The 110,265-nt window shown below is 61.8% G+C and carries 112 protein-coding genes, 4 tRNA genes and 2 pseudogenes (2 of these 118 cut by a window edge); 61 read left to right on the top strand and 57 right to left on the bottom strand.

What is annotated here, in order from left to right; translation table 11 throughout:
- A protein-coding gene (locus tag AWT76_RS14870) for a class I SAM-dependent methyltransferase (protein WP_072247030.1) crosses the window boundary here: on the top strand, positions 1 to 215 show its end. 403 nt of this gene lie to the left of the window's left edge; the window shows 215 of its 618 coding nt (coding positions 404-618); its start codon lies beyond the left edge, outside the window; it ends in the stop codon at positions 213 to 215.
- Between the two features lie 20 nt (positions 216 to 235).
- The gene (locus AWT76_RS14865) at positions 236 to 688 is read left to right on the top strand and encodes a DUF2267 domain-containing protein (protein WP_342667180.1); all 453 of its coding nucleotides are present in this window, start codon (positions 236 to 238) and stop codon (positions 686 to 688) included.
- Positions 689 to 706: 18 nt separating this feature from the next.
- Here AWT76_RS14865 and AWT76_RS14860 read toward each other — a convergent pair whose 3' ends face one another.
- Positions 707 to 1,576 (bottom strand): branched-chain amino acid aminotransferase, encoded by an 870-nt coding sequence (locus AWT76_RS14860; protein WP_072247753.1) that lies wholly within the window; start codon positions 1,574 to 1,576, stop codon positions 707 to 709.
- Positions 1,577 to 1,744: 168 nt separating this feature from the next.
- Between AWT76_RS14860 and AWT76_RS14855 the strand changes: the two genes are divergently transcribed.
- The 3 genes from AWT76_RS14855 (at position 1,745) to AWT76_RS14845 (ending at position 3,556) form a co-directional block, all read left to right on the top strand.
- The gene (locus AWT76_RS14855; protein ID WP_072247028.1) at positions 1,745 to 2,251 is read left to right on the top strand and encodes a MarR family winged helix-turn-helix transcriptional regulator; all 507 of its coding nucleotides are present in this window, start codon (positions 1,745 to 1,747) and stop codon (positions 2,249 to 2,251) included.
- Complete coding sequence (locus AWT76_RS14850) at positions 2,251 to 2,970, top strand: response regulator (RefSeq protein WP_072247027.1); 720 nt, start codon at positions 2,251 to 2,253, stop codon at positions 2,968 to 2,970. The genes AWT76_RS14855 and AWT76_RS14850 overlap by 1 nt, the downstream gene beginning before the upstream one ends.
- 205 nt (positions 2,971 to 3,175) lie before the next feature.
- Positions 3,176 to 3,556 carry a hypothetical protein gene (locus tag AWT76_RS14845; RefSeq protein ID WP_141655977.1) on the top strand — a complete coding sequence of 127 codons (381 nt, stop codon included), beginning with the start codon at positions 3,176 to 3,178 and terminating at the stop codon, positions 3,554 to 3,556.
- A 182-nt stretch (positions 3,557 to 3,738) separates the two neighbouring features.
- On the opposite strand, the gene purD is transcribed toward AWT76_RS14845, so the two are convergent.
- Positions 3,739 to 5,001, bottom strand: a complete 1,263-nt coding sequence (gene purD / locus AWT76_RS14840; protein ID WP_072247025.1) for a phosphoribosylamine--glycine ligase — start codon at positions 4,999 to 5,001, stop codon at positions 3,739 to 3,741.
- 76 nt (positions 5,002 to 5,077) lie between these two features.
- Here purD and xseA point away from each other — a divergent pair, with 76 nt between their 5' ends.
- Positions 5,078 to 6,631, top strand: coding sequence for an exodeoxyribonuclease VII large subunit (gene xseA / locus AWT76_RS14835; RefSeq protein WP_072247024.1), 1,554 nt, complete (start codon positions 5,078 to 5,080; stop codon positions 6,629 to 6,631).
- 3 nt (positions 6,632 to 6,634) lie between these two features.
- Here the strand turns inward: xseA and plsY are convergent, their stop codons facing one another.
- The 5 genes from plsY to AWT76_RS14810 are packed head-to-tail and all read right to left on the bottom strand — an operon-like array spanning position 6,635 to position 10,399.
- On the bottom strand, positions 6,635 to 7,243 hold the full coding sequence (gene plsY, locus AWT76_RS14830; protein ID WP_072247752.1) for a glycerol-3-phosphate 1-O-acyltransferase PlsY: 609 nt from the start codon (positions 7,241 to 7,243) through the stop codon (positions 6,635 to 6,637).
- The gene (pyrC, locus tag AWT76_RS14825) at positions 7,243 to 8,526 is read right to left on the bottom strand and encodes a dihydroorotase (RefSeq protein ID WP_407071419.1); all 1,284 of its coding nucleotides are present in this window, start codon (positions 8,524 to 8,526) and stop codon (positions 7,243 to 7,245) included. Before pyrC ends, plsY begins: the two co-directional genes overlap by 1 nt.
- 9 nt (positions 8,527 to 8,535) lie before the next feature.
- Entirely contained in the window at positions 8,536 to 8,967 is a 432-nt protein-coding gene (locus AWT76_RS14820) for a hypothetical protein (protein WP_072247022.1), read from the bottom strand.
- Between the two features lie 3 nt (positions 8,968 to 8,970).
- Positions 8,971 to 9,438 carry a hypothetical protein gene (locus tag AWT76_RS14815; protein WP_082700232.1) on the bottom strand — a complete coding sequence of 156 codons (468 nt, stop codon included), beginning with the start codon at positions 9,436 to 9,438 and terminating at the stop codon, positions 8,971 to 8,973.
- Positions 9,431 to 10,399, bottom strand: a complete 969-nt coding sequence (locus AWT76_RS14810) for an aspartate carbamoyltransferase catalytic subunit (protein WP_072247021.1) — start codon at positions 10,397 to 10,399, stop codon at positions 9,431 to 9,433. The genes AWT76_RS14815 and AWT76_RS14810 overlap by 8 nt, the downstream gene beginning before the upstream one ends.
- Positions 10,400 to 10,508: 109 nt before the next feature.
- On the opposite strand from AWT76_RS14810, the gene AWT76_RS14805 reads away from it, so the two are divergent.
- The 4 genes from AWT76_RS14805 to AWT76_RS14790 all read left to right on the top strand — a co-directional run bounded on the left by AWT76_RS14805 (position 10,509) and on the right by AWT76_RS14790 (position 16,822).
- Positions 10,509 to 11,300: a uracil-DNA glycosylase gene (locus AWT76_RS14805; RefSeq protein WP_072247750.1), complete on the top strand. Its 792-nt coding sequence runs from the start codon at positions 10,509 to 10,511 to the stop codon at positions 11,298 to 11,300.
- Entirely contained in the window at positions 11,297 to 11,839 is a 543-nt protein-coding gene (gene moaB, locus AWT76_RS14800) for a molybdenum cofactor biosynthesis protein B (protein ID WP_072247020.1), read from the top strand. Before AWT76_RS14805 ends, moaB begins: the two co-directional genes overlap by 4 nt.
- 75 nt (positions 11,840 to 11,914) lie before the next feature.
- Positions 11,915 to 13,390 (top strand): efflux RND transporter periplasmic adaptor subunit, encoded by a 1,476-nt coding sequence (locus tag AWT76_RS14795; protein WP_072247019.1) that lies wholly within the window; start codon positions 11,915 to 11,917, stop codon positions 13,388 to 13,390.
- A gap of 3 nt (positions 13,391 to 13,393) precedes the next feature.
- Entirely contained in the window at positions 13,394 to 16,822 is a 3,429-nt protein-coding gene (locus tag AWT76_RS14790) for an efflux RND transporter permease subunit (RefSeq protein ID WP_072247018.1), read from the top strand.
- Here AWT76_RS14790 and AWT76_RS14785 read toward each other — a convergent pair.
- Entirely contained in the window at positions 16,798 to 17,619 is an 822-nt protein-coding gene (locus AWT76_RS14785; RefSeq protein ID WP_072247017.1) for a protein-disulfide reductase DsbD domain-containing protein, read from the bottom strand. The genes AWT76_RS14790 and AWT76_RS14785 overlap by 25 nt on opposite strands.
- 123 nt (positions 17,620 to 17,742) lie before the next feature.
- Here AWT76_RS14785 and AWT76_RS14780 point away from each other — a divergent pair, with 123 nt between their 5' ends.
- Entirely contained in the window at positions 17,743 to 18,336 is a 594-nt protein-coding gene (locus AWT76_RS14780; protein WP_072247016.1) for a YqgE/AlgH family protein, read from the top strand.
- Positions 18,337 to 18,395: 59 nt separating this feature from the next.
- A complete protein-coding gene (locus tag AWT76_RS14775; protein ID WP_082700281.1) occupies positions 18,396 to 18,938 on the top strand; it encodes an NYN domain-containing protein in 543 nt (180 codons plus the stop codon).
- Here the strand turns inward: AWT76_RS14775 and paaZ are convergent.
- The 8 genes from paaZ to AWT76_RS14735 all read right to left on the bottom strand — a co-directional run bounded on the left by paaZ (position 18,935) and on the right by AWT76_RS14735 (position 26,844).
- Positions 18,935 to 20,986: a phenylacetic acid degradation bifunctional protein PaaZ gene (gene paaZ, locus AWT76_RS14770; protein ID WP_072247015.1), complete on the bottom strand. Its 2,052-nt coding sequence runs from the start codon at positions 20,984 to 20,986 to the stop codon at positions 18,935 to 18,937. The two genes, AWT76_RS14775 and paaZ, sit on opposite strands and share 4 nt — an antisense overlap.
- A gap of 11 nt (positions 20,987 to 20,997) precedes the next feature.
- Positions 20,998 to 22,065, bottom strand: coding sequence for a 1,2-phenylacetyl-CoA epoxidase subunit PaaE (paaE, locus tag AWT76_RS14765; RefSeq protein ID WP_072247014.1), 1,068 nt, complete (start codon positions 22,063 to 22,065; stop codon positions 20,998 to 21,000).
- A 10-nt stretch (positions 22,066 to 22,075) separates the two neighbouring features.
- Positions 22,076 to 22,582 (bottom strand): 1,2-phenylacetyl-CoA epoxidase subunit PaaD, encoded by a 507-nt coding sequence (gene paaD / locus AWT76_RS14760; protein WP_072247013.1) that lies wholly within the window; start codon positions 22,580 to 22,582, stop codon positions 22,076 to 22,078.
- Complete coding sequence (gene paaC / locus AWT76_RS14755) at positions 22,576 to 23,346, bottom strand: 1,2-phenylacetyl-CoA epoxidase subunit PaaC (protein WP_072247012.1); 771 nt, start codon at positions 23,344 to 23,346, stop codon at positions 22,576 to 22,578. The genes paaD and paaC overlap by 7 nt, the downstream gene beginning before the upstream one ends.
- The gene (paaB, locus tag AWT76_RS14750; RefSeq protein ID WP_072247011.1) at positions 23,346 to 23,630 is read right to left on the bottom strand and encodes a 1,2-phenylacetyl-CoA epoxidase subunit PaaB; all 285 of its coding nucleotides are present in this window, start codon (positions 23,628 to 23,630) and stop codon (positions 23,346 to 23,348) included. Before paaB ends, paaC begins: the two co-directional genes overlap by 1 nt.
- Before the next feature lie 72 nt (positions 23,631 to 23,702).
- Positions 23,703 to 24,680: a 1,2-phenylacetyl-CoA epoxidase subunit PaaA gene (paaA, locus tag AWT76_RS14745; protein ID WP_072247010.1), complete on the bottom strand. Its 978-nt coding sequence runs from the start codon at positions 24,678 to 24,680 to the stop codon at positions 23,703 to 23,705.
- A 15-nt stretch (positions 24,681 to 24,695) separates the two neighbouring features.
- Positions 24,696 to 25,901, bottom strand: a complete 1,206-nt coding sequence (pcaF, locus tag AWT76_RS14740) for a 3-oxoadipyl-CoA thiolase (protein WP_072247009.1) — start codon at positions 25,899 to 25,901, stop codon at positions 24,696 to 24,698.
- A 97-nt stretch (positions 25,902 to 25,998) separates the two neighbouring features.
- The gene (locus AWT76_RS14735; protein WP_072247008.1) at positions 25,999 to 26,844 is read right to left on the bottom strand and encodes a PaaX family transcriptional regulator C-terminal domain-containing protein; all 846 of its coding nucleotides are present in this window, start codon (positions 26,842 to 26,844) and stop codon (positions 25,999 to 26,001) included.
- A 176-nt stretch (positions 26,845 to 27,020) separates the two neighbouring features.
- Between AWT76_RS14735 and AWT76_RS14730 the strand changes: the two genes are divergently transcribed.
- The 4 genes from AWT76_RS14730 to AWT76_RS14715 all read left to right on the top strand — a co-directional run bounded on the left by AWT76_RS14730 (position 27,021) and on the right by AWT76_RS14715 (position 30,868).
- The gene (locus AWT76_RS14730) at positions 27,021 to 28,064 is read left to right on the top strand and encodes a TRAP transporter substrate-binding protein (protein WP_072247007.1); all 1,044 of its coding nucleotides are present in this window, start codon (positions 27,021 to 27,023) and stop codon (positions 28,062 to 28,064) included.
- Positions 28,065 to 28,140: 76 nt separating this feature from the next.
- Positions 28,141 to 28,725, top strand: a complete 585-nt coding sequence (locus AWT76_RS14725; RefSeq protein ID WP_072247006.1) for a TRAP transporter small permease — start codon at positions 28,141 to 28,143, stop codon at positions 28,723 to 28,725.
- A complete protein-coding gene (locus AWT76_RS14720; protein ID WP_072247005.1) occupies positions 28,722 to 30,218 on the top strand; it encodes a TRAP transporter large permease in 1,497 nt (498 codons plus the stop codon). Before AWT76_RS14725 ends, AWT76_RS14720 begins: the two co-directional genes overlap by 4 nt.
- 413 nt (positions 30,219 to 30,631) lie before the next feature.
- Positions 30,632 to 30,868, top strand: coding sequence for a hypothetical protein (locus AWT76_RS14715; RefSeq protein WP_176699412.1), 237 nt, complete (start codon positions 30,632 to 30,634; stop codon positions 30,866 to 30,868).
- A gap of 36 nt (positions 30,869 to 30,904) precedes the next feature.
- On the opposite strand, the gene AWT76_RS14710 is transcribed toward AWT76_RS14715, so the two are convergent.
- Positions 30,905 to 31,531, bottom strand: coding sequence for a GntR family transcriptional regulator (locus AWT76_RS14710; RefSeq protein WP_072247003.1), 627 nt, complete (start codon positions 31,529 to 31,531; stop codon positions 30,905 to 30,907).
- 94 nt (positions 31,532 to 31,625) lie between these two features.
- On the opposite strand from AWT76_RS14710, the gene AWT76_RS14705 reads away from it, so the two are divergent.
- The 6 genes and pseudogenes from AWT76_RS14705 to AWT76_RS14680 all read left to right on the top strand — a co-directional run bounded on the left by AWT76_RS14705 (position 31,626) and on the right by AWT76_RS14680 (position 38,588).
- Positions 31,626 to 32,789 (top strand): amino acid ABC transporter permease, encoded by a 1,164-nt coding sequence (locus AWT76_RS14705; RefSeq protein ID WP_072247748.1) that lies wholly within the window; start codon positions 31,626 to 31,628, stop codon positions 32,787 to 32,789.
- Positions 32,786 to 33,871 (top strand): amino acid ABC transporter permease, encoded by a 1,086-nt coding sequence (locus AWT76_RS14700; RefSeq protein WP_072247002.1) that lies wholly within the window; start codon positions 32,786 to 32,788, stop codon positions 33,869 to 33,871. Before AWT76_RS14705 ends, AWT76_RS14700 begins: the two co-directional genes overlap by 4 nt.
- A gap of 96 nt (positions 33,872 to 33,967) precedes the next feature.
- A complete protein-coding gene (locus AWT76_RS14695; protein WP_072247001.1) occupies positions 33,968 to 35,011 on the top strand; it encodes a type 2 periplasmic-binding domain-containing protein in 1,044 nt (347 codons plus the stop codon).
- 60 nt (positions 35,012 to 35,071) lie between these two features.
- Positions 35,072 to 35,644, top strand: coding sequence for a protein-tyrosine phosphatase family protein (locus tag AWT76_RS14690; protein WP_141655974.1), 573 nt, complete (start codon positions 35,072 to 35,074; stop codon positions 35,642 to 35,644).
- 480 nt (positions 35,645 to 36,124) lie between these two features.
- A pseudogene (locus tag AWT76_RS17160) lies at positions 36,125 to 36,238 on the top strand (IS5/IS1182 family transposase); the annotation flags it as partial.
- Positions 36,239 to 36,515: 277 nt separating this feature from the next.
- Positions 36,516 to 38,588, top strand: a complete 2,073-nt coding sequence (locus tag AWT76_RS14680) for a DEAD/DEAH box helicase (protein ID WP_072246998.1) — start codon at positions 36,516 to 36,518, stop codon at positions 38,586 to 38,588.
- On the opposite strand, the gene AWT76_RS14675 is transcribed toward AWT76_RS14680, so the two are convergent.
- On the bottom strand, positions 38,589 to 39,164 hold the full coding sequence (locus tag AWT76_RS14675) for a hypothetical protein (protein ID WP_072246997.1): 576 nt from the start codon (positions 39,162 to 39,164) through the stop codon (positions 38,589 to 38,591).
- Between the two features lie 71 nt (positions 39,165 to 39,235).
- Between AWT76_RS14675 and AWT76_RS14670 the strand changes: the two genes are divergently transcribed.
- A complete protein-coding gene (locus AWT76_RS14670; RefSeq protein ID WP_176699411.1) occupies positions 39,236 to 39,766 on the top strand; it encodes a Crp/Fnr family transcriptional regulator in 531 nt (176 codons plus the stop codon).
- 35 nt (positions 39,767 to 39,801) lie between these two features.
- On the opposite strand, the gene AWT76_RS14665 is transcribed toward AWT76_RS14670, so the two are convergent.
- Positions 39,802 to 39,876: transfer RNA gene (locus AWT76_RS14665), tRNA-Gly, on the bottom strand.
- 316 nt (positions 39,877 to 40,192) lie between these two features.
- A complete protein-coding gene (locus AWT76_RS14660) occupies positions 40,193 to 40,828 on the bottom strand; it encodes a J domain-containing protein (RefSeq protein WP_072246995.1) in 636 nt (211 codons plus the stop codon).
- Between the two features lie 118 nt (positions 40,829 to 40,946).
- Between AWT76_RS14660 and AWT76_RS14655 the strand changes: the two genes are divergently transcribed.
- The 12 genes from AWT76_RS14655 to AWT76_RS14600 all read left to right on the top strand — a co-directional run bounded on the left by AWT76_RS14655 (position 40,947) and on the right by AWT76_RS14600 (position 50,239).
- Positions 40,947 to 41,204, top strand: a complete 258-nt coding sequence (locus tag AWT76_RS14655; RefSeq protein WP_072246994.1) for a BolA family protein — start codon at positions 40,947 to 40,949, stop codon at positions 41,202 to 41,204.
- Positions 41,205 to 41,250: 46 nt separating this feature from the next.
- Entirely contained in the window at positions 41,251 to 42,186 is a 936-nt protein-coding gene (locus AWT76_RS14650; RefSeq protein ID WP_072246993.1) for a hydrogen peroxide-inducible genes activator, read from the top strand.
- Between the two features lie 88 nt (positions 42,187 to 42,274).
- Positions 42,275 to 43,222: a lipoyl synthase gene (lipA, locus tag AWT76_RS14645; protein ID WP_072246992.1), complete on the top strand. Its 948-nt coding sequence runs from the start codon at positions 42,275 to 42,277 to the stop codon at positions 43,220 to 43,222.
- A 147-nt stretch (positions 43,223 to 43,369) separates the two neighbouring features.
- Positions 43,370 to 44,068: a ribulose-phosphate 3-epimerase gene (rpe, locus tag AWT76_RS14640; RefSeq protein WP_072246991.1), complete on the top strand. Its 699-nt coding sequence runs from the start codon at positions 43,370 to 43,372 to the stop codon at positions 44,066 to 44,068.
- A complete protein-coding gene (gene gph, locus AWT76_RS14635; RefSeq protein ID WP_072246990.1) occupies positions 44,065 to 44,724 on the top strand; it encodes a phosphoglycolate phosphatase in 660 nt (219 codons plus the stop codon). The genes rpe and gph overlap by 4 nt, the downstream gene beginning before the upstream one ends.
- On the top strand, positions 44,721 to 45,710 hold the full coding sequence (locus tag AWT76_RS14630; RefSeq protein WP_072246989.1) for a TDT family transporter: 990 nt from the start codon (positions 44,721 to 44,723) through the stop codon (positions 45,708 to 45,710). The genes gph and AWT76_RS14630 overlap by 4 nt, the downstream gene beginning before the upstream one ends.
- A 71-nt stretch (positions 45,711 to 45,781) precedes the next feature.
- Complete coding sequence (gene guaB, locus AWT76_RS14625) at positions 45,782 to 47,230, top strand: IMP dehydrogenase (protein WP_072246988.1); 1,449 nt, start codon at positions 45,782 to 45,784, stop codon at positions 47,228 to 47,230.
- On the top strand, positions 47,230 to 48,015 hold the full coding sequence (locus tag AWT76_RS14620; protein WP_072246987.1) for a sulfite exporter TauE/SafE family protein: 786 nt from the start codon (positions 47,230 to 47,232) through the stop codon (positions 48,013 to 48,015). Before guaB ends, AWT76_RS14620 begins: the two co-directional genes overlap by 1 nt.
- Positions 48,016 to 48,026: 11 nt before the next feature.
- Positions 48,027 to 48,458 carry a cupin domain-containing protein gene (locus AWT76_RS14615; RefSeq protein ID WP_072246986.1) on the top strand — a complete coding sequence of 144 codons (432 nt, stop codon included), beginning with the start codon at positions 48,027 to 48,029 and terminating at the stop codon, positions 48,456 to 48,458.
- Positions 48,459 to 48,688: 230 nt separating this feature from the next.
- The gene (gene rplS / locus AWT76_RS14610) at positions 48,689 to 49,069 is read left to right on the top strand and encodes a 50S ribosomal protein L19 (protein ID WP_072247747.1); all 381 of its coding nucleotides are present in this window, start codon (positions 48,689 to 48,691) and stop codon (positions 49,067 to 49,069) included.
- An 11-nt stretch (positions 49,070 to 49,080) separates the two neighbouring features.
- Positions 49,081 to 49,302 (top strand): 50S ribosomal protein L31, encoded by a 222-nt coding sequence (rpmE, locus tag AWT76_RS14605; protein ID WP_072246985.1) that lies wholly within the window; start codon positions 49,081 to 49,083, stop codon positions 49,300 to 49,302.
- Between the two features lie 127 nt (positions 49,303 to 49,429).
- Positions 49,430 to 50,239 carry a division plane positioning ATPase MipZ gene (locus AWT76_RS14600; protein ID WP_072246984.1) on the top strand — a complete coding sequence of 270 codons (810 nt, stop codon included), beginning with the start codon at positions 49,430 to 49,432 and terminating at the stop codon, positions 50,237 to 50,239.
- Here the strand turns inward: AWT76_RS14600 and AWT76_RS17030 are convergent.
- The 3 genes and pseudogenes from AWT76_RS17030 to istA form a co-directional block, all read right to left on the bottom strand.
- Positions 50,229 to 50,381, bottom strand: a complete 153-nt coding sequence (locus AWT76_RS17030) for a hypothetical protein (RefSeq protein WP_176699410.1) — start codon at positions 50,379 to 50,381, stop codon at positions 50,229 to 50,231. The genes AWT76_RS14600 and AWT76_RS17030 overlap by 11 nt on opposite strands.
- A gap of 379 nt (positions 50,382 to 50,760) precedes the next feature.
- On the bottom strand, positions 50,761 to 51,552 hold the full coding sequence (gene istB / locus AWT76_RS14595; protein ID WP_072246983.1) for an IS21-like element helper ATPase IstB: 792 nt from the start codon (positions 51,550 to 51,552) through the stop codon (positions 50,761 to 50,763).
- A pseudogene (istA, locus tag AWT76_RS14590) lies at positions 51,542 to 53,168 on the bottom strand (IS21 family transposase). The gene istB and the pseudogene istA overlap by 11 nt, the downstream one beginning before the upstream one ends.
- A 14-nt stretch (positions 53,169 to 53,182) precedes the next feature.
- Here istA and AWT76_RS14585 point away from each other — a divergent pair.
- Positions 53,183 to 54,352 (top strand): SNIPE associated domain-containing protein, encoded by a 1,170-nt coding sequence (locus AWT76_RS14585; protein ID WP_245638824.1) that lies wholly within the window; start codon positions 53,183 to 53,185, stop codon positions 54,350 to 54,352.
- A gap of 230 nt (positions 54,353 to 54,582) precedes the next feature.
- On the opposite strand, the gene AWT76_RS14580 is transcribed toward AWT76_RS14585, so the two are convergent.
- The 4 genes from AWT76_RS14580 to AWT76_RS14565 form a co-directional block, all read right to left on the bottom strand.
- Positions 54,583 to 54,659 (bottom strand) — tRNA-Arg (locus AWT76_RS14580).
- Between the two features lie 114 nt (positions 54,660 to 54,773).
- Positions 54,774 to 55,061: a 50S ribosomal protein L28 gene (rpmB, locus tag AWT76_RS14575; protein ID WP_072246982.1), complete on the bottom strand. Its 288-nt coding sequence runs from the start codon at positions 55,059 to 55,061 to the stop codon at positions 54,774 to 54,776.
- A 94-nt stretch (positions 55,062 to 55,155) separates the two neighbouring features.
- A complete protein-coding gene (gene meaB / locus AWT76_RS14570; protein ID WP_072246981.1) occupies positions 55,156 to 56,178 on the bottom strand; it encodes a methylmalonyl Co-A mutase-associated GTPase MeaB in 1,023 nt (340 codons plus the stop codon).
- A 67-nt stretch (positions 56,179 to 56,245) separates the two neighbouring features.
- Entirely contained in the window at positions 56,246 to 56,701 is a 456-nt protein-coding gene (locus tag AWT76_RS14565) for an Lrp/AsnC family transcriptional regulator (RefSeq protein ID WP_072246980.1), read from the bottom strand.
- Positions 56,702 to 56,839: 138 nt separating this feature from the next.
- Between AWT76_RS14565 and hppD the strand changes: the two genes are divergently transcribed.
- From hppD to AWT76_RS14540, 5 genes are all read left to right on the top strand, one after another.
- Complete coding sequence (gene hppD / locus AWT76_RS14560) at positions 56,840 to 57,931, top strand: 4-hydroxyphenylpyruvate dioxygenase (RefSeq protein WP_072246979.1); 1,092 nt, start codon at positions 56,840 to 56,842, stop codon at positions 57,929 to 57,931.
- A 69-nt stretch (positions 57,932 to 58,000) separates the two neighbouring features.
- Positions 58,001 to 58,792, top strand: a complete 792-nt coding sequence (gene paaG, locus AWT76_RS14555; protein WP_072246978.1) for a 2-(1,2-epoxy-1,2-dihydrophenyl)acetyl-CoA isomerase PaaG — start codon at positions 58,001 to 58,003, stop codon at positions 58,790 to 58,792.
- A gap of 2 nt (positions 58,793 to 58,794) precedes the next feature.
- On the top strand, positions 58,795 to 59,226 hold the full coding sequence (gene paaI / locus AWT76_RS14550) for a hydroxyphenylacetyl-CoA thioesterase PaaI (RefSeq protein ID WP_072247746.1): 432 nt from the start codon (positions 58,795 to 58,797) through the stop codon (positions 59,224 to 59,226).
- 2 nt (positions 59,227 to 59,228) lie between these two features.
- Positions 59,229 to 60,542, top strand: a complete 1,314-nt coding sequence (gene paaK, locus AWT76_RS14545) for a phenylacetate--CoA ligase PaaK (protein ID WP_072246977.1) — start codon at positions 59,229 to 59,231, stop codon at positions 60,540 to 60,542.
- Between the two features lies 1 nt (position 60,543).
- A complete protein-coding gene (locus AWT76_RS14540; RefSeq protein ID WP_072246976.1) occupies positions 60,544 to 61,140 on the top strand; it encodes a TetR-type transcription factor C-terminal domain-containing protein in 597 nt (198 codons plus the stop codon).
- 51 nt (positions 61,141 to 61,191) lie between these two features.
- On the opposite strand, the gene rpsO is transcribed toward AWT76_RS14540, so the two are convergent.
- Entirely contained in the window at positions 61,192 to 61,461 is a 270-nt protein-coding gene (gene rpsO, locus AWT76_RS14535) for a 30S ribosomal protein S15 (RefSeq protein ID WP_072247745.1), read from the bottom strand.
- Between the two features lie 242 nt (positions 61,462 to 61,703).
- Here rpsO and AWT76_RS14530 point away from each other — a divergent pair, with 242 nt between their 5' ends.
- Positions 61,704 to 62,645, top strand: a complete 942-nt coding sequence (locus AWT76_RS14530; RefSeq protein ID WP_072246975.1) for a calcium-binding protein — start codon at positions 61,704 to 61,706, stop codon at positions 62,643 to 62,645.
- Positions 62,646 to 62,999: 354 nt separating this feature from the next.
- Here the strand turns inward: AWT76_RS14530 and tig are convergent, their stop codons facing one another.
- On the bottom strand, positions 63,000 to 64,340 hold the full coding sequence (gene tig, locus AWT76_RS14525) for a trigger factor (RefSeq protein WP_072246974.1): 1,341 nt from the start codon (positions 64,338 to 64,340) through the stop codon (positions 63,000 to 63,002).
- A gap of 193 nt (positions 64,341 to 64,533) precedes the next feature.
- Between tig and AWT76_RS14520 the strand changes: the two genes are divergently transcribed.
- A complete protein-coding gene (locus AWT76_RS14520) occupies positions 64,534 to 66,024 on the top strand; it encodes an alpha/beta fold hydrolase (protein ID WP_072246973.1) in 1,491 nt (496 codons plus the stop codon).
- Positions 66,025 to 66,035: 11 nt separating this feature from the next.
- Here the strand turns inward: AWT76_RS14520 and AWT76_RS14515 are convergent.
- Positions 66,036 to 66,120 (bottom strand) — tRNA-Leu (locus tag AWT76_RS14515).
- 195 nt (positions 66,121 to 66,315) lie between these two features.
- Between AWT76_RS14515 and AWT76_RS14510 the strand changes: the two genes are divergently transcribed.
- Positions 66,316 to 66,771 carry a Hint domain-containing protein gene (locus AWT76_RS14510; protein WP_141655973.1) on the top strand — a complete coding sequence of 152 codons (456 nt, stop codon included), beginning with the start codon at positions 66,316 to 66,318 and terminating at the stop codon, positions 66,769 to 66,771.
- On the opposite strand, the gene AWT76_RS17240 is transcribed toward AWT76_RS14510, so the two are convergent.
- Positions 66,755 to 67,627, bottom strand: coding sequence for an NAD(P)H-hydrate dehydratase (locus AWT76_RS17240; RefSeq protein ID WP_342667179.1), 873 nt, complete (start codon positions 67,625 to 67,627; stop codon positions 66,755 to 66,757). The genes AWT76_RS14510 and AWT76_RS17240 overlap by 17 nt on opposite strands.
- Entirely contained in the window at positions 67,624 to 68,268 is a 645-nt protein-coding gene (locus AWT76_RS17235) for an NAD(P)H-hydrate epimerase (protein ID WP_342667178.1), read from the bottom strand. The genes AWT76_RS17240 and AWT76_RS17235 overlap by 4 nt, the downstream gene beginning before the upstream one ends.
- Positions 68,269 to 68,457: 189 nt before the next feature.
- On the opposite strand from AWT76_RS17235, the gene AWT76_RS14500 reads away from it, so the two are divergent.
- Both AWT76_RS14500 and glnA read left to right on the top strand, forming a co-directional pair.
- Entirely contained in the window at positions 68,458 to 68,796 is a 339-nt protein-coding gene (locus AWT76_RS14500) for a P-II family nitrogen regulator (RefSeq protein WP_072246971.1), read from the top strand.
- A 57-nt stretch (positions 68,797 to 68,853) separates the two neighbouring features.
- Positions 68,854 to 70,260 carry a type I glutamate--ammonia ligase gene (glnA, locus tag AWT76_RS14495; RefSeq protein WP_072246970.1) on the top strand — a complete coding sequence of 469 codons (1,407 nt, stop codon included), beginning with the start codon at positions 68,854 to 68,856 and terminating at the stop codon, positions 70,258 to 70,260.
- Positions 70,261 to 70,311: 51 nt separating this feature from the next.
- Here glnA and AWT76_RS14490 read toward each other — a convergent pair whose 3' ends face one another.
- Positions 70,312 to 71,790, bottom strand: coding sequence for an NAD-dependent succinate-semialdehyde dehydrogenase (locus AWT76_RS14490; protein ID WP_072247744.1), 1,479 nt, complete (start codon positions 71,788 to 71,790; stop codon positions 70,312 to 70,314).
- Between the two features lie 165 nt (positions 71,791 to 71,955).
- Here AWT76_RS14490 and AWT76_RS14485 point away from each other — a divergent pair, with 165 nt between their 5' ends.
- Positions 71,956 to 73,416: a bifunctional diguanylate cyclase/phosphodiesterase gene (locus AWT76_RS14485; RefSeq protein WP_072246969.1), complete on the top strand. Its 1,461-nt coding sequence runs from the start codon at positions 71,956 to 71,958 to the stop codon at positions 73,414 to 73,416.
- A gap of 150 nt (positions 73,417 to 73,566) precedes the next feature.
- Entirely contained in the window at positions 73,567 to 74,649 is a 1,083-nt protein-coding gene (gene pheS / locus AWT76_RS14480) for a phenylalanine--tRNA ligase subunit alpha (protein ID WP_072246968.1), read from the top strand.
- 89 nt (positions 74,650 to 74,738) lie between these two features.
- Here the strand turns inward: pheS and AWT76_RS14475 are convergent, their stop codons facing one another.
- From AWT76_RS14475 to gatB, 3 genes are read right to left on the bottom strand one after another with little or no spacing between them, the layout of a single operon-like run.
- Positions 74,739 to 75,158, bottom strand: a complete 420-nt coding sequence (locus AWT76_RS14475) for a DUF4177 domain-containing protein (RefSeq protein ID WP_072246967.1) — start codon at positions 75,156 to 75,158, stop codon at positions 74,739 to 74,741.
- Positions 75,159 to 75,212: 54 nt separating this feature from the next.
- On the bottom strand, positions 75,213 to 75,686 hold the full coding sequence (locus tag AWT76_RS14470) for an acyloxyacyl hydrolase (RefSeq protein ID WP_072246966.1): 474 nt from the start codon (positions 75,684 to 75,686) through the stop codon (positions 75,213 to 75,215).
- 53 nt (positions 75,687 to 75,739) lie between these two features.
- Entirely contained in the window at positions 75,740 to 77,254 is a 1,515-nt protein-coding gene (gatB, locus tag AWT76_RS14465; protein WP_072246965.1) for an Asp-tRNA(Asn)/Glu-tRNA(Gln) amidotransferase subunit GatB, read from the bottom strand.
- A gap of 162 nt (positions 77,255 to 77,416) precedes the next feature.
- On the opposite strand from gatB, the gene AWT76_RS14460 reads away from it, so the two are divergent.
- Together AWT76_RS14460 and AWT76_RS14455 are read left to right on the top strand one after the other, a co-directional pair.
- On the top strand, positions 77,417 to 78,031 hold the full coding sequence (locus AWT76_RS14460) for a hypothetical protein (RefSeq protein WP_082700225.1): 615 nt from the start codon (positions 77,417 to 77,419) through the stop codon (positions 78,029 to 78,031).
- Between the two features lie 64 nt (positions 78,032 to 78,095).
- Positions 78,096 to 79,133 (top strand): FliM/FliN family flagellar motor switch protein, encoded by a 1,038-nt coding sequence (locus tag AWT76_RS14455; protein ID WP_072246964.1) that lies wholly within the window; start codon positions 78,096 to 78,098, stop codon positions 79,131 to 79,133.
- Positions 79,134 to 79,198: 65 nt separating this feature from the next.
- Here the strand turns inward: AWT76_RS14455 and AWT76_RS14450 are convergent, their stop codons facing one another.
- The 6 genes from AWT76_RS14450 to AWT76_RS14425 form a co-directional block, all read right to left on the bottom strand.
- Positions 79,199 to 79,624, bottom strand: a complete 426-nt coding sequence (locus AWT76_RS14450; RefSeq protein WP_072246963.1) for a protein tyrosine phosphatase family protein — start codon at positions 79,622 to 79,624, stop codon at positions 79,199 to 79,201.
- Between the two features lie 16 nt (positions 79,625 to 79,640).
- Positions 79,641 to 80,072, bottom strand: a complete 432-nt coding sequence (locus AWT76_RS14445; protein ID WP_072247742.1) for a DUF6691 family protein — start codon at positions 80,070 to 80,072, stop codon at positions 79,641 to 79,643.
- Between the two features lie 2 nt (positions 80,073 to 80,074).
- Positions 80,075 to 80,503 carry a YeeE/YedE family protein gene (locus AWT76_RS14440; RefSeq protein WP_141656024.1) on the bottom strand — a complete coding sequence of 143 codons (429 nt, stop codon included), beginning with the start codon at positions 80,501 to 80,503 and terminating at the stop codon, positions 80,075 to 80,077.
- A 70-nt stretch (positions 80,504 to 80,573) separates the two neighbouring features.
- Positions 80,574 to 81,437, bottom strand: coding sequence for an MBL fold metallo-hydrolase (locus tag AWT76_RS14435; protein WP_072246962.1), 864 nt, complete (start codon positions 81,435 to 81,437; stop codon positions 80,574 to 80,576).
- Between the two features lie 99 nt (positions 81,438 to 81,536).
- The gene (locus AWT76_RS14430) at positions 81,537 to 82,463 is read right to left on the bottom strand and encodes an alpha/beta fold hydrolase (RefSeq protein ID WP_072246961.1); all 927 of its coding nucleotides are present in this window, start codon (positions 82,461 to 82,463) and stop codon (positions 81,537 to 81,539) included.
- The gene (locus AWT76_RS14425; RefSeq protein ID WP_072246960.1) at positions 82,460 to 82,747 is read right to left on the bottom strand and encodes an SCP2 sterol-binding domain-containing protein; all 288 of its coding nucleotides are present in this window, start codon (positions 82,745 to 82,747) and stop codon (positions 82,460 to 82,462) included. Before AWT76_RS14425 ends, AWT76_RS14430 begins: the two co-directional genes overlap by 4 nt.
- A 66-nt stretch (positions 82,748 to 82,813) precedes the next feature.
- On the opposite strand from AWT76_RS14425, the gene AWT76_RS14420 reads away from it, so the two are divergent.
- The 6 genes from AWT76_RS14420 to AWT76_RS14395 all read left to right on the top strand — a co-directional run bounded on the left by AWT76_RS14420 (position 82,814) and on the right by AWT76_RS14395 (position 88,566).
- Complete coding sequence (locus AWT76_RS14420; protein WP_072246959.1) at positions 82,814 to 83,374, top strand: tetratricopeptide repeat protein; 561 nt, start codon at positions 82,814 to 82,816, stop codon at positions 83,372 to 83,374.
- A gap of 27 nt (positions 83,375 to 83,401) precedes the next feature.
- Complete coding sequence (locus AWT76_RS14415) at positions 83,402 to 86,179, top strand: helicase-related protein (RefSeq protein WP_072247740.1); 2,778 nt, start codon at positions 83,402 to 83,404, stop codon at positions 86,177 to 86,179.
- Between the two features lie 30 nt (positions 86,180 to 86,209).
- Positions 86,210 to 86,560 carry an RNA-binding S4 domain-containing protein gene (locus AWT76_RS14410; RefSeq protein WP_072246958.1) on the top strand — a complete coding sequence of 117 codons (351 nt, stop codon included), beginning with the start codon at positions 86,210 to 86,212 and terminating at the stop codon, positions 86,558 to 86,560.
- Between the two features lie 72 nt (positions 86,561 to 86,632).
- Positions 86,633 to 86,971, top strand: a complete 339-nt coding sequence (fdxA, locus tag AWT76_RS14405; protein ID WP_072246957.1) for a ferredoxin FdxA — start codon at positions 86,633 to 86,635, stop codon at positions 86,969 to 86,971.
- 217 nt (positions 86,972 to 87,188) lie between these two features.
- Entirely contained in the window at positions 87,189 to 87,698 is a 510-nt protein-coding gene (locus tag AWT76_RS14400) for a CarD family transcriptional regulator (RefSeq protein ID WP_072246956.1), read from the top strand.
- A 127-nt stretch (positions 87,699 to 87,825) separates the two neighbouring features.
- Positions 87,826 to 88,566, top strand: coding sequence for a YebC/PmpR family DNA-binding transcriptional regulator (locus tag AWT76_RS14395; RefSeq protein ID WP_072246955.1), 741 nt, complete (start codon positions 87,826 to 87,828; stop codon positions 88,564 to 88,566).
- Between the two features lie 5 nt (positions 88,567 to 88,571).
- Here the strand turns inward: AWT76_RS14395 and AWT76_RS14390 are convergent, their stop codons facing one another.
- The 12 genes from AWT76_RS14390 to AWT76_RS14335 form a co-directional block, all read right to left on the bottom strand.
- Positions 88,572 to 89,471 carry a DMT family transporter gene (locus AWT76_RS14390; RefSeq protein ID WP_072246954.1) on the bottom strand — a complete coding sequence of 300 codons (900 nt, stop codon included), beginning with the start codon at positions 89,469 to 89,471 and terminating at the stop codon, positions 88,572 to 88,574.
- A gap of 37 nt (positions 89,472 to 89,508) precedes the next feature.
- The gene (gene cobU, locus AWT76_RS14385) at positions 89,509 to 90,021 is read right to left on the bottom strand and encodes a bifunctional adenosylcobinamide kinase/adenosylcobinamide-phosphate guanylyltransferase (RefSeq protein ID WP_072246953.1); all 513 of its coding nucleotides are present in this window, start codon (positions 90,019 to 90,021) and stop codon (positions 89,509 to 89,511) included.
- Positions 90,011 to 90,535: a histidine phosphatase family protein gene (locus tag AWT76_RS14380; RefSeq protein ID WP_141655972.1), complete on the bottom strand. Its 525-nt coding sequence runs from the start codon at positions 90,533 to 90,535 to the stop codon at positions 90,011 to 90,013. The genes cobU and AWT76_RS14380 overlap by 11 nt, the downstream gene beginning before the upstream one ends.
- Positions 90,532 to 91,287: an adenosylcobinamide-GDP ribazoletransferase gene (locus AWT76_RS14375; RefSeq protein WP_072246951.1), complete on the bottom strand. Its 756-nt coding sequence runs from the start codon at positions 91,285 to 91,287 to the stop codon at positions 90,532 to 90,534. Before AWT76_RS14375 ends, AWT76_RS14380 begins: the two co-directional genes overlap by 4 nt.
- A 3-nt stretch (positions 91,288 to 91,290) precedes the next feature.
- On the bottom strand, positions 91,291 to 92,304 hold the full coding sequence (gene cobT, locus AWT76_RS14370; protein WP_072247739.1) for a nicotinate-nucleotide--dimethylbenzimidazole phosphoribosyltransferase: 1,014 nt from the start codon (positions 92,302 to 92,304) through the stop codon (positions 91,291 to 91,293).
- An 82-nt stretch (positions 92,305 to 92,386) separates the two neighbouring features.
- The gene (locus tag AWT76_RS14365; protein ID WP_082700222.1) at positions 92,387 to 94,651 is read right to left on the bottom strand and encodes a hybrid sensor histidine kinase/response regulator; all 2,265 of its coding nucleotides are present in this window, start codon (positions 94,649 to 94,651) and stop codon (positions 92,387 to 92,389) included.
- 138 nt (positions 94,652 to 94,789) lie between these two features.
- Positions 94,790 to 95,941 (bottom strand): RsmB/NOP family class I SAM-dependent RNA methyltransferase, encoded by a 1,152-nt coding sequence (locus AWT76_RS14360; RefSeq protein ID WP_072246950.1) that lies wholly within the window; start codon positions 95,939 to 95,941, stop codon positions 94,790 to 94,792.
- A 7-nt stretch (positions 95,942 to 95,948) separates the two neighbouring features.
- Entirely contained in the window at positions 95,949 to 96,500 is a 552-nt protein-coding gene (locus AWT76_RS14355; protein ID WP_072246949.1) for a CvpA family protein, read from the bottom strand.
- Positions 96,501 to 96,522: 22 nt separating this feature from the next.
- Positions 96,523 to 97,881 (bottom strand): DNA repair protein RadA, encoded by a 1,359-nt coding sequence (radA, locus tag AWT76_RS14350; protein WP_072246948.1) that lies wholly within the window; start codon positions 97,879 to 97,881, stop codon positions 96,523 to 96,525.
- A 23-nt stretch (positions 97,882 to 97,904) separates the two neighbouring features.
- Entirely contained in the window at positions 97,905 to 99,038 is a 1,134-nt protein-coding gene (locus tag AWT76_RS14345) for a cation diffusion facilitator family transporter (protein ID WP_082700221.1), read from the bottom strand.
- 49 nt (positions 99,039 to 99,087) lie between these two features.
- On the bottom strand, positions 99,088 to 99,336 hold the full coding sequence (locus tag AWT76_RS14340) for a LysR substrate-binding domain-containing protein (protein WP_072246946.1): 249 nt from the start codon (positions 99,334 to 99,336) through the stop codon (positions 99,088 to 99,090).
- A gap of 29 nt (positions 99,337 to 99,365) precedes the next feature.
- Positions 99,366 to 100,010 carry a hypothetical protein gene (locus AWT76_RS14335; protein ID WP_072246945.1) on the bottom strand — a complete coding sequence of 215 codons (645 nt, stop codon included), beginning with the start codon at positions 100,008 to 100,010 and terminating at the stop codon, positions 99,366 to 99,368.
- 200 nt (positions 100,011 to 100,210) lie between these two features.
- Here AWT76_RS14335 and AWT76_RS14330 point away from each other — a divergent pair, with 200 nt between their 5' ends.
- Positions 100,211 to 101,434 carry an acyl-CoA dehydrogenase gene (locus AWT76_RS14330; RefSeq protein WP_072246944.1) on the top strand — a complete coding sequence of 408 codons (1,224 nt, stop codon included), beginning with the start codon at positions 100,211 to 100,213 and terminating at the stop codon, positions 101,432 to 101,434.
- Between the two features lie 145 nt (positions 101,435 to 101,579).
- Complete coding sequence (locus AWT76_RS14325; RefSeq protein WP_072246943.1) at positions 101,580 to 102,971, top strand: aspartate aminotransferase family protein; 1,392 nt, start codon at positions 101,580 to 101,582, stop codon at positions 102,969 to 102,971.
- Positions 102,972 to 103,015: 44 nt separating this feature from the next.
- Here the strand turns inward: AWT76_RS14325 and AWT76_RS14320 are convergent, their stop codons facing one another.
- The gene (locus AWT76_RS14320) at positions 103,016 to 104,425 is read right to left on the bottom strand and encodes an aminotransferase-like domain-containing protein (RefSeq protein ID WP_072246942.1); all 1,410 of its coding nucleotides are present in this window, start codon (positions 104,423 to 104,425) and stop codon (positions 103,016 to 103,018) included.
- 94 nt (positions 104,426 to 104,519) lie between these two features.
- Here AWT76_RS14320 and AWT76_RS14315 point away from each other — a divergent pair, with 94 nt between their 5' ends.
- From AWT76_RS14315 to AWT76_RS14305, 3 genes are all read left to right on the top strand, one after another.
- Positions 104,520 to 104,747, top strand: coding sequence for a DUF1127 domain-containing protein (locus tag AWT76_RS14315; protein ID WP_072246941.1), 228 nt, complete (start codon positions 104,520 to 104,522; stop codon positions 104,745 to 104,747).
- A gap of 92 nt (positions 104,748 to 104,839) precedes the next feature.
- Positions 104,840 to 105,898, top strand: coding sequence for a tRNA 2-selenouridine(34) synthase MnmH (gene mnmH / locus AWT76_RS14310; protein WP_072246940.1), 1,059 nt, complete (start codon positions 104,840 to 104,842; stop codon positions 105,896 to 105,898).
- 61 nt (positions 105,899 to 105,959) lie between these two features.
- Positions 105,960 to 106,036 (top strand) — tRNA-Met (locus AWT76_RS14305).
- On the opposite strand, the gene AWT76_RS14300 is transcribed toward AWT76_RS14305, so the two are convergent.
- Together AWT76_RS14300 and AWT76_RS14295 are read right to left on the bottom strand one after the other, a co-directional pair.
- Complete coding sequence (locus AWT76_RS14300) at positions 105,993 to 107,597, bottom strand: recombinase family protein (RefSeq protein ID WP_245638849.1); 1,605 nt, start codon at positions 107,595 to 107,597, stop codon at positions 105,993 to 105,995. The two genes, AWT76_RS14305 and AWT76_RS14300, sit on opposite strands and share 44 nt — an antisense overlap.
- Positions 107,598 to 108,248: 651 nt before the next feature.
- Positions 108,249 to 110,265, bottom strand: the 3' portion of a protein-coding gene (locus AWT76_RS14295) for an AAA family ATPase (protein ID WP_082700220.1). Its footprint extends 254 nt past the window's final position; only the last 2,017 of its 2,271 coding nucleotides appear in the window; its start codon lies off the right edge, out of view; its stop codon occupies positions 108,249 to 108,251.

Here is a 110,265-nt window from a genome sequence, read left to right as displayed (position 1 = left end):
TCTCGAAAACGCCGATGCTGGGGCAAGCGCCGTTTTACATCCGCTGGCTGGTCCCGATGCTGCAAGCGGTGGGTAAAGCGCCTTACCTGACAATGCTTACGGCGGCAGATTTGGAGTTGGCTTTGACTCAGGCGGGATTCGCCTGCGATCCGACCGAATGGCACGCCAGCCAAGGCCGCGACCTGCGCGCCTTCATCGTGGCGTGCAAGATGTGATTGGGAGGGATGCGATGCCCATGCCCTGGACCTATCGCCATGCCAGCCGAGAATGGCGGGCATTCTTGGAAGATGTGAAGGATGGGATGAACCTGATTTCGGACAACATGGCCTATACGGCGGTGGATGGGGTGTTCCAATGCTACCGAAAACGGGTCACAGCAGCCGAAGGCTTGGGTTTTGCCAGCGTTTTGCCTTCTGTGCCGCGCGCCATTTTCGTGGCGGGATGGCAGCCCATGGACCCGCCCTTGCCGTTCGGGCCGCGCGCCGATCTGGTGGCAGAGGTCAAGGCGCTGCGGCTGCATCACAACCTTACGCCGGATAACGCGATAGAAGCGACAGCCGCCGCACTTCGCCGCCAAATTCTGCCTGCCGACTGGGCACGCGCCATGGCGGACCTGCCGCCACAGGCACGCGCGTTTTGGGATGTGCCGGGCGTGCCGGACGAGAACTTGCGCCCGCGCATTATCTGATGCGCGGGCTGTATTAGGTTAGGCGCGAACCAGTTCCTCGTAGCTTTTCGCCACGTCGCGGGTGATCTGGCCCACTTGGAAATGGTAGTTCCCGATCTGGCCCACCGGTGTGACTTCGGCGGCAGTGCCGGTCAGCCAGCATTCGCTGAATGACTCCAGCTCCTCGGGCAAGATATGGCGTTCATGCACGACCATCCCCTTGTCGCGTAGCATGGCGATGACCGTCTGGCGGGTAATGCCGTTCAAGATCGCATCGGGGATGGGCGTGTGCACCTCACCGTCCTTTACGAAGAACACATTCGCCCCGGTCGCTTCGGCCACATAGCCGCGATAGTCGTAAAACAGCGCGTCCGAGCAGCCTTTTTCCTCTGCCGCGTGTTTCGACATGGTGCAGATCATATACAGGCCCGCGGCCTTGGCGGCTGTCGGGATCGTGTCGGGCGAGGGGCGGCGCCATTTGGCGATGTCCAGCTTCGCGCCCTGCATCTTGGCGTCGCCGTAATAGGCACCCCATTCCCACGCGGCCACGGCCAGACGGACCGGGTTGCGGCGGGCGGCGACGCCCATATCTTCGCCCGCGCCGCGCCAAGCGACCGCGCGCACATACGCGTTGGTCAGGTTGTTGGCGGCCAGCACTTCGGCCTTGGCGGCGTCAATCTGCTCGGCGGTGTAGGGGATCGGCATGTCCAGCAGGCGGCCCGATTCCAGCAGGCGCAGCGAATGCTCGTGCCCCTTGAAGATCTTGCCATCATAGCAGCGCTCGCCCTCGAACACCGACGAGGCGTAATGCATGGCATGGCTCAGGATATGCACATTGGCCTCGCGCCACGGCACCAATTTGCCATCCATCCAGATAAACCCTTCCCTGTCGTCATATGCGCCGGCCATCGGTGCCTCCATGCCCAAAGTTTTCAAATATTGCGCATATTAGGTCCGATACGGACATAAAGTTACGCAATTTCCAAGGATTGCTACCGATTCGGTCTTGGAATGTCAACAAGGCTGACATAACATTGCCCAAAGAGTGATCGAAGCTGTCACAGCGAGAGGCAAAGCATGGTGCAAACCGGACCAAACCCAAGCAGTGGCGAGAATCTGCTTTTCCTGACGGATGAACAGTTGCGCAAGGGCATAGAGGCGATGTTCTTCGCCTATCGCGGGTTTACCGCCGACCCCGACCGCATTTTGGCGGAATACGGCTATGGGCGCGCGCATCATCGGGCGCTTCATTTCATCAACCGCAGCTATGGCACAACGGTCAATAACCTGCTGGCCACCTTGGGCGTGACCAAGCAATCGCTGAACCGGGTGCTGCGCGGGCTGATCGCAGACGGGCTGGTAGAGGCCCGCGTGGGCCGCACCGACCGGCGCGAGCGTAACCTGTTTCTGACCGATGCCGGACAAGAGCTGGAGCGAAAGCTGGCCGAAGTGCAGCGCGTGCGAATGCGTGCGGCCTATCGCGCGGCAGGGCCGCAAGCCGTGGCCGGGTTCCGCCAAGTGCTGGAAGCGATGATGGATGACGACATCCGCCACACCTACCAGTCGCTGAAGGACGGTCGCTGATGCCAGAGGATACCGCGCCGCACCTTTTGGTCGTAGATGACGATGCACGCATTCGGTCGCTGTTGCAGAAATATCTTATGCGCAACGGGTTCTGGGTAACGACGGCGCGCGACGCGGCCCATGCGCGGCGGGTTTTGTCCGGATTGGCGTTCGATCTGCTTGTGCTGGATGTGATGATGCCGGGCGAAGACGGCATGGCGCTGACCCGTGCGATCCGGCAGGGCAGCAGTGTGCCAATCTTGCTGCTGACCGCGCGCGGCGCGCCGGATGACCGCATCGATGGTCTGGAAGCGGGCGCGGATGACTACCTGCCAAAACCGTTCGAGCCGCGCGAATTGGTGCTGCGGATCAACGCGATATTGCGGCGTTCGCCCGGCGAGGTCACGGAACCTGCGCGCCCGCAGGTGCTGTTCATCGGCCCGTTGCGTTATGATCTGGACAAGGGCGTCTTGAAGCGCGGGGATGACCCGATCCGCCTGACCCAGACCGAAGCTGCGCTCATGCGCCTATTCGCGCAGAACCCCGGAGAAGTGCTGAGCCGCGAAGCGCTGGTCGATTATCTGGGGCGCGACCGCGCCGGGCATGGCGGCGAGGTCGGGCAGGAACGCGCGGTCGATGTGCAGATCACCCGTTTGCGCCGCAAGATAGAAAGCGACCCGAAATCACCGCGCCACCTGCAAACCGTGCGCGGCGCGGGATATATGTTGGTGGTGGAATAGGGGTCGGTCCTTGCCAGCGTGATTTGGTTCGGTCGGCAGCAGTTCGCATCCGGCGCGGCGCTTTCTTGGCTGGCGCACAAGGTTCGCTGTCGCGTTCTGAACTGGACAGGCTGGCAAAAACTGCGAAACTCGGATCAGAAATTTCTTGCTCTGAACGCTGCTTTGGGTCTCCTAACAAGGTTAGTATTTTAAGAAGGAGAACCATATGGAACGTAGAAGTTTATTGACCATCGCTGCGATTGCCTTGCCGGCAATGTTGATGATGGGGTGCGTGCAGACGACAGCCACAACCGAAACGACACAGGCGTCTGCACCACCCGCCTTTTCAGCCCTCGCGGGGTCCTATACCGGTCAATATATCCCTGATCGCGGCGCGCCCGAAGCGCTGGCCTTGGTTATGCGTCCAGATGGCACGTATACTTTTTCCGGCGCCTTTGACTCGGACGGCAAGCTGACACAGCGGGGCGACCAGATCCGTTATGCCAATGCACTGGGATCACGCGGCGTGGTGACTGTTGCCGGTGACACGCTTTCATGGCGCAATACATTCACCGGAGACTCGTACACAATAAGCGTAACACGCTAGAAAACCCCACGGTTTCCAGCAGGAAGGGATGTTCTGACGGGCTGAAATCGCCCGCAGAACATTCCGAATTCTTCACGCCGTGGGATAGTGTTATTTATCGGTCAGCCTATTGAAAACTAACCGCTCGTTTAAGGCGGGTGCATGCCTTTGAGCGTTTGAGTTTTCCGACACGAGTATTTATGTCAGAGCGCCCGCCAACCGATATCGCGACGATAGAACCCCTCGGGCCAGTCGATGCTGTTGACCATCGCATAGGCGCGCGCCTGCGCTTCGGCCAGCGTTTCCCCCCGCGCGGTCACATTCAGCACGCGCCCGCCATTGGCCAGCACGCGGCCCCCATCCGCACAGGTGCCTGCGTGGAAAACCATATGCGAGCTGTCCTCGGGGCAGTTTTCCAGCCCGCCGATAGCACTGCCCTTTGTATAGCTGCCCGGATAGCCTTGTGCGGCCATGACAACCGTCAAAGCGTGGTCATCGGCCCAATTGACGCGGGCTTGGTCCAGTCGCCCTTCGGCGCAGGCCAGCATCAGGTCCAGCGCCTGCGCGCCCAGCCGTATCATCAGAACCTGACATTCCGGGTCGCCAAAACGGGCATTGTATTCGACCAACCGCGCGCGCCCGTTTTCGATCATTAACCCGGCATACAGAACCCCCTGATAGGGCGTGCCGCGCCGCGCCATTTCGGCCATGGTGGGGCGGATGATGTCATCCAGCGCGGCTTGGGCAATCGCATCGGTCAGCACAGGGGCGGGGCTGTAGGCGCCCATCCCGCCGGTATTCGGGCCGGTATCGCCATCGCCCACGCGCTTGTGGTCTTGCGCGGTGCCAATGGGCAGACAGGTTTCGCCATCGACCAACACGAAGAAGCTGGCTTCCTCGCCCTGCATGAATTCCTCTATCACCACTTCGGCCCCGGCGCTGCCGAACTCGCCGCTGAACATTGTGTCGATCGCGGCCAAAGCTTCGTCCAGCGTCATGGCCACGATCACGCCTTTGCCTGCGGCCAGCCCATCGGCCTTGACCACGATGGGCGCGCCTTGCGCCTGCACATAGGCGCGGGCGGCATCCGCATCGGTGAAATGGGCATAGGCGGCGGTGGGCGCATTGACCGCAGCGCAGATTTCCTTGGTGAATGCCTTCGACGCTTCCAGCCGCGCCGCTGCGGCTGAAGGGCCGAAGGTGGTGATCCCGGCTTCGCGCAAACGGTCGGCCACGCCAGCGGCCAAAGGGGCTTCGGGGCCGATGACGACGAAATCAATCGCTTCTTCTTCGCAAAAGGCTAGAACGGCGGACCCGTCGCAAATGTCGATATCGGCGCAATCGGCAATCTGGTCCATGCCCGCATTGCCCGGCGCGCAGATCAGCCGGTCGCATTTGGGGTTTTGCAAGATCGCCCATGCCAGCGCATGTTCACGCCCGCCGCTGCCCAGAACCAGAATATTCATCGCGCGCCCTCTCTTGGCCTTTGCCTGCGCGCGTTCTAGGCTGTGCGCCAAGCGGTGACAAGCGAAGGCGCGCAGGATGGACCTGATAGACGAGCCACAGGGCGAGATGCCGGGCAACACGCCCGAATTTACCGTGTCTGACCTGTCTGGCGCGGTAAAACGCACGCTGGAAGGCGAATTCGGCCGTGTGCGCGTGCGGGGCGAAGTGGGGCGTGTGGTCATCGCGCGCACCGGCCATATGTATTTCGACCTGAAAGATGATCGCGCCGTGATCGCGGGCGTAAGCTGGAAGGGGCAGGTCGCGCGCATGACCGTCCGCCCGGAAGAGGGGATGGAGGTGATCGCCACAGGCCGCCTGACCACCTTTGCGCCGCAGTCAAAATACCAGTTGCAAGTAGAAAGCATTGAACCCGCAGGCGCAGGCGCGCTGATGGCGATGCTGGACGCGCGGCGCAAGGCATTGGCCGCCGAGGGGTTGTTCGACGCAGCCCGCAAGCGGCGGCTGCCCTATTTGCCGCGGGTGGTGGGGGTTGTGACCTCGCCCCAAGGGGCGGTGATCCGCGACATCCTGCACCGGCTGCGCGACCGCTTCGGCGTGCATGTGCTGGTCTGGCCTGTGGCGGTGCAGGGGCAGGCCTGCGCGCCGCAGGTGGCGCGCGCGATCGAAGGGTTCAACGCGCTGCCCAAGGGCGGCCCCATCCCGCGCCCCGATGTGCTGATCGTGGCGCGCGGCGGTGGGTCTATCGAAGATCTGTGGGGCTTCAACGAGGAAATCGTCGTGCGCGCGGCGGCGGCGAGTGAGATTCCGTTGATCTCTGCCGTGGGGCATGAAACCGACACCACGCTAATTGACCATGCGTCGGACCAGCGCGCGCCCACGCCCACGGCGGCGGCGGAAATCGCGGTGCCGGTTCATGCCGATCTGGTCGCCCACCTGTCGAACCTGAACGCGCGGCTTGTCCGGGGCGGTGCGCAAAGCGTGGCGCTGCGGCGCCAGCGCTTGCGCGACCTTGGGCGCGCGCTTCCCCGACCCGAAGCCTTGCTTGCGCCTGCCTTGCAGCGTTTTGACCAATGGGCCGAACGGGTGCCGGGTAGCCTGCGCGCGGCCTTGCAAAGCAAACGGCAAGACCTGCGCGGGACGGCGGCAGGGCTTCGGCCCACGGCACTTGTGGCGCAGATCGACCGCGGGCGCGACCGGCTGGTGGCACAGGCCACGCGGGCCGACCGCGCGCTGTTGGCCCGGCAGGACGGGTGCGCGGCACAGCTTGGCCGTGCGGCCCGGCTGCGCCCAGAGGTGCTGCTGACCCAGATCGCGGGTGGACGCGAGCGCTTGCACACCCAAGCCACCCGTGCCGACCGCGCGGCCACGGCCCGGCTGGAGGCTTTGGGCACGCGGCTGTCCTCGCTGGAACGTCTGCGCCAGTCGCTGGGCTATCCAGCGACCTTGCAGCGCGGCTACGCGGTGGTGCGGGAGGAGGGTGGCGGCGTTGTCACCTCTGCAACACGCGCCGGGCAAGCTGGAACGCTAAAGGTGGAATTCCGGGATGGCACGCTGGACGTAATGGCGGGCAAGCGGCCCAAACCGGTCAAAGCGTCCACGCTGAAGCCCGATCAAGGGTCCTTGTTCTGAGCGTTACCGCGCCTTTTTGAAGCGCGGTTCCGTCCGGTTCCAAAGCCGTTTGATATTGTCGCGGTGCTTGTAGAACACCAGCAGTTTGGCCACCACCAGCACGGCCACGATCGGCAGATAGCCCAAGAACCCGGCATAGATTGACGACATGCCGCAAGCCGTCAGCCCTGCGAGCGATGAGTAGCGACTGGCCTTGAAGGTTACAAGCCATGTGGCGCAAGTGGCCAACCCCACGGGCCAGGCCAGCGCCAGCGTGATGCCGATGAAAGTGGCAACACCCTTGCCGCCCTTGAACCCAAGATAAACCGGGTAAAGATGGCCGATAAAGGCCGCAAGGGCTGCAACCTGTGCGGCATCCGGCCCGATCAGCCAGCCGGCCAGCAACGCGGCGACGGCCCCTTTCGCGGCGTCCAGCACGAAGGTGGCAACGCCAGCGGCTTTGTTGCCGGTGCGCATAACATTGGTCGCGCCGATATTGCCCGAGCCGATGGCGCGCAAATCGCCAAGGCCCATGACCCGCGCGATGACCACGCCAAACGGGATGGACCCCAGCGCGTAAGCGGCCAGCCCGACAAGCCCCAGCAGCCAAAGTGGTGTCACCAGTTCGGGGATCATGCCGGCACCTCTGCGGCATCAAACACACAAGCGCCGCCCACATAGGTCGCCAGCACGCGCCCTTCCATCCGGGCACCGTCATAGGGCGTGTTCTTGGATTTCGACGCCAGAGTGAAGCGGTCCAGCACAAAGGGCGCATCCGGGTCGAACAGGACAAGGTCAGCGGGCGCACCAGCGGATAGCCTGCCACCGGCCAGACCCAGCCGCCGCGCCGGGTTCAGCGACAGCGCGCGCCAGATGGTGGGCAGGTCAAGCCCTTCGGAATGATACAGCCGCATCGCGGCGGGCAGCAGGGTTTCCAGACCCACCGCGCCGGACGCCGCCTCTTCAAATGGCAGGCGTTTGGATTCCTCGTCTTGCGGGGTGTGCATGGAGCAGATCACGTCAATCAACCCCTCGGCCACCGCTTGCACCATGGCGCGGCGGTCGTCCTCTGACCGCAGCGGCGGGGTGAATTTGAAAAAGCTGCGGTAGCTGCCGACATCCAGTTCGTTCAACGTCAGGTGGTGAATGGAAATGCCCGCCGTCACATCCAGCCCGTTCGCTTTCGCGCGGGTCAATGCAGGCAAGGTGCGTGCGGATGTGATCTGGTCGGCATGGTAGCGCACGCCGGTCATTTCCACCAAACCCATGTCGCGGTCGAACCCCATGCGTTCTGCCATGGGCGACACGGCTGGCAACCCGCGCAGCGACGCGAATTTGCCAGAGGTGGCGCAAGCGCCTTTCGACAGGCCGGGGTCTTGCGGGTGGCCGATGACCAGCGCGCCAAGCCCGCGCGCATAGGCCATGCAGCGCGACAGAACCTTGGTGTCGGTGCTGACGCGGTCGCCATCGGTGAAGGCCACGGCACCGGCATCCAGCAGAAAGCTGATTTCGGCCATTTCGCGCCCCGCGCGGTCGCGGGTCAGCGCGGCCATGGCGCGGATGTTTACCGGCGTGCGCGCGGTCGCGCGGCGGGTGATGTATTCCAGCACTTCGGGCGTGTCGATCGCGGGGTCAGTGTCGGGGCGCATGACGATGGTTGTCACGCCCCCGCGCGCGGCCGCCAGCCCGGCAGTGCGCAACGATTCCTTGTGCTGCGCGCCCGGTTCGCCCACCTGCACACCCATATCCACAATGCCGGGGGCAAGGCATTTGCCGCCGCAATCGACCGCTTGCGCGCCCTTGGGGCAGGGGCCGTCGCGTTCCATGATCGCACCGCCCTGCACCAGCAGCGCGCCAAGCGTGTCGGTCCCGGCCTCTGGGTCGATCAGCCTTGCATTGTGAAACCACAGCATCAGCAGTTTTCCTTATCTAGCAATCGTGTCGCGCAACAGGGCGGCCACGGCAGTGGGGTTGGCCAACATGTTGATCGCATAGCTTTGGCGGTCGGTGCGCAGGTTTAGCCCTGTCAGCCAGACGCGGATACGGCGAATGTCCGACAGCGCGACCTCTGTGTTCTGGTCCAGCACAAGGCGGCGGTCGGTCAGCCAGTAAACCGGCATGGGCCGCATCAGCCGTTGCGCGGCAATCGGGCCGAACAGAAAGCCCAGCGTCACCAGCGTGCCGATGGAAGAGCCTTCTTTCACATTGCCCTGCACGGTATCGAATACAAGAAAACCGGCGGTCAGCGCCATCAGCCCTAGGCTGGCCATTAGCGCTTCGAACAGGATCGCGATTTCACGGTCCTGCGGCACCCGTGCGACAAGCTGCTCTCCGGGGTGCAGGGTGATCTGCGTCACGGCTTACACTCCCTTGCGCTTGGAGCGTTTCAGGCGCGCGGCTTCTATATCCGCCACAACCTGATCGGCGCGGTCGATATGCTTTATCAGGTATTTGTCACCCGCCTTGGTGATAACCTGAATATCGCCCATCAGGCGGCGCACCTTGTCCAGTTCCAGCAGATAAACACTGCGCCCGCCCGGCCCGATCAGCCGCATATTGGTCAGCCGCCAGCGGAATTTCATCTGCTCGGTATACAGCCACGCGCCCCGCACAGCCAGCGCCAGCACCGCCCCCAGCGCGCCAATCGCGGCATAGGGCGACCCGATGGCCCAAAGCACCACGCCCGCGCCGACCATGCCCAGCACGCCCAGCACACCATGATCGCGCCAGTAGCGGCCTTTGTCCGACCGAATTTCGCGCAGCAGTTTCTCGCCCGGTTCCAGCGGAATGTCGTCGGTGTCGGGACGGGTTTCGATCTGCTCATTCATGGCCGATCCTCCGCAATCGGTCGCGTTCGCGGCGGCGGCGCAAGTTCTGCGCCAGCAGGTCCATCGCCGCCATGCGCACCGCGACGCCCATTTCCACCTGTTCCTGAATGACAGAACGGTTGATGTCATCGGCAATCGCGCCGTCAATTTCCACGCCCCGGTTCATCGGGCCGGGATGCATGACAATCGCGTCGGGCTTGGCATAGGCCAGCTTTTCCGCGTCCAACCCGTAGCGGTGGAAATACTCGCGCTCTGACGGCACGAAGCCCCCATCCATCCGCTCGCGTTGCAGGCGCAGCATCATCACCACATCGGCGCCTTCAAGCCCGGCTTTCATGTCGTCGAACACCTCGACGCCAAATTCCTCGACCCCTTTTGGCATCAGGGTGCCGGGGCCGACAAGGCGCACGCGGTTTTCCATCTTGCCCAGCAAGATCAGATTCGAACGCGCGACCCGGCTATGGGCAATGTCGCCGCAGATTGCCACGGTCAGCCGGTGCAGCCGCCCCTTGGCGCGGCGAATGGTCAGCGCATCCAGCAGCGCCTGCGTGGGGTGTTCATGCTTGCCGTCGCCCGCGTTCAGCACCGCGCAATTCACCTTTTGCGCCAGCAGGTCCACCGCGCCGGAATTGCCATGGCGCACCACCAGAAGGTCCGGGTGCATGGCGTTCAGCGTCAGCGCGGTGTCGATCAGCGTTTCGCCCTTTTTCAGGCTGGATTGCGCCATGGACATATTCATCACATCCGCACCCAGACGCTTGCCCGCCAATTCAAAGCTGGCTTGTGTGCGGGTCGAATTCTCGAAGAACATGTTGATCTGGGTCATGCCTTCTAGCGCGCGGCCATGCTTTTCGGCGCTGCGGTTCAGCGCGACATAGTCCTGCGCCAGATCAAGAATAGTCGTAATCTCGACCGGGTGCAGATGTTCAATGCCCAGAAGGTGATCTTGGGTAAATGTCATGGGCCACTCGCGCAATGGGACAGCGCCACGGGTATAGAAACCCAGCCCCCATGCGGCAAGGGTAAACCGCGTGCTTTCCCTTGGCGCGCGGGCGCGCTACCTGTTGCGCATGGAATCGGCATGGCAAGACGACTGGCATCTGGCGCGCGCCTATCTGGCGTGGCAGGCAGAGCTTGGCGCAACCGATGCGATTTGCGATGCGCCGGTTAACCGGTATGACCTGCCCGCCAAGCTGGAAAAGCCCAAACCTGCCCCGGTCGCGGCAGCCCCGCTGGCAGAGGCCCCGCAGCCAGACCCGGTGGCGGATGCGCAAACCATGGCGCAGGCAGCGCATGATCTGGATGCGCTGCAAGCCGCGATGGCCGCGTTCGAACATTGCGAGTTGAAGCGCGGGGCGCGCAACCTTGTGTTCAGCGATGGGATGCGCGGGGCGCGCGTGATGATCGTGGGCGAAGCGCCGGGCCGCGAAGAGGACCGTGTCGGAAAGCCCTTTGTGGGCGATGCGGGGCAGATGCTGGACCGCATGTTCGCCGCAATTGGCCAGCGCCGCGACCAGCCGGACCCGAAAAAGGCGCTTTATATCACCAATATCCTGCCATGGCGTCCGCCGCAGAACCGCGACCCCTCGACCGAAGAACGCGCGATGATGCGGCCTTTCGTGCTGCGCCATATCGAATTGGCGGACCCCGACATCCTGATCTTGATGGGCCGCATTTCCGCCAGCACTTTGCTGGAACGTGACGTGCGCATCACCAAAGAGCGGGGGGAGTGGACAAGCGTTCTGGGGCGTCCGACCATCCCGATGCTGCACCCTGCCTACCTGCTGCGCAACCCGGCGGCCAAACGCGACGCTTGGGCCGACCTTTTATCCCTGCAAGCCAAGCTGAGAGAACTGCCATGAGCCGCATCGACCCCGAAAAACCCTTCATGCCTGTGCGTTTCGCCGTGCTGACCGTGTCCGACACGCGGGCGCTGGCCGATGACAAATCGGGCGACGTGCTGGCCGGGCGCATTGACGCGGCGGGCCATCTGCTGGCCGCGCGCGACATTGTCCGCGATGAACGCGACCAGATTGCGGCCAAACTGCGCGACTGGTGCGCGGATGACGGGATTGATGCCATCCTGACCACCGGCGGCACCGGGCTGACGGGGCGGGACGTGACGGTCGAAGCCCACCGCGATGTCTATGAGAAGGAAATCGAGGCGTTTGGCACGGTGTTTACCATCGTTTCCATGCAGAAGATCGGCACATCGGCCATCCAGTCGCGCGCTTGTGCGGGCGTTGCGCAGGGAACTTACCTGTTCGCGCTGCCCGGATCGCCGGGGGCCTGCAAGGATGCTTGGGACGAAATTCTGTCCAAACAATTCGATTATCGCCACCGCCCCTGTAACTTTGTCGAGATATTTCCCCGTCTGGACGAACATTTGCGACGGAAATGACCGGCTGCGGCGTTATAGCAGGTTGAACCATCTGCGCGCGCGGCGCGTAAAGGGTGTAGCCAACTTGGAGTAGCCATGCGTTTTCTGACCCGTAGCCTTTTGGGCTTGTTCTTGGCCGCTGTGTCGGTTTCGGCCTTGGCCTATGCCGGGGCAACCTTGGTCGGCGCCATTCAAAGCCGGGCAGAGGACTCTGGCGGGCGCGGGGGCGAAGCGCGCGAACGGGTGTTCACCGTGCGCGCCGTGACGGTGTCACCGGGGCAGGTGCAGCCTGTCTTGTCCGCTTTCGGCGAAGTGCGCAGTCAACGCACGCTGGAATTGCGCGCGCCCGTTGGCGGGCGAATCATAGAACTGGGTGATGGCGTCGAGGACGGGGCAGAAGTGCAGGCCGGACAGATGCTGTTCCGCGTGGACCCGGCAGATGCCGAAGCCGAACTGGCCTTGGCCCAAAGCGATCTGGCCCGCGCTGATGCCGAGCTGCGAGAGGCCGAACGCGCCCTGACCCTTGCGGCAGAGGATGTCGCAGCCACCCAAGCACAGTTTGATCTGCGCGCGCGCGCGCTGGCGCGGCGCTTGGACCTGACCGAACGCGGCGTGACCACCGAAGCTGCGCTGGAAGAAGCAGAATTGGCTGTCGCCTCTGCCCGCCAATCTTTGGTGGGCCGCAAACAGGCGCAGGCCAGCGCCGAAGCGCGCGTCGATCAGGCGCGCACGGCCTTGGACCGCCAGAAGATTACTGTGTCAGAGGCCGAACGCCGTTTGGCCGACACGACCGTTCGCGCGGGTATTTCCGGCACCTTGGCCGATGTTTCACTGGTTGAAGGGCGGCTTGTGAACACCAGCGAACAACTTGCCCGAATTATCGACCCAGAGGCCTTGGAAGTGTCCGTGCGCGTGTCGACCGCGCAATACCTGCGCCTGATCGACGATGACGGGCGTTTGCGCGATGCTGACGCGCGGATCGCACTGGAAGTGGCAGGGTATGAAATAACATCGCCCGGTCGCTTGGTGCGCGCCTCTGCCACGGTGACCACCGGCCAAAGCGGGCGCGAGGTTTTCGTGGAACTGGCCAATCCGCGCGGCTTTCGCCCCGGCGATTTCGTGACGGTGCGCCTGTCCGAACCTGCGCTGGACGATGTCGCGCTGCTTCCGGCCAGCGCCATCACGGTCGGCGGAGAGGTGTTGGTGATTGACGACGACAACCGCCTGAGCGCCCGGCCCGCCACGGTTTTGCGCCGTCAAGGCGACGACGTGATCGTCGAGGCCAGCGCGCTTGCCGGGCTAGAGGTTGTCCGCGAGGTCGGCCCGATGCTGGGCGCGGGCATTCTGGTGCGCCCCTTGCGGCAAGACGCTGACGGGCAGTTGCAGCCAGACGAGCCGAACATGGTCACTCTGGACCCCGAACGCCGGGCGCGCCTGATTGCGCAGGTCGAAGGCAACACGCGGATGCCCGAACAGGTGCGCGCGCGGCTGATTACCCAGTTGTCGCAAGACAGCGTGCCCGCGCAAACACTGGAACGGCTGGAAAGCGGCGCTGCCCGCCGTGGGGGATAAACCATGAGCGCAGAGAAAACTTCCCATCGTCAGCGCCTGTCGGTTCGGGCGATCGGCATTTTCCGCTATTTTACCCGGCACAAGACCGCCGCCAACCTGCTGCTGGTTATCATGATCGTGCTGGGGCTGGCCGCGATTCCGCAGATGCGCGCGCAGTTCTTCCCCGATGTGGTGGTCGACAACATCCGTGTCGATATCCCGTGGCCCGGTGCCGGGGCCGAAGATATCGACCGCGCCGTGGTGGAACTTGTCAGCCCGGCTTTGCAAGCGGTCGAGGGCGTGACAGAGGTCAGCGCCGAATCGCGCGAAGGCCGTGCCAGTTTCACGCTGGAGTTTGAAACCGGCTGGGACATGTCGCGCGCGAATAATGACGTGCAGGATGCGATTGATGCAATCTCGAACCTGCCCGAAGATGTGGAAGACCCGCAAACACGCCGGTCCAACTGGTCGGATCGCGTAACGAATGTGGTGGTCAGCGGCCCTGTGGCCACCGAGCAGCTTGCCCGCTTTGCCGACGAATTCGCGGCCCGGCTGTATGACGCCGGGATTACCCGCACCACAGTGCGCGGCGTGGCCAGTGCCGAAGTGATGGTCGAGGTGCCCAGCCGCAACCTGATCGAACATGACGTGACGATGGCCGAAATCTCGCAGGCGATTGCCGAAACCGTCAGCACCGATCCGACCGGCGACGTGGCCTCTGGGGCCGCGCGGGTGCGCACCGGGGTTGAGCGCCGCTCTGCGACAGAAATCGCAGAGGTCGCCTTGCGCACGCGGCCCGACGGGTCCGTGCTGACCGTGGGCGATATTGCCCGCGTGGAAAAAAGCGATATCAGCCGCGACCGCGCCTTTTTCGTTGGCCCCGACCCCGCAATCACGCTGCGGGTGGACCGCTCGCAACAAGGTGACGCGATTGCCATTCAGGCGCAGGTCGCGGAAATCGCCGAGCAGATGAACCGCACCTTGCCCGAAGGCACCAGCATAGAACTGGTCTCTACCCGGGCAGAGTTCATCTCTGGCCGGATCAACCTGTTGGTCAGCAACGCGGTGATGGGTCTTGGTCTTGTCGTGGTGCTGTTGTTCCTGTTTTTGAACGCGCGCACCGCGTTCTGGGTGGCGGCAGGCATTCCCGCGGCCATGATGGCGGCGATTGCGGTCATGTATATGCTGGGCCTCAGCTTCAACATGATCTCGCTTTTCGCGCTTATCATCACGCTGGGGATTGTGGTGGATGACGCCATCGTGGTGGGCGAACACGCCGATTACCGCGCGCGCGAGCTGGGTGAAACCCCGGCGCAGGCAGCGGAAAACGCAGCAACCCGCATGGCGCAGCCGGTTTTTGCAGCCACCGTCACCACGGTTCTGGCCTTTGGCGCGCTTATTCTTGTGGGGGGGCGTTTCGGCACGCTGATTGCCGATATTCCGCTAACCGTGATCGCGGTGCTGCTGGCGTCCTTGGTCGAGTGTTTTCTGATCCTGCCCAACCATATGGCGCACTCCATCGCCGCAGGGTTGAAGGAAAGCTGGTATGACTGGCCGTCGCGGCAGGTCAACAAAGGCTTTCGGTGGATGCGCGAAAACGCCTTCCGCCCGCTGATGCAACTGGTCGTGCTGGCGCGCTACCCGGTGCTGGCCGGGTTGGTCGCGCTTTTGGCGGTGCAAGCGGCCCATCTGGTGCGGGGGGACTTGCCGTTTCGGTTCTTCAACCCGCCGGAACAGGGGTCGATTACCGGCAATATCGTCATGAATGACGGCGCGACCCGCGACGACACGATAGAGATGTTGCGCGAATTGCAGCGTGCGTCGGATGAACTGGCCGCGCAGATAGAGGACGAAAGCGGCATTAACCCGATCACCTTCGCCATGGTCGAAGTGGGTGGCAATGCAGGCCGTCCGCTGGCCAGTGCCGAAAACAAGGATGGTGACCTGCTGGGCGGTATCTCTATCGACCTTGTCGATGCCGATCTGCGCCCGATTACCAGCTTTGCCTTTGCATCACAGCTGCAAGACATGGTCACGCGCCATCCGCAGCTAGAGGAATTCAGCTTCCGCTCATGGGGCTCTGGCCCCGGTGGCGACGGGGTGTCGGTGGACCTGACGGGGGGCGACGCGGAAACGTTGAAAGCGGCGTCCGAAGCGCTGCGCGCCGCACTTGCGCCATACCCCGAGATTACCGGGCTTGATGACAATCTACCCTATGACAAGCCCGAATTGGTGCTGGAACTGACACCGCAGGGCCAGGCGCTGGGCTTTACGATAGACAGCCTTGCGCGCGAGTTGCGCAATCGGCTGACGGGAATAGAAGCCGCGACCTTCCCGGACGGTCTGCGCACGGGCCGTGTGCGCGTGGAACTGCCAGAGACCGAACGCGCCGCCGATTTTCTGGACAGTATGCAAATGCGCTCGCCCAGTGGCAATTATGTGCTGCTGGGGGACATTGTGTCGGTCACGGAACGGCAGGGTTTCAGCCGCGTTCTGCGTGAAAACGGGGCGCGTGTTGTGACCGTCTCGGGCGATCTGTCCGAAGATGACCCGGCCCGCGCGCGCGAAGTGACCTTGGCGCTGCAAAACCAGATCCTGCCCGCTCTGGAAGCCGATTTCGGGATTGCCACGCGGCTGTCGGGACAGGCCGAACAGGAACGCGAATTCCTGACCGATGCCGCTATCGGCTTGGGGCTGTGCCTGATCCTGATCTACCTGACACTGGCATGGGTCTTTTCCAGCTGGATGCGGCCTTTTGTGGTGATGGCGGTCATCCCCTTTGGCCTGATCGGGGTGATCTATGGGCATATGTCATGGGACATGGCCATGTCGATGTTCTCTATCGTGGGGATCATGGGCATGGCGGGGATCATCATCAACGATTCCATCGTGTTGGTGACGACGGTGGACCAATACGCCCGCGACCGTGGGCTGATTCCGTCCATCATCGACGCCGCTTGCGACCGCTTGCGCCCGGTTATCCTGACCACGCTGACGACAGTTCTGGGGTTGATGCCGCTCTTGTTCGAGGCATCGACCCAAGCGGCATTCCTGAAGCCGACCGTTATCACGCTGGTCTACGGGCTTGGCTTTGGCATGGTGATTGTGCTGCTGCTGGTGCCCGCGCTACTGGCCATCGGGCATGATGTGCGGCGGCTGTTCACCTCGCTGTCGCGCGCACTGACACAGCCGCAAGGCGGCATCGGCCAGTTTCCAAGGGTGGCGGCGCTGGGGGTCATGGGCTGGCTGGCGGTTACACTGGGCTGGACCATCTGGAGCGGTGCGCTGCCGAGTCTGCTGTCCGGGCTGTCCGGATGGGGCGACCCGCTGCGCACGGCCCTTGTTCTGGCCATTGGTGGGGCGGCTGGGCTGTTGGCGGTGGTCTGGGTGGCAGGCGCAGTTGCGGTCCTGCTGGCAGAGCGCCGCGCTCAGCGGGTCAGCGAACAGCCCTGATGTTCGAACGTGCCGTCTTGGGTGATAAGCGTCATCCGAATGGCGCTGCGGTCAATGGCGGCGACCTGTCCTTTGCGGGCGTGCAGCATGGCCTGCCCTGACAATTGCCCGCCCGCGCGGGTTGTGGGCATGGTTTGCACCCGCCATGCACTGTCCGGCATTTCCAGCAGGATGAATTCGTCACCGGGCTGCTGCGGGATGGTCCAACGCGCGGTCAGATGCATGCCCTTGCGCGCGGGTTGGAACTCGCAACTCAGGTCGGACAGACCGGCCGCGCGCGCGCTTGCAGGCTGACGCGCCAACGCTTGCCGAATGGCGCGATCCGGCCCGCCGCGCCCATCCAGCGCGACCGCGAAATCCATGTCTACCGGAATGCAGACATCATCACACACCCCGATGCTAAGCGCCATGCGCAGGCCAATGGGCTGGCCCCTGCGCGCCGGTGTCAGTTCCAGCGGCAAGACAAGCTCATCTGCGTATCCAATGCTCAGGTAGCCAGCTTTGGTAAACAGGCGCGGCGCGGGCCAATGCAGCCGTGCACCGGCCAAGTTGTCCGACCCTGACAAATCCAGACGCGGCGGAATGCCGCTTTCGCCGGGATGCCGCCAATAGGTGATCCAGTTCCGCGCCAGCCGCAGATGCAACGCGGCCATGATCGTGCCATCCTCGGTGCGCCAGCCCTGCCGAATTTCGCCCGCGACAATATCGGACGGGCGGAGCGTTTGCGCCGTGGCGGGGGCGGTCGCCCAAAGCGCGGCGCACAGGGCAAGGCCGGTTATGTTTCGCAAAGTAAGCATGAGATTGTCATCCCCGGTCTGGCGGCGGATTGAAAGTCACAAAATGGCGAGAGCGGCGTTTGCCGGCAACCGCGCGGCAACAGAGGCTTTGCAACTGCCGTTTTGCTGGGGCATCCTGTCCGCATGAGCCAAGCTGAAACCCTGAGGGGACATTTGCTGATTGCCATGCCGGGTATGCCCGACCCGCGTTTCGCGCATTCGGTTGTTTTCCTATGCGCGCATTCCGACGAAGGTGCGATGGGGTTGATCGTGAACAAGCCCTTGCCCGATCTGACTTTCGGGACGCTGCTGCAAACCTTGGATATTCCGGTGCAGGGCGCGTATAGCGGCTTGGGCGATCCGCCCGCGCAGGCCGATGACCCGGTCTATTTCGGCGGCCCTGTCGAAAGCTCTCGGGGGTTCGTGCTGCACACGCCCGATGTGTATGCCGCCGATCCCAGCCTTGGGGTGACAGATTTCGCCGCACTCAGCACATCTTTGGATATTCTGGCCCAGATCGCGCGCGGGCAGGGACCTGCCGAAGTGCGGCTGGCCTTGGGCTATGCCGGTTGGGGGCCGGGCCAGTTGGAAAGCGAATTGCGCGCTGGCGGCTGGCTGACATGCCGCGCCGATGCGGGGTTGCTTTATGGCATCGCCGCTGATCGGCTGTGGAATGCCGCGCTGGACCGTATCGGGGTGGATCCGCGATTGCTGTCTACGACGCCGGGCCGGGCATAAATTCGCCACGATTGTGCCCTAGCTTTGTGCAATCTCAGATTGAACAACTTCATGCCATTATGTCTTTGCCAGAAATTGTCAGCCTGATCTTGGCCTATTGGCCAGAGATCTTCTTTCTTGTTCTTTTGGTCCTGCTTGGCGCGGCGCTTCTGGCGCGCCGGGGGCGACACAAACCCACGCGCGCGGCCCGATTCATTCTTGTCGACGGGTCCAATGTTATGCATTGGCGCGACAATACCCCCAATATCGAACCCGTGCGCGAGGTGATCGCCAGTCTGAAGGCACAAGGCTATACCCCCGGTGTCGTGTTCGATGCCAATGTGGGCTACAAGCTGGAAGGGCGCTATCGCAACCACTACAAGCTGGCGAAACGTCTTGGCTTGCCGCACGAACAGGTCATGGTTGTGCCCAAGGGCGAACCCGCCTGCCCGATGATCCTGCGCGCGGCGCGCGATTATGGCGGGCGCGTGGTGTCGCAAGACCGCTTCCGCGATTGGGAAGGCGAGTTTCCCGAATTGCGCCGCCCCGATTTTCGGGTGCGCGGCGGCTATGATGGGGGCAGGCTGTGGCTGGACCTGCCAGCGGTGCAGCGCGCCGCTTAACCGGCCCAGTCCATCGCCACCATGGTCAGCACGTCATATTGCGCGACAAGACTTCCATCTTGCTTGGATACCTCGCAATCCCAGCGGACCTCTCCATAAGCGCCATCGGCGCGCGGGTTGATGGCCTTGCAGGTCAGCACCACGCCAAGCGTGTCGCCGGGGTAAACTGGCGTCAGGAACCGCAGGTTGTCGATGCCGTAATTGGCCAGAACCGGGCCGGGATCGGGCTGCACGAATAGCCCAGCCGCGAAAGACACGATCAGGTATCCATGCGCCACGCGGCCGTCAAAGAACGGGTTTGCGCGGGCGGCGTCCTCATCCATATGGGCGTAGAAGGTGTCGCCGGTGAAGGCGGCGAAATGTTCAATGTCGGCCAGCGTGATCTCGCGCCGCGCGGTCACAATCTGGTCGCCAAGCCGTAGCTCTGCCAAGGATTTGCGGAACGGGTGCGTGTCCGCGCGGGTCTCTGCCCCTTGCATCCATTCGCCCGTCACGGCGGTCAGCAGGCGCGGCGTGCCCTGCACGGCGCTGCGCTGCATGTAATGATGCAGGCCGCGCATGCCCCCCAATTCCTCGCCGCCGCCCGCACGCCCTGGCCCGCCATGCACCAGCATCGGCAAGGGCGAGCCGTGGCCGGTGGAGGATTTCGCGCTGTCGCGGTTGCCGATCATCACCCGACCGTGGAAAGGGGCAAGGCCCAGCACGATCTCTTCGGCGACCTCTGGCGCATTGGTGAACAGCGACGACACCAGCGAGCCTTTGCCAAGTGCGGCGATCTCCACCGCCTGCGCCGGGTCGTCATAGGGCAGCAGTGTGGCGACCGGACCGAAGGCTTCGACCTCGTGCACGGCCTTCGCGCCCAAGAGATCATCCGCATAAAGTAGAACCGGGTTCAGAAACGCCCCGCGCTCGGCATCGCCCGACGTGACGCGCACTGTGTCGGGGGTGCCCGCGATAATCTCTGCCCCCGCTTGCAGCCGCGCGATTGCCGCGCGTACATCATCGCGCTGCGCCAGACTTGCCAGCGCGCCCATCTGCGTGGAGGTGTCGCCGGGCAGGCCGACCACGACCTTCGCCATGCGCGCGGCCAGCGCGTCGCGCACCGCGCCCGCAGCCGCGCGCGGCACCAGCACCCGGCGAATGGCGGTGCATTTCTGCCCGGCTTTGGCGGTCGTCTCGCGCATCACCTCGCGGATGAACAGGTCAAATTCGGGGCTACCCGGCGCGGCATCCGGTCCCAGAATGCAGGCATTCAGACTGTCGGCCTCCATCGTGAAGCGGGTGGAATTGCCGATGATCGCAGGATGCGCTTTCAGCATCTGCCCCGTGGCCGCCGACCCGGTAAAGGTAACAACATCCTGCCCCGTCACATGGTCCAGCAGGTCGCCAATGCTGCCGCACACCAGTTGCAGCGTGCCCTCTGGGAGCAGCCCTGTGGCCAGAATGCGCCGCACCACCAATTCGGTCAGATACGCGGTTTGGCTGGCGGGCTTCACGATGGCAGGCATCCCGGCCAGCAGGTTCGGTGCCAGCTTTTCCAGCATTCCCCAGACCGGGAAATTGAACGCGTTGATATGCACCGCCACCCCGCGCAGGGGTGTCAGGATATGGCGGGCGGAAAAGCTGTGGTCCTGCGACAAACTTTCGACAGCCCCATCGGTCAGCACACGGGTATTGGGCAAGTCCCGCCGCGCTTTCGAGGCATAGTTCAGCAGCGTCCCGATGCCGCCGTCAATGTCGATCCAGCCATCCTTCGGCGTGGCCCCTGTGGCCAGCGACAGGGCGTGGAAATCGTCCTTCTGCTCCAGCAGTGCCAAACCGACCGCTTTCAGCATCAGCGCGCGCTCATGCACGGTCATCGCGCGCAAGCGGGCACCGGCGCGGCGGCCATGGTCCAGCGCCTCTGCCATGTCCAAGCCGGTCGCATCAATTTCCGCGACCACCGCGCCCGTCGCGGCATCCAAAAGCGGCTTATATGCCCCGCGCCCGTCGCGCCATGCGCCGCAGAGGTAGCTTTGCAGCCGCTTCGGTTGGCGTGCATCCAGCATGGCGGTTCCTTTCAGGTATCGTAGCTTATGACCAGCCGGTCACTGATCGGCGTGCATTGGCAGGTCAGCACATAGCCTGCGCGCACTTCGTAATCTTCCAGCGCGTGGTTCACGGCCATCTCTGCCGCGCCTTCCATCACCTTGGCGCGGCAGGTGGAACAGACCCCCGCCGTGCAGGAAAAGGGCGCGTCCAGTTTTGCGCCAAGTGCGGCCTCCAGCACGGTTGTGCCATCCATCGGCATGTCGATGCTGCGTGTTGTTCCGTCCAAGATGACCGACAGCGCGCAGGTCTTGCCCGTAGCATCGGACGCGGCCACCGCGCACTGCGCAGCGCGGCCCGGTTGCGCCGCGCCGAACAGCTCGTATTTGATCTGATCGTCCGTCAACCCGTGCCCGCGCAGCGATGCCGCGATGGTCTGCATCAGCGCCTCTGGCCCGCAGATGAAGGCGGAATGCACGCTTTTCAGATCAATCCATTGCGTGAACAGGCGTTCCAGCTTGGCCGTATCCAGCCGCCCGGTGAACAGGTCAATTTCTTGCGCATCCTGTCCCAGCACATGCAGCACCGACAGGCGGCTGAGATATTGGTCTTTCAGATCGTCCAACTCGCCCCGGAACATGATAGAGGCGATGCGCCGATTGGCATAAACCAGCGTGACACGGGATTTCGGTTCTCGCGCCAGCACGGTGCGGATGATGGACAGGATAGGCGTGATGCCCGACCCGGCGGCGAACATCAGGTAATGGCGCGCCGCATCGGGCGCGAGCGGCGTGTGAAACGTGCCTTGCGGCGGCATCGCGTCCAGCACATCGCCCGGTTTCAAATCCGTATTGGCCCAAGTGCTGAACGCGCCGCCCGCGACCCGCTTTATGCCCACGCGCAGCGCGCCATCATCCAGCCCCGCACAGATAGAATAGGAGCGTCGCACTTCCTGCCCGCCGAAATCGCGCCGAAAGGTCAGGTATTGGCCCTGAATGAACTGGAACGCGCCTGCATCCTCTGGCCGCAAGGTCACAACCACGCTGTCGCTTGTGTCACGGGCGACCTCTGTCACGGTCAGGGGGTGGAAACGGCTCATGCGTGGGCCCTCAGATACATTTGAAATAGTCGAACGGTTCCAGACAGTCGCGGCACTGATAGGCCGCCTTGCAGGGGGTGGATCCGTGTTGGCTGACCTTCTGCGTCTGCGCGGACCCGCAGCGCGGACAGGCCACGACCACACCCGCGCCGGTCAACCGCTTCACCCGCCCCGCCACCACGCCCGTGGCCCCGGTGCCGTCCACCGGCGGGGCAATCCCATAGGCGCGCAGCTTGTCGCGCGCGGCCTCTGTCAGCCAGTCGGTGGTCCATGGCGGTGACAAGCGCTGCTGCACCCGCACTTGTGCCACACCCTTCTCGCGCAAGGCGCGCTCAATCTCGAAATTGATGACCGCCGTCGCGGGGCAGCCCGAATAGGTCGGCGTAACGGTCACAATGACTGCGTCGCCTTCCAGCGTCACCTTGCGCACGATGCCCAAGTCGGTGACGGAAATCACCGGTATCTCGGGGTCCGGCACCTCTGCCAGCCACGCCCAGATTTGCGCAGCATCTACCATGTTGCGTCCGGGTAGGCGCGGGGCAGAAATTGCATGGTCGCCAGCATATGTCCCAGATGTTCCGAATGCTGGCCCTGCTTGCCGCCCTTCTGCATGAAGCTGCTGTCGGGAATGCCCAGCGTCGCTTCAGCCAGCACGTCGTGCACAAGCGCGTCCCAAGTGGCGCGCAAACCCGCCAGATCGGGCATGATCCCCGCCTCTGCCAGTGCCATATCGGTTGCGTCTGGGGTCACCATCTCGCCCGTGTAGGGCCAAAGCGTGTCCAGCGCGGCTTGCATCCGGTTGCGGCTTTCATCGGTCCCGTCGCCCAGCCGGATCACCAGATCGGCCGAGCGTTCCAGATGATAGGCCACCTCTTTGCCAGCCTTGGCGGCAATCTCTGCCACACGCGTGTCCCCCGATTGCGCCAGCCCCGCCAGCATTGGCTGGTGCCAGGCATCGAACAGGAATTGTCGCATCAGCGTGTGGCCAAAATCGCCATTCGGGCGCTCGACCAACAGCAAGTTCCGAAATTCCCAGACATCGCGATGAAAGGCCAGATCATCGGCGCTGCGCCCGCGCCCCTCAACCTTGCCCGCCAGACCCAGCCACATCTGCGTCTGACCGATCAGGTCCAGCGCGGTATTGGCCAGCGCGATATCTTCTTCCAACACCGGCGCATGGCCGCACCATTCCGACACCCGGTGCCCCAGCACCAACGTGCTGTCGCCCATGCGGCACAGCCCCTCGACCAAGGCCGCGTCCAGATCCACCACCGCGCCCATCACATATGCCCGATCTCGTCGGGGATGTCGAAAAAGCTGGGGTGGCGGTAGACCTTGTCCTGCGACGGCTCGAACATCGGGCCTTTCTCGGACGGGCTGGATGCCGTGATGGCCGAGGACGGCACCACCCAGATGCTCACCCCCTCATTGCGCCGCGTATACACATCGCGCGCGTGGCGCATGGCCAGTTCTGCGTCGGGCGCATGCAGGCTGCCAACATGGCGATGGTTCAGCCCGTGCTGGCCGCGAATGAAAATCTCCCACAAGGGCCATTCCGAAGACATCGCTTTACCCTTTCATCCTTGCAAAAATATCCTGGGGGTAGGCCGCAGGCCGTAGGGGGCAAAGCCCCCTGTTCATTCGGCGGCCACGGGTGCCGCGCGGCGTTTGGCGGCATGCGCCATCAACCCCTCGCGCACCCACGCGCCGTCATCCCATGCCTTTTGCCGCGCGGCCAAACGCTCGGCGTTGCAGGGGCCATTGCCTTTCAGCACCTCGAAGAACTCGGACCAATCGGGTTCGCTGAAATCATAACCACCCTTGGCGTCGTTCCAGCGCAGGTCAGGGTCGGGCACGGTCAGGCCCAGATATTCGGCCTGCGGCACGGTTTGATCGACGAATTTCTGCCGCAGTTCGTCATTGGTGTTCATTTTAATCTTCCACGCCATGCTTTGCGCGGAATGCACGCTGTCCTTGTCCGAAGGGCCGAACATCATCAGGCTGGGATACCAAAAGCGGTTCAGCGCATCTTGCGCCATGCGGCGTTGCGCCTTGGTGCCGGTTACCATTTTGCGCATGATGTCAAAGCCTTGGCGCTGGTGAAAACTTTCTTCCTTGCAGATGCGGATCATGGCGCGGCTATATGGGCCAAAGCTGGTGCGTTGCAGCGGCACCTGATTCATGATCGCTGCGCCATCGACCAGCCAGCCCACTGCGCCGATATCGGCCCACGTCAGCGTCGGGTAGTTGAAGATCGATGAATACTTCATCTTTCCCGCCAGCAGCGCCTCGGTCAGTTCATCGCGCGACACGCCCAGCGTTTCGGCGGCGCAATACAGGTATAGCCCGTGGCCTGCTTCATCCTGCACCTTGGCCAGCAGGATCGCCTTGCGTTCCAGCGTGGGTGCGCGGGTGATCCAGTTGCCCTCGGGCAGTTGTCCGACAATCTCGGAATGCGCGTGCTGGCCGATCTGGCGGATCAGCGTCTTGCGGTAACCTTCGGGCATCCAGTCTTTCGGTTCGATCTTTTCGCCCGCGTCAATCCGCGCTTGGAACGCGGCCAGCTTTTCGGGGTCGTCCTGCGTCGCTTCGGATGTCACCATCTGTGCATACATCGCGGCTCTCCTCTCTCAGACACGTTCCAATATCAGCGCCACGCCTTGGCCCACGCCCACGCACATGGTGCACAGCGCATAGCGCCCTTGGCGGTGTTGCAATTCCCATGTGGCCGTGGCCACCATACGCGCGCCGGATGCGCCCAGCGGGTGGCCCATGGCGATTGCGCCGCCATTAGGGTTCACATGCGGCGCATCATCGGGCAGGCCTAATTCACGCGTGACGGCGAGGGCTTGGGCGGCAAACGCCTCGTTCAACTCAACCACATCCATGTCGGCCATGGTCAGCCCCGCCAGTGCCAGCACCTTGCGCACTGCTGGAACGGGGCCAATGCCCATCACGCGCGGGGCGACACCGGCGGCGGCGCAGGCAACCACGCGGGCACGCGGGGTCAGGCCATTGGCGTTTGCCGCCACCTCTGACGCCAATAGCAGCCCTGCCGCACCGTCATTCACGCCGCTGGCATTGCCCGCCGTGACGCTTAGGTCAGGCCCGTTGATCCCGCGCAGCTTGGCCAGTGCGTCGGCGCTTGTGTCGGGGCGGGGGTGTTCGTCGCGGTCGATGACCAGCGCGGTTCCTTTGCGCTGTGGCACCTCGACCGGGCACAGCTCATCCACAAAGCGCCCCGCCTTCTGTGCCGCGGCCCAACGTGCTTGTGAGCGTAGCGCAAACGCATCTTGGTCCGCGCGCGACACGTTCCACTCGGCGGCCACGTGATCGGCGGTTTCCGGCATGGAATGTGTGCCATGCGCCGCGTCCATCTTGGGGTTTACGAAGCGCCAGCCGATGGTGGTGTCATAGACCGCAGTCGTGCGCGCAAATGCGGCCTCGGTTTTGGGCATGACAAAGGGCGCGCGGCTCATGGATTCGACGCCGCCTGCCAGCATCAGCGCACAATCGCCTGCGCGAATGGCACGCGCGGCCATGCCCACCGCATCAAGGCCCGACGCGCATAGTCGGTTGACGGTAATGCCCGGCACATCGACCGGCAGGTCAGCCAGCAGGGCCGCCATGCGGGCCACGTTGCGGTTATCTTCGCCCGCTTGGTTGGCGCAGCCAAGGATCACGTCATCCACCGCGGCCCAATCCACCTGCGGGTTGCGCGCGACCAGCGCCCGCAGTGAGATTGCCGCCAGATCATCGGCGCGCACGGATGACAAGGCGCCGCCATAGCGCCCAATGGGCGTGCGTTGCGCGTCGCAGATGAAAGCCTGTGTCATCCAGCCCCTCCCAAGGCGGTATGCAACCGTTACTGCCAGTCTATCCGAAACGTGTCACAAAATGAAGAAAAATAATGCGCATTTTGTGCCGCTTTTGTCAGGCGGACGTGGACAGCGCTGCGCGACGCTCTGCAAATGCACGCTGTCTTTGATCTAGGGCTATGGAATCCATAGATAAAATATCGGCCTCTAGGGGTTCTGCGACAGCCGTTAGTGCAAGATAGCTGCGCCCGAAGGCAGCCCGCGCGGTGGGTTCGGGGTATCCCTCTGGCAGCAGATTGGCGGGCAACCGGGGCGCGTTCAGTGCGATTCGGCGCCAAGCATGGGTCAGAACCAGCCGGGCTTGCAGCGCGGTTTTCGGGGTTAGCTTGGGCAGGCCGGCAATCGCCTGCTCCAATGTGCAAAAAGCGCGGTATTCCTGTGCCAATTCCTCTAGCGGATAAGCATGTGCCAGCATTGCCGCCAAGTCGGCGCGCGCGCCATCGGCATGGGCGGTAAAGGCAAGCGCGCCTTCGGGCACGGCCCCGCGCGCCGGGCCAAAGGCCAGTTGCGGTGAAAGTGCGGCCATCCCCAACTTTTGCAACGCATCGGGGCTATGGCCTGCGGGGAAGAACAGGAACCGCCACGGGCGTTCTTGCGGGGCTGTATAGATGACCTGCGCCGCATGGTCGAATTCGGCGCGCGCACCGGGTGACAGGGCGTAGAAGCTGCGCCGCCCCTTGCGTGTGCCGACCAATTGCCCCGATGTGACCAGCCGCGAGACAGAGGTCCGCACAAGGGTTTCGCTGATGCGCAGATCGGCACAAAGTTCGATCAGATGACCGATCCACATCTGGCCATCGCCGGGCAGGACGACATCGCCAAAGACTGTCACGATGAAGGCGCCCGACCGCAGTGGGCAAAGCGACAGGATCGTATCGAAGCTGTGCGATTGCGTGTTCATGACAGCCCTCAATTTAATCTTTGGACAGAGTGCCGTCCCATGGCAGGCTGCGCAAGGGAGAGGGTGGCGTCGGCGTAAAATCAACCGATCGGTCGAAAAAACACTGGCGTGAAAGCCAGTCTTGTGCTTTCAAATTGATAGTTGCTAATGCAACTTTATCCATGGGAGGAGAAAACATGACCTATCGCAGAACCCTGCTGGGGCTGATGGGCGGTGCCGTGGTCGGGGCCATAACGCTTGGTGCGGCCCCCGCAAGCGCGCAGGATGTCACGCTTCGACTGCATCATTTCCTGTCGGCGCAGGCCAATGTGCCGATGCATATTCTGGACGTCTGGGCGGATAATGTCGAAGCCGCCAGCGATGGCCGGATCAAGATCGACCGCTTCCCCAGCATGCAATTGGGCGGCACGCCGGGCGAGTTGTATGACCAGGCTGCGTCCGGCACGGCCGATGTGATCTGGACGGTGGTTGGCCTGACACCGGGCCGCTTTCCCAGCACCGAGGTGTTCGAGTTGCCGTTCATGGTCAGCGATGCCCGCGCGGCAAGCTATGCCTATTGGAAGATGTATGAAGAATCGATGCAGGACGAGTTTTCCGATGTTAAGATGATCGGAACTTGGGTGCATGGCCCCGGCGTGATCCATTCTGCCGACCCGGTTGAAACCCCTACCGATCTGGAAGGCATGAAGCTGCGCGGCCCGTCGCGCTTGACCGTGCAATTGCTGGAAACGCTGGGGGCAACGCCGGTCGGTATGCCGATTGCGCAATCGCCCGAAGCGCTGTCCAAAGGGGTAATCGACGGGGCCGTCATGCCGTGGGAAGTGGCACCTTCGTTGCGCATACCGGAACTGGTGGAAAACCACACAGAGTTCGACGGAAATATGCTGTATACCGTGACCTTCGTGCTGGCCATGAACAAGGCGCGCTATGACGGGTTGCCGGATGACCTGAAAGCTGTCATCGATGCGAATTCCGGCTTAGAGTTTTCAGTCTTTGCCGGCGGCACGCAGCAGGATTATGATGCCCCGGGCCGCGAGATGGCAGATGAAATGGGCAATAACATCATAACCATTTCGGATGACCAACTGTCCGAATGGGTTGATCTGTCCACCCCGATCTATGAGCGTTGGGTTTCCGATATGGCAGAGCGCGGTAAGGACGGTCAGGCGCTGATCGACCGTGCGCGCGAATTGATGGCCGAATACGACGCCACGAATTGATCTTGGCACAAAAGGGCAGGGCGCGCGCATCGCGGCGCGCCCTTCTTGGCGCACGGACCGGGAATAGAGTTCAGGCATGCACCGTTTTATCTATGCACTTGCACGCGGCATGGCGCTGCTGGGCGGCACGGCTTTGGCAGCCTTGGTGCTTATGACCTGCGTGTCGATCCTTGGTCGGCAGGCGAATACGCTGCTACACACGGATACCGTGCAAGCGCTGGCGCCCGGCTTTGCCGCATGGGCGCTGGGCACCGGCATTGGCCCCATTTTCGGCGATTACGAGATTACGGAAATGGGCATGGCTTTTGCGCTGTTCTGTTTTCTGCCGCTATGCCAACTTACCGTTGGTCATGCGCGGGTGGATGTGTTCACCGCGTTTCTAAGCGCGCGCAGCAACCGCATTCTTCGGCTGCTGATTGAAATTGCGCTGACCGGCGCGCTGATCTTGATTGCGTGGCGGTTGCAGGTGGCCACATCGGTGCGGATGGGCACAGGGCAAACCACCTATCTGCTGGAATGGCCGGTTTGGTGGGCGTATGCCCTGTCCAGCATTGCCGCTTGGGCCGGTGTCGTCGTGGCGGTTTACATTGTCTGGGTGCGCTTGCTGGAAGTGCTGCGCGGTCAGGAAATAATCGGTGACGGCGGGGAGGCCGAACATTGAGTGACATCACGATCGGCATTCTGTCGTTTCCAGCCCTTCTGGCGCTGATCTTTCTGCGCGTGCCGATTGGTTTGGCCATGTTCCTGACGGGGCTTGCCGGGCTGATCTGGGTGACAGGCGGCTCGCTTGTGCCGCTGGCCCGGCTGGAAACCGAAACCTACACCACGTTCGCCAGCTACTCGCTTAGCATTATCCCCATGTTTCTGCTGATGGGCCATTTCGCCACGCTGGGCGGGATGAGCCAAGCGTTGTTCAAGGCCGCCGAGGGGTTCCTTGGCCACCGCAAGGGCGGGGTGGCCATGGCTGCCATCGGGTCCAGCGCGGGGTTCGGCGCGATCTGCGGCAGCTCGCTGGCCACCGCCGCCACGATGAGCCGTGTCGCCCTGCCAGAGTTGAAGCGCTACGGCTATGCGGGCGGGTTTTCTACCGCGACGCTGGCGGCAGGCGGCACGCTGGGCATTCTGATCCCGCCCTCTGTGGTGCTGGTGATCTATGCCATCCTGACCGAACAGAACATTGCCAAGCTGTTTCTGGCTGCATTCATCCCCGGGATTATGGCTGCCATCGGCTATGTGATCGTGATTTCGATCTATGTGCGGGTGAACCCGGGCTCTGCCGGTCTGCGCCCCCCCATGCCATGGGGGGAACGCATGGCGGCGCTGGTCAAGATCTGGCCTGTATTGCTGGTCTTCGGTCTTGTTGTGGGCGGTATCTATGCGGGCTGGTTCACCCCGACAGAAGGCGCCGCCGTGGGCGCCTTTGGCACCGGGCTGATTGCTTGGGTCAATGGCGGGCTGACCCGCGCCACGCTGGCTGAAAGCTTCATCGTGACGGCCCGGTCCAGCGCGATGATCTTTTTCATCATCTTCGGGGCAGCGTTCTACAACGGCTTTCTGGCGTTGACGCAGGTGCCCCAAAGCCTTGCCGAATTCGTCGGCGCGCAAGGCTATGCGCCTTTCATGGTGCTGCTGATTATCCTTTGCTTTTACCTGATCCTTGGCTGCGTCATGGACAGCCTGTCAATGATCCTGCTGACCATTCCGATCTTCTGGCCGGTGATGATGGAATTGGATTTCAATTTCATCACGATGGCCGAATTGCACGCCATGCGGGCCGCCGAAGCGTTCCGCGCGGGGGTGGAACTGGCACCGGACATGCTGCGAAGCATAGAGCAGACCTTGGCCGCCGGCGCGGAACTGACGCGTGAGCAAATTCGCGCGCTGGGCTTGCGCCGGGTGAATGCGCTGGCGCTGGAGCGCGCCAATCTGGAATTGACCGCGATCTGGTTCGGGATTCTGGTGCTGATCGTGGTCGAGGTGGGCCTGATTACCCCGCCCGTCGGCATGAACCTGTTTGTCATAAGCGCGATGGATCCGAAAACGAGGATTACCGACACCTATCGCGCCGTGTTGCCCTTCGTGGCGTCAGATCTGGTTCGGGTGGGCATATTGGTGGCGTTCCCTGCGATCACCTATTTCCTGATCCCGGTGTAGCCCGGAATTCCCCAAGCAACTTGCTGACTGCGCTGTTCTGAAACTGATGCCTCATTTATAAATAGTGTTGTTACCAGCAGCGACTGGCGCGGTTCATGGGTCACCCAAGGGTGCGCGTTTGCAGAGGGTGGGCTGATCGCTTTTGACCGCAGCGTGCGGGTGCCGTTCCCAAATGCGGCGGGCTTTCGGCCCAATCCGCCCAACTTCGGGTGCTTTCTTGACCTTGTGCAGTGCGCAGGGCGGAAAACACTTGATAGACCGATCAAATCCAGCAAATTTGCGGTTAACGGCATGCCATTTTGGGTCTGCTGGCTGACATGGATAAAGCGACTATGCGTATATTTCTGACAATATTGACATTTTTCTTTGCGAGTTCGGTGCAGACGTTGGCGGAGCCGGATCATGGCACAATCGTGAAGGTTGATTATGAGGGACTATCCTATGCCGCGCAGTTCTGGACCGGCTCCGACAAACTGGTGATCGTCGGCCTTCCCGAAAGCGACCTGCGCGCATTTCCCCCTTCAGCCGCCGAGGCTGTGGCTGCGCGCGTTTTGGCGGCGGTCGGTATCTCCTGCGCTTTCGGTCCGGCGGCTCCGGATCAATACGGTCTGCCGCCGGGAACCACTTGGGATGTGCCCTATCGCTGCTAGCGCTGCCCCTTCCACGGGTAGCGCCAAATCCGTGGATCAAGCCCTTTTGGAAAGTATGAGCTGCGACGCTTCGCGGAAAAAGGCTGCCTTGCCGTTCCCAGTGTCGCGGCACATGGTCCAGATGCGGTCAAACGCCCCCGTGACCAAGCGCCCTTGGCCGGTTTGGACATCTGCAAGCAGCCAGCGTACGATCCGCCAGCCGCTGATAAGATGCGCATCTGCAATGATCGGGTCCGGGATCATCTGCGAAAGCAGGGCGTTGAACTCTGTGAAGAGGGCATAAAGGCTTTCGATATCCGCCGATCTACCCGAGCTTCCCTGCGCATGAATCATGTCAAGACGCCGCGCGATTTGGGACGGAATCGGCTCATCAGGAAATCGCGCGACAAGGCCCAGCAATTCATGATGCACAAGAAAATGCATGTTGCGTTGGGCTGGCTCCAATGGGCTGACAACTGAACCGACACCGGTTCGCACTTCGATCAGCCCCTCATAGGTCAGCCGTTGCAGTGCCTGACGCACCGGGGTGCGCGAGACGCCGAACTCTTCGGCCAGAACACCTTCGAGCAGCATGGCCTGACCGTCCTGAACATTCAGGCAAATCCGCTTTCGGATCGCATCTGCAATATCGCCGGCGCGTGGCTTGGCAATGTAAATGGTCATTGGTTTCTCATTCTGGCAAGCGCTTGTCACAGGCGCGACATGAAGCCTGTATACACGTATGCAACGTATTTATGCTACTTCACAGGCTATGGTCATGCAACACAGTCCGCCCGCGCCAAGTCGCGCCGCACCCGACTGGATCGGGATCGCGATTGTTGGGGTGATTATTGCAGGGCTTGCCGTTCTTGGCATCAATACTTGGCTGAACATGCAAACGGCCGGGATCACGCCGGGCTATGGGTTCTTGTCCCAGACTGCGGGATTTGATCTTAGCGAAAGCCTGATACGCGCCAACGCTTCTGACAGCTATGGGCGGGTGATCCTTGCGGGCCTGCTGAACACACTGTTCTTGGCGCTTTGCGCGCTGGTTCTGGCCACCGTGCTTGGGGTCTTGATGGGGCTTGTCAGCGTTACGCCAAGCCCGGCGGGCCGCCTTTTTGCCATGCTTTATGTCGAACTGTTTCGCAACCTGCCCAAAATCCTTGTGCTGCTGGTGCTATATGTCGTGACCGTCCGCGGCTTGCCCTCGGTGCGCGAGGCGGTCTCTATCGGGCCGGTCCATCTGACCAATCGCTCGATCTATCTGCCCATGATCGCGCCAGATCCGAAGCAACTTTGGTTGCTGTTGCCATTGGTGCTGGCCTGCGCCTTTGCGGTGCTGTGGCATCGTCATGCGGGCCGGATCAAGCGGGACACAGGCCGGGATGTGCCGGTCCTGCCGGTCGTTCTGGCCACTGTCATCGGACTTCCGGTCCTTTTCGGCGCTATGGTCGGCACGCCACTCGTGCCCGATCTGCCGCAGTTCCAACGCTTCGATTTCGAGGGCGGGGGCCGGTTTTCGATCCAGTTCGTGGTGGTTTTGCTCACGCTCGGCCTGTATCACGGCGCACAGATCGCCGAAGTTGTGCGCGGCGGCATCCTGTCTGTGCCGCAAGGACAGATAGAGGCCGCGCGGGCGCTTGGAATGTCGCCACGCTCCGTAACGCGTTTCGTGGTTCTGCCGCAGGTGCTGCGGATCGTCATTCCACCCATGATCAACCAATATGTGAACCTGATAAAGAACACCTCCATCGCCATCGCGGTGGGTTATTCCGACCTGATGTCGGTCAGCGGGACGATCATCAACCAGACCTTTCGCCCGCTAGAGATGATGCTGATCACAATGGGGCTTTACCTTGGCCTATGCCTTTTGGCGTCGTGGGGGATGAATTATCTCAACGACAGCCTGCGCGCCCGCAGCATGGGACGGGGGAAATGATTCCGCCCTCACCGCCGCCTCCGACTCGCGACAACCTGTTGAAGGAATGGGCCGGAACCCCGGTAAACGCCCTCGTCTCACTTGTCAGCGCAACGCTTGCGGTGCTTGTCGTCTGGGCGCTGTTGGATTGGGCCGTGCTCTCGGCCGTCTCGCCGCTGCGCCAGATGGAAGATTGCACCGGGGCGACAGGGGCTTGCTGGCGGTTCTATGTAGAAAAAAGCCGGTTCATGCTGTTCGGCACCTATCCTTTTGCCGAGCATTGGCGCCCGGCGCTAGTATGCGCCGCGCTGTTGGCGTTGTCCGTCGCGGTGGGCCTTCGTCTGACTGGCCGTTTGCGCGGCCTTGGCCCTGCAACACTGGTGACAATGTGGTGTGCGGTGATCCCGTTATCCTTTCTGTTGATGAGCGGGGGCTTTGCCGGACTTGCACCTGTGGACATGTCGCGCTGGAACGGTATGCCGGTTCTCTTGATCCTGTCGGTCATTGCCATTGCGTTGGCCTTTCCATTGGGGGTGGTATTGGCTGTTCTGCGCCACCAGACCCGTTGGCCGGTGCTGCGCCGCGCGGCCATCGTCTATATTGAAGGGATGCGCGGCTTCCCCATGGTCACCGTTTTATTCGTCGGTGTCTTCGTTCTGCCGCTTACGCTGCCGCCGGATACACGGATCAGCCCGGTCATTGCCACGCTGATCGCGCTGGTGTTCTTTCATGCCTCTTACTTTGCCGAGGATGTGCGGGGCGGAATGCAATCCCTGCATGTCGGCCAGCAAGAGGCCGCGGCCTCTCTGGGGTTGTCATGGCTGCAATCCATGCGGTTTATCCTACTGCCGCAGGCATTGACCCGCAGCTTGCCAGCTTTGGTGAATTCGGTGATCGGTGCTTACAAAGACACGTCCTTGGTGGTGGTCCTTGGGATACATGACCTGACCTCGACTGCGCGAATGGCGTTCAGCGAACCAGGCTGGGGACAATTCGCACTCGAAGCCTATGCCTTTGTCGGCATATGGTTTCTGCTGTCTTGTGCCTTCTTGTCATGGGTCGGGCGCGAATTGCACCGCAGCGAAGGCGCAAAGGGCCGTTGACGGCGCGGCCGGACTGTCACGAATCTGATGAAATACACCTGTATACAGGTTATGGCATCAACGTATGCCGCTCTTTTCAAACCGCAGGAGACTCCCATGTCCGCCGCAAAGACTCTCATGTCCGCAAGTGCCGCGATCCTCGTCGCCGCGACGACTCCGGCTCTTGCCGGGCCAATCCTGGACGACATCAAGGCCAATGACAGCCTGATCTGCTTGGTCAGCCCGACCGCGCCCGGCTTTTCGGTGCCCGACAGCACCGGTATCTTCCAAGGCTTCAACGCTGATTTCTGCCGCATGGCCGCCGCAGCCGTGCTGGGCGATGCCAGCAAGGCCGATATCCGTGGCGTCGGCTTTTCCGATTCGATGAAGACCATCGTCGCGGGCGAAGCGCATATGGGGTCGCGTTCGATCACCCGCACCGGCACCCGCGACGCAGACGAGGGCATGGCCTTTGTCGTGACGACCTTCTTCGACGGTCAAGGCTTCATGGTGCCCCGTGCGCTTGGTGTTACCAGCGCAACCGAACTCGATGGTGCCAGCGTCTGCGCCGAGGACGGCTCGACCACGCTTCTGAACATTGCCGACTGGTTCGGCGCGCGCGAGATGACCTACCGTGTCGAAAATATCGCCGACAAGACTGCCCGCCTTGAAGCCTTCTTCTCGGGCAAATGCGATGTTTACGCGTCGGATGTGACCGCCCTGACGGCGGACCGCCAATTGGCACCGACGCCGGGCGATTACGTCATCCTGCCCGAAATCATCTCGAACGAGCCGCTTACCCTGGTCGCGCGCCCCGACCAAGCATTCGAGGCCGCGCTCTATTGGGGCTTTCAGGTCATGCTGAACGCAGACAGCTATGGCATCAATTCGACCAATATCGACGCGGTCGTCGCCGATATCGCCAACCAGCCGCCTGCTGTGCAGCGCATCTTCGGCGCAGACAGCGCCACCACCGACATGGCCGCCAAGCTGGGTCTGCCGACGGACTGGGCCTACCAGATCGTCAAGCAGGTCGGATCTTATGGCGAGGTGTTCGACCGTCACCTTGGCGTCGACACGCCCTTTGCCCTGAACCGTGCAGAGACGCCGAACGCTGCGGCCGCAGATGGCGGCCTGATGTATCCCTATCCGATCCGTTGATCCCAAACTTGGTGCGCCTCGGTTCTTTGGCCGGGGCGCATACCCTTATTCGGCCCGGCCATGACACAGACAATTGACATTGCACAGAATGACACTTCGGTACGCGCGATTTGCCCGCATCCGCACGGCGGAACGGTCATCACAATGGGGTTCCCCGGTCTGGAGACAGATTTTCGGGGTCAAGCCTTTATCTCTGCCGACGTGATGGACGCCACGCTGGACCATGTCGCATCAGCCGGCACGAAGCTGGTGGTGATCCTGCCCCAGCCCAAGGAATTACCGCCCAAGGCGATATCGCTGCTGCGGCGCAGCCTAGATGCCCGCGCCCTGCGCAGCATTGTCATGCCGATCGTCGATTACTCTGTTCCCGGTCCCGCCTTCCTGCGCGCATGGCACCGGGTGTCGCCGGCCTTTGCGGCGGTCTTCGCCTCTGGCGGTTCCGTCGGCATGTGCTGCCAACATGGTGCGGGCCGTAGCGGCCTAGTCGCGGCAATGCACCTGATAGAAGCGGGCCTGAAACCGATCCAAGCCGTGACACTGTTGCGCAGCCAGTTCCCCGAATCGGTCGAGAACGATCTTCAGTTTCATTGGCTTGTTGACTATTCACAGTCTCTCCAAGCCAAAGTCGTCTAAGCCTCAGTTAGGCAGTTCTAGGTTTCGGCGAATGGCAGCGTTGCCGGGCAGGTGGATGGAACGCACCGTTTCCCAAAAGCGGCTCTCGGAAGCGGTCGGGTATGTCCAGATGTTGACGCGCAGATCATGCGCCCCAAGGACATCCCCATTGGGGTTTTAACCGACTTGATGGAACGCGCATTTTCGACTGGTTGTTGCGCCGCAAGGCAAGGCTATAGTCGAAGGTCGCGGGGTGTTTGCATCCTTATGGAACCGCAGTTGCACTAGCTCGATGCGCTGCCATAACGAAGGGGCGCAGCACAGCGGCGTTATTGCAAAAGTCTGACGACCGGGGATTCACTTCGTGAATCCATGCTGTTGGGCGCACCCTATAGGCAAACCATCTCCTGCCCGCTATCGTGCGACGAACTGACCCTGCGACTACACATCGCTGTGGAAGCGCTGGTTCCCGCTGATAAGGGGGGCTACACTGGCACGCTTTGGCGCGCGCAGCATCAAGGCCGACCCTGATGTCTGCCAATCTTTTCCGATGTGGCGATCCAGTTTTGCCTGTCAATGAACGTGCTGTTCAAGCTTCCTTTGCAATACACCGCTGAAATCCACATCCACCTCCGCATCGCACTCATGAACCGGTTCGATGCCATCGGCACCGCCGAAATCGCCCGCGTGGAAGAAGATCAGCAGGGTAAGGGGCAGTCACGCCTCAGGCGCGACTTGCGCAATAACGCAGTGTGGAGTTGCTGTACCTTGTAATCTCGCTGTGAATAACATAAAGAAAAACAGGCTCTTACATCTTCGAATTCGGTTGCGAATCACCCGCCTGTGCATTCATATGCGCAATTCGCAATTTTCCCCAAGGAACACCCCGACCATGATCACCCCGATATCCGAGGCGCTTGCAGAGCGTGGCTATGACACGCTTACCCCTGTGCAACAGGCGGTCAGCGCGCCCGAATTGGTGGGCCGAGATTTGCTGGTCTCGGCGCAGACCGGGTCGGGCAAAACCGTGGGCTTCGGCCTTGCTATTGCGCCGACCTTGCTGGCGGACGCGAACCAGTTCGGCCCGGCTGCGGCCCCCTTGGCGCTGATCGTGGCCCCGACGCGGGAATTGGCAAGCCAAGTCATGCGCGAACTGACATGGCTATATGCGCGCACCGGTGCGGTCGTCGCGTCTTGCGTCGGGGGCATGGACATGCGCACCGAACGCCGTGCGCTGGAACGCGGTGCGCATATTGTCGTGGGCACGCCGGGCCGCTTGCGCGACCACATTGAACGCAACGCGCTGGACCTTGGCGAATTGCGCGCGGTCGTGCTGGATGAAGCGGATGAAATGCTTGACATGGGTTTCCGCGAGGATCTGGAATTCATGCTGGGCGAAGCGCCCGAAACCCGCCGCACGCTGCTGTTTTCGGCCACCGTGCCGCCGATGATCGCCAAACTGGCACAGCAATACCAGCGCGACGCGGAACGCATCAGCACGCTAGGCGGCAGCACGCAACACAGCGATATCGAATATCAGGCTGTTCGCGTGGCGCAATCGGATGTGGACAATGCAATCTTCAACCTGCTGCGCTTTCACCATGATGAAAGCGCGCTGGTTTTTGCCAATACCCGCGCCATGGTGGCCCATCTGACCGCGCGGCTGGCCAATCGCGGCTTGCAGGTGGTCAGCCTGTCGGGCGAGCTTAGCCAAACCGAGCGCACCCATGCGCTGCAAGCCATGCGCGACGGGCGTGCGCGGGTCTGCGTGGCCACCGATGTGGCCGCGCGCGGCATTGACCTGCCCAAGCTGAACTTGGTCATTCATGCCGAATTGCCGACCAATACCGAAACCCTGCTACACCGCTCTGGGCGCACGGGCCGCGCCGGGCGCAAAGGCATTTCGGCACTGATCGTTCCGCCCAAAGCCAAAGCGCGTGCCGAACGGTTGCTGAAATGGGCCAAGATCTCTGCCGAATGGGTCGAGGCGCCCTCGGTCGAGGATATCCTTGCGCGCGATGAAGACAGGTTGCTGTCCGATCCGGTCTGGTCCGAAGCAGCCTCCGACACAGAGGCCGCCTTCGCCGAGAAACTGCTGGCGCGCTACACGCCCGAACAGATCGCGGCGGCCTATCTGCGGCTGTATCAGTCGCGCCACGCCGCCCCCGAAGACCTGTTGCCCGCCGACACCAAACCCACGCGGCGCGAGAAGGCTCCCTTCGGCCCCAGCCGTTGGGTGGCCTTGTCCGTGGGCCGCGCCGAAAGTGCCGAAGCGCGTTGGCTATTGCCGCTTTTGTGCCGCACCGGCGGGCTGGAGAAAGACGCTATCGGCGCGATTCGCGTGCAGGATTCGGAAACCTATGTCGAGATTGCCGCAGCAAGCGTTGACAATTTCATCGCCGGTCTGGGCGAGGGCGGCACGCTGGAAGATGGCGTGACCGCACGCGTGATGGATAGCGCGCCTGACCTGCAATCGACCCCGCGTTCGCCCCGGCCAGAGCGCGGGGATCGGCTAGAGCGCCCCGCGCGGCAGGACCGCGCCGAGCGCCCGGCACCACGTCCGCGCGAGGACCGTGCCGAGCGCCCGACCGGCCCAAAGCCGAAATGGGACAAACCGAAGGGCGAGCGCGCTGCCAGCGACAAGCCCAAGCCGCGCGACGACGGGGCCGTCAAACCCTATGAGAAACGCACAGCTCCCGCTGCGCGCGAAGACAGGCCCAAGCGCGCAGATGCACCTGCGAAATACGACCGCAAAGCGCGCGCGGATGCGCCGAAATCCAAAGGGTTCAAGGGCAAGCCGGAAAGCTCGTCTTTCAGCAAACCGGCGGGTAAACCAAAGCCCCCCGCTGCGGATGCGCGCGACACGTCGAAACGCTTTGTGGCGCCGGGCAAAGGCGGCAGCGCGGCACTGCGCAAGCCACGGGCAAAACCCGGCGCGAAACCCGGCTTCAAACCCAAAGGGTAATCAGTCGCAATTGTTATGGCGTCGCCACATGGCGGCGTCGTGACCTTCTGGAACCGCATCGCACGGGTCTGCAGCGCCATAGCCGCGCAGCGTGTTATACGCTGCGATCTGCGTATCGCTAAGCAGTGGCGGTGTTTCCAGATGGCGGACAAGGTGAATATAGCGCAGTTCAGCGCGGGCAGCCGCAGAGCGGTCGATCAAGGCGCGCAATGTATCGGGCGACAAGTCTCCGGCGCGAAACGCGGCCTCTATGGCTTGTTCGGCGGCGATAAATTCGGCCCCGGCTGCCTGCGCCTCTGATTTCATCTGCGCGAAGATTTCTTCAATAGCGCGGACCTGCTCGGCACTCAGCCCGATCTGGTCTTTCAACTCCAGCAAATGCGCGGGGCCGGGCACGCCGTTCAGTTCTGCGGCCAGCGCCAACCCCCACCCTGCGCCACGGCGCAGATCTTCCAGATCGCTTTCGGACAGGGACTTGATGTCGCGGTTTTCCATCCCGGCATAGGCCGAATGGCTGTGCTGCGCCGCAGTTGCCAGCGGCCACAGAACGGCAAGCAGTGTCAGAACAAGTTTCATTGGCGTCGCTCCATACCGTGTTTCCAAGTGCCTTGTTGCAGCGGCAGCGGCGCGCTCGTATGATCGCAATCATGCCCGATCCAATCCATGCGCTTTTCTCACAGGCTTGTGTTCTGGGCCTTGAAGCAGATCAGGTTCTGTTCCGGGCGGGCGACATTCCGGAACGGGTGTTCTTGGTCGTAACCGGAAATGTTGCGCTGCACCGGCATACGCAGCATGGGGCGACCTTGGTTTTGCAACATGCGCGGGCTGGGCAAATTTTGGCCGAAGCCTCGGCCTATTCCGACACCTATCATTGCGACGCTGTGGCAACGGCGCCAAGCCGGGTGGCCTGCCTGCCGAAACGAACATTCCTGACAAGGATGGCGCAAGACCCGTCGCTTGCATCGTTCTGGGCGGCACGGCTGGCGCGCGAAGTTCAAATCGCCCGAACCCGCGCCGAAATCCGAACTTTGCCGCGCGTGTCAGATCGTCTGACGGCATGGCTGACCGAGGGCAATACCATGCCGCCCAAGGGCGCATGGCACCATGTCGCATCCGAGCTTGGTATCACGCGAGAGGCACTGTATCGTGAATTGTCTCGCCGCCAGAAACACAAGTGACCCAGTGGGGTAGTGGTCACTTTCTGGCGGAAAATTGGAGCGGGCGAGGCGATTCGAACGCCCGACCCTAACCTTGGCAAGGTTATGCTCTACCCCTGAGCTACGCCCGCTCTCTATGTGGTGCGATTTAGAGAATTGCGCGGCGGGCTGCAAGAGGGAAACGCGCGAAGATTGCAGTTTTCATGACATTTTTTCTGCACCGGGATTCACGGTTTGCAAACCCTTCTGCGCCACGCTGGTTCTGCCCAGACCACGGAGCTGCCATGACCGATTCCGAAACGATCCGCCGCATCCTGTCGCCATCTCATGCCGCGACCGCGCAAGTTTTGCGCGATCTGTCGGTTATTCACCGCATGGAAATGCTGCTTGGCAAACTAGGCCGGCAGCCAAGGCCACCGTTGCAATTTGGGGGCGCGGGCAGGCAGCCTAGTCGCGGAAATACCGGCTGTCTTTAAGCTGGTCCCAAGCCCAGACAACCTCTTGCAAACGGTCCTCGTCATGCCGGGCGCCCGAATTGCGGTCCGGGTGCAGGTCTTTGACAAGGCTTTTGTATTGCTTGCGGATTTCCGTCCTGCTCCAGCTGTCGCGGGCATCCAGAATCTCTAGCGCCTTGCGTTCGGGTGCGGGCAGTTTGCGGGTGCCCCCGGCTGGGTTGTTCTTGCCGGGGTTGCGCGTGGCATTGTCACCCAGAACCTGATGCGGATCTTCGATTCCCAAGCGCTGCCATGCCAGCCGCTCATCCTTGGACCCAAGCGGCTGCGTGGCGCGGCCCCAAACGCGGTCGCGCTCCATCTCGTCCATCATCTCGGCTTCGGTCTGGCCCTCGAAATAGTTCCATTTCAGGTTGTATTCGCGGGCATGGTCCTTACAGAACCAAAAATACTCGTTCAACTGGTCGGGAGATTTCGGACAACGATACTTCCCATCTTCGGAACAGCCCTCGTGCTCACATTGCCGGACTGATGTTTCCCAAGCCCCGGACATGCCTCGCCGGCCACGGGCGCGCTTTTTCTTATCGCTCGAAGCTCTGATATCAAATTCGAAAAGTGGTTTGCGGTCCATAAGATACTCGGCCTTGCGCTTTGGTAACGGTCCATCTAGCCCCCGACCGGGGCTTTTCGACTCGGAGCGCCGATACTAGATATCTTTGCAGCATGATTGAAGAGGAACCGGGCAGAGAATGCAGATTCGAGATGAAATAGAGCATAAATTGCAGGAAGCGTTCCACCCGCGGGAGCTGATGGTCGAAGATGACAGCGAAAGCCATCGTGGCCATGGCGGCTGGCGCGAGGGTGAGCAGACCCATTTCAACGTGCGCATCCGCGCCGAGGATTTCGCGCAAATGGGGCGGCTGGCGCGCCATCGCGCCGTTCACAGCGCGCTGGGTGCCGATCTTGTTGGCCGCATTCACGCCTTGGCGCTGGATATCGACGGGTGACATAAGCATTTGCCTGCATCCCCTGTGTCGGGCATAGCTTTTGCTTATGAAGATTACCCTGCGCCAACTTCATTACTTTCGCGCCTTGGCCGAGACGCGCAGCTTCGGGCGTGCGGCGGCGCTGGTCAATGTCAGCCAGCCCGCCCTGTCCATGCAGATCAAGGAACTGGAAGCCATCCTTGGAACGGCGCTGATCGAACGCAGCCCGCGCGACTTGCGGCTGACCCGCGCGGGGCGCAGCGTGCTGGACCGGGCCAATCGTATCCTGTCCGAGGCGATGGAGTTGGAGGCCGACGCCCGCCATGCCCGCGGCCTTGGCGAGTTGAACATCGGGATGATCCCCACGGTGGCGCCCTATCTGCTGCCGGGCACGCTGGCGGCCTTGCGCGCCGCCGATATCACGCGCGAGTTGCGCCTGCGCGAGGCGCAAACCGCGACTCTTCTGGAAGGTCTGCGCGGCGGCGTGCTGGATGCGGTTGTCATGGCAGACCCACCCCTTGCGCCCGACTTGATCGCGCAACCGCTGTTCACGGATCGCTTCGTGCTGGCAGGCAGTGCCGCGCGGCTGGACGCTTTGGGTGCAAACCCCGAAGCGCTGCGCCCGGTCGGTTTGCCGCCGGACCAACTGTTGTTGCTGGATGAGGGGCATTGCCTTGCCGATCAGGCGCTGGAGGTTTGCGCGCTGGACCGCCGCCAGACCCGGCTGGATCTTGGGGCCTCGTCATTGTCGACCTTGTGCGGCCTTGTGGCGCAGGGGTTCGGCCTGACCTTTCTGCCCGAGATCGCACTGGCCACGGAAACACGCGGCACCCCCGCGCTGGCCCTGCAACGGTTCGATGCACCTGAACCCGCGCGCCAGATCACGCTGGTTCGCCGTGCGGGCAGCTCTCAGGTGGACTGGTTCGATGAATTGGCCGACCATATCGAACAGGCCGCGCAGGCGCTGATCGCGCAGGCGCGACAAATTGCGCCCACGACATGAGCGCAATGCATATCCGGCATTCCGGGCTTGCGTTGTTTTTGCCTGCCAACCGGGTTATGTGACAAAACAGTTCTGAGGAGGACAGCCCGTGCGCGACCTGAAACTGCCCGACCAACGCCACCCGGAAAAAGCCCATCGCCCGGTGCAGGCGCAGCCGAAGAAGCCCGACTGGATTCGGGTCAAGGCCCCCGGCGGCGCGGGCTATGCCGAAACCCACAAGATCATGCGCGAACACAAGCTGACCACGGTCTGCGAAGAAGCGGGCTGCCCAAACGTGGGCGAATGCTGGTCCCAAGGCCATGCCACGATGATGATCATGGGCGAGATCTGCACACGCGGTTGCACATTCTGCAATGTCGCCACCGGCCGCCCCGACACGCTGGACGCGTTCGAGCCGGGGCGCGTGGCGCATGCGGTCGAAAAGCTGGGTCTGAAACATGTGGTCATCACCAGCGTGGACCGCGACGATCTGGCCGATGGCGGCGCTGAACATTTCGCACAGACCATCCGCGCCGTGCGCCACCGCAGCCCCGACACGACGATCGAGATCCTGACGCCGGATTTCCTGAAATGCGCGCCATCCGCCTTGGAAACTGTGGTCGCCGCACGGCCAGACGTGTTCAACCATAATCTGGAAACCGTGCCCGGCCTGTATCCTACCGTGCGCCCCGGCGCGCGCTATTTCCACAGCCTGCGTCTGTTGCAGCGGGTCAAGGAACTGGACCCGACAATGTTCACCAAATCCGGCATCATGGTGGGTTTGGGCGAGGAACGCCAAGGCGTGTTGCAGGTCATGGATGACATGCGCAGCGCCGATATCGATTTCATGACGATCGGGCAATATCTGCAACCAACCCCGCGCCACCACCGGGTTGACCGGTTCGTCACCCCGGAAGAATTCAAAAGCTACGAGAAGGCAGCGCTTGGCAAAGGGTTCCTGATGGTCTCTGCCACGCCGCTGACGCGCTCCAGCTACCATGCTGGCGATGATTTCGCGCGCCTGCGTGCGGCGCGTCTGGCCAAATTTGCGGTGTAATCGCCGCGCGGACGCTTTTGTCTGGTGCGCGAATGGCTGCGGGCGGGAATATTTGTCGCAACACGGCATCGGGCGCGGGGGTGCATTTGCCCCGCGACGGGCGTAATACGGGCGCGTAATCACGACTCAAGACATGAAGGTCCGCATATGAGCTTTTCCCGCGCCATCAAGATCGCCCCCTCTATCCTTGCCGCCGATTTCGCCAATTTCGGGGCCGAATGCCGCGCGGTCGAGGATCAGGGCGCGGATTGGGTGCATGTCGATGTGATGGATGGGCATTTCGTGCCCAACATTACCTTTGGCCCGGCCACCTGCGCCGCCATTCGCCCGCATATTCGCGGCGTGATGGATGTGCATCTGATGATTGCACCGGTGGACCCATATATCGAAGGCTTTGCCAAGGCCGGGGCCGATATCATCACCGCGCATATGGAAGCGGGGCCGCATATTCACCGCACGTTGCAGGCGATCCGTGCGACCGGGGCCAAGGCCGGGCTGGCGCTGAACCCCGGCACGGGGCTGGACGGGGTGGAGAACCTGCTGGACCTGCTGGATTTGGTTTGCGTGATGACGGTGAACCCCGGTTTCGGCGGGCAGGCTTTCATCGACATGACTGACAAGGTGCGGCGTCTGCGCGCGCTGATCGGGGACCGGCCCATCCACATAGAGATTGACGGCGGCATCACGCCCGACACCGCCCCCATCATGGCCCGTGCGGGCGCGGATGTGTTGGTCGCAGGCTCTGCCGTGTTCAAGGGTGGGTCGGTTACGGACCCTGCGCCTTATGGCGCCAATATCCGTGCCATACGCGCTGCGGCTGAAAGCGTGACCGGGGCGGTCGTGTGAAAGCGGTCATCTTCGATCTGGACGGCACGCTGATTGACAGCGCGCCCGACATTCACGCCGCCGCCAACGCGGTCTTGCAGGGCGAGGGGCTGCCATTGGTCACCTTCGCGCAATCACGCAGCTTTGTCGGGCGTGGCGCGCGCGTGTTCGTAGAGCGGATGGAGCATGCCGTGACGGGCGGCAATGACCCCGCTCGCACCGACCATCTGCACAAGCGCTTTTTGCATTTCTACGAACGCGCGCATGAGAATACGCGCATTTACCCCGGCGTGGTGGATGTGCTGGAGGGCTTGCGCGCCAGTGGTTTCGCCCTTGGCCTGTGCACCAACAAACCCTTGGGGCCAACCCGCGCGGTGCTGGCGCATCTGGGCTGGGAGAAGCTGTTTGCCGTGGTTATCGGCGGCGACAGCCTGCCCGTGGCCAAGCCCGACCCCGCCCCCCTGATGGCTGTGGTCACGGGGCTGGGTCTGACCCTGTCCCAGATCACCTATATCGGCGATAGCGAAACGGATTCCGAGACCGCCGCGCGTGCCGGCGCGCGCTTTGGGCTGTTCACCGAGGGCTACCGCCAAACTGCCCCGGAAGACATGTATCACCAGTTCCGGTTCGACGATTACCGCGCCTTGCCCGACCATCTGAAAGACCAAGCTGCATGACAACCCGCCGCCCGCTGCCCCCGCCTTTGGAAATTCCGAAACCCGGCTTTGGGCGGCGCACCCCGCCGGCGTTGTTTCCGCCAATCATGGGCCTGTTCGGGCTGGGGCTGGGTTGGCGCGCGGCGGCAGGGGCTTTCGGGGTGTCACCCGCGATTGGCGATCTGATCCTTGGCGCGACCTCGCTTCTGTTCCTGTTTACACTGGCGGCCTACCTTGCCAAACCGTTGCGCCGACCCACGGCGTTCATGGAAGATTTGCGCGTGCTGCCGGGCCGGGCGGGCCTGTCGGCGGCAAGCCTGTGCCTGATGCTCTTTGCCGCCGTGCTGGCCCCCATGGCCAGCGGCGTGGCGACGGCGCTGGCGCTTTCGGCCTTCGCGGTGCATGTGGGGCTGGTTGTCGCGATCATCCTGACCCTGCTGCGCGGCCCCGAAGAAGGGCGCGTGGTCACGCCGGTTTTCCATCTTAGCTTCGTCGGCTTCATCATTGGCGGGGTGGCTGCGAACGCGCTTGGGTATCACGATATCGCGCGGTGGCTTTTGTGGTCTATGCTGTTGCCCGCGGGCCTGATCTGGGGCTTTAGCGCGCGGCAATTGCTGGCCCGTGTGCCGCCCGCGCCCTTGCGCCCGCTTCTGGCCATCCATCTTGCCCCGGCCTGCCTGTTCACGCTGGTGGCCGCCGGGGCCGGGCTGGAAACCGCCGCTTATGCCTTTAGCGCGTTGGCTGCGTCCATCCTTGTGGCGCTGCTGGTCGCGGCGCGTTGGCTGACATTGGCCGGGTTCTCGCCGCTTTGGGGCGCGTTCACCTTCCCGCTAGCGGCCTTTGCCTCGGCGCTGGTCACGCTGTCGCAGGGCCAAGGCGCGCTGGGTGCGATTGGCGGGGTGACTTTGGTCGCGGCCACGCTGATCGTGCCGCTGATCGCCTACCGTGTTTTTAAACTGTGGCCCGGTGGCAAATTGGCGGCCAAGACCAATGCGGCCACGGCTTAGGGGCTTTCATTTTCGTGCAAGGCATGAAAAGGGGACGTGCCAAGCGTGACACCAAAATCAGGAGAGCGGTGATGAAGATTCGCGAGGCATATACATTCGATGACGTTCTGCTGGTGCCCGCCGCCTCCAAGGTGATGCCCAGCACGGCAGATACATCTACGTTTGTGACCAAGGACATTCGCCTGAACATTCCGCTGCTGTCCTCGGCGATGGATACGGTCACCGAAGCCCCGATGGCGATTGCCATGGCACAGGCCGGGGGCATGGGTGTTGTGCACCGCAACCTGACGGTGGACGAACAGGCCGAAGCCGTCCGCCGCGTGAAGCGGTTCGAATCGGGGATCGTCTATAACCCGGTCACTCTGACCCCCGACCAGACGCTGCAAGACGCAAAAGCATTGCAAGCGCGCTATAACGTGACCGGCTTTCCGGTCGTGGACGAAAGGGGCCGCGTGCTGGGCATTGTCACCAACCGCGACATGCGCTTTGCCAGCGACGATTCGACCCCGGTCAAGGCTATGATGAGCGCGGATAACCTTGCCATCCTGCGCGAACCTGCCGACCGCGAGGAAGCGCGCAGCCTGATGCAGGCGCGGCGCATTGAAAAGCTGCTTGTCACCGATGAAGAGGGGCGGCTGACTGGTCTGCTGACCCTGCGCGACATTGATCGCGCCGTGCTGAATCCGACGGCCTGCAAGGATAATCTGGGCCGTTTGCGTGTGGCCGCAGCCAGCACCGTCGGCGATGCGGGCTATGAACGCTCGATGGCGCTGATTGATGCGGGCGTGGATCTGGTTGTGATTGACACCGCGCATGGCCATTCCGAAGGCGTGGCCAAGGCGGTTGCCCGGATCAAGGCCGAAGCGCCCAATGCGCGGGTCGTCGCGGGGAATGTGGCAACGGCGACCGCGACGCGCGCACTGATCGACGCCGGTGCAGATGCCGTGAAGGTGGGCATTGGCCCCGGTTCCATCTGCACCACGCGGGTTGTGGCCGGTGTTGGTGTGCCGCAACTGACCGCGATCATGGATTGCGCCGAAGCGGCGGGGGATGTGCCCATCATCGCCGATGGCGGGATCAAAATGTCGGGCGATTTCGCCAAGGCCATCGCGGCGGGTGCAAGCTGCGCCATGGTCGGCAGTGCGATTGCTGGCACGGATGAGGCACCGGGCGAGGTGATCCTGTATCAAGGCCGCAGCTTCAAATCCTATCGCGGCATGGGCAGCCTTGGTGCCATGGCGCGCGGATCTGCCGACCGCTATTTCCAAAAGGATGCCGCCAGCGACAAGCTGGTGCCCGAAGGGATTGAAGGGCAAGTGCCTTATAAAGGCTCTGTCGGCAATGTGTTGCACCAGATGGTCGGCGGCTTGCGCGCGGCGATGGGCTATACCGGCAATGCCACCGTGGCCGAAATGCGCGGCGGCTGCGAATTCGTGCGCATCACCAATGCCGGGCTGAAGGAAAGCCATGTGCATGACGTGCAGATCACCCGCGAAAGCCCGAATTACCGGGTTGGCTGATGCAGGCTGTTGCCGGTCTGACCCTGTTCAGCGATGTTACAAGTCTGACCGCGGCGCTTGTCGCGGTCTTTCTTGTTGGGCTGTCCAAGGGCGGGCTTGGCGGGGCCTTCGCGCTGATGGGCGTTCCGATCCTGTCGCTGGCCATGTCGCCGGTGCAAGCGGCGGCGCTGCTATTGCCGGTGCTGCTGATGATGGATGCCGTCAGCCTTTGGGCGTGGCGCGGATGGTTTGACCGCGCAACCCTGTGGCACACACTGCCCGGCGCGTTGCTAGGGATCGCCTTGGGCGGCCTGACGGCGGCCTACACGCCCGAAGCAATGGTGCGCCTGCTGGTGGGGATTGTAGCGCTGGGCTTTGTCGCGCGCATGGTGCTGGACCGGCGCGGCGGGCCGGTCGCCCCACGCGGGCAAAGCGCCACGCGGGGCACCTTCTGGGGCGGGGTCGCGGGCTTTACCAGTTTCGTCGCCCATGCGGGCGGTCCGCCCTTTCAGGTCTATGCCCTGCCGCTTGGCTTTGATCCGCGTATTTATACCGGGACGACGGTCATTTTCTTCTCTGCCGTGAACGTGGTCAAGCTGGTGCCTTATGCGGCCTTGGGTCAGTTCAACACGGCCACGCTGACAAGCGCGCTGGTGTTGCTGCCCTTGGCGGTCGGCTCTACCCTGCTGGGGGCGCGGATCGTGAAACACCTGCGCGCAGAGGTGTTTTACCCGCTGATGTATGGCATGATCGGGTTGGTCGGCATCAAGCTGGTTTGGGACGGGTTGACCGCACTTCTGGGCTGAAAGGACGCATCATGACCACCGCTGCCGAGTTGATCGCCCGTTTCAGGCTGGAACCTCACCCAGAGGGCGGCTGGTATCGTCAGACATGGATGGCCGAGGCCGAGGCCAATGCGCGCCCGGCAGGCACCGCCATCTTGTTCCTGTTGCAAGCCACAGAGCGCAGCCATTGGCACAAGGTCGATGCCGCCGAAATCTGGCATTTTCACTCGGGAAGCCCCTTGGCGCTGCACATCGCGGCCAGCGACGAAGGCCCGGCCAACCGCACCGTTCTGGGCGATGTGATGCAGGGCCACAGGCCGCAAGCCATCGTGCCGCCGCATCATTGGCAGGCCGCCGAATCGATGGGGGAGTGGTCGCTGGTCGGCTGCACCGTATCGCCCGGCTTTCGGTTCGACGGCTTCACCCTTGCGCCGCCGGGCTTTGATATACCCACCAACGCTTGACGCAGTTGGGCGAAAAGCCTATAGCCCGCGCTGTCATACCCGGAATCGGGTTATGGCCTGTTTGGCGTGTGCAGCCCCCTAGCTTCGGTCGGGGCAAACCGGGTCAACAGCGCGGATAAATACGTTTGGGCATTCTCTGGCGGGCACTGCGGTGGACCCGGTCGAAGACCAGAGCTCTGACCGGCATCATCAAGACGTGGGCAAACCACGGATATATGAAAGGACATGCGATGAACCTGATCGCACAGCTAGAGGCCGAGCAGATCGCTGAACTCGGCAAGACCATCCCGGATTTCAAGTCCGGCGACACCATTCGCGTCGGCTATAAAGTGACCGAAGGCACCCGTTCGCGCGTGCAGAACTTTGAAGGCGTCTGCATCAGCCGTCGTCACGGAACCGGCATTGCCGCCTCGTTCACCGTGCGCAAAATCTCTTTTGGCGAAGGCGTGGAACGTATCTTCCCGCTGTATTCGACCAATATCGACAGCATCGAAGTGGTTCGCCGCGGCAAGGTGCGTCGTGCGAAACTGTATTACCTGCGTGATCGTCGTGGCAAATCGGCGCGTATCGCCGAAAAGACCAACTACCGTCAGCTAAAAGACCAAGCCTGAGGAGCGCGACCATGAAAGCAGATACGCATCCCGATTATCACTTGATTAACGTCAAGATGACCGACGGCACGATTGTCCAGATGAAATCGACCTGGGGCGCCGAAGGCGATACGCTGGCGCTGGATATCGACCCTTCCGTGCACCCGGCATGGACCGGCGGCAGCACCCGCCTGATGGACGCCGGTGGCCGTGTGTCGAAGTTCAAGAACAAATACGCCGGTTTGGGCTTCTAAACCCGGTCCGAAACGAAACACGGGGCGCAAGGGCACAGGTCTTTGCGCCTTTTTTCATACCTGCCGCCCGCTTGCACCAAGCGTCGGCCCGGCGTAGGTGTGCCCTTCGAACAAGCGGGGAACAAACGTGACGCATATCATCACCATCGGCAATGAGAAGGGCGGGTCGGGCAAATCGACCATGTCGATGCATGTCTCTGTTGCGCTGGCGCGGATGGGTTGGCGCGTGGCGGCGATGGATCTGGATCTGCGCCAGCTTAGCTTTGGCCGCTATATCGAGAATCGTCGTGCCTTCATGGCGCGGGACGCGCATGATCTGCCTTGCCCCGTCTTCATGCCCTTGCCAGAGCTTGATGCCGCCACCCTTCCCGCGGGCGCGAACCTTGCCGATGCCCGGATGAGCGCGGTGCTGGAAGCCGCGCAGGACCAGTTTGATTTCCTGCTGATCGACTGTCCGGGGTCACATACCCGCTACAGCCAATTCGCGCATTCGGTCGCCAACACGCTGATTACGCCCATCAATGACAGCTTTATCGACTTTGACCTGCTGGCCCGGACGGACCCGGACACGGGCCGCGTGCTGGCCCCGTCAATTTATTCCGAAATGGTCTGGAAAGCGCGCCAAACCCGCGCCGAAGCGGGGATGCGCCCGCTGGATTGGATCGTGCTGCGCAACCGTCTGGGCACCACCGCCATGCACAACAAGCGCAAGGTCGGCGCGGCGCTGGAAGAATTGGCCAAGCGGATTGGGTTTCGCATTGCGCCGGGCTTCAGCGAGCGGGTGATCTTCCGCGAACTGTTCCCCAAGGGCCTGACATTGCTTGACCTGAAAGATGTCGGCGGTGAGACAATGACCATGTCCCATATCGCCGCCCGGCAAGAGGTGCGCGACCTTCTGACCGCGCTGAATTTGCCGGGTGTGACGGTCAGTGTCTGATATGCCCGCGCTTGGGCAGGGCTTCGTCACGTTCCAGTTCAAGCGCGTCGTAACGCTCGCTCAGGCGGCGTGGCATGCCCTTGATGGACAGAATCGCATCCAGTGCCAAAGAGGGGCGAGGGGTCTGCGGGGTCGGTTTCATGGTAACTGCCTCGTTGTTTGATGTGTTAACCATGATTATTGGCCGGGGCAGAAATGCGGCACTGGTAGGGAAATTACCGTCCCGTTTCGGGTGATTTTGCGGCAATTGTGGATGGGGCATATGACTGCACGCCCAAGCGATTCGATGCGCCGCATACCCTCCCTAAGCGACTGCAAATTCAGCAGTATCGGCAAAGTTACTCTATATATCCCTGTTTGATGGCAAGTGCCGAATTAGCCGGGTGTGACCCGATCAGGCGTCAAGGTAAGGTCAGCAGTTTTGCTGTTTTCAAGCACAAGCCGCGCCTGTTGATTGCCACTGAGATTTGACCCGGCATTGTCACCGAGAACTGACCCACCCAGTGGTTATGTTCTGCGTATCATGATGGCGTCAATGCTGGTGTTTCCTTCCGTTTCTTTTTCGCTGTTTCTGAGCTGGCCTTGAAGCGGTAGCTGTCATTGCCGGTCTCCAGAATGTGGCAGCGGTGGGTGAGGCGATCGAGCAGCGCGGTGGTCATTTTGGCGTCACCAAAGACCGTAGCCCACTCGGCGAAGCTCAGGTTGGTGGTTATGATGACGCTGGTGCGCTCGTAGAGTTTGCTCAGAAGATGGAAGAGCAAGGCCCCGCCAGAGGCGCTGAATGGCAGGTATCCCAGTTCGTCCAGGATCACCAAATCGGTTTTTACCAGGGCCTCGGCGATCTTCCCGGCTTTGCCATGGGCCTTTTCTTGTTCCAGGGCATTGACCAATTCCACCGTCGAGAAGAAACGCACGCGCTTGCGGTGATGCTCGATAGCCTGGATGCCGAGGGCCGTCGCAACATGCGATTTCCCTGTGCCAGGCCCCCCGATCAGCACCACATTCTCTGCGCCATCCAGAAATTCGCAGCGATGGAGCTGGCGGACCAGAGCTTCACGCATTTCACTGGCGGCAAAGTCGAACGCGGACAAGTCCTTGTATGCTGGGAAGCGGGCTGCCTTCATGTGATATGCGATCGAGCGCACCTCGCGCTCGGCCATTTCAGCCTTTAGCAGTTGCGACAGGATCGGCATGGCAGCCTCGAATGCAGGCGCTCCCTGATCGAGTAGATCCTGCACGGCCTGCGCCATGCCTGGCATTTTAAGGCTGCGCAACATGATGATGAGAGCTGCACCGGCGGGGTCATGACGCATGGCGTGTTCCTCTCGTGGTGCGCAACCCATCGTAGCGCGCGACATTGGCCTCGGGCTCTTTGCTCAGCGTCAAGGCCGCAGGAGGGTTCACATCCGGCTGGTCGGTCAGTTTGCCATCCAGCAGCCTGTGGAGCAGGTTCAGAACATGGGTCTTGGTCGGCACGCCCGCCTCCAGAGCCAATTCCACGGCGCACAGGACGGCCTGTTCGTCATGGTGCAGCACCAAGGACAGGATATCGACCATCTCGCGGTCCCCGCCGGGCTGGCGCAGTATCTTCGCCTGTAACATGCGGAAGGGTTCGGGCATTTCCACAAAGGGAGCACCATTGCGCAACGCTCCGGGTTTACGCTGAACCACCGCCAGATAGTGGCGCCAGTCATAGATCACGCGCCCCGGCTGGCGGTGCGACCGGTCGATGATGCGCTCATGCGTGCAAATCACATGCCCCTCGGCGACGACCACCAGCCGCTCAGGGTAAATGCGAAGGCTGACGGGGCGGTTTGCAAAGCTGGCGGGCACAGAATAACGGGTGCGATCAAAGTTGATCAGGCATGTCGGCGAGACGCGCTTTCTTTCCTCGACAAAGCCATCGAACATTGTGGGGAGCGCCATCAGCGCAGGCTTCTCGGCTGCCCACACATCTGCGATGCTGCCAGGCAAGGTGCCATGCGCCGTCTCTGCCCATAGCAGCTTACAGCGTTCTTCCAGCCAAGCATTCAGCGCATCCAGATCCGGAAAGGCCGGCATCAGCTGCCACATGCGTCGTGCTGGAAGCACGCCTCCGGCGTGACGGCGCGCGTCGCGGACATTCTTCTCGACCTGTCCCTTCTCCCAGCCCGCTGCCGGGTTACAGAACTCGGGATCAAAAACGTAATGGCTGGTCATCGCCGTGAACCGCGCATTCACATCGCGCTTCTTGCCAAGTCCGACCTTGTCGACCGCCGTCTTCGTTCGGCCTGGCCTCGGACCCATGGCGGCCAAGCCTCACTGTCATAGATGCCGCGACCGGGCACGCCTTCGAAGACACGGAACGCATGCCAATGGGCATCGAACAGCATCTCATGCGTTTGCAGCAGATAGGCCCGCACCAAAAATGCCCGGCTGTGCGACAGCTTAACGTGGGCGACCTGCAGCTTGATCCGCTCACCGCCGACATAGGCCCAGTCTTCGCTCCAATCAAACTGAAAGGCTTCACCCGGCTGGAACACAAGCGGCACGAAGACACCCCGGTCGGTCGTGTGATACGCGCGCTGGCGTTCGCCTTTCCATTCACGAACGAAGGCCGCAACACGCTCGTAGGAACCGTCATATCCCAGCTTCACCAGATCGGCGTGCATCAGCTTCGCCGTCCGGCGCTCTTTGCGTGATTTGCGCTGATCCGAGACAAGCCAAGCTGTCAGCTGCTTGGCATATGGGGCGAGCTTGCTAGGACGATCCGGCGTCTGAAACGCCGGTTCAACAATCCCCTCCCGCAGATATTTCTTGATTGTTCGCGGTTCCTTCGAACCGATGGCAGTCACCGCTCACTGCGCGATATGCCCGTGCGCCGTGCAATCTCGCGAATGGGCATCTTGTCTCGCAGCGCCCATGTTCTGATTACCTTCAAAAATCCCATGTCGATCACTCCATTTGCCCCCAGCTGGTTCAAGCCGGGGCAAGGTTGCACATGGGTCAATTCTCAATGACAGTTTTGGCGATTACCGGGTCAAATCTCAGTGGCAATCAACAGCACAGGTCGCAATCTATGACGAGCGCCTGTCATTTGCTGAACTCGGCGTCTATGAGCCCCATTTCGATTTCTCCGACAGCGAGGCCTACAAGGCCGCAATTACGGCGGTGCGGGAACGTCAGAAGGATATGGTCAGTTCGAAGACAGCCACAATCTGCCCTGCTGATTGGACCGTTGATGGCAGCAAGTCGAAAGGACAGGCCATGGTCAACCGGCAAACCCGTTTGACCATGAGAGCCTTCAACAATGAATGCGAGGCAGCCATTGCGAATACCCGTTGGAACAATGTGAACGCCATGGAAAAGCGGATCCAGACCGCGGCAAAGCAGATCAACAGCGCCAATGAATCCATGCGCCTGACCATAAACGACACTTATGTCGCCCTCAAACTGGAGGAGCTTTATCTGACCCACGAATACCGGGAACGCCTGAAAGCCGAGAAGGAAGAACGTGCCGAAATGGCCCGGGCGGAACGGGATGAGAAGAAACTCCTTGCCGAAGCCGAGGCCGCTGAGCGTGAGGAGCTTCGCTTTCAACAGCTTTTGGAAAAAGCCCGGTCTGAAGCCGGTGTCGACGAGGCAAAGATCGCAGAACTTCAGGCAGCCTTGGATGAGGCCCATGCAAAAACAGAGCGGGCTCGGGCGATGGCCGAAATGACCAAGTCGGGGTATGTCTATGTGATTTCGAACATCGGGTCATTCGGGGAAGACGTGGTCAAGATCGGGCTTACCCGTCGCCTTGATCCTGACGACAGGGTGCGAGAGCTGGGAGATGCAAGTGTGCCGTTCAGCTTTGATACGCATGCAATGATCTATTCCGAAGAAGCTCCGGCCCTCGAGGCTGCATTGCATCGTGAGTTCGCAGATCGTCGGGTGAATGACGCGAACTTGAGAAAGGAATTCTTCCGGGTCAGTCTCGATGAAGTTGAGGCCGCGGTGGAGCGGCTCGCCCCGGATGCATCGTTCTTCAAAGATCGACAGGCACAGGAATGGCATGAAACACTGGCCCGTCGGAATCAAGTTCTTACCGATATGATCAAAGCCTCTGACGAGTTTCCCGCCGAACTCTAGCGAGAATATCCTCCGAACAGTCTCGTCGGCGATGCTTCAATCGGCGGAAATCGAATTGGATGCGAAAAGCCGGCTCCACGAGATGGAGTCGGCGGTCTTCCAGAAATGTTGTTTTATATCAGAAATTTATTGAATAGTTCGCCAGAATTCAAAAATAACACTTGACACGGTGCGCAGCAAAAACCGCCCTGTTGCGCATTCATATGCCTCCTTTACACAAATGGGGCCGGTGGCGATCCCGGAAGGACTTGAACCCTCAACCTGCCGATTAGAAGTCGGCTGCTCTATCCAGTTGAGCTACGGGACCCGCAACAGTGTTTAACGGCGGATCGCGCCCGATTGCAACGGGGCTTGCGCCCTTATGCAACGCAAAAGCCCCCGGGTGCACCGGGGGCGATTCGAAACTTTCGGTTTCGGGCAATCAGGCGGCTGATGCAGCCTTGGCCAGATCACGCTTGATCTTCAGCGCGTTGGACGACAGTTCCTCGTCCTTGGCTTTTGCCAGATAGGCGTCCAGCCCGCCGCGGTGATCGACCGAGCGCAGCGCCGCCGAGGACACGCGCAGCTTGAAGCTGCGGCCCAGCGCTTCGGACTGCAACGACACGTCCTGAAGGTTTGGCAGGAAACGACGCTTGGTCTTGTTGTTGGCGTGGCTTACGTTGTTGCCCGTGATCGGGCCTTTTCCGGTCAGTTCGCAACGGCGCGACATGGGTTTTTCCTTGTTGTCTCGGGCTGGCCTTCATGTGGCCCGCACAAATAAAACCGGCCCTGCAAAGCAAGGGCCTGAAACTTGATGGCTGCTCTTAGGCGCTATCCTTCGGCGCGTCAAGCGATTCCGGCGATGTTGCGATCTCTGGCCAGATTGCGGCCAACATGGTTTGTGCCGCGCGCGCGGGCGATGTCTGCCCGGCCTCGACCTGCGCCCCCAGATTGGCGCTCATGCGGCGCGCAAGGGGCGTTTGCAGGCGCGCCAGCACGGTTTCGCGCAGCTCTTCTTCGAACCAGCGGCGGGCCTGTTCGGCGCGGCGCCGCTCCCAATGGCCGAATTTGCGCCGCCAGTCGACCAGCGCCGTGATTTCCTCCCACACGCCCGGTAGCCCGTTGTTTTCCAGTGCCGAGACGGTCATCGCCTTGGGAAAGCCGGCGGGGTCTTCGGGCCGTTTGCGCAGCAGGCGCAGCGCGCCCGCGTAATCGGCGCAGGTGCGGGTGGCGGTGGCTTTCAACTCGCCATCTGCCTTGTTGACCACAATCATGTCGGCGGCTTCCATGATGCCGCGCTTCACGCCTTGCAATTCGTCACCGCCTGCCGGAGCCAGCAGCAGCAAGAACACGTCCGACAGGTCCGCGACCACGGTTTCGGATTGGCCGACGCCCACAGTTTCCACCAGCACCACGTCAAAGCCCGCTGCTTCGCATAGCGCCACCGCGTCGCGCGTGCGGCGTGCCACGCCACCCAGATGCGACTGGCTGGGGCTGGGTCGGATAAAGGCCTCGGGCGCGCGCGACAGGTGGTCCATCCGCGTCTTGTCGCCCAGAATGGACCCACCGGTGCGCTTGCTGGACGGGTCCACCGCCAGCACGGCCACGCGCAAGCCGCGTTCGATCAGCATTAGCCCGAAGGATTCGATGAAGGTGGATTTACCCACGCCCGGTGTGCCCGACAGCCCGATGCGAATGGCCTGCCGCCCGCTTTGCGCAAGGTCTTCCAGCAGTTCTGTGGCCTGCGCCCGGTGGTCTGCGCGCCCGCTTTCCGCAAGCGTGATCGCGCGGGCAAGCGCCCGCCGCTCGCCGCGCAAGACGGCATGGGCCAGTGCTGAAATGTCCATTCTGCAATCCTTTGGCAGCATACAGCCGTTGTGCCTTGGCGCGGGGCCAATTGTCCAGAGTGCGCGGTCAGACGGGCAGGGCGGCAGCCTGTTTCAGCTGGTCCATCACGATCTGGCTTTGCACCCGCGATACGGCGGCATGGGGTAGGATGCGCGCATGGATCAGCGTGTTCAGCGCCGCCAGATCGGCGCACCAGATGCGCAGCAGGTAATCGGCCTCTCCGGTCAGGGTCCAAGCATTGACCACTTCGGGCAGGCTTTCCAACAGGTGGCGAAAGGATTGCGCGCCCGCCGGGTCGTGATTGCCCATCTGAACTTGCACGAAGGCTTGCACGCCCAAGCCGACACGCTCGGGCGCGATACGGGCGCGGTAGCCTTCGATAATGCCCTGTTCTTCCAGCCTTTGCCGCCGTCGCGCGGCTTGCGACGCCGACAGCCCCACATGGTCGCCCAGCTCTTGCGCGGTCATCATGGCGTTGTGCTGAAGCTGTGCGAGGATCTTGCGGTCGATAGCGTCTTGCATGCGTGTTCTTTGCAGTTTTCAAGAAAATCTGCGCGAGTGTTGCATGATAGTGCAAAAATTTCCAGTCTTTGCGCGAAATCCGCAAGGCGCGTGCGGTATTCTGTAGCTTAGATACATCTTCGCCAATAGGAGCACCCGATGGGCCCTTTCCCGCATGCTGCCCCGCGCGCCGCCATTTCCGCCGAAAACCCCGCCGGAACCGACGGGTTTGAATTTGTCGAATTCGCGCATCCCGACCCCGAAAGCCTGCGCAACCAGTTCCGCGCCATGGGCTATACCCTGACCGCGCGGCACCGGCACCGCGATATCGAGCTATGGCAACAGGGCGATATCACCTATGTGCTGAACAGTGACCCGGACAGCCATGCCGCGCGCTTTGCGACTGAGCATGGCCCCTGCGCGCCCGCGATGGGCTGGCGGGTGGTCGATGCCCGCCATGCGTTCGACCATGCCGTGGCAAAGGGGGCCACACCTTACACCGCCCCCGGCAAGCTGCTAGATGTGCCCGCGATTGTCGGAATCGGTGGGTCATTGATCTATTTCATAGAGGATTACGGCAGTGCCAACCCCTATGCCGGGTTCGAGTGGATCACCGCGCCCAAGCCCGAAGGCGTGGGCTTCTACTATCTGGACCACCTGACGCATAACGTGTTCACCGGCAACATGGATCGCTGGTTCAGCTTCTACCGCGACCTGTTCAATTTCCGCGAGATCCGGTTTTTCGATATCGAAGGCAAATACACGGGCTTGTTCAGCCGCGCGCTGACCTCGCCTTGCGGGCGCATCCGCATTCCCATCAACGAGGACCGGGGCGAAACCGGGCAGATCGTGGAATACCTGAAGCGCTATAATGGTGAAGGCATCCAGCATATCGCCGTCGGAACCGAGGATATTTATTCGGCCACCGACGCCATTGCCGAACGCGGCATCCGCTTCATGCCCAAGCCCCCGCAAAGCTATTACGACATGAGCCATGACCGCGTTGTCGGCCATTCGGAACCGGTTGCGGCGATGGCGAAACACGGCATCCTGATTGACGGCGAAGGCGTGGTCGATGGCGGGGAAACCAAGATCCTGCTTCAGATTTTCTCGAAAACCATGGTCGGGCCGATCTTTTTCGAATTCATCCAGCGCAAAGGGGATGACGGGTTTGGAGAGGGCAATTTCAAGGCTTTGTTCGAAAGCATCGAAGCCGACCAAGTGGCGCGTGGTGTGCTGAAAACAGGGTAATGCAGAAACAGAATTGACCGGTCGGTCAGCTTATGTAAGTCTTGGGCAACTCTGGGAGGAGAGTTGCCCATGCCTGACGATTTGGTGCTGCACCGGTTGGATACCGGTGTGTTGGAGCTGGTGCTGAACCGGCCCGACAAGCTGAACGCTTTCACGCCTGAAATGCATATGGCCTTGCGCGCCCAGATCGACCGCGCGGCGCAGGATGGGGCCGTGCGCGCGGTGCTGCTGACCGGGGCCGGGCGCGGGTTTTGCGCAGGCCAAGACCTTGGCGAGCGCGACCCGCGCAAAGCTGGGCCAAAGCCCGATCTAGGCGCGACCATCGGCACCTATTACAACCCGCTGATCCGCGCCATACGCGCGCTGCCCAAGCCCGTGGTTGCAGCGGTGAACGGCGTTGCCGCAGGCGCAGGCGCGAATATCGCGCTGGCATGCGACATCGTGCTGGCGTCTGACATGGCGCGGTTCGTGCAGTCTTTCGCCAAGCTGGGGCTGGTGCCCGATGCGGGCGGGTCTTGGGCCTTGCCGCGCTTGTTGGGCGAAGCGCGGGCGAAAGCCTTGGCGCTGACGGGGGAACCGCTAAGCGCCACCCAAGCCGCCGATTGGGGGTTGATCTGGCGCGCGGTGCCGGATGACGCCCTGATGCCAGAGGCCCGCGCGCTGGCGTTGAAACTGGCCAAGGGGCCAACCTATGGCCTTGGCCTGACCAAGCAGGCGATTCAGGCGGCGGCGACCAACAGCCTTGATGCGCAGTTGGACCTTGAACAAGACTACCAGCGCCGCGCGGGGGCATCGGCAGATTATGCCGAAGGCGTCACCGCGTTCCTTGAAAAACGCGATGCAAGGTTCACGGGCCAATGACCATGACCCCGCAAGACCTCGCCGAAGCCTGCGCCCATGCCATGTGGGCCGATGACAGCGCCAGCCAGCGCTTGGGCATGTCGCTGGACGCGGTCGGCCCCGGCCATGCCACCCTGTCCATGACCATCACCGACCACATGACCAACGGCCACGGTATGTGCCATGGCGGCTATATCTTCACGCTCGCGGACAGCGCCTTTGCCTTTGCGTGCAACAGCTACAACCAGCGCGTTGTCGCGCAGCATTGCGCGGTCAGTTTCCTGAACCCGGTCGCACGCGGCACGCGCCTGACCGCGACGGCGCAAGAGGTGAACCGCCGGGGGCGGTCTGGCATCTACGATGTGCGCGTAAGGGATGACACGGGCACTGTCGTTGCGGAATTCCGCGGCCATAGCCGCAGCATAAAGGGCACCCATCTGGGCGAGGAGGCGTAAGCATGGAAGACCTGTCCCCCAAACCGGGCGATCTGGACCCGATCGAGACCGCCTCGCGCGATGAGATTGCCGCCCTGCAACTGGAGCGGCTGAAATGGTCGCTGACCCATGCCTATACCGGGTCGTCCTTCTACCGCGCCAAGTTCGACGCGGCGGGTGTGCACCCCGACGACCTGCGCACGCTGGCCGACCTTGCGAAATTCCCCTTCACCGTCAAAGCCGACCTGCGCGACACTTACCCCTTCGGCATGTTCGCTGCCCCGCGCGAGCAGTTGGTGCGGTTGCATGCGTCGTCCGGCACCACGGGCAAACCCACGGTCGTGGGCTATACCCAAGGCGATATCGACCGCTGGGCCGATCTTGTCGCGCGGTCCATCCGGGCCGCAGGTGGGCGTAAAGGCGACATCGTGCATGTGGCCTATGGCTACGGGTTGTTCACCGGCGGGCTTGGCGCGCATTACGGGGCGGAACGGCTGGGCTGCACGGTGGTTCCCGTGTCGGGGGGCATGACCGAACGGCAGGTCACGCTGATTACCGATTTCAAACCGCGCGTTATCATGGTCACGCCCAGTTACATGCTGTCAATCCTCGATGCCTGCCATAAAGCCGGGATCGACCCGCGCGACACATCCTTGGCCGTGGGCATATTCGGCGCAGAGCCATGGACCAACGCCATGCGCGCCGAAATTGAACAGGCCTTCGATATGCACGCGGTCGACATTTACGGCCTGTCCGAAGTGATGGGGCCGGGCGTGGCGCAGGAATGCGTGGAAACGAAGGATGGTTTGCACCTGTGGGAAGATCACTTCTACCCCGAGATCATTGATCCTGAAACAGGCGCTGTCTTGCCCGATGGCGAGATGGGTGAGTTGGTTTTCACGACCCTGACCAAGGAAGGGCTGCCGATCATCCGCTACCGCACGCGCGACCTGACACGGCTTTTGCCGGGCACCGCGCGCTCCATGCGGCGGATCGAGAAGATCACCGGGCGAAGTGACGACATGATCATCCTGCGCGGCGTGAATATCTTTCCCACGCAGGTGGAAGAGCAAATCCTGAAATGTGCTGGCCTTGCCCCGCATTTCCAGATTGAACTGACCCGCACCGGCCGGATGGATGACATGACCATCCATGCAGAGGCCACACCGCAAGCCGCGACGGACGATGCCCGCGCCGCCAGCGCGCGCGATTTGGCACATCATGTAAAATCGACCCTTGGTGTGAGCGCGAAGGTGGTTGTCCATACCCCCGGCGGCGCGCCCCGGTCCGAGGGCAAGGCAAAGCGCGTGGTCGACAACCGCCCGAAAGCGGTCTGACATGGCCCGCTCGCGCGCGCACGATTTTGAGGCAAAGCAACGCGCAATCCTGCGCGCGGCGGCGGCGGTCTTTGCCGAGGCCGGGATGGACAAGGCGTCGATGGCGCAGATCGCGGGGCGCGCCGATGTGTCCAAGGCGCTGCTCTATCATTACTATCCCGGCAAAGATGCGCTGATCTTTGACATTATCCGCACGCATCTGAGCGAGCTGAACGCCGCAATCGCGGCCGCCGAGAATGCAACCTTGCCCCCACGCGACCAATTGCGCGCGCTGGTCCATGCCGTGCTGGAGCAATACCGCGATGCCGACGATTACCACATGGTGCAACTGAACGGCACACGCACGCTGTCAGACACCCAGCGGCAGGAAATTGTCGCGCTGGAACGCGCCATCGTGCGGCGCTTTGCAACTGTGATTCGCGCAATCCATCCCGATATCGACCAAGGCCGCCCCATTCTGACTGCGGTGACCATGTCGCTATTCGGGATGATGAACTGGGCCTATATGTGGTTCCGCGACGGTGGCCCGGTATCCCGCGCGGATTATGCCGATCTGGCGACCGACATTTTCCTTGGCGGGTTCGAACGTCTGCACTGAAACGCAAAACGCCCGCCATAGGCGGGCGCTGCATGGTCCGGGCGCGGCTGATTAGCGGCGGATGCCCAGCTTCGAGATCAGCACGCGGTAACGTGCTTCGTCCTTGCCGCGCAGGTAGTCCAACAGTTTCCGGCGCGTGGCGACCAGCTTCAGCAGGCCGCGGCGGGAATGGTTGTCCTTCTTGTGCGTCTTGAAATGCTCGGTCAGGTTGGAAATGCGCTTGGTCAGCACGGCAACCTGCACTTCGGGCGAACCAGTGTCACCTTCGGCGCGCGCGAATTGCTTGATGGTGGCTTCTTTGTCTTCTGCAGTGATCGACATCGGGATCTCCTGTGTTGATGGTCGGATACGGCACATGCCGGGATGTCGTCCAGCAAGGCCAAGCTTCGCGCCACGGTCAGCCATGGCACGGCGGGACAGATAGACCAGTGCCACCGAAATGGAAAGCGGAAATGCGGGCGGCCAAGTTAAGCGATTCTTCATGGCATTTTGCGAACATTTGCAAAACATTTCCGGTTGCCCAGCGAAACTGGCCCGCTGGCAAAATTGCAAAAAGGTGTTTCATGTGGTTGCTTTTGGGTTTGTTGGGGAGTGTGACAGCCATGTCGGTCAGCGATTTATTCGCGCCGCAGCCGTCTGGCGGCACCACCACCGATGAGGAGGCGGATGATCCACCCTCGGATGAAGCGGCTGCCGATCTAGGCGGATCTGCCCCGCTGCAATTGCTCTTGGATTATCCCGATGCCCAGAGTGACGACGTTGCGACCACAGTGCCGCAGGGCGAAACCGGGTCCAGCCCGGCGCTGGGCCTGTTCGATGGTTTGGGGGAACGTGTGCACAGTTCCGACACTTACCCGCCGCAGCCCGCCGAGGCGCCGCAACATCTGGAAGGTGACCTGACCGAAAACCGCCTGCGCGGCGGTGCGATGAACGATTCGATCCTCGGTTACGGCGGGGCGGATCATCTTGCCGGTCATGGCGGGGATGACTGGCTGGATGGCGGCAGCGGCGATGACAGCCTGATCGGGGGTGCGGGGGATGACACCCTGTTCGGCAGTGGCGGCGACGACACCCTGATCGGGGGCTTGGGCAATGACCTGCTATCCGCTGGGGGTGGCGTGAACACACTCATGGCTGGCGATGGTGACGACACGCTCTTGGGGCAATCAGGGCCAAGTTTTCTGAATGGTGGCGCTGGTAATGACCTGTTGCACGCAGGGGCGGGCAATCTGTTGCACGGCGGTGCGGGAAATGACCAGTTTCGCTTGTCAGGCCCATCTGCGGTGGCGGGTCCGGTCCAGATACTCGACTACACAGCGGAGGAAGACGAAATACAGTTCACCTACGACCCGGCCCAAGGTCTGCCGGACCTGAGCATCACCTTTGACCCTAACGCACCTGACCTTGCCGAAATACGTCTGGCGGGAGAGGTGCTTGCACAGATCGCAAATGCGCGCGGGCTGAGCCTGTCGGACATCACGCTGATCGCGCAGCCCGGTGAATAGTCCCCGCGTTGCGGCAAAGGGCGAGGGCGCAATGCAGTGCCACTAGCGCTTGGGCCTGGGCAAAAGCAAACGCGTGACCAAAAGCAGTCGGGTCATGGCTCAGGCTTGGCCCTGTGGCCCCGATGCGCCCAAATGCAGCATTTCGGCCCCTGTGCCCGGATGTGGCGCGTCCATTCGCCGCCACATGACCCGACATATTTGTGTTTGCGCCCCGTGCGAAGGCCAAACGGGTTCCCATCAATCCCGACGGGGTGCTGCAAGTGGTGCCGGTCGTCAGATCCGCGCCCACAGATGGAAAAAAGCCCCCACCAAGGGTGAGGGCTTTAAGACATTCAAACAGCGATGCGGCCGTGCTTATTCGCCGTCTTCTTCCAGCGTTTCGACGGCTTTTTGCAGCTCATCCTTGCTGACTTCCTTTTCGGTCACGGTGACTTTCTCAAGAATATGGTCAACCACCTTGTCCTCGAAAATCGGCGCGCGCAGTTGCTGCTGCATCTGTTGGTTCTTTTGAATGAACTCAAAGAACGCCCGTTCCTGACCCGGATATTGACGGGCCTGTGCGATCACGGCTTGGGTCATTTCCTGGTCGGTAACTTCGATCTCGGCTTTCTGGCCGACTTCGGCCAGCAGCAGGCCCAGCTTCACCCGGCGCACGGCCAGCTTGTCGCTTTCCTCGGTGCGCTCGATTTCGCCATGCGAATGGTCATGCGCTGCGGTGGTGTCCTTGTTGGCGTCGTGCCACAGTTGATGCGCGATCTGCTTGCTTTCGGCATCCACCAAAGACGGCGGCAGGTCAAAAGTGACAGCGTCGTCCAGAGCGTCCAGCAGGGCGCGTTTCAGCACCGCGCGCGATGCTTGTGCATATTCCGCTTCCAACCGTTCGGAAATCTGCGATTTCAGTGCCGCCAGATCTTCTGCGCCGAACTGCTTGGCCAACGCGTCATCAATCGCGGCGTCAGCCGGGGCTTTCACGGCCTTGATCGTGCAGGCGAACACGGCCTCTTTTCCGGCCAGGTGCTCTGCGCCGTAATCATCGGGGAACTTGACGGTCGCGTCCTTGCTGTCGCCCGCTTTCACGCCCACCAGCTGTTCTTCAAAGCCGGGGATGAACTGGCCCGACCCCAGCACCAGCGGGAAGTCTTCGGCTGCGCCACCGTCGAACGGTTCGCCGTCAATGCTGCCGACGAAATCCATCGTGACTTGGTCGCCATTTTCTGCCGCGCCGTCCTTGTCGTCGAAATTCTGGGCCGATTTCGCAAGGTTCTCCAGTGCTTCCTGCACTGCCGAATCTTCTGCCTTGACGACCAGTTTTTCCAACGAAACGCCATCCAGAGCGGGCATTTCGATCACCGGCAATGCTTCGTAGCTCAGCGATACAACAACATCATCGCCTTCTTTCCATGCGTCATTGGTCATCTTGACCTCGGGCTGCATGGCAGGACGGTCGCCGCTGTCTTTGAAATGCTGTTCCATGGCACCATCCACGGCGTCTTGCATGGCCTCGCCCAACAGGCGTTGGCCAAACTGCTTCTTCAGCAGCGCCATAGGCACCTTGCCCTTGCGAAAGCCCTTCATCTCGATTTCCGGCTGGGCTTCAACCAGCTTTTCATCGACCTTCGCGGCCAGTTCATCCGCTGTGACGGTAATGGTATAGCCGCGCTTCAGGCCTTCGTTGAGCGTTTCGGTGACTTGCATGGGCATCCTCGCATGAATGACAGGCCGCCAGAGAGGCGGCCTGAGGAAATTTGCGCCTTACTAAGGGGCGCTTGGCGCAGGATCAAGCCTGTTTATGGCCGCATGGCCTGCCGCCCGGCGGCGCGGTCGCCCCTTTTCTTTTCATCCTGCCGCGCTCACTGTTGGCAGTATCGGAATGACGGAAGCCTGACTTATGCGTGTTCTTCTTGCCGCAATCGCTGCAATCCTGATGGCGCTGTCAATCTGGCAGCTGGAACAGGACCGGTCCGGTCTGACAATTCGCCCGTTAGAGGGCACCGGGACAACCCCCGCCAGCCTGTATCTGCGCGACACTGACGCAAAGGCGCCCGTGGTTGTGATCGCCCATGGCTTTGCCGGGTCACGGCAGTTGATGGAGCCTTTCGCCCTGACCCTCGCGCAAGCAGGCTATCTTGTCGCCAGTTTCGATTTTGAGGGGCACGGGCGCAACCCGGTGCCCATGTCGGGGGATGTCACATCCCCCGACGGCACCACGCGGCTGCTGATGGCAGAGACCGCGCGTGTCGCGCGTGCCGCCCTTGCTCATCCGCGCGCCGATGGTCGGCTGGCCTATCTGGGGCATTCCATGGCCTCTGACATTGTGATCCGGCAGGCGCTGTCCGACCCGCCGGGCGATGCCGTTGTGGCGGTGTCGATGTTCAGCCAAGCCGTGACCGGGGCAGAGCCTGTCAACCTGCTGGCCGTGTCGGGCGCATGGGAAACGCGGCTGGTGCAAGAATCGCTGCGCGTGTTGCGGCTGACAGACCCGGAGGCCCAACTTGGCCAGACCACGGGCGACCCCGCGCAGGGCACCGGGCGGCGTGCGGTCGCAGCGCCGATGGTTGAACATGTCGGTGTGCTATATTCCCAAACCGCCTTGGCAGAGGCCCGAGATTGGCTGGATGCCGCTTTTGGGCGTAGCAGCGACGGCCCGGTGCCTGCGCGCGGCGGGTGGATCGCGCTGCTGCTGGTGGCCACCGCGGCGCTGGGCTGGCCTATGGCGCGCAGTTTGCCGCGCGCGCGAATGGCATGCCCGCAGCCGGGGCGGCGCGGTTTCTGGCTGGCGGCGCTTGTCCCGGCGCTGGTCACACCGCTGCTGCTTGCGCCGTTTGACCTTAGGTTTCTGCCAGTGCTGGTTGCGGATTACCTTGCGGTGCATCTGGCCGTTTACGGTGCGATAACGCTGGTTTTCTGCTGGCGTCTGGGCCTGTTGCGCGGCCAGTTTCCGGCCCGCGCTTTCTGGGTCGCAGGGGCGGTGGCGGTATTTGGCATTGCAGTGTTTGGCGGCGTTCTGGACCGCTATGTCGCGTCTTTCGTGCCGCATGCCGGGCGTGTGCCCGTGGTCGCCGGATTGGCGCTTGGCGCGGTGCCCTTCCTGTTGGGCGATGCGATTCTCAGCGCAGGTGGCCGCGCCCCTGTCTGGCGCGTGTTGGTGCTGCGCGTGGCGTTTCTTGCGTCATTGGCGTTGGCGGTCGCGCTCGATTTCGAGGGCCTGTTCTTTCTGGTTATCATCCTGCCGGTGATCGTGCTGTTCTTCTTGCTATTTGGCACGATGGGCGGATGGGTCGGCCGGCGCACCGGCCTGCCTGCGGCCGCAGGTATTGGCCTTGGCCTGGTTTTGGCGTGGTCGCTCGGTGTCAGCTTCCCGATGTTCAACGCCATCTAGCCCGGGTTTTCTGGTGCGGGTGGAGGGACTTGAACCCCCACGCCTTGCGGCGCCAGAACCTAAATCTGGTGCGTCTACCAATTTCGCCACACCCGCATGCGCAGCGCTTTAGCAAAGCTGTGCAGCGGGCGCGAGGGGAAAATTACACGGGGCCAAGAACTCAACACGCAGTGGCCCGATTTCCGCCGCAATCCGCGCCGATTGTTGCGCTAAGTGAAACAGTAAGGCGTTCAGCAGATGTTCACCTGGCCGTCATATTCTGACGCTAGGCTGCAAATAGAGGATATTGCAATGACCACGATTTCTCTTGCGCCCCCGCTTCCCGCCACCCGTGCGCGGACCAGTGCGCCGGCGGGGTTTGCCGGCTCCACACGCGTTCGCACGCTGATGGGCTGGCAACCGGTTGCCACGCTTATGGCGGGTGATCTGGTGTTAGACGAATCCGGTAATCTGCATGAATTGCGCGGCATTCGCCGGGTGCAGGCGCGCGGCGATGCCACGGTGCGTGTTGTGCGCAAGGGGCGGGCGCCGCTCACGGTCGGGGGCGGTCAGATGCTGCGCGCAGATGATTGGCGCGCGCAGATTGTGTTCGCTCGACCAACCGTCAGCCCCGCCGCGCGATTGGTCGATGGTGTGGATCTGCGCGCGGGCTGTCCGGGGCAGGTGACGCTGTGCCAGCTACAATTTGATTCGGTGGTCTGTCTGGATATTGATGGGGCCAAAGCGCTCATCAAACCGGCACTGTAAGCTGCGCCAGAACGCGGGGCAGCATGTCTGGCAGGTCGTCGGCGGTTAGGCCGGGACCGAAGGTGCGGGCGCAATCGACATGCAGATACGCCCCCCAGCAGGCCGCGTGAAATGGCGAATACCCCCGCGCCAGCAAACCGCAGATCAGACCGGCCAACACGTCGCCCGCGCCCGCCGTGGCCAGCCACGGAGCCGCGCGGTCGTAGCAAGCCGCGTGCAGAGCCGCTTGCCCGTTCGGGGTGGCGACCACCGTGTCGGGGCCTTTGAACAGAACCGTTGCGCCAATGAGCCGCGCTGCATCGCGCGTGGCATCCAGCTTGGAATAGGCCGGGCCGCGTGTCGCCGGGGCGTCTAGCCGGGCGGCGATTTCTGGGAACAGGCGTGCGAACTCGCCTGCATGTGGTGTCAGAACACAGCCTTCATGCAGTGTTTGGGCCATTTCGGGGCTGCGCGCCAAATGGGTGATCGCGTCGGCATCCAGCACCAAGCCGCGCCCATGCGCAAGCGCGGTTGCGACAAGCGCCGCCTGTTCGGGCCCCAGCCCCAACCCCGGCCCAAGGCAGACCGATGACAGCCGCGTATCGGCCAAGCAGTTGCGCAGGTCTTCGGGGCTGTCGCATTGCCGCAGCATGATCGCGTCAAGCTGCGAGGCATTTTCTGTCAGCGCGTTGCTGGGGCACAACAGGGTCACAGCCCCGGCCCCTGTGCGCAAGGCCGCCCGTGCACAAAGTCGCGCCGCGCCGCCTTTGCCATGCCCCCCGGCCAGAACCAAGGCGTGGCCGTGGTCGTATTTGTGGGCAAGGCGCGCCTTGGACAGGTCCGGCAACCAGTCAGGAGAGATCAGCCGAAATGTCATAACCCGATCCCCGCCACATGCAGCGCGCCGCAATAATCTGGCCCTTGGGCCAGATAGTGCCCCGGTTTCGCGCGGTGAAAGGTCACGGTCAATGCAGAGCGTGCGCAGGCAGAGCCGTCCAGCACCTTTCCGCTATTGGCGTCCAGCCCTGACGGGATGTCAACCGCCACACTGGCCCCGACACGGGTTGTGAACCGGTCATGTTCGACCAGCCAGCCACAGATCGTGGGATCGCTGATCGGGCGTGACAGCCCGGTTCCAAAAACGGCGTCAACCGACAGATCGCCTTCGAACGGACGGGGCGCTGTCGCCCCATCAAGCAGCGCGCCTTCGTAGCGGTCGAAGTTGCGCCGGGCATCGGGCGGCAGATGGTCTGGCGCGCCGAAGGCAACAACCTGCACCTTCCAGCCACGATCCATCAACAGGCGTGCAATCACATAGCCATCGCCGCCATTGTTGCCGGGTCCGCACAGCACCCGCGCATGGGCGCGATCACGCGCAAGGCCGGGCCAATATGACAGGATTGAGTCCCGCGTGGCCGCGCCCGCCTGCTCCATTAGGGCCAGCCCGGTGACGGCGCCAGAATCAATCGCGGCCTGTTCAGTGGCGCGCATTTGGGCAGGTGTCAGAATTTCAGTCACTTTTGGACACCGTGAATTTTCATTCAGATTAAAAATTATGCTACATGCCTAAAAGATAGGCGTTTGGGTCGATTTCGCCATTGCTCCATTCCCAGCCCGACCTTTATCAGATTGTGGCCCGTATCTGAACATGATCTGTCGTGGATCAAGCCATCGCAGAGCGCTGCGACACCCGAGGAGGCCGACCGCATGAAAAAGATCGAAGCCATCATCAAGCCATTCAAGCTGGATGAGGTCAAGGAAGCCCTGCAAGACATTGGCGTGCAGGGGCTTTCTGTGCTGGAAGTAAAGGGTTTCGGCCGTCAGAAAGGGCATACCGAACTGTATCGGGGTGCCGAATATGTGGTCGATTTTCTGCCAAAGGTGAAGGTCGAAGTGGTGCTGCCGGATGATCAGGTTGAAAGCGCGGTCGAGGCGATCATCGCCGCAGCGCGCACCGACAAGATCGGTGACGGCAAGATTTTCGTCTCTCCGGTAGAGCAGGCGATCCGCATTCGCACTGGCGAGAGTGGCGACGACGCGCTGTAAGCGCGACGCCATCACGGAACACTCCCAAACAACGGTTCAAGAGCAAAGGGAAAACACATGAGTGCTGCTGACGTTCTCAAATTGATGCAAGAGGAAGATGTCGCCTATCTTGACATCCGCTTTGTCGACCCGCGCGGTCGCATGCTGCATGTCACCATCATCAACGACATTGTTGATGAAGACTTCCTTGAAGAAGGCTTCATGTTCGACGGGTCGTCGGTTCCTGGTTGGAAGGGCATCGAAGCCTCTGACATGAAACTGGTTCTGGACACCGAGAGCGTCTATATCGACCCGTTCTATGCCGAAAAGACGCTGGCTATTCACGCCTCGATCGTAGAGCCGGACACGAATGAACCCTATGAGCGTGACCCGCGCGGCACCGCCGAAAAAGCCGAAGCCTATCTGAAAGCGTCGGGCATTGGCGACGTGTCCTATTTCGGGCCGGAAGCCGAATTCTTCGTCTTCGACAGCGTCAAGTTCAGCGACAAGATCAACAAGGTTGGCTACGAGGTGGATGCCGAGGAAGCCGCCTGGAACTCTGACACCGATTACGAGCATGGCAATAGCGGCCATCGTCCGGGCGTGAAGGGGCATTACTTTGCCATGAACCCGACCGATGCCAACCAAGACATGCGCTCGGAAATGCTGACCACCATGAAAGAAATGGGGATGAAGGTCGACAAGCACCACACAGAGGTGGCGTCGGCGCAGCATGAACTTGGGCTGATCTTTGGGTCGCTGACCAAGCAAGCCGACGAACTGATGAAATACAAGTATGTCATCAAGAACGTGGCCGATGCCTATGGCAAAACCGCGACCTTTATGCCCAAGCCTGTCAAGGGCGACAACGGCACCGGTATGCATGTGAACATGTCGATCTGGAAAGACGGCAAGCCCTTGTTCGCTGGCGACAAATACGCGGACCTCAGCCAAGAGGCGCTGTGGTTCATCGGCGGCATCCTGAAGCATGCGAAAACGCTGAACGCCTTCACCAACCCGTCTACCAACAGCTACAAGCGCCTGATCCCGGGTTTCGAAGCCCCGGTTCTGCGTGCGTATTCCGCCCGCAACCGCTCTGGCTGCATTCGCATTCCATGGACGGAAAGCCCGAAAGCAAAGCGTGTCGAAGCCCGCTTCCCTGACCCTTCGTCGAACCCCTATCTGTGCTTTGCCGCCCTGCTGATGGCGGGTCTGGACGGGATCAAGAACAAGATCGATCCGGGCCCCGCGTCGGACAAGGACCTGTACGACCTGCCGCCCGAAGAGTTGGAAGGCATCCCCACGGTTTGCGCGTCCTTGCGTGAAGCGCTGGAAAGCCTTGCCGCCGATCATGACTTCCTGCTGGCAGGCGACGTGTTCACGAAAGACCAGATCATGGCCTATATCGACCTGAAATGGGAAGAGGTCTATGCCTATGAGCACACGCCACACCCGATCGAATACAGCATGTATTACAGCTGCTAAGCGGTTGACCTGAACACAAAGCCCCCGCATTGCGGGGGCTTTTTTATGCGCTCAGATGCTTAGGCAGACGTATTTCATTTCCAAGTAATCCTCTATTCCGTGGCGCGACCCTTCGCGCCCGATACCGGATTGCTTGACGCCGCCAAACGGTGCCACCTCGGTCGAGAATATGCCCGTGTTCACGCCGACGACGCCGTATTCCAGCGCCTCTTGCACGCGGGTTACGCGGGAAATGTCGCGGCTGTAGAAATAGCTGGCCAGTCCGAAGATCGTGTCATTTGCCATGGCGATGGCTTCTTCTTCGGTCTTGAAGCGGAACAAGGGCGCGACGGGGCCGAAGGTTTCTTCCTTTGCGACCCGCATGTCTTGGGTCACGCCGGCCAGAACCGTCGGCTGGTAGAAATTGCTGCCCATATTGTGCCGCGCCCCACCGGTCAGCACGGTGCCGCCCTTGGCCAGCACGTCATCGACATGGCTTTCCACCTTGGCGACGGCTTCGTCATGGATCAATGGCCCAAGCTCTACCTCATCTTTCAAGCCGTCGCCAATGCGCAACGCTGCGACAGCCTTGGCCAGTTTTTTGGCAAAGATGTCGTAAACCCCGTCTTGCACATAGATGCGGTTCGCGCAGACGCAGGTTTGCCCGTTATTGCGGAACTTGCAGGCAATGGCGCCCGCGACAGCGGCATCCAGATCGGCATCGTCGAAAACGATGAACGGCGCATTGCCGCCCAGTTCCATAGAGCATTTCATGACCTGATCGGCGGCCTGCCGCATCAGGACACGCCCCACTTCGGTCGAGCCGGTAAAGCTGAGCTTGCGCACTTTCGGGTTCTCGCAGAATTCTTTGCCGATGTCGGAGGCGCGCGTCGAGGGCAGGATCGACAGCAACCCTTTGGGCAGCCCCGCGCGCTCTGCAATCACCGCGATGGCCAAGGCCGAAAGCGGTGTTTCCGACGCGGGCCGCCCGACAAAACTGCATCCTGCCGCCAGCGCGGGTGCGATCTTGCGCGCAATCATGGCATTCGGGAAATTCCATGGGGTAATCGCAGCAGCCACGCCGATGGGCTGTTTCAGCACGGTCAGCCGCTTGTCGGGTTGGTGTCCGGGAATGGTTTCGCCGTAAATGCGCTTGGCCTCTTCGGCGAACCACTCGAAATAACTTGCACCATAGGCAATTTCGCCGCGCGCCTCTGCAAGGGGTTTGCCCATTTCGGCGGTCAGGATCAGCCCCAGATCATCGGCATGGGCCATCATCAGGTCATGCATCTTGCGCAGAATTGCGGCGCGGTCCTTCCCTGTGCGCGCAGCCCATGCGTGGCGGGCGGTTTCTGCCGCATCAATGGCGCGTGCAACCTCTGTGCGCGACAGGTCAGCCACATGTGCAACTACATCGCCGCGGGCGGGGTTCGTCACCTCGAATGTCGCGCCGTCATCGGCATCGGCCCATTCCCCGGCGATATAGGCGCGCGTTTGCAGCAGGGTCGGGTCTATCAGCATCGATGTCAGGTCGGTCACGGAATCGCGCATCATGTCTCCGGATACTTTGGATTGGGTGTGAACAACGGGTAAACCCGCCGCCATAGCGCAGCGTAACGCCCCGGCCCTGCTATGTCACGGCTTGTGCGCATGCACTGCCGCTCACGAAGTCTTAACTTGTGAATGCGAATGTGTCGCGAGTGTGGGAGTTTGCTGATGTGTGCAAAAGACTGTTCGGAACCCGATAACCAGTCCGAAGCTTTCTTTGCGGCGCTGGTTGCGCGCCATTCGTCGGATGGGGTTATTATAAGTGACCCGGATCGCAAAGCCCTGTGGGTGAACGCCGCGTTTACGGCACAGACCGGCTATGTGCTGGATGATATCTGCGGCAAGGAACCTGGCAGCGTGCTGCAAGGGCCGGAAACCGACCCGGATGCCGCCCGGATGATCAGCCTTGCCTGTGCCCAACGGCGCGAGGTGCGGCTGGATGTTCTGAACTATACCCGCGATGGCAAACCTTTCTGGGGTGACCTGAAAGTGACCCCGGTCTATGATGCAAATGGCCTGCACACGCATTTCATCTCGACCATGCGCGACATTTCTGAGCGCAAGGCATTGGAGCAGCAGAACGAAGAAATGCGCCACGCAGAGGCGCTTCGCCAATCTGAGCGCCAGCTTCTGGCCTTGACCAGCGAATGGCTTTATTCTGCCAAATCCTTCGACGAATTGCTGATGGTGGTGCGGCGCGCCATGCACACGCTGATCCCCGAAGCGGATGGGGCGCTGTATATTTACGGCGCGCAGCGCAGCACCTTGGAGCTTGTCGCAAGCTGGGGCACGATACCGGAATTCCCCGACCATATTCTGCCCGATGACTGCTGGGCGCTGCGCCGGGGCCGCGCCTATGCTTTTGGCCTGAAGCCGATCCAGTTCCCCTGCGACCATGTTCACCACAAGGACACGCCGTATTTCTGCCTGCCGATCATTGCACATGGGGAAACCATCGGGCTGATGCATATCGTCTTCGACGGGTTCGAAGAGGGCGGGCTGATGCGCCATATGCGGGCCGAGGTGTTGAACAATCGCTGGGACATCTCGTTAATCTGCGCCGAACAGATCAGCCTTGCGGTGGCGAATGTGCGCTTGCGCCATGAACTGCACGAACGCTCGGTGCGCGATGCGCTGACCGGGCTATGGAACCGCCGCTGGTTTACCGAGCGCGCCGCGCGCGAAATGGTGACGGCTGAACGCGAAGGCGCCCCCTTGTCCCTGATCGCTGTGGATGTGGACCATTTCAAGCAATTCAACGACCGCTTTGGCCATGACGCGGGCGATCTGGTGCTGCGAGAGGTGGCCGCATTGATGCAAGATCTCGGGCAGAACGGCGTCTACCCGTGCCGCTTGGGCGGAGAGGAGTTCACGCTGCTATGTGTCGGTCTGCCGGTTGCGGGCGCTGTTGACCTGGCCGAGGAACTTCGATCGCGCGTTGCGGCGCTTGAACTGGTGTCAAACGGGGCAAGCCTTGAAGATGTGCGGATTTCCTGTGGTGTCGCGGCCTACCCGCAGGACGGCAACAATCTTGATCATTTGATGAAACGTGCCGACACCGCGCTTTATGCCGCAAAGGAAGGCGGGCGCAACCGTACGATCGCGGCGGCTGACTTGAGCGCAGGATAAATCTACCGCCTTGCTTTCAGTGCAGGCGACGGTCTGACACGATTGGCCCAATCCACGCCGCAGCGGCATGTCGGTATCTGTCCTGCGCTTGCATCCTGTGACGGGTTTGCCTATTGCCACAGGGTCAGACCACCAAGCCAAGGGCAGACCATGGACGGACTTTCAGACCTTCGCGCCAAGTATCTAGAGCAGATCGGCGCCGCCGCAGATGCCGGGGCGCTAGAGGCCGTGCGCTTGGCCGCGCTTGGCAAAAAGGGTGAGGTCGCGTTGAAAATGCGCGAACTTGGCCAAATGAGCGCCGAAGAACGGCAGGTCGCAGGCCCGGTCTTGAACGGGTTAAAGTCCGAGATCGACGCCGCGCTCAAGGCTCGCAAGGCGGCCTTGGACGATGCCGCGCTTGATGCAAGGCTGAAAACGGAATGGCTGGATGTCACGCTGCCGGGCCGCCCGCGCCCGATGGGCACGATCCACCCGATCAGTCAGGTCATGGAAGAACTGACCGCGATATTCGCGGATATGGGCTTTGCCGTTGCCGAAGGGCCGCAGGTGGAAAGCGACTGGTTCAATTTCGATGCGCTGAACATCGCGCCCGAACACCCCGCGCGGCAAGAGCATGACACGTTCTTCATGCACCGCGCCGAGGACGACGCCCGCCCACCGCATGTGTTGCGCACGCATACCAGCCCCGTACAGATCCGCGCGATGCAGGGCCAAGGCGCGCCCATCCGGGTGATCGCGCCGGGCCGCGTGTACCGGATGGATATGGACCAGACGCATACCCCCATGTTCCATCAGGTCGAGGGGCTGGCGATTGACCGCGACATCAATATGGCGCAGCTAAAATGGGTCTTGGAAGAATTCTGCCGCGCCTTTTTCGAACTGGACGAGGTTGAACTGCGCTTCCGGGCGTCGCATTTCCCGTTCACCGAGCCTTCGGCAGAGGTGGACATTCGCTGTAGCTGGGACAATGGCCAGTTGAAGCTGGGCGAAGGGAATGACTGGTTGGAGATTCTCGGCTCTGGGATGGTGCATCCGAATGTGCTGCGCGCAGGCGGGATTGACCCGGATGAATGGCAGGGGTTTGCCTTTGGCATGGGGATCGACCGGATTGCCATGTTGAAATACGGCATTCCGGATCTGCGCGCGTTTTTCGAATCCGACCTGCGCTGGCTGCGGCATTACGGGTTTGCCGCGTTGGACCAGCCCTCGCTGCCGGCTGGGTTGTCGCGCTAGGCCAAGGGGCTTTTGGCGCGCTGATTTCGGCCGCGCTGAGCGCGATCGGCGCATTTACACCGGCTGAAGATTGGGGCGGTTAGGTGCCGTCAATCCTGCCGGTATGCTGTTAGGCGCGGACCGTTATTTTCGGGATAGGCCGTGTCAGGGCGCCCCAGACTGGGTTCGGCGCGGTGTGCCGCTGCCGTGTCGGGCGCGGCAAGGGGGCTGTTGCGCGCAGGCTCGGTCTGTTCTGTCGCGTAGCCTTGGGTCGGCATCTGGGTGGCCAGCGCCGCGGCGGATAGGCGGCGGAAGATCAGCAATTCGTGGCTGACGTTGGTTGTGCCCATCAATCCTTTGCGTTCCTCGCTGGCCAGACTGTCCGCGCGCCAGTATTCCCAACCTTCGGCGGCCAGATCGTTCAGCAACAAGGTCATCTGATGCGCATAGCGATCCGCAGGGGATTTCAGCCCTTTCGCCTTTGCGCCTTTGCGCGGGGCGGGGACAACAAGATACTCGTAGCTTTCCATGCTGGGGTCCTTGGGGCTTTGACGCTCGGTCGGCAGTCTGTGTAAAGGGCTGACCTAGTTCAACGGCATCGAAGTGAAAAGATAAACTGTGTTCAGGCCCGGATTGGGGTTGCTCAGGCCCGCATTGGACCGGTGATCCGCGCCCAGACCGGCTTCTATGCCATTGCGCCAGCGATACCCGATATCCAGCGCGTTGCGGAATTGCAATGCACCACCAAGGTCGCGCCCACTGCCACGCCGGTAAGCACCGACCATGTTGGTAATGCGCAGGAATATCCCTTCGTTCTGCCCGAAGGTAAGCCCAGAGCCGATGCCCGCCCAGCCAGATCCGTTCCCGGCTAAAGAAATACCGAAAGCCGGATGCAACCGCCAGAGCATTGGTTCGGGCGCGATATACCGCAAAGAGAATTCAGCACTTCCGACACTCTCTTGCGCGCCGATTCCCGCGATAACGCGCGATTGATCTGACAGCGCTGGGCTTGCCGCCATCATCAGTGTGGCAATCATCATAGCAATCAGTTTGCGCATGTGTCTGGTCTTTCGCCTGTTTGCTTACGGTCCTGAATTGCGGGTCTGCGGTCTCACTCTTCCAACTTCGTCGCGACGATCTGGTTGACAACCGCCGGGTTGGCCTTGCCGCCGGTGGCCTTCATGACCTGCCCAACGAACCAGCCCGCCAGCTTGGGGTTCTGCTTGGCTTTTTCCACCTGCGCAGGGTTGGCCGCGATCACATCATCCACCGCCTTTTCGATTGCGCTGGTGTCGGTCACCTGCTTCATGCCGCGCGACTCTACGATCTCTGCTGGGTCGCCGCCTTCGGTATAGACAATCTCGAACAGATCCTTGGCGATCTTGCCAGAAATGTCGCCCGATTTGATAAGCTTGATAACCCCGGCCAATTGCCCGGCGGAGACAGGGCTATCGCCAATCTCGCGTGCGTCTTTTTTCAGGCGTCCGAACAGTTCGTTGATGACCCAATTGGCCGCCAGTTTGCCGTCGCCAGCTTCTGCAACCACGGCTTCGAAATAGGCGGCATCGGCCAGATCGGCGGTCAGCACCGACGCGTCGTAATCCGTCAGCCCGAAATCGGCCATGAAGCGGGCTTTCTTGGCATCGGGCAATTCGGGCAGGCTGGCGGCGATGTCGTCTACCCAAGCCTGTTCAATTTCCAGCGGTAGCAGGTCGGGGCAGGGGAAGTAGCGGTAATCATGCGCCTCTTCTTTAGAACGCATGGACCGGGTTTCGCCGCGATCCGGGTCATATAGCCGTGTTTCCTGATCGACCTTGCCGCCATCTTCCAGAATGGCAATCTGGCGACGGGCCTCGTATTCAATCGCAGCCTGAATGAACCGCATAGAGTTCATGTTCTTGATCTCGCAGCGCGTGCCCAGATGGCTGAAATCCTGCGTTTGCTGGTATTTTTCATACTGGCCGGGGCGGCAGACCGAGACGTTCACATCGGCGCGCAGGTTGCCGTTCTGCATATTGCCGTCGCATGTGCCAAGATAGCGCAGGATCTGGCGCAATTTGCCGACATAGGCGGCGGCTTCTTCCGGCCCGCGAATATCGGGGCGGCTGACGATTTCCATCAGCGCCACACCGGTGCGGTTCAGGTCCACGAACGACATGTTCGGGTCCATATCATGGATGGATTTGCCGGCATCTTGCTCGACATGGATACGCTCGATCCGCACCAGACGCGCAATGCCCGCGCCCATCTCGACCAGCACTTCGCCCTCGCCCACAAGTGGGTGATAGAGCTGCGAAATCTGGTAGCCCTGCGGCAAGTCGGGGTAAAAGTAATTCTTGCGGTCAAAGGCCGACCACAGGTTGATCTGCGCTTTCAGCCCCAAACCGGTGCGCACGGCCTGTTCGATGCAATATTCGTTGATAACCGGCAACATGCCCGGCATCGCGGCATCGACAAAGGCGACGTTGCTGTTGGGTTCCGCCCCGAAGCGGGTCGACGCGCCAGAGAACAGTTTGGCCTGGCTGGCGACCTGGGCGTGAATCTCCATACCGATCACAAGTTCCCAGTCGCCGGTCGCGCCAGAAATGATCTTTGGCTTGGGGGATTCATAGGTCAGGTCAAGCATCGGCGGCTCTTTCGGTTTTTTCTTGTATTCATCGCTTTTAGTGCAAGTGAAGGGCAATGGGAAAGCGGTTTTCCGCGCAGGGCCGGTGGATCACCGCCAAGTGTTGCAGTCAAGGGTTGCGGCAGTGGCGATGTCGGGCGCATAGGCCGGGCTGGCCGCTTCATGGCCATGTCGCTTTGGACCTCGATCATGCGCTTTCCGTTTCTGCCCGCCCTGGTGGCCTTTGCCATGATGGCAGGATGCACCACCGCCACCACGCAAACTGCGCCGGACATCGTTGCGCGCTGGGACCACCGGCCAGAGGGCGCGCTGTGGACGGCGGCACAATACAAGGCACTTGGCCAAGAGGGGCGCGCGCTGATCGATACGGTTCCTGCCGATATAGACACCTTCTGCCCCGGCTATGCCAAGGCTGATGCCAGTGCACGCAAGGCGTTCTGGATCGGGTTGTTTTCCGGTCTGGCCTTTTATGAAAGCACTTGGCGGCCAGAGGCGGCTGGTGCGGGCGGGCGCTATCGCGGTTTGTTACAGATCTGGCCAACCTCGGCGCGGTTTTATGGGTGTGACCTGTCGCATCCCAAGGGCTTGTATGATGGGCCCACCAACCTGCGCTGTGCATCGCGGATTGCCGCGCAGGCGGTCGAACGCGATCAGCTGGTCGCGGGTAGCCCCGGCAATTGGGGCGGCGTTGCGGCAGATTGGCCTCCGTTGCGCGATGCTTCTAAGCGCCGCGAAATCGCGACCTTTACCCGGTCGCTTCCGGTGTGCTCGGGCTGATTTCTTCACGCTTTGCTAACCGTTCTTCGCCATGATGCCGGGTGTATGGGTGGAATCTGGCGGTATGGAACAGGCACAGGCGCAGCATAACCACAACACACGCGACCCGCTGGTGCGGATGGCGCGGCGCAACCGGGAACAGGCGGCGCAGCAAATGGCCGGCTTTCAGGCGGCCTTGTCTCAGGCCTTTGGGCGGATGTGCGCAGACTATCCCGGTTTGGACGGCAAAGTGGTGAATGTGGTGCGCCGCAGCGTTTCGCTGGCTGAATTGGTGGATATGGCCGAACCGGGGCAGTTTCTGGCCCTGCTGGATGGGCCGGATGACGCACTGGGTATGGTCTGGCTGTGCCCCGCCCTGCTTGCCGCACTGGTAGAGGCGCAGACCACTGGACAGGTCATGCCCCCCGGCGCAAGCGATGGGCCACCGCGCTTGCCCACGCGCACAGATGCCGCGCTGGTGGCGCCGATGGTGGATGCGTTTTTGCACCATGCCGAAGAACGCTGCGCGGATCTGGCCGAAGGGGCAGATATTGGCGGGTTTCTTTACGGCTCGTTTCTGGATGACCGCCGCCCGATGGGCGTGGTGCTGGACGATGTGGATTACAACATCCTTCAGCTTCAGGTGTCGCTTGGGAACGGTGTTGTCACGGGTTATTGGACCGTCGTTTTGCCATCCCGTGTCGTGAAAAATGCCGATGCGCCCGGTAAGGACGACGACTGGGAAAACCGTCTGACCCAGACGGTCGAAAACAGCCCGGTCGCGTTGAACGCGGTGCTGTGCCGGTTCAAACTAACCTTGAAAGAAGCGCTGGCCCTTTCGAAGGGCGATGTGCTGCGCGTGCCGGAATCGGCTTTGGAAACACTTGGCTTGACCGCTTTGGGCGGAGCAACGGTTGCCAATGGTCGGCTGGGGCAAGCGCGTGGGTTCCGCGCGGTTCGCTTGGTTGCCGATCCCAAACTTGGGTGGCAGGGCGATTCTCAGTCTGCGCCGACCTTGCGCCTTTCCAAGGCCGTTTTATCCAACCCGCCCCAGCCGGACCCGGTTGCAAAAGCGCATTCAGGCGCATCGCCTGAATTCGGGCATGGTGCGCCGCAAAGCTAAGGGCCGCACGGTCAGGTGCGGCCCTTTGGCAAATTGTGACTGGACCATGCGGCACCGCGGCCGGGTCAGCCTTTTGACAGGTTTTCCAACAACGGGCGCAAGGGTTCCAGATTATAGCCATGCTGGGCGGGCGTTGCGATCAACTCGTCAATCGGGCGCGTGCCGACCTGTGACATGGCCCAAACGATCGACGATCGGTTGCCAGATGCGCAATAGGCCAGAATCGGACCGGGTTGATCTGCGATGGCAGCACCTTGAGCGCTGATATTGTCGGGCGTGATCGCCCCGCCGATGACAGGGTTTGCCACAAAATTCATGCCTGCGGCTTCCACCGCCGCGCGAATGGCGTCGGACTGGAACTCTGCCGGGACTTCTCCGTCGGGGCGGTTGCAGATCACGGTTTTGAAGCCCGCAGCCGCGATCTCGGCCGCCTCTTCGGCTGCGATCTGGGGCGCTACGGCGTAGCCGTCAGTCAAGGGGCGGATATCCATGCAAGTCTCCTAAGGGTCAGGCCGCGGCGACTTGGTCGATCCGCGCGCGAATGGGGTTGGCGACCAGCATACCGGCAACCATGGCTAGGATAAAGACGATCCCACCTGTCCCGCCCCAACTGAGCGACGCAATCGCCGGACCGGGGCACAGCCCCACCAGCCCCCAACCCGCCCCGAACAGCACGGACCCGATAACAAGGTTATGGCCAAGCTTCGGGTCGGGCCGCGCCGGAAACGGCGTGCCAACAACGGCATGGGCGCGGCGCGTGGTTATGTTCCAAGCCAACGCCATGGGCAGGATCGCCCCGCCCAGAACGAAAGCCAGCGTTGGGTCCCAAGCGCCGAACACGTCCAACCAGCCTTGCACTTTGGTTGTGTCTGTCATGCCAGAAACCAGCAGGCCGGCCCCAAACATCCCGCCCGATACGGCGGCAAGAATCGTGCGCAACATCAGATCACCCCCAGAACATGCCGGAACAGAACCATCGCGATACCGCCTGCCAGCAGATAGAACACGGTCGATACCATGCCCCGCAGCGAGAAGCGCGAAATCCCGCACACCCCGTGGCCCGACGTGCAGCCATTCGCCAAACGCGTGCCAATGCCGACCAGCAGACCAGCCGCGACAACCAGCGCCAGATTGTCGGTGATGTTGGTCTTCACCTCTACGTTATACAGCGGCAGCATAAGCGCTGGCACAACCACAAGTGCGGCCAGAAAGGCCGCGCGTTCTTGCCAGTTTGACAGCCCGCTGCGATCCACCAGCCCGCCGATAATGCCGCTAGCGCCCATAATGCGGCCATTCCCCAGCAGGAAAATGGCCGCAGCCGTCCCGATCATAAGGCCTCCGACAAGGCCCCATACCCAATCCATATCTATCATCTGTGTTTCCTGTTCGCGACTTCAGGGGCGCGCGGGGGCCCGCGCGCCGTTTGGTGATCCTTGCGGATCAGAGTTTGTTGACCGGCACCTTCAGATAGACAGTGCCGTTGTCTTCCGCTTCGGGCATCTGGCCCGCGCGCATGTTCACTTGCAGCGATGGCACGATCAGCTTGGGCATGCCCAGCTTCGCGTCGCGCGTGGTGCGCATGGAAACGAAGTCCTCGCGCGATTTGCCGCCGCCAACATGGATATTCGCGGCCTTTTGCGCGCCGACTGTGGTTTCCCATGCGTAATGGTCGCGCCCTTCGGCCTTGTAGTCATGGCCAACGAAGATGCGGGTGTCTTCCGGCAGCGAGAGGATTTTCTGCACGCTGTCCCACATGGTTTCGGCAGAGCCGCCGGGGAAATCGCACCGTGCAGTGCCGAAATCGGGCATGAACAGCGTATCGCCCACGAAAGCCGCGTCACCGATGACATAGGTCAGGCAAGCGGGCGTGTGGCCCGGTGTGTGCAGCACATCGACCCGCAACTGGCCGATATGGATGCTGTCGCCTTCGCTGAATAACTGGTCAAACTGGCTGCCATCGCGCTGGAACTCTGTGCCCTCGTTGAACACTTTGCCGAACGTGTCCTGCACGATGGTAATATTATGTCCAATGCCGATCTTGCCGCCCAGCTTTTCCTGCAAATAGGGCGCGGCGGACAGGTGGTCGGCATGGACATGCGTTTCCAGCAACCATTCCACCCGGTAGCCCTTGTCTTGCACAAAGGCGATGACCGCATCGGCAGAAGAGGTATCGGTCCGGCCCGACGCATAGTCGAAATCCAACACCGAATCGATGATCGCGCAAGATGACCCTTCGGGGTCGCGCACGACATAGGTGATGGTGTTGGTCGCGTCGTCGAAGAAAGAGGTGACTTCGGGTTTCATGCTGGCGTCTCCAATATGTCTTTGCGCAAAGATATAGGCAGCTAAAAATATATTGCAATAATCGAATGTATTTTATTTGGGCGGATGAGTGCTCCGCCGTCAGCCCCTGCTTAGAAACAAGGCAATGCATTGTGCCAGAAAATCGTCTCGCACCACGGGGCGTTCCATCAGCAATTCGTGCAGCGCGCTGTCATACTCGGTCAGCTTGGCATTGTGCCACTGTGCCATCCGGTCGCGAATGGCCTTCTGGCTAATGATCTTGTCGCCGGTGCCAAGCCCGCAGATCGCAGGCAAGCCCGGAGAAGGCAGCGCATCCAGCGCCGCCATTTCGCGCAGGGCCGCCGCAAGCCAGCGCATACTTGGCGCGCCAAGCCGCAATTCGGGATGCGTGCGCAGTTGGTTTTGCGCCCAAGCGTAGCGGGCAGGGTCGCGGGTCAGTTCGTTGCGCTCGAACGGAAAGTTCCACAGTTCGAATTCCTCGCCCGCGCCAAGAACTTCGCAGCTATCCTGCCCAGCAAGCCGTAACAGCGCGGTCAAAGGCGCCACTGCGGCCATTGTCGCGGCGGGCAGGTTCAGCCCCCACATGGGCGCACTGAACGCCACGCTTTGCGCGGTCAGCCCGCCGGTCAGGCCCCGCAGCGCAATGCAGCCCCCCATGGAATGGGCAAGGATATGGCGCGGTTGCTTGCTGAAGCTGTCCAGCCAGCCCCAATAGGCCCAAAGGTCTTTCTGGTAATCTGCGAAATCGGGCACATCACCGCGCAAGCGCGCATCAGATAGCCGGTCCGACAGCCCTTGCCCGCGCCAGTCGATCACGGCCACGTCAAAGCCCTGCGCGGTCAAGTCGGTAACGGTTGGGCCGTATTTCTCGACCATCTCGGTCCGGCCGGGGCAGATGGCTACAAGTGGTTGCGCGCCATTGCCCCAGAATGCGGCCCGCAAGCGCACACCGTCGCTGGCCGTCAGCCACGCCACCCGCAGAGGCGGGGGCGCGTCGGCCACATCGGCATGGAAGGGCGCGCTCAACTCAGCGCGCTGCCCAGTTTCATGGCGGCACCCATGCTGCCTTCAATCTTCAGATTACCCGACATGAAGGCCATGGTCGGGTTCACGCTGCCATCCAGAATCCCGCGAAAGGTTTCGGTGCTGGCGATCATGGTAACCTCGGCCTCTTCATCGCCCTCGCGCACGCCGTTCTCGTCCAGCATGATGCTGCCTTCACCCTCGATCTGGAACTTGGCGATACCGTCGAAACCGTCGCTTAGCTTTTCGTTCAGGGCCTTGATGGCGTGGGTAATGATCTCGCTCATGGGTTTGCTCCGGTTTTGTGATCTTTGTGCGCTGGATTCGCAGCGCCGTTGCGTTACACTTTCACTATGACGGTTCGGATTTCCATACTCAATCTTGTCGTGGCGGCAGCGCTTTGGGGCGCGTCGCCGCTTATGGCGCAAGATGCCCCCACCGATGACCCGCAAGTTTTGCTGGAACGGTTGGCCGACCCGGCCCAAGAACGCTGGCAACGGATCGAACGGCAAATTACACGCCTTTGGTCGCGCTCCGGCTCTGCCAGTGTGGACCTGCTGTTGCAGCGCGGGCGCGACGCCATGCGCGAAGGGCAGACCGACGCCGCCATCGACCATTTCTCTGCCGTGATCGACCATGCCCCAGAGTTTGCCGAAGGCTGGCACGCGCGCGCGACCGCGTGGTTCATGGCCGGGCGGTTGGGGTTGGCCTTGGCCGATCTGGAATATGCGCTGGCCCTGAACCCGCAGCATTTTCTGGCCATGATGGGGCTTGGCCGCATTCTGGAAGAGTTCGGCTACCCCGAACAGGCCCTAGAGGTGATGCAGCGCGTGCATGCTATACATCCGCACCGCGACGACGTAAAAGCGGCGCTGGAACGGTTGGACAAGGCTGTGCAGGGTGTGACGCTCTGACGGCGTGAAGGGGCAAGGCCCATGAATATGCGCGCGAATGCGCGGGTGGTGGCGGTTCTGGGACCGACCAATACCGGCAAGACCCATTACGCCATCGAACGGATGCTGGCGCATCGCACAGGCGTTATCGGCCTGCCGCTGCGCCTGCTGGCGCGCGAGGTGTATGACCGGATCAAGGCGCTACGCGGCCCCGATTGCGTGGCGCTTGTGACCGGCGAAGAGCGAATCGTCCCCGACCGCACGCAATATTGGGTCTGCACGGTCGAAGCGATGCCGCTGGAAATAGGCGCCGATTTCGTGGCCATTGACGAGATCCAGCTTTGCGCCGACCCGGATCGCGGCCATGTTTTCACCGACCGCTTGCTGCATGCCCGTGGACTGCATGAAACGCTGTTCATGGGGTCCGACACGATGCGCAGCGCGATTGCCGCACTTGTGCCCGGCGTCCAGTTCAACCGGCGCGAGCGGATGTCGAAGCTTAGCTATTCAGGTTCGAAAAAGCTAAGCCGGATGCCCGCGCGCAGCGCCATCGTGGGGTTCAGCGTTGAAAATGTCTATGCCATTGCGGAACTGATCCGCCGCCAGAAAGGCGGCTGCGCGGTGGTTATGGGCGCGCTGTCGCCCCGCACCCGCAATGCGCAGGTCGAACTGTATCAAAATGGCGATGTCGATTACCTTGTGGCGACCGATGCCATCGGCATGGGCCTGAACTTGGACATAAAGCATGTCGCGTTTTCGGCCACGCGCAAATTCGACGGGCGGCGGATGCGAATGCTAAACCCAGACGAGCTTGCCCAGATCGCAGGCCGCGCGGGGCGCTACCAGAATGATGGGTCATTCGGCGTGACGGGCGAGGCCAGCCCCTTGGCCGATGAGGTGATCGAAGCGATCGAGACGCATAAATTCCTGCCCGTGCGCAAGCTGCAATGGCGCAATGCCAAGCTGGAATTCGGCTCTCCCAAGCGGCTTCTGGATTCGCTCGAACAGCACACGAATAACGAATGGCTGACCCGCGCGCGCGACGCGGATGACGTCGTCGCGCTGAAATCGCTGCTGGTGCTGCCCGAGGTGCAGGACCGCCTGCGCGACCCGCGCGACCTGCGCCTGCTGTGGGATGTGTGCCGCATTCCCGATTTTCGCGGCATCTCGCCCACCGAACATGCCGGGCTGTTGGGCCGCGTGTTCGAGTTCCTTCATGGGCAGGGCCGGGTTGACCCGGATTGGCTGGCGCTGAACATCAAACGCATTGACCGCACCGAAGGCGATATCGATGCGCTGTCGAAACGGCTGGCGTATATCCGCACATGGACCTATATCGCGCAACGCAAGGCATGGGTCGATGATGAAAATCATTGGCGCGAGGCCACGCGCGCTGTAGAAGACCGCCTGTCTGACGCGCTCCATGCGCGGCTGACACAAAGATTTGTTGACCGGCGCACATCTGTGCTTTTGCGCCGGTTGAAGCAGAAGGAGAGCCTTGTGGCCGATGTGAACGACAAGGGTGAAGTGACGGTAGAGGGCGAGCTGATCGGTCGTCTGGAAGGGTTCCGCTTCAAGCAGGACAAAACCGCCAGCCCGGACGAAGCGAAAACTCTGCGTCAGGCATCCATCGCCGCACTGGTGCCGCTGTTCCATCTGCGCGCGGATACCTTCTACAACGCCCCGGATACCGAATTCGAATTCACCGAACAGGGCGGGTTGATGTGGGGCACCTCTGCCGTTGGCAAACTGGTGCGGTCTGATGACGCCATGCGCCCGATGGTCGAAGCCTTTGTCGATGACGAGGCCGGGCATGACGTGGCCGAAAAGGTGCGTCGCCGCTTGCAGCATTTCATCGACCGCAAGATCGCCGCACTGTTCGAGCCGCTCTTGAACATGTCGCGCGACGAAACCCTGTCGGGGCTGGCGCGCGGTGTGGCCTTCCAACTGGTCGAAGCGATGGGGGTCATCCCCCGCGCCCAGATCGCGAATGATATCAAGGCGCTGGACCAAGATGCGCGCGGCATGTTGCGCAAGCATGGTGTGCGTTTCGGGCAGTTCACCATTTTCCTGCCGCTGCTGCTAAAACCGGCGCCCACGCGCTTGCGGCTGGTGTTGCGCTCGCTGCATGAGGGGTTGGATGAATTCCCCGAAAGCCCGCCGCCGGGTCTGGTCACGATCCCGCATATCACAGAAGTGCCGGGCGCGCATTATACGATGGCCGGGTATCACCCGGCGGGCGCGCGGGCGATTCGCATCGACATGTTGGAACGGCTGGCCGATCTGCTGCGCGCCTGCGATAGCCGCGCGGGGTTCGAGGCGACGCCGGACATGCTGTCCATCACCGGCACCACGCTGGAGCAATTCGCAGACCTGATGCAAGGCTTGGGCTATGCCGCCGAAAAGGGCGAGCGCGAAAAGGTGAAACCGGCGGATGCAGCGCCTGCTGCCGATCCGCAGGCCCCGGCGGATGACGCCAGCGCGGATGCTATGCCCGGTGACGAAGGCCACGCGCCGGCCGAGGCCGAGGCCCCTGCACCCGCAGAAGACGCCGCCGCCGACGCGCTGGAAGTGTTCTACACCTTCACATGGGCACCGCGCCCGCGCCGCGATTCGCGCCCGGCCCGCAAGCCCGAGGGCGAAGGGCGCGGCCCGCGCAAAGGTGCCAAGGGCGGCAAGCCAAAAGGCGATGGGCGCAAGGGCGGGAAGGGCGACGGGCGCAAGCCTGAGCGCGAAAAACAGGCCGCGCCAGCCCCCAAGCCGCAGCGCATAGACCCGGACAACCCCTTCGCCGCCGCCCTTGCGGGGTTCAAGGCCAAGGATTGATCTGTGCCAGCTGATGCCACGCCCGACACAATGCGCGTGGACAAATGGCTGTGGCACGCCCGTTTCGCCAAAACGCGCAGCGTGGCTGCCGGGCTGGTCAAGAATGGGGTCCGGCTAAACGGCACGCGGATTGCCAAACCCGCAGCGCAAGTCGGCCCCGGCGATGTTCTGACCTTTGCCATTGGCCCGCGGGTGCGGGTGGTCAAGGTGTTGGCTTTGGGCACGCGGCGTGGCCCCGCGCCAGAAGCGCAGGCGCTTTATGACGATCTGTCGCCACCGCCGCCGCCGCCTGACCTGTCGGCCCCCAGATCTGCCGGTCCGCGCCCCGACAAGCGCGACCGCCGCCGTTTTGCCGCACCTGCACCAGATCGGCTTGATTGATCCGAAAGCCGGGTTTATGTCCACGTCACGCGACTACGCTCGCCCGAATGACAAGCAAAAGGTAACATCCCCATGACCTATGTGGTGATCGATAATTGCATCGCCTGCAAATACACCGACTGCGTCGAGGTTTGCCCGGTGGATTGCTTTTACGAGGGCGAGAACATGCTGGTCATCCACCCGGACGAATGCATTGATTGCGGTGTCTGCGAACCCGAATGCCCGGCCGATGCCATTCGCCCCGATACCGAACCGGACATGGATGAATGGGTCGAATTCAACCGCAAGTATTCGGAACAATGGCCGGTCATCATTACCAAGAAAGACCCGTTGCCCGACGCCGAAGCGCGCGACGGCGAAACCGGCAAGCGCGAGAAATACTTCTCAGAGGCGCCGGGCGAAGGGGGCTGAGGCCGGTTTCGCAAGGCATGTCACGGTTCTGTTGCCAAGTTGCTTGGTTTACGGGCAATTTTGTGATATAGAATCGTTTAATATGAACTCGCTTCGTAACGGCGGTCTTGCCAGCTGCCGTTTTTTTGTCGCCAACGCATGATTGCCTCAGGAGCCAATGGTTCCTGTTGCAAAAACTTTGCGCAAAGGCGTCCGAGGCCTAGTGGGGAAAGCCAGTATGACAAAAACGAAAAAATCCGAGTTTCGCGCCAATGAGTATGTCGTGTATCCGGCCCATGGGGTCGGTCAGATCGTGTCGATCGAAGAACAGGAAATCGCGGGGCTGAAACTGGAACTTTTCGTGATCTCTTTCGAGAAAGAGAAGATGACGCTGCGCGTGCCGACCAACAAGGCCGTGACGGTCGGGATGCGGTCGCTTTCCTCGCCCGAAATCGTGGACAAGGCGCTTGCCACGCTGAAGGGCAAAGCGCGTGTGAAGCGCGCCATGTGGTCGCGCCGCGCGCAGGAATATGAACAGAAGATCAACTCTGGTGACCTGCTGGCCATTGCCGAAGTGGTGCGCGATCTGCATCGCAGCGACGATCAGCGCGAACAGTCCTATTCCGAGCGCCAGTTGTATGAAGCCGCGTTGGAACGTCTGACCCGCGAAGTGGCCGCCGTGGCCGGGGGCGACGAGGTGATCGCGCAAAAGCAGGTCAATGACGTGCTGGTGTCACGCGCCGCCTAAGCCCGACCTAAATTACGCAACGCCCGCACCGACCCGTGCGGGCGTTTTGCGTGGTCGCGCGGGCTTGTCTTAGACCGCGCGACTGGACTAAACACGCTCCAGCACATTCAAACTCTCGGAGATCGCAATGGCAGGCCATTCCAAATGGGCCAATATCCAGCACCGCAAGGGCCGTCAGGACGCGGTGCGCGCAAAGCTGTTTTCCAAGCTGTCCAAGGAAATTACCGTGGCCGCAAAGATGGGCGACCCGGACCCGGACAAGAACCCGCGCCTGCGTCTGGCGGTGAAAGAGGCCAAATCGGTCTCCATGCCGAAGGACAATATCGAGCGTGCGATCAAGAAATCGCAGGGCGGCGATGCCGAAAGCTACGACGAAATCCGCTACGAGGGCTATGGCCCCGGCGGCGTTGCCGTGATTGTCGAGGCGATGACAGATAACCGCAACCGCACGGCATCGAACGTGCGATCGACCTTTTCCAAGAATGGCGGAAACCTGGGTGAAACCGGGTCGGTGGCCTTCATGTTCGACCGTATGGGCCGGATCGTATACCCCGCCAGCGTGGGCGATGCTGATAGCGTTATGCTGGCCGCGATTGACGCAGGCGCAGAAGATGTCGAAAGCGGTGACGAGGAACATGTTATCTGGTGCGCCGATACCGACCTGAACGCAGTCTCGACCGCGCTGGAGGCTACTTTGGGAGAGGCTGAAAGCACCAAACTGGTCTGGAAGCCCCAAACCACCACCGAATTGGACCTTGATGGCGCGCGGTCGCTGATGAAGCTGATCGACGCGCTGGAAGACGATGATGACGTGCAGAACGTGACCGCGAATTTCGAGGTCTCGGACGAGGTAATGGCGGAGCTGTAATCCGCTTAGGGGGCGGGCACGGCGCGTTTTTCCTGTTTACGCAGCATGGCTTCACGCCAAGTTATGAACAGGACCGACGCCATAATGACCAGCCCGCCCAACACCACGAACAGGTCTACGCCCTCATCAAAGACCAGCGCGCCAAGGGCGACCGCCCAGACCAGTTGCAGGAAGGTCACGGGCTGCGTGACGGTGACGGGTGCGGCGGCAAAAGCAAGTGTCATGGTGTAATGCCCGGCAGTGGCGCAGGCCGCGACCGCCAGCAGCCCCAGCAGTTGTGCCCCCGTGGGCGGCACCCAGACCGCATAGGCAAAGGGTGCAAGGCAAATTGTCACGGTCACGGACAGCATGGCCACCACCACGCTGGCAGATACCTGCCCGCTCATCCGCTTGGCCATCAGGTAAGACCCGGCAAAGAAAATCGCCGTGCCGATCATGGCCAGATGCCCGCTCGACACTTCGCGCAGGCCGGGGCGCAAGATAATCAAAGCACCAAGGAAGGCGACCAGAACCGCCATGATCCGCCGTAAAGCAAGCTTTTCGCCCAGAAACAAGGCCGCACCCAGCGTGACATAGATGGGTGAAAGGTAGTTCATTGCCGTGACTTCGGCCAAGGGGATCTGGGTCATGGCATAAAACCACAGGATGACCCCTAGCGCGTGGATAAAGCCGCGCAGGCCGAATAGCGCCAGCGCCTGTCGTGAGATCAAGGCCGAGCGCAACGCGGGCCACATGGGGATCAGGAACACCAAGCCCAGAAGGTAGCGCAAAAACGCCTGTTGCGCGGCTGGCAAATCGTCGCCCAGATATTTGACCAGCGCTGTGACCGCGACAAAGCAAAAGCCCGTCAGCAGCATCCAGAACATGCCCAGCAGCGGGCGCGAGTCGGGCGCGGTTGTTATCATGTGTAATAAGTTGCACGGGCAGGGCGAAGCTGCAAGCCTAGCCTTTGAGCGCCATCGCCAACCCGGCGGCAATGAAGCGCACGCGCGTCGCTTGGCCCGCGATCCTTTGGTTCAGCCGTCCCGCCTCGTCGCGAAAGCGGCGCGCCAGCGCGTTGTCGGGGACAATGCCCAAGCCCACCTCGTTTGCCACCAACCAGACCGGGCCGCGACGGGCCGCAAGCGCTTGATGCAGGTCTGCGATCTGCGCTGGCAAGTCCTGTTCTGCCAGCAGGTGATTGGTCAGCCACAGGGTCAGGCAATCGACCAGAACCGGCGCGCCATGCGGCACATGGCGCAAGGCATCCGCCAGTGTCAGGGGCACCTCATGCGTGATCCAGCCGGGGGCGCGGTCGGCGCGGTGCTGCGCGATGCGGTCGCGCATCTCGTCATCAAACGCCTGCGCCGTGGCCATATAGTGCCACGGGCCGGGCTGCGCCGTGACCTCGGCCTCTGCAAAGCTGCTTTTGCCAGAGCGCGCGCCGCCCAAGATCAGCGTCAGGTCATGGGCCATGGAACACCTCTGGTTCAAAGCGCAGCCAGCCGCCAAAGGGCAGGGTGGATTGCCACGCGCTGTCGCCTTCTGTGACATGGCGCGCGCTTTTAATGACGCCGTGATGGGTTACGACCAACACATCTGGCGCGGCATGGTCGCGCAAGGCGGCCAGCGTGCGGTCACGCAGTTGCGCCACCGATTCGCCGCCATGCGGGCGCGCGTGCAACAGGTCTGCGGCCCATTCATCCAGTTCGGCGCGCGGCAGGTCGGCCCAAAGCTGGCCCTCCCATGCGCCGAAATCCATTTCGCGCAGGCGGGTGTCGGTGCTAAGGGGCAAACCGCGCGCGGTGGCGATGGTCCGGGCCATGATCGCGCAGCGATGCAGCGGTGATGTAACAACGCGCGACACGCGCGGCAGTTCGCGCGCAAGCGCTGCCGCTTGCGCCGCAAAACCCTCTGCCGGTGCAAGGTCCAGCCGACCGTAGCACAGCCCCTCGGGCGCGTCGGGCTTGGTGTGGCGCAGCATAATCATGCCCAAACCGCTGCCCCCAGAAAGCTGCCGGTCAGTGCCATGCAATGCAGCGCGCCCAAGGTATCGCCTGTGTCGCCGCCCAACCGGTGCAGCGTCCAGACGCGCCATAGGCTACCGGCGACGATGCCGCCCAAGATTGCGCTTGCCGCGCCAGCCGCGCCCAAGAATGGCCACGCGGCCAGAGCGGCCAAACCCATGGCCAGACCCGTTGCCACCCATCCGGCACGGCCAAGCGGCCTGTCCAGCCCGCTTCCGGCCCCTTTCGCGCGCAGATAGCGCCCTTGGCCAAGGGCATGGGCCATCATCGCGCGGCCCAGCGTATGGCCAATGACAAGCGCGCCGATCCCGATTGTCACGGGGGCCGAGGCCAGCATAACCGCCTGCAACCCCAGCGTCAGCCCCAACCCCAGCGCACCATAGCTGCCGATCTGGCTGTCGCGCATAATGGCAAGCGCGCGGTCGCGGTCGCGCCCGCCGCCCAGCCCGTCAAGGCAATCGGCCAACCCGTCCTCGTGCAAGGCGCCTGTTATCACCAGCCCGGCGGCCAAGGTCAGCAGGGCCGCCAAGGGTTGCGCCCAGACCAGTGCCGCGGCCCAAAACAGCGCGGCCAAGGCCAGCCCAAGCGCCAGCCCGACACTGGCAAAAAAGCCAGGCGCGCGGGACCACCGCGCGGGCGTATAGCCGCGCGCGGGCAGGGGCAGGCGCGTCAGGAATTGTGCGGCCAGCAGGGCAGAGGCAAGGGCATCGCGCATCGGCTAGCCCTGCGACACGCCCGCGCTGTCGAAGCTGGCCATGTCGCACAGCATGGCGCTGGCGGCTTTGACCAAGGGCCAGGCCAGCAGCGCGCCGGTGCCCTCGCCCAGCCGCATGTCCATGTCCAGAAGCGGGTCCGCTTCCAGCCAGTCCAACAGCACACGGTGCCCGGCTTCTTGGCTGCGGTGGCAAAACACCAAGGCCGGGCGAATATGCGGCGCGCGCGCCAGTGCTGCGGCGGCGCATGCGGTCGCGATAAACCCATCTACCAGCACGATGCGCCCATCCTCTGCGGCGGCCTGCATTGCACCGGCCATCATCACCATTTCGAAACCGGCATATTCTGACAGGGCCGTGTCGGCTGGCAGCCGGGTGTCGGTGCGCGCGGCGGCCTGCGCAAGAATCGCGCGCTTGCGGGCAAGCCCCGCATCATCCACGCCGGTGCCACGCCCGACCAGATCGTCCAGTGCAAGGCCGGTCAGCTTGTGGGCCAGCAGGCTTGCGCTGGCGGTGTTGCCGATCCCCATTTCGCCGAAGGCCAGCGCCCGGGCAGAGGTGCGCGCAACGATCTCGGCCCCGGCGGCAAGGGCGCGGTCGCGGTCTTGCGCGGTCATGGCGGGGCCATTCAGGCTGCTTTGCGTGCCCGGCGCAATGCGATGCGACCAGAGATCCGGGGCATCGATAGGTTCACCCGCAACACCGGCATCGACCACATGCACGGGAACGCCCTGACTGTGGGCAAAGACATTCGCCGCTGCCCCGCCTGCAAGAAAGTTCTGAACCATCTGCTGCGTCACGGCCTGCGGGAAGGCAGAGACACCCTCCAGCGCGATCCCGTGGTCGGCGGCGAAGATAACCAGCTCGCATGTCTCGATCCGGGGGGTCAGGGTGTTGCAAAAGCGCGCAAGCTGCGCGGCCAATGACTCGATGCGGCCCAGCGCCCCAAGCGGCTTGGTCTTTGTATCTATGAAATGCTGTATTTCGGCATCTGACAGGCGATGGGGATTGCTGGTCATGAAAAAGGCACCTTGTTTTGGGCGGGTCACCACAGGTGTATCTGCTTGGGCGGGTGGTGCAATGTCTTTTGGGCGGCGGCAATCAGGCCGCTTCCGACAGTTTGCGCAACTGTTCGTTCACAAGGCCGGTAAATTCCGCCAGCGAAAACGGTTTGCCAATGAATACGGCCTGCCCGAATTCGGCTTGGGCTGCGATTCGGCTGTCTTCGGCATAGCCGGACATGAAAACAATGGGTGTGTTCGGAAAGCGGTCGCGGATCTGCGCCACCCAGCCCGGACCGTCCAGCCCGGGCATGATGACATCGCTGACAAACACATCCGGGCGCACGGCTGGGTCTTGCAGCAGCGCCAAGGCGGCTTCGCCCGAATCCGCTTCCAGCACGCGGTGTCCCTGAAGTTGCAGGGCGCGCGCTGCAAAAGACCGCACGGGCGCTTCGTCTTCTACCAGCAGAACCGTGCTGCGGGGTGTTGCGGCAGCAGGGGCCTTGGGCTTGGCGGGCTTTTGCGGCTTTACGCTTGGCGCGGCTTGCGCGGCAAGATAGATTGAGAATGTCGTGCCGTGGCCCTCTTCGCTGTCGACGAAGATAAACCCGCCCGATTGCTTGATGATGCCATACACAGTGGACAAACCAAGCCCCGTCCCTTCGCCCTGCCGCTTGGTGCTGAAAAACGGGTCGAAAACCTTGGCCTTGGTCGTGGACGACATGCCGATACCTTCGTCGCGCACCCGGATGACCGCATAATTGCCCGGCGGCAGCATGACTTTGTCGCGGCGCAGCCCATTGGGTAAGGCGCAATGCTCGGTTTCGATCACGATTTCCCCGCCCATGGGCATGGCATCGCGCGCATTGACGACAAGGTTCATCAGAACCTGCTCGAACTGCCGTTTGTCTGACCGGATCAGCGGCATGTCGACGCCGTGCCGCAGCGTGAGCGTGACGCGCTCGCCCACAAGCCGGTTCAACAGATGGATCGCATCGGCCAGCAGGTCGTGCAGATCGAGCGTTTCGAATTGCAGCGTCTGCTTGCGGGAAAAGGCCAGCAACTGGCGCACAAGGGCTGCGGCGCGGTTGGTGTTTTGCTGGATTTGCATAAGGTCGGGATAATCGACATCGCTGCGGTCATGGCGCAGCAGGATCAGGTCGCAATGCCCTGAAATTGCCGTCAGAAGATTATTGAAATCATGTGCCACGCCGCCCGCCAGCTGTCCGATGGCCTGCATCTTCTGGCTTTGGGTGAACTTGGCTTCGAGCGCCTTGAATTCTGTGGCGTCATGCATGATGGCGACAAGTTCGCCGTCGGTACCGTAGCTGCGCAGCGACACTTGCAGGAACAGATCGTCGGCCGGGTTGTTGACGCGCAACACCTCTGTTGCGGTGGTCACGCGGCCGGCGCGCAGATCTGCCAGCCATTCGCCGACCGGGCGCCCCAGCCCTTCCAGCAGGTCGCAAAACCGCCGTTTATCCTCTTTTCGCAGGCGTAGGATACGACGGGTTTCGTCATTTGCGCGGATCAGAACGCCATCCCGATCAATCAGCGCAACCGCGATCGGCAGCATTTGCAAGGCATTGAAATCTTGATGGGTGTTATCAGGGTTGGCGGGCGAAATGAGCACGACAAGTTCGTTCGCGTCTTCGGTTGTTATCCGCAACCCGTTGTGGCGCTCGCCGCTGTCGCGCAGGGTAAAAATACCGGGTTCACCGGCCTTGGGCAGCGGCAATTTCAGAAGGTCCGCAACATGTTTGGGTTTGGCGCTGGCAAGGGCGGCAAGCCGGGGCGACAGGTAGGTGATGCGCCCGTCCGGGTAGCTATGGATCATGTCGAACGGAAGCTGGTCGCGCAGGTCGGGCGCGGAAGTTTCGTCCAGTTGCCAGAGTGTCCGGCCATGCCCGGCAGGGCGCAAGGTCAATCGCAACTCGCCCGTGTCAACTGCAACGCTGTGCGTGATCTGGCCTTCCGCCAAGGCGCGATCGTGCAGGCGCGCGACCAGTTCTGCCGGGTCCGCGCTGATATCTTCCAAAAAGGCCATTGCATGCGTGGCCCCGGCCAGTCGTTGCGTCGCGGCGGCATTGGCCCAGACGACCTTGCCTGCCGCACCGTCAACAAGCGCCGTCGCTGGGGCGGAGCCGTAAAGCGCGCTGACCACTGTCAGGTCGCGCCGAAGGCGTTGCCTGACATGCCATTGCCAGGCCGCCAGCAGGCAGACAGAACATAAAATGCTTGCCCCGACCGCCCAGAGCGCCAGTGAGATCGGACCGGACAGGTCTGCCAATAGCGCGACCAAAAGCAATGCAGCCCCGACCGTGGCCACAAGTCCAAGCAGTTGCCCAGCTGTAGGCCCGAACACGGCTGCCCGCGCAGAGTTTGGCCCTGATCCAATGCTTGGTGTCACGTTACCCTCGGAAATCACTTGGTCAAAGTCTTGGCTGCAACAGGTTAATTTCAGCTTAACCAGCGGATTGCGGATAGCAACCCAAAGCTGATTTCAGCTCTCTTTTAAGATGATTGCGCTGAAGAACCCATCACCGCCATCCAAGGGTGTCAGGCGTTGAATGGCGCCAAGGGTCGCATTGGCGGTATCGGCCGTGAAACCGGCAACGATCTGGGAATTTTCCGCATCCAGAAGCGAACAGGTTGCGTAAAGCAGACGCCCGCCGGGGCGCACATGGTCCCAGGCCTGTCGCAGGATACTGCGCTGTATACCGGCAAGTTGTGTCAAACGCTCTGGTGTCAGCGCCCATTTGGCCTGTGGCGCGCGGCGCCAAGTGCCGCTGCCAGAGCAAGGCACGTCGGTCAGGACAAGGTCGAACAAGCCATTCGGTTGGGTTTGCAAGGTAATTGCGGCACCTGCACGGGCGGCACGCTCGGGAATGTCCTGCATGCGGGTGGCATCGGCATCATGCGCTGTCACATCGGCACCGCGGGCGGCCATGGCCAGCGCCTTGCCGCCGCCGCCTGCGCAATAATCCAGCACGCGCGCGCCAGCCAGATCGGGCAGGGCGGCGATCACGGCTTGCGAGGCGGCGTCCTGCAGTTCGACCACGCCTTCGGTAAACGCCCTGGATTGCCGCAGGCGGCGTGCATTTTCCGTCACCTCAAGCGCGGTTTCGGCCAAGGCACAGGGGCGGGTTGCGATATTGTCTTGCGCCAAAAGTGCGACAGCGTCCGCACGCGTAGCACGCGCCAAATTGACCCGCAGGAATACCGGGGCGCGGTGGCGCATGGCGCGCAACACGTCATCGGTTTGGGGGCCAAGGCTATGCGTGATCGCTGGCAGCAGCCAGTCGGGGCAATCCAGCGCCACGCCGCGCGGCATGGGGGCGGGGTTCGGCGCGTCTGCCTCGGTCAGAGGGGCAGGGGCATAGCCTTGGCCGGTAAACAGCGCCGCTGGGTCGGTGCCCGCATCACGCAGCAGCCCCAGCACCAGCCCGCGCCCGTCGGCCCGCCCGCCCAGATGCGCAAACGACCGTTTGCAGCGCAGGCAGTCGAACACATGGTCACGGATCGCGGCACGGTCCTTGGACCCGGCAAACCGATTGCCGCGTCCCCAGTTGGTCAGCGCCTGTTCGGCGGGTTTGCCTGTCAGGATCGTATCAAGAATGTCGATCGCGGCTTGCAGTCTTGCGCCGGGTGTCATGCGGTGGTTAACGGCAACTGGCGGTCAGTTGCTCATACCGGGCAACCAGCCAGTTCGGCGCGTCGGTGGGCACGGCGTTGTTCAGATTGCCAGACAACTGGCTGAACACCGCAGCAGAGCGCGAGTTTTCCACCATCTCGACCGATCCGGGCGGTACCGCGCGGTCAAAGACCAGCAACGCCACGGCCACCAGAAGGATGCCGCGCAGCACCCCAAAGAAAAAGCCCATGCCCTGATCGATGCCACCAAGGGCAGAGTTGCGAATGAAGGACGAAAACAGCGGCGTGAACAGCGAGGTCAACACCAGCGACAGCGCGAACACGGCGGCAAAGGCGGCGATCACGGTCAATTCGCAGCTATCGCCCAGAAAATTACCAAGATAGGGAATTTCGCTGATCAGCGGTTGCGCGGCGGGCGCCAGCATGAAGGCGAGGATGGCGGCCACGATCCAGCCGACAATCGCCAGTGTTTCGCGCACGAAGCCGCGTGAATAGGCCAGAATGCCCGACACGATGATGATGACGGCGACCCCTGCATCGACCAGTGTAAACGCGTCCATGACCTTACTCCTACTGTGCGGATCATCCCGCGCCGAAAACCTGACCGACCACTTGCGCCAGATCATCCATCTGGTTCAGCCGCATCCCGCCCACGTCGATCGGTTTGGCAAGGCTGGGGCCTATGGCGCTGCTAAAACCAAGTTTTCGGGCTTCTTTCAACCTGTTTTCCGCCTGCACCACGGGCCGCAAGGCGCCCGATAGGCTGATTTCGCCGAAAACCACGGTTTCGGGCGGAAGTGCGTGATCTTCGCGCGCCGACAAAAGCGCGCAGGCCAGCGCCAGATCGGCGGCGGGTTCCATGACCCGCATACCGCCTGCCACGTTCAGGAACACGTCCATCCCCGCGAAAGGAATACCGCAGCGCGCTTCCAGCACTGCCAGAACGGTTGACAGGCGCGCGCTGTCCAGCCCGACCACAGTGCGGCGCGGCGTGCCCAGTGGCGAGGGTGCGACCAGCGCCTGAATTTCTGTCAGGACGGGGCGTGTGCCTTCCATACCGGCAAAGACGACCGATCCGGGCGCAGGCGTGCCGCGTTCGGACAGAAACAGGGCCGAGGGGTTGGCGACTTCGGCCAGCCCGCTTCCCGTCATTTCGAACACGCCGATTTCATCTGCCGGGCCAAAGCGGTTCTTGACCGCGCGCAAAATGCGGAACTGATGGCCGCGTTCGCCTTCGAAATACAGCACCGTATCGACCATATGTTCGACCACGCGCGGCCCGGCGATCTGGCCTTCCTTGGTGACATGGCCCACGATGATGACCGACACGCCGCGCCGCTTGGCAAAGCTGACCAGTTCATGGGCTGCCGCGCGAACCTGGGCCACCGACCCCGGCGCACTGTCGACGGTATCCAGCCACATGGTCTGGATCGAATCGATCACCACAAGGTCGGGGCGTTCCGCGTCCAGCGTGGTCAGGATGTCGCGCAGATGGGTTTCGGCCCCAAGCTGCACCGGCGCATCCGACAAGCCCAGCCGCGCGGCGCGCAACCGCACCTGTGCTGCCGCTTCCTCGCCCGATATATACATGCAGCGCGCGCCCGCACGGGCAAAGGCCGCCGTGGCCTGCAACAGAAGCGTGGATTTGCCGATACCCGGATCACCCCCCACCAATATGGCACTGGCCGCGACCAGACCGCCGCCCAGCACGCGGTCCAGTTCGTTCAGGCCAGAACACTGGCGCGGCGGCGGGGCTTCCGCATCGGCCAGTGACCCAAGCGCAATGGTCTTGCCCTTCATCGCCCGCGCGCCGGGGCCGCGCGACAGGGGCGCTTCCTCGACAATCGTGTTCCAGCCATTGCAGGCATCGCATTGCCCGGCCCATTTGCGATGGGTCGCGCCGCAAGCGGTGCAGGTGAACTGGGGGGCAGATTTGGCCATGCCGGGGTTATGACCTGCGCGCGCTAACCATGCAAGCCCGCCTGCCGGTGCAGGCTGAGCGCGCGCAATTCCGGCAAGGTTTGGCGCAGGGTGTCGGTCAGCTCTGCCTCTGTTGCGGCATGATCGGCATGGGCGTGCAACCCGGCCAGCACTTCAATGTGCAACCCGTCTTCGAAATACCCAAGCTGAACACGGGCGACCTTGGCGACCATGGGATGCGCTTGCGCCAAGGTCAGGATCAGCCCTTCGATTTCGCCGCGCAAGGGCGCTTTGGTCGCGCCGAACCCGTCGAAATGGCCTGCCGGTTCCACATGGATAATCAGGTCTTCCAGCGCGTCGATCTGGCCCAGCGCATCGGCGCGGGCGGCCTCGGCAATGCGGTGGCCTTCGGTGACGGTAATATGCGGGTCCACCATGACAGACACATCGGCCACGGCGCGCGCGCCGTGCTGGCGCATCCGCAAATCGCGCAGGCCCTGCACGCCGGGGGTGCGCGACAGGCTGTCCTGCAAATCGGCGCGCAGGTTGTCGGGCGCTTGGGTGTCGACCAGCTCATCCACCGCGCCCTTGCCAAATTCCCACGCCACACGGGCCAGCATGGCGGCAATGATGATGGCTGCCAGCGGGTCGCCCCAGCCAAAGCCAAGCTGCGCTGCGCCCACGCCCACCAAGGCCACGACCGAAGACAGCGCATCGGTTCGGTGGTGCCACGCATTGGCAACGATCATGCGAGAGGCTTCGCGCTCGCCCACCCCCTTTGTGTAGTGAAACAGGATCTCTTTCGTCACGATGGACAGCGCAATCACTGCCAGCGCCCACACGCCCGGCGCGCTATCTGCACCCGACAGCAATCGCAGGGCGGCATCCCATGCAATGCCCAAGCCGGTCAGGGCCAGCACCGCCGACAGGGCGAGGGTCGCCAGCGTCTCGAACCGGCCATGGCCGTAGGGGTGGTCTTCGTCCGGGGCGCGGCCCGAATGCCGCAGCGCCCAGAGCACAAGCACATCCGAAACCAAGTCAGACAGCGAATGCACCCCGTCCGCGACCAGCGCCGGGCTGGCCAGCACCACGCCGGCCCCGATCTTGGCGGTGGACAAGATGATGTTCACCCCCGCACCGACAAGCGTGACACGGGTTTTCGCGTTGTCCATTGTCATAGTGTTTGGACGCCCTGATTACAGGGGTCTAGCTTACCAAGCGCGGGCGCTAGGCGAAAGCCCCGTCGCCGCGTGTGACCTCTGTCAACAGCCACTCGCGGAAGGCATCTGCGGCGGGGTTGGCGCGTGCGCCTTCTGGCGTCATCAGCCAATAGCCGCCGCCCGTGGCCCAGTCATGGCCAAGGGATTTAAGTTCGCCGCGTGCAAGTTCCGGCTGAAACAGAAAGCCCGGCAAAAGCGCCACGCCAAGCCCGGCGATGCAGGCTTGCGCCATGGTCGAGACATGCTCGAACACCATGGCAGGTGGTTGGGATTAAGCTGTTGCTTTCATATAAGGCCGATGATGAGTCTGTAATTCCGGTCGGCATCGCCATGCTCGAACGCGCGGCGCGTCGGGTCACTCTCGGCACCCATGACACTGGCGCAGAACGCGACATGGCAGCGATCTTGCGCGCGTAGCTTCTGGTCTGGCGTCAAGATGAAATCGGTTTCGCAGAGTTTGAGCATCTGGCGCAGCATGGACAGGTGCCGCGCGCCCGCCCGCGCTTGGCGCCGTGTGCGCTTGCAGAACACGAAGTGCAGGCCGACTTCATCGTCGTAGCTGTAGCGGAAATTGTGGTCCTGATAGACGATCACCGCCGGGTTTTCGGGTTTGCCTGCCAATTCTGCAAAGGCTTCGCGTGCGGCGTTGACAATAGTTTCGGGCTTGCTGGTCTTGAACAAGTGCGCGGCGATATTGTCCGGGTCTAGCGTAGCCGCGATCATCCTTTGCAAAATGCTATGAGCAATTACGGCATCTTGCGTTCTTGGCAGGTTCAGCGATGTCAGGTAGTCCATATGCGCCCCGTAAGCCGACAGGATGTCGGGCGGCACGCCATGTTTGCGGCGCGTGACGTTTTCCCGAACGATCAGGCCTTTCCCCAGAAAACCTCTGGTGATCGTGAATTTATCGTCAGAATAGAGTTTGCTCACGAAGACCTCCGGTCGACGGCAACCTTTCCTTGGGTCACTGCATTTATACTAGTGATCCAGCTACCAACAATATCAAGACGATCACGCCTGAAGCGGGACATGTTATTCCAATTTGGAATGATAGTTTTCGGAATTATCCTTTTATCGTTCACCTTGTGCAAGCTAAGACATGCGCAACCGTTCTATGATTGGAGGAAACCATGCCGCTCGACAAACCTGCCCTGAAAGCCAAGGACGCCCCGGAACTGGGCACGTTTTCGTGGGATGACCCGCTGCGGCTGGAACGCCAACTGACCGAAGATGAGCGCATGTTGCGCGATGCCGCACAGGAATTCGCGCAATCGGTGCTGCAACCGCGTGTGATTGATGCCTATCGCAATGAAACATCCGCGCCCGACCTGTTCCCCCTGATGGGTGAGGCCGGATTGCTGGGCGCAACCCTGCCAGAGGCATATGGCGGGCTGGGGGCCAATTACGTCACCTACGGGCTGATCGCGCGCGAGATAGAGCGTGTCGATTCCGGCTATCGCAGCATGATGTCGGTGCAGTCTTCGCTCGTGATCTACCCGATTTATGCCTATGGCAGCGAAGAGCAGCGGCAGAAATACCTGCCCGGACTGTGTTCGGGCGCGTTGATTGGCTGTTTCGGGCTGACCGAACCGGATGCGGGCTCGGACCCTGCGGGCATGAAGACACGGGCCGAAAAGACCGCCACGGGCTACAAGCTGACCGGGTCCAAGATGTGGATTTCCAACGCGCCCTTTGCCGATGTCTTTGTGGTTTGGGCCAAGTCCGACGCGCATGGCGGGCGCATTCGCGGGTTCATCCTTGAAAAAGGCATGACGGGGCTGAGCGCGCCCAAGATCGGGGGCAAGCTGTCCTTGCGCGCTTCGACCACCGGAGAAATCGTGATGGACGGGGTCGAAGTGGGCGAAGATGCGCTGCTGCCTTATGTTCAAGGGCTGAAAGGCCCGTTCGGCTGCCTGAACCGCGCGCGCTACGGCATTGCTTGGGGCGTGATGGGGGCGGCGGAATTCTGCTGGCATGCCGCGCGGCAATATGGCCTTGACCGCAAGCAATTCGACAAGCCCTTGGCGGGCACGCAACTGTTCCAGAAAAAGCTGGCCGATATGCAAACCGAAATCGCGCTGGGCTTGCAAGCCGCGCTGCAAGTGGGGCGGTTGATGGACGATGCCGGGGCCGCGCCAGAGATGATTTCGCTTATCAAGCGCAACAATTGTGGCAAGGCGTTGGAGATCGCTCGCCATGCCCGCGACATGCATGGCGGCAATGGGATTTCCGAAGAATACCAAGTCATGCGCCATATGGTGAATCTGGAAACGGTGAACACCTATGAGGGCACCCATGATGTTCACGCGCTGATCTTGGGCCGCGCGCAGACCGGGCTTCAGGCGTTTTTCTGAGCTTGGCCAATGCCGCGATGTTGCGCCGCCGGGCAAAGGCCCGGTGGTGTGCGCATGCGGCAAGATCCGGGGTTGCAGGCCGCGCTTGCTTGACCCTAAAGGCGCGGCTTGTATGGTGCCTCAACACCCTTTTGCGGAGCAGTTCATGCCATTGACCAACACGCCCCCCACCGCCGAGTTGCAGGCGTTGGATGCGGCCCATCACATGCACCCGTTTACCGCCAATGGCGCGCTTGGCGCGAAGGGCGCGCGGATCATCACCCGCGCGCAAGGCGTGCGGCTGACCGATAGCGACGGGGCTGAACTGATCGACGGCATGGCGGGTTTGTGGTGCGTCAATATCGGCTATGGGCGCGCCGAACTGGCAGAGGCCGCCGCGCGGCAAATGCGCGAATTGCCCTATTACAACACGTTTTTCCAGACGAGCCATGTGCCCGCGCTGACCTTGGCCGCCAAGCTGGCCGAACTGGCGCCGGGCGATCTGAACCATGTGTTCTTTGCCGGGTCCGGGTCGGAAGCGAATGACACCAATATCCGCATGGTCCGGCAATATTGGGCACTGAAAGGCCAGCCCGCGCGGCGCACCATTATTGCGCGGCGCAACGGCTATCACGGCTCGACCATGGGCGGCGGATCGCTGGGTGGGATGGCGGCCATGCACGCGCAGGGCGGGTTGCCCATTCCTGGTATCGTGCATATTGACCAGCCCTATTGGTGGGGCGAGGGGGGGGATATGTCCCCCGACGCATTCGGCTTGGCCCGCGCGCGCCAGTTGGAAGAGAAGATTCTTGAACTAGGGCCAGAGAATGTGGCCGCATTCATTGCCGAACCCGTGCAGGGCGCAGGTGGGGTGATCATTCCGCCCGACAGCTATTGGCCCGAAGTGCAGCGCATTGTGGACCAATACGGCATTTTGCTGATTGCGGACGAGGTCATTACCGGCTTTGGCCGCCTTGGCCATTGGTTCGGGTCGCAAAGCTACGGCATTCGCCCGCATATCATGACAATCGCGAAGGGGTTGTCCTCTGGCTATCAGCCCATCGGCGGGTCCATTGTCTGTGACGAGGTGGCGCAGACTATCGCGCAGGATGAATTCAACCACGGTTATACCTATTCCGGCCATCCGGTGGCGGCGGCGGTGGCCTTGGAAAACCTGCGCATCTTGCAGGAAGAAGAGATTGTCGAACGTGTCCGCGACGTGGCCGCGCCCTATCTGGCGCAGGCATGGGGCAGCTTGTCGGATCACCCTTTGGTGGGCGAGACGGTCAGCCGTGGCCTGATGGCCAGTTTGGCGCTGACACCCGACAAAGCTCGCCGCGCGCGCTTTGCGGCAGAGGCTGGTCACGCCGGATATATCTGCCGCGAGTATTGCTTCGCCAACAATCTGGTCATGCGCCATGTGGGCGACCGGATGATTATCGCGCCGCCCTTGGTGATTGCGACCGATGACATTGATGAGTTGATCCGCCGGGCGCGCCGGGCGCTGGACCAGACCTTGGCGCATTTGCAGCGTGATGGCGCCATGGTTGCCGCCTAGGGTGCTTCACGCTCAGGCGCGACGGTGCGATCCTGTTGCCTAGCCTAGACCACCATCCCCTCTGGCGGGTTGTCGAGCAGGTCGCGCAGCCGGGCGATTGCGTTCTCGAACCGGGGCAGCGCGATTTGTGCGTTGATCCCGATCCGCACGGCATGGGGCACACGCGCGTCGCGCAGCGCAAAATCCTCGGCAGAGCGCAATTGCACCCCCCGGCTGGCGGCGGCCTTGGTGAAAGACCCCGCGCGCCAGCCGTCTGGCAAGTTTAGCCACAGGAACGGGATGTCATCGCCCCAGCGCAGATCATACCCGCCCAGCCCGTTCACCGCCACGCGTGTATAGCTTTGCAAGCAGGCGCGCACCTTCTCGGCGACCTCTGCTGTTTCGGGGCGCAGCAGCAAATCCTCTGTCAGGTCGGCCAAGGGGCGTGCCAGCCCGAAGAATCCGTGCTCGGCAGCACGGCGCAAGGTGCTGGCATGCGCGCGCGGGGCCACGGTAAAGCCGATTCGCAGGGCCGGTGTCAGCGATTTTGACAGCGATGACACATACCACCCAAGCTCTGGCAAAAGCGCACGGTAGCTGGACGCCCGTGCATCGCCCACGCGGTAACAATCATCCTCCAGAATGTGCAGCCCGTGCTGTGCGGCGACCTCTGCAATCTGGATGCGCCGTTCTTCCGGTGTGAAAATACCGGTCGGGTTGTGCACTTCGGGGCAGGTGCACAAAAGCTGCGCGTCATGCTTTTGTGCCAACTCGGCCAGCGCTTCCGGGATGATGCCCTGCGCATCCATCGGAACCGACACGACATCGGCCCGTAGCAATTGCGCGGCGCGGCGAAAGCCGGGATAGGTCAGCTCTTCCAGCAAGACGACGGGTTTTCGCCCGTGCAAAACCGATTGCATCACCAACGAAACGCCGGATTGTCCGCCATGTGACAACACAAGGTCTTCGTGATCGATTGGGCCAAGCGCGGCCCCCGACAGCCAATGCAGAACAGCACGGCGTGCCGGTTCGAAGGTGCTGCGCGAGGGGTAGGCCAGCAGGTCGCGTGGCGAGCGGCTGCCCAGCCGCGCGAAGGCGGAATGGATCAGCGCCACTTGCCCCATATCGGGCAGGGCGGTGGCGAATAGGCTGACTTGGTCATCTGCCTCGGCCTCTATCGCCAAGCCCGCGTCAAACCACGGCTCTGGCACGAATTGCACGGGCGTGCTGGGGGGGGCGATGAAGGTGCCGCGCCCTACTTGCCCTTCGGTAATGCCTTCATCCGTCAGCGCCGCATAGGCGCGTGCGACGGTGCCCGGTGTCATATCCAGCTTCCATGCCAGATCGCGGACGGGTGGCAATTGATCGCCCGGCGCAAGACTGCCTTGCGCGATTGCAGACCGAATTGCGGCGACCACGTCGCGAAACTTGGAGCGCCCACCCCCCGGCATGTAGTGCTGCAAAATTGTATCCATAACAATGTTTCCTTGGACAGCGAGGGGGAGTGTTTGTATCGTGTAAATGCCAAATAATTCCTTATTGTGTCAATACAAATGAAAGGGTTTCGCCATGACACAGACCATGAACCGTTCCGCCTTGGACTATCTGACGGCTGCGACCACGCTGCCTGCGGTTTCTGTTCTGGCGCTGCGCGTGGCCGTGGCTGTGGCGAAGTGGTCGGAACGCCGCCGCACCCGCGCCGATCTTGCCAAGCTGGACGTCCATGGCAGGCGCGATATTGGCCTGACCGAAGGGCAAGCCCTGCGCGAGACACAAAAACCCTTCTGGCGCGCCTAAGCGCCATCCAGTTCTCTCTGACCTTGGCGCGGCTTGTCCGCGCCATTTTTTTTGGCGTGTCACCCAGCGCCAGAGCAGCTATAGCACGGGGCATGACACTTCCCCGCTACAGGCCAACGACCATCCGCGCGCTCGACAGCGCAGGGTTCGACACGATCATCGATGTGCGCGCCCCGTCCGAATACGCCCAAGACCATGTGCCCGGCGCGATCAACTTGCCGGTTCTGTCGGACGCAGAACGCGCGCAGGTCGGAACGATCTACAAGCAAGACAGCCCGTTCGCCGCCCGCAAGCTTGGCGCGGCACTTGTTGCACGCAATGCGGCGCATCATTTGCAAACTGCGCTGGCAGCGAAGCCGGGCAGTTGGCAACCTTTGGTCTATTGCTGGCGCGGCGGGCAAAGATCGGGGTCGTTTGCCACGATCCTGTCGCAGATCGGATGGCGCGTTTCGGTGCTGGACGGGGGGTATAAATGCTGGCGCGCGCTTGTCGGCGCACAAGTTTACGACACGCCCTTCCCGGCACCTGTTGTGCTTCTGAGCGGCGGGACGGGCACTGGTAAAACCGACATCCTGCACCATGCCGCCGCGCATGGGGCGCAGGTGATTGATCTGGAAGGGATGGCCGAACATCGTGGGTCGGTTTTTGGGGGCACAACCGCGCAACCCTCGCAGAAACTGTTCGAGACGCGCTTGGCCATGGCGATCGCCGCCTTGGACCCGGCGCGGCCCGTGCTGATCGAGGCAGAGTCGAACAGGATCGGGTCTATCCGGTTGCCGCCGGCCCTGTGGGATGCCATGCGCAGCGCCAGCGTGATAGAGATATCGGCGCCCTTGCCCGCGCGAGCCGCCTATATTGGCCATCGCTACGCGGACATCGCGAAGGATCCTGCGTTTCTGGAAAAGACATTGGACGGTTTGCGCAAATACCATGCTGCAGCGCAGGTTCAGGCGTGGCAAGCCATGGCCGCACAGCCCGCCCGCTTGGCGCAAAGCCTGATCGCGGAACATTACGACCCGCGCTATGCCTGCGTGTCGCGCACCCCACCGCAACGTCACCAGATCGCGCTGCGTGACCTGTCGCCAGAGGCGCTGGAACAGGCTGCACGCCAAGTGTTTGTCACCCTTGCGCAGATGGTGCCGAAATCTTGAAAGCCGCGCGCCTTGGGGGCTTGACGCCCCCGGCGGGCTCACTTAAACGCACTCTCGGTCCGGCGGAGTAGCTCAGTTGGTTAGAGCAGCGGAATCATAATCCGCGTGTCGGGGGTTCAAGTCCCTCCTCCGCTACCATCACTCCCCCCACATGGCCCGGTACGACCCCGATCAGGGACTGTAGCCACCCTGTCACTTCGATCGTAACCCCTTGATCTGTAGCAGGAAAAACCGTGATCCTCGCGATGATCTTGTGAAGCGTTTCGACCAGCTCGCGGTCAAATTGGGGGTTCAAGTCGGTTAGCTTCCAAATAAGGGTGTCAATCGTTTCGAAATATCGCTCCAAAGTTGCGGGGTGAAGTTCGACCACTTCGGGCTCTTCCTGCTCCGCGAGTCGGGTTTCGAGAACCTTTCTTTTGGCAGTTGCCTCCGCGATGTCCTTTTCGGCGGCAGGGCCGTCGATCACCCCACGTGTGTAAAGGTCAACAAGCCGTGCGAGGCGCCCCTGTGTCTCGGTCAACTCCTTCTCGATGCTGGATCGATTGCGCTCTGTTTCTCGGATCAGGGTGCGGCGCTCGTCAAAATAGGCTTTGAGGTATTCCTTCACATAGATCGGGTCAGCCAGTTCCGCCTTCAGCTTTTCCAGGACGGCATGCTCGATCTTGTCCAACCGATACCGCTTGTCATTGTCGCATGACCCGCTTTCGCGGGCAGTGGAACACCTGATCCGGATCGCGGATCCCGAACGGTCATGGATAGACATGCCCCCGCCACACTTGCCGCAACGCAGCAGGCCGGAGAACGGGCGCTTTGGGGTACGGTCACGCCTTCCGTGGCTGTGTGCCTTGCTTCGTGACGTCTTTCGGGCTTGAGCTGCATCCCATGTGTCACGGTCGATGATGGCGAGATCAGGCACGTCTTTGCGCATCCACTCGCTTTCGGGGTTCACGCGGCTTACGCGACGCCCCGTTTCTGGATGCCTGATCATTGTAATGCGGTTCCAGACCAGATCGCCCGTGTACAGCGGGTTCAACAAGATGCCGTGGCCGCGTTCCTTGTTCCCGTTGATCGTTGAGGCGTTCCAAGAGCCTCCGCGTGGCGCAATGACCCCGTCCTCGTTCAAGCCGTTGGCAATCTCGCGGGCGGTCCGCCCTGCGAGATATTCCTTGAAGATTCTACGGATGACATCCGCCTCGTGATCCAGAATGCGCATCTCACCCGGTTTGCCGGGGATCGGTTCATACCCATAGGCTTTGCCACCGGCATGACGACCGTCGCGGATCACACCCTGCATGCCACGACGTACCTTTTTCTTCAGATCCTTCAAATACAGTGATCCGACCAGCCCCCGGATGCCGATCTGAATTTCGTCGGCCAAGCCGTCATGGACCGCAAGAATATCTACATTCGCAAATGTCAGCCTCTTATGGATACCTGCCAGATCCTCCTGGTCTCGACTGATCCGATCAAGGGCCTCTACGACCACGACATCGAATTTACCGGCACGAGCATCCTCGACCAGGCGTAGGATACCATCTCGCCCGATCAAACTGGCAGACGTTTGGGCCTTGTCGGAATAGACTTCGCGGACGGTCAGCCCTTGTTTTTGCGCAAACTCACGACATAGCGCCACCTGATCGTCAATTGATCGCTCGCTCTGCAGGTCTGTTGAGTATCTTGCATAGATGACGGCACGCATTCTCTTTGGCATGATGTGTCACCTCCGGCCGATTTGAGTTGGTCTTTCCTTGCATCCGACCGAGCCAATGCCCGTACGAGTTCCAACAGCCTCGGATCGGGCGATTGACCGACCTGAGTATGTGAAACCCGCCGCCCCATCAGCGATAACCGTCGCCACGATTTGCCGGGCGTATAATCCACCGGGGCAAAGAATGTGTTTTGCCAAGTGCGTTTTCTTCAAGGGCAATCTGAAAACAATATCCTTACTGGGGGCTTTCAATGCCCCAGAGCATCTTCGCAGAAAAATTCTCTCCTTGCTGCATCGGCCATCTTTCAATCGAAGGGCTGCTACATTCTGACGAATGTACAGCATGCGAAACTCGGGCAGTCTTTGAGTGGAAAACTCCAGATCAAAACTGATTTCGCTGTCACTACCATATGATCTTTGCAAGTTCGCCCCCTTGATTGGAGTTGTCCACATATTTGACTTTATTGAATTTTTTCTGGAATTAATTTGGTTAACTACTAGATATTGAAATTCCAGATATTAAAAATTTTAGATGTCTTAATTGGCAGTTCTTTATTATATTCTCTATTGGATAACCGCCCTGCGCCTATCGGCGCGGGATATATTTTAACCGTGAGGCATTCGGATGAGTATTGCATCTTATCAACCGGCACTCTCGACCACCACATGCTCAATGCAGCCGTAAGATGAGGTGATCTTGACCTCGTTTCTCATCGACACGAGTTTGACGCCTGACAGGAGTCCGGCAAGATCCGAGCCGGAAAGACTTCCTCTATCCAGCAGCATTCTGGCCATTGCGATCAGGGTTTCGCGATTTTCCTTGAGGATTGCCAATGCGGCACTTTCCGCACGGGTGAGATGGTCCTGGACCCGTTCCTTCAGGCTGTGATCAAACCGCAAGCGATCGACGGCTGTGTTTGGGGGCCCCATCCAGACCGTTCCGCTTTCTCCCAGCCCATATGACATTTCAAGACCGGTCGCTCTTTCCGTGGCTTTGGCCAAATCACTGTGCTGTCCCCCACCTGCGCCGCCGCTGGGGCGCCCGAGAACAAGGCGTTCAGCGGCCCGCCCGCCAAGAAGCAAAGCGATATCACCCTCAATGTCAGACCGGCGCATCGCGCTGGGAAGCTGGGTCATGTCAGCCTGCCCGCCGCCTTGATACAGTGACAGGAGCTTTGGCTGCGCCCGGCCCGTCGCATGCGCAACGATGGCATGCCCGGACTCGTGCAGGGCGACACCCCAACCGATCTCGGGTGCGATGGATGGCCGAATCCGTTCGACTGCTGTTGTCAGATCATCTGCATCCAATTCACGCCGTTCCCGCCGTGCGGTGGCACGGGCTGTCTTGACCGCATTTGCGATCTGCGCACCGGACAGACCAACCGCCCTTGCGCAAACAGAGGTAAGGTCGGCATCCCTCAGATCATTCCCGAGGTGCCACCGAAACGCGGCTGGCAGCAGATCAGGTGTCGGATGGTCCATTTTGATCAGATAATCGAACCTGCCCGGCCGTGTGAGGGCAGCGTCGATCCTGTTTGCGAAATTCGTGGCGGCGATCACGACGACACCCTCCCGTCCATCAAATCCATCAAGACATTCCAGCAATCCTGCCACAATGCTTGCAGTCCATGAGGAGTTCTGATCATGCGGGCGGTCCCGATCTCCGATCGCATCCAGTTCATCGATGAAGACAATTGCAGGGCTGGCTTGCATCGCTTGATCGAAAAATGCCCGCATTTTCTGAAGCAGATCGCTCGATCTGGCGCCTTCTGACTGCCATTTTGACAGCGATCCGGCAAAGACCGGAAACCCTGCGTCACGGGCGAGAAGTTTGGGAAGCTCCGTTTTTCCGCAACCCGGAGGGCCTTCAAGCAGCAAACCACTGGTTACGTCTTTCCAGCGGATCTTTCCTGCTTGCCAGTCCCGCAAATCAGCAAGGACTTGTTCAACGGGTTCCCGAACGTCGGCGGCCAGCGGAAAATCAGCAAGTCCCGGGGCCGCTGAAATCTTCCCCTTGTTCAGCAACCTGACCAGCACTTGCCCCGCTCCAATCGGGTTTGGCGCACGGGCGGCGATTGTCAGCTGTTCGGGCGTCAGCGCTGCAACCTCTGCGGCGCTGATGGAAGCGGGAATGTCCGTCTCATGCACGATCTGTCCGGGGTAGAGATGGCCGAGGATCACCCGCAGCATTTCGCGGTCCAATTCCGGAAGGTTGATTTCGGCTTCCAGAACACGGGCAAAGCTTGCAGGAAGTGTCGAAGGGTTGGCGCCTACCAGCAGCAAAGGGCGGCCCTCATCGATCACATGTTCGAAGCTTTTGGCCAGTCCGAAATATCCCGTTTCCTTCCCGGCAGCTGCGCTGCCCAGCAATTCGCTGACCTTACGGGCATCCGGCCTGTGCAGCCCCGGACAAAGATCCGGGCTGGCGACGATGGCCCGTAGAATGTTTGTCATCATGCCCGGAGAGTAGCCAGCAGGCGACCGCAAAAACAGAATGCTGCCCGGCTTGCAGAATGCATTTGCAAAGCCCTCTGGTGTCACAAAGCAACGGGCAAGCTGAACTGCCATCATCACGCCTTCGGCCCGTGGCCGTTGGTGATGTTCCGGACAAGCGGGCAGGATGCGGCCCATGTTTTCCTGCCAATCCATTTCGATTTCA

The sequence above is a fragment of the Roseibaca calidilacus genome, from assembly GCF_001517585.1.
GTDB lineage: Bacteria > Pseudomonadota > Alphaproteobacteria > Rhodobacterales > Rhodobacteraceae > Roseinatronobacter > Roseinatronobacter calidilacus.
This window is presented reverse-complemented; position numbering and strand designations above follow the sequence as displayed.

What these genes read in the sequence shown, in the direction of transcription:
- radA (WP_072246948.1), bottom strand. Translation starts at nt 97,881, where the DNA reads ATGGCCAAATCTGCCCCCCAGTTCACCTGCACCGCTTGCGGCGCGACC.
- AWT76_RS14730 (WP_072247007.1), top strand. Translation starts at nt 27,021, where the DNA reads ATGACCTATCGCAGAACCCTGCTGGGGCTGATGGGCGGTGCCGTGGTC.
- AWT76_RS14735 (WP_072247008.1), bottom strand. Translation starts at nt 26,844, where the DNA reads ATGAACACGCAATCGCACAGCTTCGATACGATCCTGTCGCTTTGCCCA.
- AWT76_RS14460 (WP_082700225.1), top strand. Translation starts at nt 77,417, where the DNA reads ATGGCCATGTCGCTTTGGACCTCGATCATGCGCTTTCCGTTTCTGCCC.
- rplS (WP_072247747.1), top strand. Translation starts at nt 48,689, where the DNA reads ATGAACCTGATCGCACAGCTAGAGGCCGAGCAGATCGCTGAACTCGGC.
- purD (WP_072247025.1), bottom strand. Translation starts at nt 5,001, where the DNA reads ATGAATATTCTGGTTCTGGGCAGCGGCGGGCGTGAACATGCGCTGGCA.
- paaG (WP_072246978.1), top strand. Translation starts at nt 58,001, where the DNA reads ATGCCTGACGATTTGGTGCTGCACCGGTTGGATACCGGTGTGTTGGAG.
- cobU (WP_072246953.1), bottom strand. Translation starts at nt 90,021, where the DNA reads ATGGCCCATGACCTGACGCTGATCTTGGGCGGCGCGCGCTCTGGCAAA.
- AWT76_RS14355 (WP_072246949.1), bottom strand. Translation starts at nt 96,500, where the DNA reads ATGGACGCGTTTACACTGGTCGATGCAGGGGTCGCCGTCATCATCATC.
- AWT76_RS14650 (WP_072246993.1), top strand. Translation starts at nt 41,251, where the DNA reads ATGAAGATTACCCTGCGCCAACTTCATTACTTTCGCGCCTTGGCCGAG.
- AWT76_RS14380 (WP_141655972.1), bottom strand. Translation starts at nt 90,535, where the DNA reads ATGATTATGCTGCGCCACACCAAGCCCGACGCGCCCGAGGGGCTGTGC.
- AWT76_RS14345 (WP_082700221.1), bottom strand. Translation starts at nt 99,038, where the DNA reads ATGACAATGGACAACGCGAAAACCCGTGTCACGCTTGTCGGTGCGGGG.
- AWT76_RS14655 (WP_072246994.1), top strand. Translation starts at nt 40,947, where the DNA reads ATGCAGATTCGAGATGAAATAGAGCATAAATTGCAGGAAGCGTTCCAC.
- AWT76_RS14510 (WP_141655973.1), top strand. Translation starts at nt 66,316, where the DNA reads ATGACCACGATTTCTCTTGCGCCCCCGCTTCCCGCCACCCGTGCGCGG.
- moaB (WP_072247020.1), top strand. Translation starts at nt 11,297, where the DNA reads ATGAGCCGCATCGACCCCGAAAAACCCTTCATGCCTGTGCGTTTCGCC.
- AWT76_RS14845 (WP_141655977.1), top strand. Translation starts at nt 3,176, where the DNA reads ATGGAACGTAGAAGTTTATTGACCATCGCTGCGATTGCCTTGCCGGCA.
- AWT76_RS14470 (WP_072246966.1), bottom strand. Translation starts at nt 75,686, where the DNA reads ATGCGCAAACTGATTGCTATGATGATTGCCACACTGATGATGGCGGCA.
- AWT76_RS14855 (WP_072247028.1), top strand. Translation starts at nt 1,745, where the DNA reads ATGGTGCAAACCGGACCAAACCCAAGCAGTGGCGAGAATCTGCTTTTC.
- AWT76_RS14690 (WP_141655974.1), top strand. Translation starts at nt 35,072, where the DNA reads ATGACACAGACAATTGACATTGCACAGAATGACACTTCGGTACGCGCG.
- AWT76_RS14540 (WP_072246976.1), top strand. Translation starts at nt 60,544, where the DNA reads ATGGCCCGCTCGCGCGCGCACGATTTTGAGGCAAAGCAACGCGCAATC.
- AWT76_RS14810 (WP_072247021.1), bottom strand. Translation starts at nt 10,399, where the DNA reads ATGACATTTACCCAAGATCACCTTCTGGGCATTGAACATCTGCACCCG.
- AWT76_RS14435 (WP_072246962.1), bottom strand. Translation starts at nt 81,437, where the DNA reads ATGAAACCCGAAGTCACCTCTTTCTTCGACGACGCGACCAACACCATC.
- AWT76_RS14490 (WP_072247744.1), bottom strand. Translation starts at nt 71,790, where the DNA reads ATGCGCGATTCCGTGACCGACCTGACATCGATGCTGATAGACCCGACC.
- AWT76_RS14630 (WP_072246989.1), top strand. Translation starts at nt 44,721, where the DNA reads ATGACAACCCGCCGCCCGCTGCCCCCGCCTTTGGAAATTCCGAAACCC.
- paaC (WP_072247012.1), bottom strand. Translation starts at nt 23,346, where the DNA reads ATGGGCGCGGTGGTGGATCTGGACGCGGCCTTGGTCGAGGGGCTGTGC.
- AWT76_RS14620 (WP_072246987.1), top strand. Translation starts at nt 47,230, where the DNA reads ATGCAGGCTGTTGCCGGTCTGACCCTGTTCAGCGATGTTACAAGTCTG.
- AWT76_RS14340 (WP_072246946.1), bottom strand. Translation starts at nt 99,336, where the DNA reads ATGGTGTTCGAGCATGTCTCGACCATGGCGCAAGCCTGCATCGCCGGG.
- AWT76_RS14320 (WP_072246942.1), bottom strand. Translation starts at nt 104,425, where the DNA reads ATGGATACAATTTTGCAGCACTACATGCCGGGGGGTGGGCGCTCCAAG.
- gatB (WP_072246965.1), bottom strand. Translation starts at nt 77,254, where the DNA reads ATGCTTGACCTGACCTATGAATCCCCCAAGCCAAAGATCATTTCTGGC.
- AWT76_RS14415 (WP_072247740.1), top strand. Translation starts at nt 83,402, where the DNA reads ATGCGCGCGAATGCGCGGGTGGTGGCGGTTCTGGGACCGACCAATACC.
- paaA (WP_072247010.1), bottom strand. Translation starts at nt 24,680, where the DNA reads ATGTATGCACAGATGGTGACATCCGAAGCGACGCAGGACGACCCCGAA.
- rpmE (WP_072246985.1), top strand. Translation starts at nt 49,081, where the DNA reads ATGAAAGCAGATACGCATCCCGATTATCACTTGATTAACGTCAAGATG.
- AWT76_RS14395 (WP_072246955.1), top strand. Translation starts at nt 87,826, where the DNA reads ATGGCAGGCCATTCCAAATGGGCCAATATCCAGCACCGCAAGGGCCGT.
- AWT76_RS14660 (WP_072246995.1), bottom strand. Translation starts at nt 40,828, where the DNA reads ATGGACCGCAAACCACTTTTCGAATTTGATATCAGAGCTTCGAGCGAT.
- paaI (WP_072247746.1), top strand. Translation starts at nt 58,795, where the DNA reads ATGACCCCGCAAGACCTCGCCGAAGCCTGCGCCCATGCCATGTGGGCC.
- AWT76_RS14795 (WP_072247019.1), top strand. Translation starts at nt 11,915, where the DNA reads ATGCGTTTTCTGACCCGTAGCCTTTTGGGCTTGTTCTTGGCCGCTGTG.
- xseA (WP_072247024.1), top strand. Translation starts at nt 5,078, where the DNA reads ATGGACCTGATAGACGAGCCACAGGGCGAGATGCCGGGCAACACGCCC.
- AWT76_RS14475 (WP_072246967.1), bottom strand. Translation starts at nt 75,158, where the DNA reads ATGGAAAGCTACGAGTATCTTGTTGTCCCCGCCCCGCGCAAAGGCGCA.
- AWT76_RS14400 (WP_072246956.1), top strand. Translation starts at nt 87,189, where the DNA reads ATGACAAAAACGAAAAAATCCGAGTTTCGCGCCAATGAGTATGTCGTG.
- mnmH (WP_072246940.1), top strand. Translation starts at nt 104,840, where the DNA reads ATGACACTTCCCCGCTACAGGCCAACGACCATCCGCGCGCTCGACAGC.
- paaK (WP_072246977.1), top strand. Translation starts at nt 59,229, where the DNA reads ATGGAAGACCTGTCCCCCAAACCGGGCGATCTGGACCCGATCGAGACC.
- paaB (WP_072247011.1), bottom strand. Translation starts at nt 23,630, where the DNA reads ATGTCTTCGGAATGGCCCTTGTGGGAGATTTTCATTCGCGGCCAGCAC.
- AWT76_RS14710 (WP_072247003.1), bottom strand. Translation starts at nt 31,531, where the DNA reads ATGACCATTTACATTGCCAAGCCACGCGCCGGCGATATTGCAGATGCG.
- meaB (WP_072246981.1), bottom strand. Translation starts at nt 56,178, where the DNA reads ATGGACATTTCAGCACTGGCCCATGCCGTCTTGCGCGGCGAGCGGCGG.
- AWT76_RS14850 (WP_072247027.1), top strand. Translation starts at nt 2,251, where the DNA reads ATGCCAGAGGATACCGCGCCGCACCTTTTGGTCGTAGATGACGATGCA.
- AWT76_RS14705 (WP_072247748.1), top strand. Translation starts at nt 31,626, where the DNA reads ATGCAACACAGTCCGCCCGCGCCAAGTCGCGCCGCACCCGACTGGATC.
- AWT76_RS14520 (WP_072246973.1), top strand. Translation starts at nt 64,534, where the DNA reads ATGCGTGTTCTTCTTGCCGCAATCGCTGCAATCCTGATGGCGCTGTCA.
- AWT76_RS14670 (WP_176699411.1), top strand. Translation starts at nt 39,236, where the DNA reads ATGCCCGATCCAATCCATGCGCTTTTCTCACAGGCTTGTGTTCTGGGC.
- AWT76_RS14860 (WP_072247753.1), bottom strand. Translation starts at nt 1,576, where the DNA reads ATGGCCGGCGCATATGACGACAGGGAAGGGTTTATCTGGATGGATGGC.
- AWT76_RS14700 (WP_072247002.1), top strand. Translation starts at nt 32,786, where the DNA reads ATGATTCCGCCCTCACCGCCGCCTCCGACTCGCGACAACCTGTTGAAG.
- AWT76_RS14315 (WP_072246941.1), top strand. Translation starts at nt 104,520, where the DNA reads ATGACACAGACCATGAACCGTTCCGCCTTGGACTATCTGACGGCTGCG.
- fdxA (WP_072246957.1), top strand. Translation starts at nt 86,633, where the DNA reads ATGACCTATGTGGTGATCGATAATTGCATCGCCTGCAAATACACCGAC.
- AWT76_RS14815 (WP_082700232.1), bottom strand. Translation starts at nt 9,438, where the DNA reads ATGAATGAGCAGATCGAAACCCGTCCCGACACCGACGACATTCCGCTG.
- AWT76_RS14325 (WP_072246943.1), top strand. Translation starts at nt 101,580, where the DNA reads ATGCCATTGACCAACACGCCCCCCACCGCCGAGTTGCAGGCGTTGGAT.
- AWT76_RS14425 (WP_072246960.1), bottom strand. Translation starts at nt 82,747, where the DNA reads ATGAGCGAGATCATTACCCACGCCATCAAGGCCCTGAACGAAAAGCTA.
- AWT76_RS14780 (WP_072247016.1), top strand. Translation starts at nt 17,743, where the DNA reads ATGAGCCAAGCTGAAACCCTGAGGGGACATTTGCTGATTGCCATGCCG.
- AWT76_RS14420 (WP_072246959.1), top strand. Translation starts at nt 82,814, where the DNA reads ATGACGGTTCGGATTTCCATACTCAATCTTGTCGTGGCGGCAGCGCTT.
- glnA (WP_072246970.1), top strand. Translation starts at nt 68,854, where the DNA reads ATGAGTGCTGCTGACGTTCTCAAATTGATGCAAGAGGAAGATGTCGCC.
- guaB (WP_072246988.1), top strand. Translation starts at nt 45,782, where the DNA reads ATGAAGATTCGCGAGGCATATACATTCGATGACGTTCTGCTGGTGCCC.
- paaE (WP_072247014.1), bottom strand. Translation starts at nt 22,065, where the DNA reads ATGAGCCGTTTCCACCCCCTGACCGTGACAGAGGTCGCCCGTGACACA.
- AWT76_RS14300 (WP_245638849.1), bottom strand. Translation starts at nt 107,597, where the DNA reads ATGCGTGCCGTCATCTATGCAAGATACTCAACAGACCTGCAGAGCGAG.
- AWT76_RS14565 (WP_072246980.1), bottom strand. Translation starts at nt 56,701, where the DNA reads ATGCAAGACGCTATCGACCGCAAGATCCTCGCACAGCTTCAGCACAAC.
- AWT76_RS14680 (WP_072246998.1), top strand. Translation starts at nt 36,516, where the DNA reads ATGATCACCCCGATATCCGAGGCGCTTGCAGAGCGTGGCTATGACACG.
- AWT76_RS14410 (WP_072246958.1), top strand. Translation starts at nt 86,210, where the DNA reads ATGCGCGTGGACAAATGGCTGTGGCACGCCCGTTTCGCCAAAACGCGC.
- AWT76_RS14615 (WP_072246986.1), top strand. Translation starts at nt 48,027, where the DNA reads ATGACCACCGCTGCCGAGTTGATCGCCCGTTTCAGGCTGGAACCTCAC.
- AWT76_RS14485 (WP_072246969.1), top strand. Translation starts at nt 71,956, where the DNA reads ATGTGTGCAAAAGACTGTTCGGAACCCGATAACCAGTCCGAAGCTTTC.
- rpe (WP_072246991.1), top strand. Translation starts at nt 43,370, where the DNA reads ATGAGCTTTTCCCGCGCCATCAAGATCGCCCCCTCTATCCTTGCCGCC.
- AWT76_RS17240 (WP_342667179.1), bottom strand. Translation starts at nt 67,627, where the DNA reads ATGACATTTCGGCTGATCTCTCCTGACTGGTTGCCGGACCTGTCCAAG.
- pheS (WP_072246968.1), top strand. Translation starts at nt 73,567, where the DNA reads ATGGACGGACTTTCAGACCTTCGCGCCAAGTATCTAGAGCAGATCGGC.
- AWT76_RS14865 (WP_342667180.1), top strand. Translation starts at nt 236, where the DNA reads ATGCCCTGGACCTATCGCCATGCCAGCCGAGAATGGCGGGCATTCTTG.
- pcaF (WP_072247009.1), bottom strand. Translation starts at nt 25,901, where the DNA reads ATGACACAGGCTTTCATCTGCGACGCGCAACGCACGCCCATTGGGCGC.
- AWT76_RS14530 (WP_072246975.1), top strand. Translation starts at nt 61,704, where the DNA reads ATGTGGTTGCTTTTGGGTTTGTTGGGGAGTGTGACAGCCATGTCGGTC.
- paaD (WP_072247013.1), bottom strand. Translation starts at nt 22,582, where the DNA reads ATGGTAGATGCTGCGCAAATCTGGGCGTGGCTGGCAGAGGTGCCGGAC.
- AWT76_RS14725 (WP_072247006.1), top strand. Translation starts at nt 28,141, where the DNA reads ATGCACCGTTTTATCTATGCACTTGCACGCGGCATGGCGCTGCTGGGC.
- hppD (WP_072246979.1), top strand. Translation starts at nt 56,840, where the DNA reads ATGGGCCCTTTCCCGCATGCTGCCCCGCGCGCCGCCATTTCCGCCGAA.
- AWT76_RS14360 (WP_072246950.1), bottom strand. Translation starts at nt 95,941, where the DNA reads ATGACACCCGGCGCAAGACTGCAAGCCGCGATCGACATTCTTGATACG.
- paaZ (WP_072247015.1), bottom strand. Translation starts at nt 20,986, where the DNA reads ATGCTGGATGCACGCCAACCGAAGCGGCTGCAAAGCTACCTCTGCGGC.
- AWT76_RS14675 (WP_072246997.1), bottom strand. Translation starts at nt 39,164, where the DNA reads ATGAAACTTGTTCTGACACTGCTTGCCGTTCTGTGGCCGCTGGCAACT.
- AWT76_RS14805 (WP_072247750.1), top strand. Translation starts at nt 10,509, where the DNA reads ATGGAATCGGCATGGCAAGACGACTGGCATCTGGCGCGCGCCTATCTG.
- AWT76_RS14450 (WP_072246963.1), bottom strand. Translation starts at nt 79,624, where the DNA reads ATGGATATCCGCCCCTTGACTGACGGCTACGCCGTAGCGCCCCAGATC.
- AWT76_RS14390 (WP_072246954.1), bottom strand. Translation starts at nt 89,471, where the DNA reads ATGATAACAACCGCGCCCGACTCGCGCCCGCTGCTGGGCATGTTCTGG.
- rpmB (WP_072246982.1), bottom strand. Translation starts at nt 55,061, where the DNA reads ATGTCGCGCCGTTGCGAACTGACCGGAAAAGGCCCGATCACGGGCAAC.
- AWT76_RS14455 (WP_072246964.1), top strand. Translation starts at nt 78,096, where the DNA reads ATGGAACAGGCACAGGCGCAGCATAACCACAACACACGCGACCCGCTG.
- AWT76_RS14785 (WP_072247017.1), bottom strand. Translation starts at nt 17,619, where the DNA reads ATGCTTACTTTGCGAAACATAACCGGCCTTGCCCTGTGCGCCGCGCTT.
- AWT76_RS17030 (WP_176699410.1), bottom strand. Translation starts at nt 50,381, where the DNA reads ATGAAACCGACCCCGCAGACCCCTCGCCCCTCTTTGGCACTGGATGCG.
- AWT76_RS14330 (WP_072246944.1), top strand. Translation starts at nt 100,211, where the DNA reads ATGCCGCTCGACAAACCTGCCCTGAAAGCCAAGGACGCCCCGGAACTG.
- cobT (WP_072247739.1), bottom strand. Translation starts at nt 92,304, where the DNA reads ATGACCAGCAATCCCCATCGCCTGTCAGATGCCGAAATACAGCATTTC.
- tig (WP_072246974.1), bottom strand. Translation starts at nt 64,340, where the DNA reads ATGCAAGTCACCGAAACGCTCAACGAAGGCCTGAAGCGCGGCTATACC.
- AWT76_RS14790 (WP_072247018.1), top strand. Translation starts at nt 13,394, where the DNA reads ATGAGCGCAGAGAAAACTTCCCATCGTCAGCGCCTGTCGGTTCGGGCG.
- AWT76_RS14775 (WP_082700281.1), top strand. Translation starts at nt 18,396, where the DNA reads ATGTCTTTGCCAGAAATTGTCAGCCTGATCTTGGCCTATTGGCCAGAG.
- AWT76_RS14695 (WP_072247001.1), top strand. Translation starts at nt 33,968, where the DNA reads ATGTCCGCCGCAAAGACTCTCATGTCCGCAAGTGCCGCGATCCTCGTC.
- rpsO (WP_072247745.1), bottom strand. Translation starts at nt 61,461, where the DNA reads ATGTCGATCACTGCAGAAGACAAAGAAGCCACCATCAAGCAATTCGCG.
- AWT76_RS14500 (WP_072246971.1), top strand. Translation starts at nt 68,458, where the DNA reads ATGAAAAAGATCGAAGCCATCATCAAGCCATTCAAGCTGGATGAGGTC.
- AWT76_RS14375 (WP_072246951.1), bottom strand. Translation starts at nt 91,287, where the DNA reads ATGCGCGATGCCCTTGCCTCTGCCCTGCTGGCCGCACAATTCCTGACG.
- istB (WP_072246983.1), bottom strand. Translation starts at nt 51,552, where the DNA reads ATGCGTCATGACCCCGCCGGTGCAGCTCTCATCATCATGTTGCGCAGC.